The organism is Streptomyces sp. NPDC002076 (assembly GCF_053593835.1).
Genome location: NZ_JBSFDI010000004.1, coordinates 21,430 through 134,841, shown reverse-complemented (window position 1 = coordinate 134,841; position 113,412 = coordinate 21,430). Strand labels below are relative to the sequence as shown.

Below are 113,412 nucleotides of genomic sequence, written 5' to 3'. Positions count from 1 at the left end.
CGGGTCGTCGGCGTTCAGGATCGCGGCGCCGTCCTCCGGAAGGCCCTCGATGATCTCGCCCTTGGCCTGGGCGATCTGCTCGCGGCCGCCGAACTCGCCGATGTGGGCGGTGCCGACGTTGAGAACCAGGCCGATCCTGGGAGGCGTGAGGTCGGTGAGGTAGCGGATGTGCCCGATGCCTCGGGCGCCCATCTCCAGCACGAGGAACCGCGTCTCCTCGGTGGCGGACAGGGCGGTCAGCGGCAGCCCGATCTCGTTGTTGAGCGAGCCGGGGGTGAACACCGTCGGCGCCTTGCGCTGCAGCACCTGCGCGATCAGGTCCTTGGTGCTGGTCTTGCCCGCCGAGCCGGTCAGGGCGACGAGGGTCGCGCCGAGCCGGCGTACGACGTGCCGGGCGAGGGCGCCCAGCGCGGTCTGGACGTCGTCGACGACGATCGCGGGCACGCCGACCGGGCGCGACGCCAGTACGGCGACCGCGCCCGCCTCGATCACCTGCGCTGCGTAGTCGTGGCCGTCCACGCGTTCGCCGACGAAGGCGGCGAACAGGCTGCCGGGCACCACCTCGCGGGAGTCCCGGACGACCGGTCCCGTGACCTCCACGGACGGATCCGGTATGTCGTGCGTCTGCCCGCCGACGACTGCTGCGATCTCGGCGAGGGAGAGGGCGATCACAAGTTCATCCCCTGGATCTTCTGGATTTTCATCCCTGGGTTTTCTGGATGGCTTCGCGGAGCACCTGGCGGTCGTCGAAGGGACGGACCACGCCGGCGATGTCCTGGCCCTGCTCATGGCCCTTGCCCGCGACCAGCACGGTGTCGCCGGCCTGGGCGCGGCCCACGGCGGCGGCGATCGCGGCGGCCCGCTCCTCGAACAGGAGCACCTCGCCACGCTCGTGCGCGGGCACGGAGGCGGCGCCCTGGAGCATGGTCGCGAGGATCGCCAGGGGGTCCTCGGAGCGGGGGTTGTCGGAGGTCAGTACGGCCGTGTCGGCGAGCCGGGCCGCGGCGGCGCCCATCGGGGCGCGCTTGGTCCGGTCGCGGTCGCCGCCGCAGCCGAGGACCACGTGCAGGCGGCCCTTGGTGACCTTGCGCAGCGCCTTGAGCACGGACTCGACGGCGTCGGTCTTGTGGGCGTAGTCCACGACCGCGAGGTAGGGCTGCCCGGCGTCCACGCGCTCCAGCCGGCCGGGGACGCCCGGGACGGCGGCGATGCCGTCGGCGGCGGTCTGCGGGTCGAGACCGGCGGCAGCGAGCGCGACGACGGCGGCGAGGGTGTTCGCCACGTTGAAGGGACCGGCGATCGGCGACTTGGCGTGGATCCGCTCGCCGTCCGGGCCGACGACGGTGAACGTCGAGTCCACCGGGCCGACCTGGACGTCCTCGGCGCGCCAGTCGGCGTCGGGGTGGCCCTCGGCGGAGAAGGTGACGACGGGGACCGTGGCCTCCTCGGCCAGCCGGCGGCCGTACGCGTCGTCCACGTTGATCACGCCGAGTTTGCTGCGTTTCGGGGTGAACAGCTGTGCCTTGGCCCGGAAGTAGTCCTCCATGTCGGAGTGGAACTCCATGTGTTCCGGGCTGAGGTTGGTGAACACGGCGATGTCGAAGACACAGCCGTCGACCCGGCCGAGGACCAGGGCGTGGCTGGAGACCTCCATGGCGACCGCCTCGGCGCCTCTTTCGCGCATGACCGCGAACAGGGCCTGGAGGTCGGTGGCTTCGGGGGTGGTGCGCTCCGACTTGATGCGCTCGTCGCCGATGCGGATCTCCACCGTGCCGATGAGGCCGGCGGGGCGGGACGCGCCCAGGCCGCCTTCGACGAGATAGGCGGTGGTGGTCTTGCCGGAGGTGCCGGTGATGCCGATCTGGAGCAGATCGCGGCCCGGGTGCCGGTAGATCGTGGCCGCCAGCTCCCCCATCCGTCCGCGCGGGTCGTCGACGACCAGGACGGGCAGTCCGGTCGCGGCGGCGCGCTCGGCGCCCGTGGGGTCGGTGAGCACGGCGACGGCGCCCAGGCTCGCGGCCTGGGTGACGAAGTCGGCGCCGTGCAGCCGGGCGCCCGGGAGGGCGGCGTACAGGTCGCCGGGGCGGACGGCGCGCGAGTCATGGGTGATGCCCTTGATCTCGGCGGCGCCCTCCGGCGCGGTGACACCCAGCTGGTCGGCGAGCTCCGCGAGGGGTGTGGCGGGGAGCAGCGTCGGCCGGGGCAGTCCCGGATATGTCACGGGTTGGCCCTTCTGGGTGGTTTGGGACTGATCAGCGTGTGGCACGGCGGTGAGCGTACCGGGCGTACCCGCTCCGGAGCGAAGCGAGGGGTTCTCGGCCGCCTGGTTCCCGGGTTCCGGGGTGATCGTTGTCACGAGTTCGTTTCCTGGTGTTCCGGTGTGCTGATCAGGGCTTGTAGTCGACGGGCAGGTTCGCGGCCGGCGCCCCGGTCGGCGGGACCTGGAGGGTCTTCAGGGCGAACTCCATCACCTGCTTGTAGATGGGGCCACAGATCTGGCCGCCGAAGTAGCTGCCGGAGGTGGCGTTCTGGATGGCGCAGTAGACGGTGATGCGGGGGTTGTCCGCGGGTGCGAAGCCGGCGAACGACGAGGTGTACCCGTGGTACTTGCCGGTGGCCGGATCCACACGGTTGGCCGTGCCGGTCTTGCCCGCCACGTTGTATCCGGGGATGCGGGCCTTGACGCCGGTGCCCTGCTCGTCGTCCACGACGGACTCCAGCATCATGGCCACGGCCCGGGCCGTCTTCTCGCTGACCACGCGGGTCTGCTTGGGCTTGGGCGCGGGGGTGAAACGGCCGTCGGCGCCCTTGCTGCCGCGCACCAGGGTCGGCTCGATCCGGACCCCGCCGTTGGCGATGGTCGAGTAGACCGAGGCGGCCTGGACGGCGTTGATGGAGAAGCCCTGGCCGAAAGGAATCGTGTACTGCTGCGAGGTGGACCACTTCTGGTACGGCGCGAGGATGCCCGGGGTCTCGCCCGGGAAGCCGAGTCCGGTGTAGCGGCCGATGCCGAACTTGCGCAGGTAGGAGTAGAGGACCTTGTTGGCCTCGGGCTGCGTCCTGCCGAGCTGGCCGGTGGCCAGGATGGTGCCGATGTTGCTGGACTTGGCGAGGACGCCGTTCAGCGTGAGGTTCCAGGTGGCGTGGTCGACGTCGTCGGAGAAGAGCCGGTCGCCACGATGCAGCCGGTTCGGTACGACGACGTGGGTGAACGGAGTGGCCGCGTTCTCCTCCAGCACGGCCGCCATGGACATCACCTTGGCGGTGGAGCCGGGCTCGTAGGCGTCCTGGACGGCCGCGTTGCCCAGGGCCGCGCCGTCGGCCTTCGACAGGTCGTTGGGGTCAAAACCTGGCGAGTTGGCCAGGGCCAGGATCTGCCCGGTGCGGGTGTCCTGGACGACGACATAACCGCGGTCGGCCTTGGACTTCTTCACCTGTTGGGTGATGGCGTTCTGCGCGGCCCACTGGATGTCGCGGTCGATGGTCAGCTCGACGTCGGAACCGGGCACGGCGGGCGTCTCCGTCGATCCCGCCGTGGGCACCTCACGCCCTCCGGACTGGGCATAGCGGATCTTGCCGTCCTTCCCGGACAGCTGCTTGTTCAGCTCCTGCTCGATGCCGCCGCCGCCCTGTCCGTCGGCGTTGACCCAGCCCAGTATCCCGGCGGCGAGGTCGCCGTTGGGGTACACCCGCTGGCTGCTCGGGTCGGCGAAGACGCCGGCGAGCACGTTGACGGTGGTCTTGTCCGTCTCCGCCTTCTTGGCGAGCGCGGCCTTCAGGTCCTTGATCTGCTTCCAGACCTGCGGGGTCTGCCTGGTGGCGAGCCGGGCGTACCGGGAGTCCTTGTTCTTCGGCCGGAGCTTCTTCACGATGTCGCCCTGGCTCTGCCCGAGGATCGGCGAGAGCAGCGCGGCGGCCTGCTCCGGGCCGTCGTCGACCTTCAGCTGCTTGCTGCTGAACATCGTCGGATCGGCCGTGATGTCGTACGCGTCCTCGCTGATGGCGAGGGCCACGCCGTTGCGGTCGGTGATCCCGCCGCGCTCGGCGGCCAGCGTGTGCACGACATACCGGTTCTGCTCGGCCCGCGCGGCGTACGCACTGGCGTCGACGGCCTGCACCTGGAGCAGCCGTACGACGAAGGCGATCAGGACCAGGGTCAGCGTGAGGCTGACCAGGCGCAGCCGGGGTCGCGGGCTGCCGAGCCGGAGTGGGCGCTGATACGGCGGCCGAGCGCCGCTCGGCCGCCGCACCGGACGCGCACCGGGCGCGGGCTGCCGCTGTACGGCACTCCTCGGCCGCGGCGGCTTGGCCGGCCCGGGCACACGACGGCGCGGCGGTTCCCTGTCGGACACTTCCGTCACCTGCCGGGGGTCGGGGTGGGAATGGGCTGGGGGGTGGACGGGTGCGGGGGAACGGCCCCCGCGCGGGCGGAGGCGACAGCGGCCGACCGGGGCTGTCCCTGTGCCGGTGACGATGCGGTGGCGGAGGGCGTGACCGAGGCCGGCGTGGTGGGTGTGCCCGAGGTCGTGGGCGGGGCCGGAGCCGGGGTCAGGGCCTCGGGGGCGACCGGGTCGGTGAAGTCGGCGGACTCGGGGGTGGCGGCGCTCGGGACGCCCTTGATCCTGCCGTCGGAGCCGAGGAAGGCCGGGTCGCCGCCGGGGACCATGCCGAGTTGGCGGGCGCGGCGCTGGAGGGCGTCGGGAGAGGAGTAGGCGTCGATGTCCCGCTGGAGGGCCTGTTCCTCGTCGGTCAGGTTCTTCGTCCGCTTCTGCAGGTCGGCGAGCTTGAACGAGCCTTCGCTGAGCGCGGAGTTGAGCACCAGCAGTCCGATGAGACCGCCGCCGAGGAGCAGGACGACGAGCAGGACGAACGGGGTGCGGGCGGCCCGGGCCCGGCCGGCCGGAAAGAGCCGCACAAGCCGCGCGGCCCGCCCCTTCAACTGCGGTTTCCTACTCACGGCTCCCCCGGTCGGTCAGGGGCTCCTCGCAGCTCAGCCGCTCGCCCCGGAAACCCGCGCGGCACTCCGCATGACTACGGCGCTCCACGCGGCGCCCCGGGCAAGTCCCGGAGTCCCCGCGGCGCTCCCGGTGGCTCCGGGAACCCCCGAAGCACTCCCGGCGAGTCCCGAGATCCGCACGGCGATCCCAGCATGTTCCGGCGTCCCCACGGCAGCACTCCAGGCGAGTACGCGAACCCCCACGGCGCTCCCGGCAAGTCCCGAGGTCCACTCGGCACTCCAGGCGAGTCCGGGAACCCTCGCGGCACTCCCCGCGAGTCCCGAGGTCCGCACGGCGAGCCCGGCGCGCTCCGAAGTCCACTCGGCACTCCAGGCGAGACCTGGGACCCTCGCGGCACTCCCGGCGAGTCCCGAGAACCGCACGGCGAGGCCGGTGCGTTCCGGACTCGGCTTGGCGCTCCGGGCGAGCCAGGGAACCCCCGCGAGTGCGGGATCCCTCGTCGGTCCCCCGGTGCGGCCGGAGATCCTCGCGGCTGTCCTGGGGGGCTCGGCGAAGCATGCGGGCCGCCCGGTACCTGCGGGAGGCCACACGACCTCCCTGGCGAGTTCGGGAATGTCCCTGACGCCCCTGGTGAGACCGGCAATCCCCGTGAGTCCCCCAGTGGGTTCGGGAATCCAACCGACCCGTCTCGGTCACTCGGCGTCCTCCCTGATGCGTTCGGCGCCGCGCAGCCTGGCCGGTGCGGCCCGGCGGTTCTCGGCGACCTCTTCCTCGGTGGGAAGTTCGGCACCCCGGGTGAGCAGCTTGAGCCGCGGCTGGTAGCGCTCGGGCACCACCGGCAGCCCGGGCGGCGCGGTGGAGGCCGCGCCGGCCGCGAAGACCTGCTTGACCAGGCGGTCCTCCAGCGAGTGGTACGAGAGGACGGCGATGCGGCCGCCGACGTCCAGGGCCTTCACCGCCGCCGGGATCGCCCGCTCCAGGACGGACAGTTCACCGTTGACCTCGATGCGCAGCGCCTGGAAGGTGCGCTTGGCTGGATTGCCGCCGGTGCGCTTGGCGGCCTGCGGCAGAGCGTCACGGATCAGCTCGACCAGCCGCGCGCTGTTGCTGAACGGCTCCTTCTCGCGCTCGCGCACGATCGCGGCCACGATCCGCTTGGCCTGCTTCTCCTCGCCGTACGCGCGCAGGATCCGTACCAGTTCGCCCGCCGGGTAGGTGTTCAGGACCTCGGCGGCGCTGATGCCGGTCGTCTGGTCCATCCGCATGTCCAGCGGCGCGTCCTGCGCGTAGGCGAAGCCGCGGTCGGCCTCGTCCAGCTGCATGGAGGAGACCCCGAGGTCGAACAGAACGCCCTGCACGCGCGCGATGCGGAGCTTGTGCAGTACGTCGGGCAGCTCGTCGTAGACGGCATGCACCAGGGTGGCGCGCTCGCCGTAGGGCGCCAGCCGCTCGCCCGACAGGCGCAGCGCCTCCTTGTCCCGGTCGAGGCCGATCAGTCGCGCCTCCGGGAACCGGGTCAGCAGCGCCTCGCTGTGGCCGCCGAGGCCGAGGGTGCAGTCGACGACCACCGCTCCCGGGCGCTCCAGGGCGGGCGCCAGCAGGTCCAGGCACCGCTGGAGCATCACCGGGACGTGTCGACTCTGGCTCAAGGGGGCCTCTCATCTTCCGGCGGGCCCGCACGCACCGCCGGGTCCCCGCCAGCTCGTGTAGGGGAGGCCTGCCGGCGCCGGAAGCGTCAGCCGGACCGGGAGCGGGAGGAGGCCGAGCCGTACGTACGCGCCGCGCACGTGGGGAGACGGTCCGGGGTGAGCCGGGGTCTCCGGGGGTTTTACCAGCAGGGAGAGCCACGCCTCCCGCTTCGCGTCACTTTAGTCCACCCTGTCTCGCGGTCAATCAACCGGCCTGCGCGTCGCCTACCGCATCGCGGCGGGAGCCACAATTCGACGGGATTCATCCGTCCGGAGGAGGTTTGCCCTCCCTGTGGGGTAGCTCACAACAAGCCGCGATGACGTTTTTTGTCCCGCTCTCACAGGAGGACGGGACCGGGGGTGACCAGTAACGTCATGGGTATGACGACTTCCGCAGCAGTGCCCACTGGATCCGAAGGCGCCATAACCGACGCTGGCACCGTGACCGACCGCCTTGTCGAGTCCAACCAGACGTACGCCGCCGAGTTCACCGACCCCGGGATGGACGCCCGTCCCGTGCTCAAGGTCGCGGTCGTGGCCTGTATGGACGCGCGTCTCGACCTGCACGCCGCGCTCGGCCTGCAGCTCGGCGACTGTCACACCATCCGCAACGCGGGCGGTGTCGTCACCGACGACGTGATCCGGTCCCTGACCATCAGCCAGCGGGCGCTCGGCACCCGCAGCGTCGTGCTCATCCACCACACCGGATGCGGCATGGAGACCATCACCGAGGACTTCCGGCACGACCTGGAGATGGAGGTCGGCCAGCGGCCGGCCTGGGCGGTGGAGGCCTTCCGGGACGTCGACCAGGACGTACGCCAGTCCATGCAGCGCGTGCGCACCTCGCCGTTCCTGCTGCACACCGACGACGTGCGCGGTTTCGTGTTCGACGTGCGCACCGGTCTGCTGCGCGAGGTCGACCCGGCCTGACCGGCGGACCGGCCGGCCGCCCCGGAAGCATCCCGCCATCGCCGTATCGCCGTATCGAAGATGTGGTCGAAAAAGTCGTAAGACCGACATCGTGCGGGCAGTTGTCCACAGGCGAGTGACACGAATCGGTAACGGCGGCAAGAATGCGGGGAGTGGCGTCGCGCGGAACTTTTCCCGCGTGGTGTCCGTGTTTCGGGGTGGGCCGGTTTCGCACGTAGCGTCGGCCCGGAAAGAACGGGCCGAGGAGGGCCGGGTGACGACCTATGACGATCGAGCGAGCCTCACAGATCTGACCGCCACGGTGGAGCGGGTACGCGGTTCGGTGGAGGGCGTGATCGAGGGCAAGCCCGAGGTCGTACGGCTCGCGCTGACCGTGCTGCTCGCCGAGGGCCACCTGCTGATCGAGGACGTCCCCGGAGTGGGCAAGACGATGCTGGCCAAGGCGCTGGCGCGGTCCATCGACTGCTCGGTGCGGCGCATCCAGTTCACGCCCGACCTGCTGCCCTCGGACATCACCGGTGTGTCCATCTGGGACCAGCAGCGCCGGGACTTCGAGTTCAAGCCGGGCGCCATCTTCGCGCAGATCGTGATCGGTGACGAGATCAACCGCGCCTCGCCCAAGACTCAGTCGGCGCTGCTGGAGTCCATGGAGGAGCGCCAGGTCACCATCGACGGGCAGACGTACGAACTGCCCAGCCCCTTCATGGTGGTGGCCACGCAGAACCCGGTCGAGATGGAGGGCACCTACCCGCTGCCCGAGGCCCAGCGCGACCGTTTCATGGCCCGCGTCTCCGTCGGCTACCCGAGCGTGGAGGCCGAGTTGCAGATGCTGGACATCCACGGCGGGGTGAGCCCGCTGGCGGACCTGCAGCCGGTGGCGCACGCGCACGAGATCGTGAAGCTGATCGAGGCCGTGCGCGGGGTGCATGTCGCCGAGCCGGTCCGGCGGTACGCGGTGGAACTGGTCGCCGCCACCCGCACCCACCCCGACCTCAGACTCGGCGCCTCCCCGCGCGCGACGCTGCATCTGCTGCGGGCGGCCAAGGCGTCCGCGGCCCTCGCCGGCCGGGAGTTCGCGCTTCCGGACGACGTCCAGGCACTCGCCGTCGCCGTCCTCGCGCACCGTCTGCTGCCCACCGCCCAGGCCCAGCTGAACCGCCGTACCGCCGAGCAGGTCGTGCAGGAGATCCTGCAGCACACCCCGGTGCCCGCCGCGCCGGGGCAGCAGGGCGACTTCGGCGGACTCGGCCGTGGCGTTCCGGCGTATCCCCAGCAGCCCCCGCGGAGTCTGTGATGAGTGCCGGGGGGACGGGGCAGGCGGAGGCCGACCGCGGCGAGTCCGGCGGCGTCCGTACGGCCCTGGCGGGGCTGACCACCCGCGGCCGTTCCTTCCTGGCGGCCGGTATCGCGGCCGCGATCTGCGCGTACGTCCTCGGCCAGAGCGATCTGCTGCGGGTCGGCCTGCTGCTGGCCGCACTGCCCCTGACCTGCGCGACCGTGGTGTACCGCACGCGCTACCGGGTGGCCGGCACCCGTCGGCTCTCCCCCGCGCGCGTGCCGGCCGGCAGCGAGGCCCGGGTACACCTGCGGATGGACAACGTCTCCCGGCTGCCCACCGGCCTGCTGATGCTCCAGGACCGGGTGCCGTACGTCCTCGGGCCGCGCCCGAGGTTCGTGCTGGACCGGGTGGAGCCGGGCGGCCGCCGCGAGGTGTCCTACCGGGTCCGCTCCGACCTGCGCGGCCGCTATCCGCTGGGCCCGCTGCAGCTGCGGCTCACGGACCCCTTCGGAATGTGCGAACTCACCCGTTCCTTCTCGACGTTCGACACCCTCACGGTCATCCCGCGCGTGGAGCCGCTCGCCCCGGTCCGCTTCAGCGGCGAGGCCAAGGGGTACGGCGACGGGCGGCAGCGCTCGCTGGCCCTGGCCGGCGAGGACGACGTGATCCCGCGCGGCTACCGCTACGGCGACGATCTGCGCCGGGTGCACTGGCGATCCACCGCGCGCTACGGCGAGTTGATGGTGCGGCGCGAGGAGCAGCCCCGGCGCTCGCGCTGCACGGTCCTGCTGGACACCCGGGGCGGTGCCTACGAGGGCGCGGGCCCCGACTCGGCCTTCGAGTGGGCCGTCTCCGGCGCCGCCTCGGTGCTGGTGCACATGCTCGAACGCGGCTTCTCGGTACGGCTGCTGACCGACAGCGGCAGTGTGGTGCCCGGCGAGGGCGCCGACGGGTTCGCGGGCGCCGGCCAGGAGACCGCGGAGGCGGCCGGACTGATGATGGACACCCTCGCGGTGATCGACCACTCCGACGGCACGGGCCTCTCGCGGGCGTACGACGTGCTGCGCGGCGGCAACGAGGGGCTGCTGATCGCCTTCCTCGGCGACCTGGACGAGGAGCAGGCCACGACGGTCGCGAAGATGAGCCGGCGCAGCGGCGGCGCCGTCGCCTTCGTGCTGGATCCGGACACCTGGGTGCGGCAGGCGACCGATGTGTCGCGGCCCGGCGACCGGCACGCCGAGCGGCTGCGGATGCTGCGCGAGGCGGGCTGGACGGCGCTGAGCGTGCCCCGCGGCGCGGCACTGAACGGGCTGTGGCAGCAGGCGGACCGGGAGCGCTCGGGCCTGGCCGCGGTGGGCGGAGAGGCGACGCGATGAGCGGCCGGGCTCGACTGGCGCTGTGCGCGGCCGCGGCCACGCTGATGGCCTCCTGCGCGCTGCTGCCCCTGGTGGCCGAGCCGACCTGGCTGCTCCAGCTGGTCCCGCTGGTGGCCGTGCAGACCGGGGTGGGCGCGGCGGCCCGCCGGGTGCCGCTGGCCCGGCCGCTGACCGTGCTGGCGCAGGCGCTGGTCACCCTGGTGCTGCTGACTCTGGTCTTCGCGCGGGAGTACGCGGTCATCGGGCTGATCCCCGGCCCGGACGCCTTCCGGCACTTCGCCGACCTGCTCCAGCAGGGCTCGACCGACGTCAGCGAGTACGCGATACCGGCGCCGCTGACCGACGGCATCAAGCTGATGCTGATCGGCGGCGTGCTGCTGATCGGCCTGCTGGTGGACACGCTCGCGGTGACCTTCCGCAGCGCGGCCCCGGCCGGGCTGCCGCTGCTCGCGCTGTACTCGGTGGCCGCCGGGCTGTCCGACGGCGGCGCCGACTGGCTGTGGTTCCTGGTGGCGGCGGCCGGCTATCTGATGCTGCTGCTCGCGGAGGGCAGGGACCGGCTGGCGCAGTGGGGCCGGGTCTTCGGCGGCGCTCCCCGTACGCAGGGCTCCCCGGAGGACGGCGCGATGGCCCCGGTGCGGACCGGACGCCGGATCGGCGCGGTCGCGCTCGGTGCGGCCCTGGTGGTGCCGCTCGCCCTGCCCGCGATGCAGGGAGGCCTGCTGGACGCCGCCCGCACGGGCGTGGGAGTGGGCAACGGCGACGGCGGCACGATCTCCGCGGTCAATCCGCTGGTGTCACTGCGCGACAGCCTGAACACGAACAACGACCGCCAGGTGCTGTCCCTGAAGACCAGCACGAACGACATCTCGGACCTGTATCTGCGGATAGTGTCCCTGGACGACTTCGACGGCACCACCTGGAAGCCGGCCCAGCGGCACATCGTCGGCGTACCGGACAAGTTCCCGACGCCCATCGGCCTCGACGCGGACGTCAAGCGCGGCACGGTGACGACGACGGTCTCGGCGTCGGACTGGTACGCCCAGGACTGGCTGCCGATGCCGTACCCGCCGAGCGGTGTGCGGATCGGCGGCCGCTGGCGCTACGAGCCGGTCGGCATGACCCTGGTCGGCGACCACGACCAGACCACGCGTGGCGAGACCTACCAGGTCACCAGCCTGGACGTGCAGCCGACCGCGGAGCAGCTGTCCACCGCGCCGGAGCCGCCGGCGGCCCTGAAGCGCGAGTACACGAAGGTGCCGTCCTCGGTGCCGAAGGTCGTGGCCAGGACCGCCAAGGAGATCACCGCGGGCGCGCACAGCCACTACGAGGAGGCCGTCAAACTCCAGGACTACTTCGCCGTGACGGGCGGCTTCCAGTACGACACCCAGGTCGAGGTCGGCCGCGGCCCCGACGCCATCGCGACCTTCCTGAAGAAGAAGCAGGGCTTCTGCGTCCACTTCTCCTTCGCGATGGCGGCGATGGCCCGCACCCTCGGCATCCCGGCCCGGGTCGCGGTGGGCTTCGCGCCCGGTACCCCGCAGCCCGACGGCACGGTGGCGGTGAACCAGAAGGACGCACACGCCTGGCCCGAGCTGTACTTCGAGGGTGTGGGCTGGACCCGCTTCGAGCCGACCCCGACCCGCGGCACCACGCCGTCGTACACCCAGTCGGACACGCCCGGCAGCTCGCTGCCGGACCAGACCCTGCCGTCGCACCAGTCCTCCACGGCGCCCTCGGCGGCGGCCTCGCCGAGCCAGAGCTGTGCGCACGATGCGGTCAGGCTGCAGGGCTGCGACACCGGGTCCGCCGCGGCGGCCCCGCACAGCGGCGGCGGTGGCCCGGGCCCGTGGCGGTATGCCCTGATCGGCCTGGCCGCGCTGGTGGTCCTGGCGATTCCGCTGTCGCCGCTGCTGTGGCGGACGCGGGTGCGCTCGGTGCGGCTCGGCGGGCACGCCCGGACCGAGCAGGGCGCGGCCGCGCACGCCTTGGCGGCCTGGCAGGAGTTGACGGACAGCGCCTGGGATCACGGCATCGCGCCGGACGAGTCGCTGACCCCGCGCCGGGCGGCCGCCCGGATCGTCGAGCTCGGGCGGCTGGACCAGGCGACCGGTGGGGCGGTGCACCGGGTCGCGGACGCGGTGGAGCAGGTGCTGTACGCGCCCCGGCCGCGCCCGGCGGAGGGTACCGCGGCGGATGTGCGCCGGGTGATCGAGGGGCTGCGCGGCACGGCGAGCACCGGCACCCGGCTGCGGGCGCTGTTCCTGCCCCGCTCCTCGGTGCGGGTGCTGTGGGCGGTGTCGGCCCGCTGGTCGGCGCTCAGGGCGCGGGTGGCGGGGGCCCGGCCCGGCCGGCTGCGCCGGCCGTCCCAGCAGCAGGGCTGAGAGCATGTGTGAGGGGCGACCACCGCTGGTGGTCGCCCCTCACATGGTGTCTGTCGGTGTCCGGGGAACTCCGGGAAAACCGTCGGCCGGCTAATGGCCGTGTTCGTCCCGGCGGCGCTGCCAGCGCTCTTCGATGCGATCCATCATGGAGCGCCTCGGCCGCACCTGGCGACGAGCGGCACCCGCGGGCTGCTCGCCCGGCTTGGGAGCCTTGCGCCAGCCGGTGACGGCGAGCACGGCACAGCCCAGCATGACGAGGAAACCCACCACGCTGACCCAGATCAGCTGCGCGACCATTCCGGCCATGAGGAGCGCGATACCCACGAGGAAGCCTGCGACCGCCTGGTAGACCCGCCGCCGGGTGTACGTACGCAGCCCGCTTCCCTCAAGCGCCGACGCGAACTTGGGATCTTCGGCGTACAGCGCTCGCTCCATTTGCTCGAGCATGCGCTGCTCGTGCTCCGAGAGCGGCACGGAGTCCTCCTCATCGTGCAGTCGCCGGGGCGACCCGGGGGGTCCCTTCAGGATAGGCAGGGAATCGCCCCCGTGAAACCCGCCCCTCTACGCCAATTGGCCAACCGGAATCCGTCATGGCCGTCCCGGCTCGCTGAGGCTTCCATTCCCCGGCGGCCGACCCGTCATGCCGGGCGGTGTACCTCGATCATACGGCGCAAACCCCTCGATCGGGGGTCTTGTGGCGTACTCCATCCGCTGCCAAGGCCCTGATCAGCGGCGGGTCACGGCAGTCCGCTCAGCCCTCGGCGGCACCCGGCGTCTCACCGAGTACGTGCAGCTGGGTCGCGACGGAGTGGAACGCGGGCAGCTCGGCCGCGGCGGCCTCCAGCTTCAGGAGCGCGTCCAGGGCGCCGGGCTCGGTGTCCACGAGCACGCCGGGGACCAGGTCGGCGAAGACCCGCACGCCGTGCACGGCCCCGACGGTCAGGCCCGCGCCCTCGACCAGCGCGGTGAGCTGCTCGGCGGTGAACCGGCGCGGCATCGGGTCGCCGGCACCCCAGCGACCCTCGGGGTCCTGCAGCGCCTGCCGGGCCTCCGTGAAGTGGCCGGCGAGGGCGCGGGCGAGCACGGCGCCGCCGAGGCCGGCGGCGAGCAGGCTGAGCACGCCCTCGGAGCGCAGCGCGGCGACGGCGTTGCGGATGCCCTCGGCCGGGTCGTCCACGTACTCCAGCACGCCATGGCACAGCACGGTGTCGTAACCGCCGCGCTCGACCACGTCGAACAGGCCGTGCGCATCGCCCTGGACGCCGCGGACCCGCTCGGCGACGCCGGCCTCGGCAGCCCGGCGCTCCAGCGCGAACAGCGCGTTCGGGCTGGGGTCGACGACGGTGACGCGGTGGCCGAGCCGGGCCACGGGCACGGCGAAGTTGCCGCTGCCGCCTCCGGTGTCGAGGACGTCCAGTGACTCCCGTCCCGTGGCCTTGACCCGGCGGTCGAGGGCGTCCTGGAGGACCTCCCAGACCACGGCGGTACGCAGGGAGGCGCGGGGGCGCATCGGGTCCGACACGGCAGTTGACTCCTCGGCAGGGCTGGATCGCTTCAGGCGACTCCACCCTATTGCCTGCGCCGCCCTGCCGGTCACCGCGGACGGATACGGCCGGACGCGTCTCGAACGCCGGACTTCCCGTGGTCAGCCCGCGTCCGGAAGCTCACCGCGCGCGCTCGGGCCGTCCGGTTCCCCGGGATCCTGGCGGGGTTGGGGCAGGACCGGCTGGAGGACGAGCATCCGCTCGACGATGCGCAGGAACATCGCCACGTCCCGTATCAGGTCGTCGGCGTCGCGGCGGCTCGCGGCGCCCTGGATGCCGGCCTCGGCACGGGCCCGGCGGGCGGCGCCGGAGGCGAACAGCGCGCTCCACTCGGTCAGTTCGGGGGCGATCTCGGGCAGTACCTCCCAGGCGCTGCGGATCCGGGCGCGGCGGCGCGGGGAGGTCTCGGGGCGGCCGCGGGCGGCGAGCACGGCGGCGGCGGTGCGCAGGGCGGCGAGGTGGGCCGTCGCATAGCGCTCGTTCGGCGTTTCCAGGACGGTGGCCTCGTCCAGTGCGGCCCGGGCCTGGGCGAGCAGGTCGAGGGCGGCGGGCGGGGCCGTGGCCCGGCGGAGCACGGGGTGCACGTCGCTCGCCGGGCCGGTCAGTGAGGGGGCAGGGCCGGTGGCGCGGCGCCGGCGAGCGGCGGCTGCGGACGGGTTGGCCATGACGAACCTCCTGTCGTCTGGGTGACGGCACGGGTGCCGTATGTGCCCATCGTGCGGTATGGCACTGACAATCCGTTCTGACCTGGGGTTTTGCTTCGATCGTAGGTTCGGGCGTATTTTTGCACTGACCAGTCAGTTCAAAAATCACGAAGCCGCAGGGGGGCTTGTGGACGGCGTGCACGTCAAGGCGGAGGGCCTCGGGCTCAAGGGGCCGCGGGGGTGGGCCTTCCGGGGCGTCACCCTCGACGCGGAGCCCGGCTCACTGATCGCGATCGAGGGACCGTCCGGCTCCGGGCGCACCTGTCTGCTGCTCGCGCTCACGGGCCGGATGAAGCCCACCGAGGGCACGGCCACCGTCGGCGGGTTCCGGCTCCCCCGGCACATGGCCCGGCTGCGCCGGGTCAGCGCGGTGGCCAACGTGGCCGGGGTGACCGACCTGGAGCCGGCCCTGACCGTCGGCGAGCACCTGCGCGAACGGGCCCTGCTGCAGAGCCGCTTCGGCGACGCCCTGCGCGAACTGCTGCGCCCTCGCACCCAGCGCGTGCACGAGGCACGGCTGCGCGTCGACGCGGCCCTGGCCGCCGCCGGACTCGACCTGGAAGCGCTGCCCAAGGGCTCCCGGACGGCCGTGCGCGACCTGGAACGGCCGCAGGAGCTGCGCCTGTCCATCGCCCTGGCGCTGCTCGGCCGGCCGGGGCTGCTCGGCGTCGACGACCTCGACACCAAGCTCTCGGACGCCGAGCGCGGCGAACTGTGGGAGCTGCTGCGCTCGCTCACGCGCGCGGGGACGACGGTGGCGGTCGTCTGCCGCACGGCCCCCGGCGACTGCGTCGTCGTACCGACGGGGCCGCAGGACACCGGCGAGACGGCCGGCACGGGCGACGCGAAGAACGCCGGAGCCGAGTCCGGCACGGGAGACGAGACCGACGGCGAGAGCGCCGAGAAGAGCGACCCGAAGGAGGACGTCGATGCGCTCGCCTAGGCTCGCCGTGCTGGAACTCAGGCGCTTCGGGCGTGGTCGGCTGCCGCGTGCCGCCCTGGTCGCGCTGCTCGTGCTGCCGCTGCTCTACGGCGCCCTGTACCTGTGGTCCTTCTGGGACCCGTACGGCCGCCTCGACCGCATCCCGGTGGCCCTGGTGAACGACGACAAGGGCGCCACCGCGGGCGGGAAGAGGATCAGCGCCGGTGCCGACATCGTGGACGGGCTGCGCGACAGCCGTACCTTCGAGTGGCACGAGGTGAGCGACGAGGCGGCCCGCGAGGGCGTCGAGAACGGCACGTACTACCTGTCGCTGACCATGCCGGCCGACTTCAGCCGGCGGATCGCCTCCAGCTCGGGCAACTCCCCCGAGACCGGCGCCCTTCAGGTGCGCACCAACGACGCCAACAACTACATCGTCGGCCAGATCTCCCGGACCGTCTTCAACGAGGTCCGCTCGGCCGCCTCCGCCAAGGCCTCCCGCACCTTCCTGGACAAGATCTTCGTCTCGTTCTCCGGCATCCACGACAAGACCGTCACGGCCGCCGACGGCGCCGACCGGCTGAACTCCGGCATCGGGAAGGCGGAGAAGGGCTCCAAGGACCTCGCCGACGGGCTGAAGGACGCCAAGAGCGGCAGCGGCCAACTGGCCAAGGGCCTGACGAAGCTGAACACGGGCGCAGGCGACCTCCAGGACGGGTCCCGCCGGGTCGCCGACGGCACCCAGGCCCTCGCCGACAAGGTCGACGGCGTCTACGGCCAGGCCGCCCCCTACCTCAAGGACAACGAGAAGACCATCGGGGACACCGCCCGGCTGGTCGCCGACTCGGCCAGGACCGTCAAGGACAATCTCGACGTCCTGGTGAAGCTCGCCCCGGGCGCCGCGAAGGCCGCCCGCACGAACTCCGCCGTCCTGGACGAGATCTACCGGGCGCGCTGCGAGACCGCGGCCATTCCCGATCCGTACTGCCCCCAGCTGAAGCGCGCCAGGACGGCCGCCGCCGAGGTGGCCACCGTCGCCGACGACCTCAACACGCTGATCGCGGACCAGGACGGCGACCTGAAGACGATGCGGGACAACCTCGGCACCCTCCAGAAGCAGGCGGCGGCCCTCGAGGAGCGGGCACCGCACCTGTACGAGGACGTCGACGACGCCGTCCGGAAGATCGACAAGCTGAACGCCGGCGCTCAGAAGGTCGCCGACGGCGCCGAGAAGCTGCACGCCGGGCTCGGGACCGCACAGGCCGGCGCGACCACGCTGGACCAGGGCATCGGCACGGCCGCGTCGGGCGCCCAGACCCTGAACGGCGGCCTCTACAAGCTCTCCGACGGCTCCGGGAAGCTCGCCGGCGGACTGCACGACGGCGCCAGGAAGATCCCGGACTACGACAAGAAGGACCGCGACCGGCGCACCAGTGTGATGGCCGACCCGGTCCAGCTGGCCTCCCATGACCTGCACAAGGCGCCGAACTACGGCACCGGATTCGCCCCGTACTTCATCCCGCTGTCCCTGTGGGTGGGCGCGATGGTCGCCTACATGCTGATCGCGCCGCTCAACCGGCGTGCCCTGGCGGCCGGTTCGCCGGCCTGGCGGATCGCGCTCGCGGGCTGGCTGCCGGTGGTCGCCGTGGGTGTGCTCCAGGTGGCCGCGCTGATGGCCGTACTGCACTGGGCGATCGGTCTGCAGATGCTCCGCGCGGCCGGCACGATCGGCTTCCTGTGCCTGGTCACGGCCTGCTTCGCGGCGATCGTGCAGTGGCTGAACGCCCGCTTCGGCGCGGCCGGCCGGATCCTGGTGCTCGCGCTGCTGATGCTCCAGCTGACCTCGGCGGGCGGCACCTACCCCGTGCAGACCAGCCCGGGCTTCTTCACCGCGATCCACCCGTTCCTGCCGATGAGCTACATCGTGGAGGCGCTGCGCCGGCTGATCACCGGCGGCGGGCTGGGCCCGGTCTGGCAGGCGTGCGGAGTGCTGGCCGTCTTCACCGCGGGCGCGCTCGCGCTGACCGCCCTCGCGGCCCGGCGCCGCCAGGTGTGGACGCTCGACCGGCTGCACCCGGAACTGAGCCTGTGAACCGGGGCGAGGCCCCGCACGCGCGCGTACCTGTGAGAATCAGGGCCATGGAAAGCAGCAGCGCCAGGTCCGGCGGCAGCACGCGCCGCGAGGCCACCCGGCAGAAGCTCTACGAGGCGGCCGTCACGCTCATCGCCGAGCAGGGCTTCTCCGCGACCACGGTGGACGAGATCGCGGAGCGGGCCGGGGTCGCGAAGGGCACGGTCTACTACAACTTCGCGAGCAAGTCGGTCCTCTTCGAGGAGCTGCTGCGGCACGGGGTGGGCCTGCTCACCGCCTCTCTGCAGGAGGCGGCCGAGCAGACCGCGCGGGCGGGCGGCAGCAAGGTGGACGCGCTGGACGCGATGATCCGCGCGGGCCTGGCCTTCATCGACCGCTATCCGGCCTTCACCCAGTTGTACGTGGCCGAGCTGTGGCGCACCAACCGGGCCTGGCAGTCCACGCTGATGGTGGTCCGGCAGCAGGCCGTCGCGGTGGTGGAGAAGGTCTTGCGCGAGGGCGTGGCGGCCGGCGAGTTCAGCGACGAGATCGACGTACAGCTGACGGCGGCCGCGCTGGTCGGCATGGTCCTGGTGGCCGCGCTGGACTGGAAGTCCTTCCAGCCGGAGCGGTCCCTGGACGACGTCCACGCGGCCCTGTCCCGGCTCCTCCAGGGACGCGTGAGCGGAAAGGGCTGAGCACATGAGGAAGGCGCCGGTCCGCTGCCGGACCGGCGCCTCCCGTTCCCCCGTACTCCCCCTGTGGTCCCCCGTGGGCGGTCGTCCCCGGGTCCCCCGGCTCGCTTCCGCCGACGGATCGGCGGAAGGAGCGGCAGGGTGGCAGGCGCCGTTCCGCCGCCCCGTGTCGGCGGTGCCGGGCCGCGCCCCCTTGCCGTGTCTCCACTCTCCCGTCCGCACAGGTCGCGGCACATCCGCGCGCGTACTCATCTCGCGACCTGAGTACGGATACTCAGGCCTGCGCACGCGTGCCCACGCTTGCGGGCCGTGCCCGGCGAGCGCCCCGGCCTCCCGCGGGCCGGATTGTCAGTGGCGGTCGATAAAGTCGCAGGCATGGCACGGATTGCGGTGATCGGCGCCGGGATGGGCGCGATGGCGGCCGCCGCCCGGCTGGCCGTCGCGGGCCACCGGGTGGTGGTGTACGAGCGCACGGACACGTATGGCGGTGCGGTGCGCCGCTTCGAGCGGGACGGGTTCGGCTTCGACACCGGCCCGGGCCTGCTGACGCTGCCCGCTGTGTACCGCGATCTGTTCGTCAAGACCGGCAAGGAGCCCCTGGAGGACTGCGTCGACCTGGTCCAGGTCGATCCGTCCGCACGGCACCTCTTCGCGGACGGCACCGGGGTGTCGCTGCCGAACGCCTCGCGCGCGGGCGTGGTCGCGGCACTGGACGAGGCGCTGGGCGGGGGCGCGGGCGAGCGCTGGGGCGAGTTCCTGGTGCGGGCCCGGGAGGCCTGGGACCGCACCCGCAGGCCGCTGCTGGAGGAGCCGCTGTGGCCCAACTGGCGGGTGCTGGCCGACCAGGAGCCGTATCCGGCCGTCCCGCACAAGCGGCTGCTGCGCACGCGGCGGGCCGGCACGCTCTCCGAGATCGGCACCTGGGAGCTGCGCGACGAGCGCCTCGCGGCCCTGCTGGCGAGTTCCGTGCTCGCCCACGGCCTCGATCCGCGGACCACTCCGGCGAGCGCGGCCGTCCTGCCCTACATGGAGCACGCCTTCGGCACCTGGTATGTGCGCGGCGGCATCCGGGAGTTGGCGCGCGCGGTGTACGAGCGGTGTGTGAAGCGGCGGGTGGAGTTCGCCTTCGACGCGGAGGTCCTGCGCATCCTGGTCAAGGACGGCCGGGCCGCGGGCGTGGAATTGAGAGACGGCACGGTGGCCGAGGCGGATCATGTAGTGGCCGACGTGGACCCGGCGTGGCTGAAGGCGCTGACGGACCGTCCGCTGGACGAGTCCGGGGATGTGCGGGCCGATCCGTTCACGACCTGTCCGGGGCGGTTCGCCGTGCTGCTGGCCCTGCGCGGCGGGGGCGAGGCCGGTGCCGCACATCGCACGGTCGTCCATGCGCCGGACCCGGAGTCCGAGCTGGACTTCCTGGCCGCGGCGGACGGGGATCAGCCGCCGGCGCCCACGGTGACCGTGCTGCGCCCGGACGACCCCGCGCTCAGACCGGACGACGGTCACGAGTCCGTGGTGCTGTCCGCGGTGGTGCCGAGCGCCGCCGACTGGGACGAGGAGGGCACGGTCCGCCAGTACAGGGAGCATCTCCTCGAAGCCGCCGAGGCCGTGATACCGGGCCTGCGGGACCGGGTCCTGTGGCAGGAGGTGCGCACACCCGACCACACCGACGACGAGACGGGCGCCTTCCTCGGCGCGGTGCCGGCCCCCGCACTGGCCGCCGGCCAGGGGCGTTTCCTGCACCCGTCGAACACCACGCGGCTGCCCGGTCTGTACCGGGTCGGCGGCTGGTCACACCCCGGCGGCGGCCTGCCGCACGCGGGCATGTCGGGCGCGCTGGTGGCAGGGCTGATCGTGGAGGGCCCGGAGTTCCGCGGCTCCCAGTGAGCCGGGGTGGCCGGGCCTCGGAAGCGGAACGGCCTCAGAAACGGTACTGCTCGTCGTACCCGGCACCGGGCTGCTGGGCATACCCGTGCCCCTGGTTCTCGTACGGGTACGGCTGCTCCTGCGGGAGCTCGCCGCCGTAGGTCTCGTCGGTGCGCTGCTGCGGCACCCACACCCCGCCCGCCGGGGTCTCGCCGTAGCCGCCGCCGTACGGGGCCTGGGCGTAGCCCTGCTGGTCGTACTGCCCGGAGTAGCCGGTGTCGTACGAGGCGCCGCCGTAGGACTGGCTGCCGATGTACGGGTCGGAGTAGTTGGCGTAGCCCTGCTGGCCGCTGGTGTCGTAGCCGTACCCCTGCTGGCCGTAGCCGGAGTAGTCGTAGGCGTAGTTCTGCTGCTCGGTGGCCTGGGGCTGGGCGGCGCCCGCGTAGGCGGTGTCGCCGTAGACGCCGTAGGAGCCGGTGTCCTCGGGCAGCGGCTGGGGTTCGTAGACGGCGGTGCTCTCGGCCGCGGTGCGCTCGGTGGCCTGCGCCCCGGCCGGGGCGAAGACGTCGTCGCGGTCGTGGTCGTCGTAGTCGCCGTACCCCTGGCCGTAGCCGGCCTCGTCGGCGTCCCGGCCGTCCTCCGGGCCGAGGTACTGCTCCTGGTCGGGGCCGTCCAGCGGGTCGTGCCGGTCGGCCCTGCCGCGGCGGCGCTTGCTGCCGCCTTCGGCCTCGGCCCCGGGCTCGGGGCGCTTGACCGCCCAGCCGGCGGCGAAGCCGCGGCGGAACGACAACGTGACATAGGTCTGGCCGACCGCGAAGGCGATGGCACCGATGCCGATCACGATCACGGACGGCATCAGCACGCCGAACACGACGCCGAGGAAGCCGGCGAACGCGAGCAGCCGCCAGCGCAGGCGCGCCTTGTACTGCAGCAGCACCTCGCCCAGCAACCACAGTGCGACGATGCCGAACGCGATGTAGAGGACCGTCCAGCCCATGTACGCCCCTCTCCCAGTAACCGCTACGCAGTGTGTCGTATCACGGTGCGGCCGGTCTAGGCCTGCGGGGGGTGGTGCAGGCCCAGGTTCTCGTAGATTTCCAGGGTCGCCGTGGAGTTGTTCAGCGTGATGAAGTGCAGTCCGGGCACTCCCTCGGCGAGCAGCCGAGCGCAGAATTCCGTGGCGAAGTCGATACCGATGGAGCGTACCGCCGCCGGATCGTCCTGCGCTGTGAGGATCCGCTCTTTCAGGGCGTCCGGGAACAGGGCGGTGCTGAGCTTGGGCACCCGTTGCAGCATCTTCACGCTGGTGACCGGCAGGATCTCGGGAATGATGGGGGTCTCGCAGCCCGCGGCCACCACGCGGTCGCGCAGCCGCAGATACGACTCCGGGTGGAAGAACATCTGTGTGATGGCGTAGTCCGCACCCGCACGGCACTTGTCCACGAAGTGGGCGACGTCGGTGTCCCAGTCCGCGGAACGGGGGTGCATCTCCGGGAAGGCGGCGACTCCCACACAGAAGTCGCCCGACTCCTTGATGAGCCGGACGAGTTCGGCCGCGTACGTCAGTCCCCGGGGGTGCGGCACCCACTCGCCCATCGGGTCGCCGGGCGGGTCGCCCCGCACGGCGAGCATGTTGCGGATCCCGGCGTCCGCATACTGGCCGATGATGTTCCGCAGTTCGGCGATCGAGTGGTCGACCGCGGTGAGGTGGGCGACGGGCGTGAGCGTCGTGTCCACGACGATCTGCTGCGTCTCCCGGACCGTGGTCGTGCGGGTGGTACCGCCGGCGCCGTAGGTGACGGAGACGAAGTCGGGGGCGACGGCCTCGACCCTTCTGAGCGCGTTCCACAGGTTCCGCTCGCCCTGGGGGGTCTTCGGCGCGTAGAACTCGAACGAGTACGTCGCCTTGCCGGAGGCGAGCATGTCGCGCACGGTGCGTGCGCGATCAGTCCTGGTGGAGGGGGTTCCGAGGGCCATACCGGCAGGTTAGCCAGGGGCGAGCGGTCCCCCAACCGGAGCACGGAGATTTGCCCGAAATGTCGCCTTCCTGTCCACCCCTTGGACAGAACCTGGACAGAGGAGCCGGCGGCCAGGCCGCTAGCCCTGCCGCAGCCTCTTCGCGAACTCGGCCGCGGCCGCTCCCGGGTCGTCGGCCTCGGTGATCGCGCGGACCACGACCACCCGGCGGGCACCCGCGTCCAGCACCTGGTCGACATTGCCGAGGTCGATGCCGCCGATCGCGAACCAGGGGCGGTCGGTGCCCAGGCCGGCCGTGTACCGGACCAGATCGAGGCCGGGGGCGTGGCGGCCGGGCTTGGTGGGGGTGGGCCAGCAGGGCCCGGTGCAGAAGTAGTCCACGCTCTCCTGCACGGCGGCCGCGGCGGCCTCGGACTCGGCGTGCGTGGAGCGGCCGATCAGGACCTCGTCGCCGAGGATGGCGCGGGCCGCGGGGACCGGCAGGTCGCCCTGGCCGAGGTGCAGCACATCGGCGCGGGCGGCGTGGGCGACGTCCGCGCGGTCGTTCACCGCGAGAAGTTTGCCGTGCCGGGCGCAGGCGTCCGCGAAGACCTCCAGGTGCGCCAGCTCCTCGGCGGCCTCCATGCCCTTGTCGCGCAGCTGCACGACGTCGACACCGCCGGCCAGGACCGCGTCCAGGAACTCGGGAAGGTCGCCCTGGCGCGTGCGCGCGTCCGTGCACAGGTACAGGCGGGCGTCCGTGAGCGCGGCGCGTGCGGTGTCGGACATACGTGGGTCCCCCCTGGTCGGTGTCCCTGGCGGCTTCGGCGGGTGGTGTGCGGGCCACGACGGCCCCGCACACCACCCCTCATGTGCGATTCGGCTCAGACGGCGAGCGCCTGGGCGCGGCGCTTCACCTCCGTGCCGCGATTCTCGCTCAGAGCCTGCGCGGGGGTGCCGGGCAGGGTCGGGTCGGGGGTGAAGAGCCACTCGATCATCTCTTCGACCGTGAAGCCGTCGTCCCGCAGGAGCGTCAGGGTGCCGGCCAGGCCCTTGACGACCTTGTCCCCGTCGATGAAGGCGGCGGGGACGTGCAGTGCGCGGTTCTCACCCCGGCGTACGGCGATGAGCTGGCCCTCCTTGACCAGCTGCCGCACACGCGTCACCTCGACCCCGAGCTGTTCGGCGATGTCGGGGAGGGTGAGCCAGGCGGGGACGAGAGCATCGATCTTTGCGTCAATCTCGGTCACAGGACAAGCGTAGGCGCTCCGCCGCTTCGGCCGCGATGTGGTCGGTGCCGGGTTGTGTCGTCCGTCGGGTGCGGGTTCGTCGTGGTTGCTCGCGCCCACGCGGCGGTAGCCGCATATCAGAGACAGCCCCGCGCCCCTTACGGGCGCCGCCCGGAGCCCCCTGGCTAGTCGACCGCGGCGTCCTTCAGGGGCTTTCCAGGGTCTGCCACGGCCTTGGGGTCCATGGCGCGGCCCGCCTCGATCAGCCGCCGGCCCTGCGCCAGATCACGCGGACGGCCCACCGCCAGCAGGGCCATCAGCCGGTTCTCGTGGAGCCAGCACACCGTCCAGGCCGGGCTGGACGGGTCGCCGCGCCAGACCATGCGGTCGGCGGCGGCGTGGTGACCGGCGTACTGCACGAAGCGGCCGAACTGCTCGGACCAGAAGTACGGCACCGGGTCGTAGACCGCCGGGGTCTCGCCGAGGATGTTCGCGGCCACCGTGCGCGGGCCCTGGAGGGCGTTGTCCCAGTGGTGGACGAGCAGCCGTTCGCCGTAGCGGGCGGAGGGGAAGGAGGCGCAGTCGCCCACGGCGTACACGTCCTCCACGGAGGTGCGCAGACGGTCGTCGGCGAGGACGTCCCCGTGCGGGCCCAGCTCGACGCCGGAGCCGGCCAGCCAGGCCGTGGCGGGGCGGGCGCCGATGCCGACGACGGCGGCCCCCGCGGGCAGCCGGGTACCGTCGGCGAGCACCACCGCGCCGGGCTCGATGCGCTCCACGCGCGCGTGGGTGCGCAGTTCCACACCCGCGTCGGCGTACCAGCCGGTCATGGGGGCCGCGACCTCGGGGGGCAGGGCGCCGGCGAGCGGACGGTCGGCGGCCTCCACGACGGTCACCGCGCAGCCGGCCTCGCGGGCGGCCGTGGCGAACTCGGCGCCGATCCAGCCGGCGCCGACGACCACGATGTCGTGCTGCCGGGCGAGCACCGGCTTCAGCCGTTCGGCGTCGTCCAGGGTGCGCAGCAGATGCACCCCGGGCACCCCCTCGGTGCCGGGCAGGGTGATCGGCTCGGCGCCGGTGGCGAGGACCAGGACGTCGTACGGCACCGGGCCCGCCTCGGTGTCCAGCCCGTGTTCGGCGGGGCGCAGGCCCAGCACCTCGCAGCCGAGCCGCAGCTCGACGCCGAGGGACTCGAAGTCCACGTCGAAGGCGGAGTCCTCGGCCTTGCCGAGCAGCACGGCCTTCGACAGGGGCGGCCGGTCGTACGGCTGGTGCGGCTCCGCGCCGATCACGGTGACGGGGCCCTTGAAGCCCAGTTCCCGCAGCGCGACCGCGGTCTGCACCCCGGCCATGCCCGCACCGACGACGACCACGCGCCGCCCCGCTGACGTGCCCCCTTGCGCTGTCTGCTCGCTCACCCGATCACCATAGACACGTGACAACGCGTCAGTCAGCGGGCGTGCCCGGTGACCTGCTCCACAACGCTCGTACCGGCCCCCGCCTGGGACTCCCACTCCCAGGTCTCCTCCAGCCGCACCCGCCCGTCCGGCAGCTCCACGACCGTGGAGACACAGTGCCCCGAGGAGGTAGTCCCGTCGGTCTTCAGCTGGACGTAGCGGAAGTCCAGCCGGTCACCCTCCCGGGTGCCGACCAGATGACCGCGTACGACATCGCCGCCCGTGTACTCGGCCCAGATCTCGCCGTCCTTCTCGTGGTACGCGAACCGGGTGCGGGTACCCACCTGACCTGGGGCTTGGTCCGCCACGGGGGCGAGGATCAGTCCGTCGAGCGACCGGGCCATCGGCGGGGGCTCCCTTACGGGTGACGAGGGGGGCGGGCTAGGGTGGCCACCGTACAAGCACTCGCGGGAGCCCGGACGCACCGGGCTGAGAGGGAGGCTGGCGGCCTCCGACCGTACGAACCTGATCCGGGTCATGCCGGCGAAGGGAGGGGCTGGACGCCCATGTCGTCACGTACGTCCGATACGTCCGACGTCCTCGTCCTGGGGGGCGGAATCATCGGCCTGGTCACGGCCTGGCGCGCGGCGCAGCGCGGGCTGGCGACGGCCGTGGTGGACCCCGAGCCCGGTGGCGGGGCCGCGCGGGTCGCGGCCGGGATGCTGGCCGCGGTCACCGAACTCCACTACGGCGAGGAGAAACTGCTCGCCCTGAACCTGGAATCGGCCCGCCGCTACCCGGACTTCGCGGCCGAGCTGACCGAGCTGACCGGCCACGACCTCGGCTACCGCCGCTGCGGCACCCTCGCGGTCGCGCTCGACGCCGACGACCGCGCCCATCTGCGTGAACTGCACGCCCTGCAGCAGCGCTCCGGACTGGACTCGGAGTGGCTGTCCGGGCGGGAGTGCCGGCGCCTGGAGCCGATGCTGGCGCCCGGGGTGCGCGGCGGGCTGCGGGTCGACGGCGACCACCAGATCGACCCGCGGCGGCTTGCGGCGGCGCTGGTGGCCGCGTGCGAGCGGGCCGGCGTGGTGTTCCACCGCGCGTGGGCCGAGCGGCTGGACGTCGTACGGGACCGGGCCGCCGGGGTCACGCTCGCGGACGGCACCGAGTTGCGCGCCGGGCAGGTGGTGCTCGCGGCAGGCAGCATGAGCGGGCGGCTCGCGGGCGTGCCGGAGGCGCTGCTGCCGCCGGTGCGGCCGGTGAAGGGGCAGGTGCTGCGGCTGACGGTGCCGCGCCGGTACGCGCCGTTCCTCAGCCGTACCGTACGGGCCGTGGTCCGCGGCAGCCATGTCTATCTGGTGCCCCGTGAGAACGGCGAACTGGTCGTCGGCGCGACCAGCGAGGAGCTGGGCTGGGACACGACCGTCACCGCGGGCGGGGTGTACGAGCTGCTGCGCGACGCCCATGAGCTGGTGCCGGGCATCACCGAACTGCCGCTCACCGAGACCCGGGCCGGGCTGCGCCCCGGCTCCCCCGACAACGCGCCGCTGCTTGGCCCGTCCGGGCTGGAAGGGCTGCTGCTGGCCACCGGGCACTACCGCAACGGGGTGCTGCTCACGCCGGTCACCGGGGATGTGCTGGCCGATGTGCTGGCGAGCGGCCGGCTCCCGGAAGAAGCCCGTCCCTTCACACCGCAGCGCTTCGGCGCCGCCGTTCTCATGGAGCAGCCCGCATGAGCATCTCCCTCACCGTTTCCATCTCTGTCAACGGAGAGCGGCGGGAGATCGCTCCGGGCACCGCTCTCGACGCCGTCGTACGGTCGCTGGCGCCGTCGCCCGCCGGGGTGGCCGCCGCCGTCAACGAGACCGTCGTCCCGCGCGCGCAGTGGGCGACCACGGCGCTGGCCGAGGGCGACCGGGTCGAAGTCCTCACCGCGGTCCAGGGAGGCTGAGCCATGGCCGACGATCCCTTGGTCCTCGGGGGTACGACCTTCTCGTCGCGGCTGATCATGGGTACCGGCGGTGCGCCCAGCCTGGAGGTGCTGGAGCGGGCGCTGGTCGCCTCGGGTACGGAGCTGACGACGGTCGCGATGCGGCGGGTGGACCCTTCCGTGCACGGTTCGGTGCTGTCGGTGCTGGAGAGGCTCGGCATCCGGGTGCTGCCGAACACGGCGGGCTGTTTCACGGCGGGCGAGGCCGTGCTGACCGCGCGGCTGGCGCGGGAGGCGCTGGGCACGGACCTGATCAAGCTGGAGGTCATCGCCGACGAGCGGACCCTGCTGCCGGATCCGGTGGAGCTGCTGGAGGCGGCGGAGACGCTGGTCGACGACGGGTTCACGGTGCTGCCGTACACCAATGACGATCCCGTGCTGGCGCGGAAGCTGGAGGACGTGGGCTGTGCCGCCGTCATGCCGCTGGGGTCGCCGATCGGGTCCGGGCTCGGGATCCGCAACCCCCACAACTTCCAGCTGATCGTCGAGCACGCGCGTGTGCCGGTGATTCTGGATGCGGGGGCCGGTACGGCGTCCGATGCCGCGCTGGCCATGGAGCTGGGGTGTGCGGGGGTGATGCTCGCCTCCGCCGTGACGCGGGCGCAGGAGCCGGAGCTCATGGCGGCGGCGATGCGGCATGCCGTGGAGGGGGGTCGGCTGGCTCGGCTGGCGGGGCGGATTCCGCGCCGGCACTTCGCGGAGGCGTCGTCTCCGGCGGAGGGCTTGGCCGTGCTGGATCCCGAGCGTCCTGCGTTCTGACCCTGTGCCGCACCCGCCCACTGCTCTCCCACCCGCGCACCGCCAGTTACCGCCTGCTGGAAGGCTGGACTTCCCCGTGGGGCGTCCCCGCCGTCGGCGACCGCGGGTGCGTGGGTGGTGTGGGAAGCGTTACAGGTCAGCTTCAGTGCCTGGGGAAAACGGTCTCGGCGGGGGAACTGTCGGTCACCCCTCGTAGACTCCCCTGCGTGGATACGACCCTTCAGGACCCCCTCGTCGGGCAGGTGCTCGACGGCCGTTATCGCGTCGACGCGCGGATCGCGGTCGGCGGGATGGCCACGGTCTACCGGGCCCTGGACACCCGTCTGGACCGAGTGCTCGCGCTGAAGGTGATGCACCCGACGCTCGCGGCCGACGGATCCTTCGTGGAGCGGTTCATCCGGGAGGCGAAGTCCGTCGCCCGGCTGGCGCACCCGAACGTGGTGCAGGTCTTCGACCAGGGGACCGACGGGTCGTACGTGTACCTGGCGATGGAGTACGTCGCCGGGTGCACCCTGCGGGACGTGCTGCGCGAGCGCGGGGCGCTGCAGCCCCGCGCGGCCCTGGACATCCTCGAACCCGTCCTCGCCGCGCTCGGCGCCGCGCACCGGGCCGGGTTCGTGCACCGGGACATGAAGCCCGAGAACGTGCTGATAGGCGACGACGGTCGGGTCAAGGTCGCCGACTTCGGGCTCGTGCGCTCCGTGGACACCCAGACCAGCACGACCGGAGCCGTCCTCGGGACCGTGTCGTATCTCGCGCCCGAGCAGATCGAGCAGGGCACCGCCGATCCGCGCGTCGACGTCTACGCGTGCGGTGTCGTCCTCTACGAGATGCTGACCGGCGGCAAGCCGCACTCCGGGGACTCCCCCGCCCAGGTCCTCTACAAGCACATCCACGAGGATGTGCCGCCGCCCTCGGCGCTGGTGCCCGGGCTGTCGTTCGAGCTGGACGAGGTGGTCGCCTCGGCGACCGCGCGCACCCCGGACATCCGGCCGCACGACGCCGTGGCGCTGCTCGCCCAGGTGCGCGAGGCGCGCCAGGCACTGAGCGACGAGCAGCTGGACGCGGTGCCGCCGCAGGCGCTGTCCGCGGTGCACGACAACGCCGGCGACCGTACGAGCGTGATACCGCGCTCCCTGACGTCCCCCACGCTCGGCTTCGCTCGCCCGGGGGGACCCCCATCTCGGCCGCTGCCCGTCAACGAGGAGGAGCCGGCCGGGGGTGGCGTCCAGCACACCAGCCGGCTGCAGGCGCCGCCGCTGCCGCCGCGCCGGTCGCGGCGCCTGGTGCTGACGATCGTCGCCGCCGTGCTGGTGGTGTTCGGCGTGGGCGCCGGGGTCTGGTACATAAACTCCGGCCAGTTCACGAAGGTCCCGCCGCTGCTCGCGAAGACCGAGGCACAGGCCCGGGACCGGCTGAGGTCGGCCGGCCTGGAGGTCGGGCAGGTCAAGCGCGAGTACAACGACGCGGTCCAGCGGGGCACGGTCATCGGCACCGATCCCGCGCCCGGCGCCCGGATCCGTGACCACGACTCGGTGACACTGACCATCTCGCTGGGCCCGGCGACGGTGAACGTGCCGGATGTCGCGGGCCGTCCCCTGGCCGAGGCGCGGGCGCGGCTGAAGGCGGACGGGCTGGAACCGGGCATGGTCACCCGGGAGTTCAGCGAGGACGTCGCCAAGGGCTCGGTGATCGCGACGACTCCGCAGGCCGGCACCAAGCGGCACGCCGGGTCGGCGATCGCGCTGACCGTCAGCAAGGGCCGCCCGATCGACGTGCCGGACGTCACCGGTGACGATCCGGCCGACGCCAGACAGCAGCTGACGGACGCCGGGCTGAAGGTGCGGATCGCGCCCCAGCAGGTCAACTCCGAGTACGACAAGGGCAAGGTGGCCCAGCAGAGCCCGGGCGACGGCAGCCAGGCCGCCGAGGGCGACACGGTGACGCTGACGCTGTCCAAGGGACCGGAGATGGTCGAGGTGCCGGACGTGGTCGGCGACAGCGTCGACGACGCCCACAAGGCGCTGGAGGGCGCCGGGTTCAAGGTGAACGAGGACCGCGGCCTGCTCGGGCTGTTCGGCGACACCGTGAAGAAGCAGTCGGTGCAGGGCGGCGACAAGGCGCCCAAGGGCGCAACCATCACGATCACCATCCGCTGACCAGGACGCTTGCGGGCCCGTCGGCAACAGTGCCAACTGGCCGCCGTCGATGGGCCTCTTGGGGTGGAACCGGTGGCGGAGCTGGCCGCAACCGATGTCTGGCAGCTGAGCATCCGCCCTCGGTCGGCCGTGGCAGGACGACCCGGACGCCACCGTGACGATCCCTGGTCGGCGACCGGTTCCCCACCCCCGGCGGGCCGGCGTCGGCGCTGATCCAGCTGAACGACGCGCCCGACACGGCCGCAAGGTCGGCAAGGGGTACAGCGGCCGCGGTGTGAAGGACGCGGCGACCTCCCGAGCGATGGGCTGACGGTCCTGCGAGGCAGGGCACCGGACGCGGCGGTGACCTGCGTGATCCCGATGGCCCGGCCGGCCCGGTCCTGGCCCCCGCTGCGTGCCGCCCTCGCGCTGTCCGGGGAGGCGCTCACGGAGCCGTCCGGCGCCGAGCCGGACGATGGCCTCCACCAGGGGCCGTACGACGGCGCGTCCGCGAGGCCCTCCTGCGCTCGCCTGACGACCGTGCCGCCGTTGACCGAGATCTCCTCCAGGCCGTAGACGTCCTCGCCGACCGGTTCCACGAGGACCCTGCCTCCGTCCGGCAGCGAGAAGCCGACGGCTCCCCATGCACACCCTGCCCTGGCGTCCGCACAGGTGCGCTGGAGCCAGTCGTACCCTGATCGAGGACCTTCCCACACGTCCTGGCATGCTGGGTGAGCCATGACCTCACCAACCTCCCCCTCGCTCCCGGCCTCCCCCGCCCGCAACCCCGTCGGCGGTCATGTCCCCGTCGCCGGTGGCCTGCACTCCGTCGGGCTGTCGTACGCCCGCGAGCTGCGGGCGGAGACCGTGCAGGTCTTCGTGGCCAACCCGCGGGGCTGGGCCACGCCCGCCGGGAATCCCCGGCAGGACGAGGCCTTTCGCGCGGCCTGCGCCGAGGAGTCGATCCCGGCGTACGTCCATGCGCCCTACCTGATCAACTTCGGCTCGCACACCGAGGCGACCGTGGAGCGGTCGGTGGAGTCGCTGCGGCACTCCCTGCGGCGCGGGCGGGAGATCGGTGCGCTGGGTGTCGTCGTGCACACCGGGAGCGCGACCGGCGGGCGGGCCCGGGAGGTGGCGCTCAAGCAGGTGCGCGCGCACATGCTGCCGCTGCTGGACGAGCTGACGCACGACGACGACCCGTTCCTGCTGCTGGAGTCGACCGCCGGGCAGGGCGCCTCGCTCTGCTCGCGCACCTGGGACTTCGGACCGTACTTCGAGGCACTCGACGCGCACCCGAAGCTCGGGGTCTGCCTGGACACCTGCCACGTCTTCGCCGCAGGTCACGATCTGACCGGGCCGAGCGGGATGCACCAGACCCTGGACCTGCTGGTGGACACCGTCGGCGAGGGCCGCCTGAAGCTGATCCACGCCAACGACTCCAAGGACGTGGTCGGCGCGCACAAGGACCGGCACGAGAACATCGGCGCCGGCCACATCGGCGAGGACCCCTTCCGGGCCCTGATGGCCCACCCCGCGACCGAGGGCGTACCCCTGATCATCGAGACGCCCGGCGGCAAGCTGGGACACGCGGCGGACGTGGAACGCCTGAAGAAGCTCAGGGACGGATGAGGCGCCGGGGTCGGTCACGCGAGCGAACCGGTGTTCTCGTCCCCGGAGATGGTACCGGCGCCGAGATCCCCGCCGGTCAGAGTTCCGGCCCCTCCCCCGGTTCCTCCTGGTACGAGTACCGCTGTTCCTTCCACGGGTCGCCGATGTTGTGGTAACCGCGCTCCTCCCAGAAGCCGCGGCGGTCGGCGGTCATGTACTCGACGCCGCGGACCCACTTGGGGCCCTTCCAGGCGTACAGGTGGGGCACGATCAGGCGGACCGGGAAGCCGTGCTCGGCGGTGAGGAGTTCGCCGTCCTTGTGGGTGGCGAAGAGGGTGCGGTCCGAGGCGAAGTCCGACAGGCGGAGGTTCGAGCTGAAGCCGTACTCCGCCCAGACCATCACATGGGTGACCTCCGGCGCCGGCGGGGCCAGCTCCAGGATGGTGCGGGCGGGGATGCCGCCCCACTCCGCGCCGATCATGCTGAACTTCGTCACGCAGTGCAGATCGGCCACCACGGTGGTGTACGGCAGGGCCGTGAACTCCTCGTGGTTCCAGATGTGCTTGTCACCGTCGGCGGTGGCGCCGAAGACCCGGAACTCCCAGCGCTCGGGGCGGAACTTCGGGACGGGTCCGTAGTGCGTGACCGGCCAGCCGCGCTGGAGCCGCTGACCCGGCGGAAGCTCGGACCCTGCCGTTGCTCCAGACTCGCGCTCCACCGGATGACCCATGTATCCATCCTGACAGACCTGGGGCAGTGCCCTTGACCACCCTCCCGAAAACCGGGCAAGGCGCATCGATTCAGTACATATTTACTAAGTGCGCACTTACTGGACGATCTTCGTCGCCGATGCCATCATGCGGCGCTATCGGCCGGGTCCGGTTTACCTGGAAGGAGTCCATTGCGATGCAGGGCGACCCCGAGATCATCGAGCTGCTCAACGAACAGCTGACCGCCGAGCTGACCGCGATCAACCAGTACTTCCTGCACGCCAAACTGCAGGACCACAAGGGGTGGTCGAAGCTCGCCAGGTACACCCGGGAAGAGTCGTTCGACGAGATGCGGCACGCGGAGATCCTCACCGACCGCATCCTGCTGCTGGACGGCCTGCCGAACTACCAGCGGCTCTTCCATGTCCGGGTCGGGCAGACGGTGACCGAGATGTTCCAGGCGGACCGGCAGATCGAGGTCGAGGCGATCGACCGGCTGCGCCGGGGCGTCCAGGTAATGCGCGAGAAGAACGACATCACCTCGGCGAACCTCTTCGAGGCGATCCTGGCCGACGAGGAGCACCACATCGACTACCTGGACACCCAGCTGGAACTCGTGGACAAGCTGGGCGAGGCGCTGTACCTCTCGACCGTGATCGAGCAAAGGCCCGACCCCTCGGGCCCGGGCACCAGCGGCTTCTCCGCACACTGAGCGCCGGCCCGCACGACCGCTAGGCCGCGTCGTCCAGCCGCTCCAGCGCCGGGACGCGCCGGTCGATCAGCTCCCGGCGGGGGCAGGCACCCCGGCCGAGCAGCGCCTGGATGCGCCGTACGCAGTTCCCGCAGTCCGTGCCCGCCTTGCAGGCGGAGGCTATCTGGCGGGGGGTGCAGGCACCGTCCTCCGCGTGCTGCTTGACCTGGGCCTCGGTGATGCCGAAGCAGCTGCAGACGTACACGCGGACTCACCTCCCGACGGGATCGCTCTATTACTGCCATCCCCTTGATCGGTGAGGCAAACCTAACCTTACCCGCCGCACAGGGCCCGCAAAAGTGGGGAAGGGCGCGGATCGGATGTGATCCGCGCCCCAGATCGCCCACAGGTCCGGCCGGACCCTACTGGTCCCGGTACATCTCCGCGACCAGGAACGCCAGGTCCAGCGACTGGCTGCGGTTCAGCCGCGGGTCGCAGGCCGTCTCATAGCGCTGGTGCAGGTCGTCGACGAAGATCTCGTCGCCGCCGCCGACGCACTCGGTGACGTCGTCGCCGGTCAGCTCCACATGGATGCCGCCCGGGTGGGTGCCGAGCGCCTTGTGGACCTCGAAGAAGCCCTTGACCTCGTCGAGCACGTCGTCGAAGCGGCGGGTCTTGTGCCCGGAGGCCGCCTCGAAGGTGTTGCCGTGCATCGGGTCGGTCACCCAGGCCACCGTCGCGCCGGACGCCGTGACCTTCTCCACCAGCTCGGGGAGCTTGTCGCGGATCTTGTCGGCGCCCATCCGCACGATGAAGGTCAGCCGGCCCGGCTCCCGCTCGGGGTCGAGGCGGTCGATGTACTGCAGCGCCTCCTCGGCCGTCGTGGTCGGGCCGAGCTTGATGCCGAGCGGGTTGCGGATCTTCGAGGCGAACTCGATGTGCGCCCCGTCCAGCTGGCGGGTGCGCTCACCGACCCACACCATGTGCGCGGAGACGTCGTACAGCTTGCCGGTGCGCGAGTCGACCCTGGTCAGGGCGGACTCGTAGTCCAGCAGCAGCGCCTCGTGCGAGGAGTACAGCTCGACGGTCTTGAACTCCTCCGGGTCCGTGCCGCAGGCACGCATGAAGTTCAGCGCGTTGTCGATCTCGCGCGCGAGCTGCTCGTAGCGCTGGCCCGACGGCGAGGTCTTCACGAAGTCCTGGTTCCAGGCGTGCACCTGGCGCAGGTCCGCGTAGCCGCCGGTGGTGAAGGCGCGCACCAGGTTCAGCGTGGACGCCGAGGCGTGGTACATGCGCTTGAGCCGCTCGGGGTCCGGGATGCGGGACGCCTCGGTGAACTCGAAGCCGTTGACGGAGTCGCCCCGGTACACCGGGAGCGTCACGCCGTCGCGGGTCTCGGTCGGCTTGGAGCGGGGCTTGGAGTACTGCCCGGCGATACGGCCGACCTTCACCACGGGCACAGCGGCCGCGTAGGTGAGGACGGCACCCATCTGGAGCAGCGTCTTCAGCTTGTTGCGGATGTGGTCGGCGGACACCGCGTCGAACGCCTCGGCGCAGTCGCCGCCCTGGAGGAGGAACGCCTCTCCCTTGGCGACGGCCGCCATCCGGGCGCGCAGCTGGTCGCACTCGCCCGCGAAGACGAGCGGCGGATACGACTCGAGGTCCGCGATCACTGCGCGCAGAGCCTCGGGGTCGGGGTACTCGGGCTGCTGCGCCGCGGGCAGGTCTCGCCAGGTGTTGCCAGCGCTCGGGCTGGTCTTAGCGTTCACGGTCACCTCGTAAACATTACGGGGTCGTGTCGCATGCCCCATCTTCTGGCTCGAAGGGTGAGACGCGCGGGTTGTCCTGTGGACCGGGGGGCGGGTGCGGTAGGGTTTTCGTCATGTTCGCGCTTTCGATCCAGAACTGGTGGTGGACCGCTCATCCGGCGGCCCACTGACTGCGCGTACGCAAGACTTCGCGAAGGCCGCCCGAGGGGCGGCCTTCGGTGTGTCCGGGGTCGTTCCTCACCGACATCGACGGAAGAGGACCCATGGACCTGGCACAGCTCCTGCACGACGACCGCCCCTTCGCCCTGCTCCGCCGCCGCACCCCGGGCCGCGACGAGCACACGGTGGAGGTCCTGCTCGGCCCGGTGACCCGCCGCGACCGGCTCGCCGACCTGCCCGGCGAGGGACTGGCACTGGTCCCGTTCCGGCAGATCCGCGAGCGCGGCTTCGACGTCCGCGACGACGGCACCCCGCTGCTGGTGCTCACCCCCGAGGAGTCGTACGAGGTTCCGCTGGACGTGGCGCTGGCGCAGCTCCCGGCGCACGAGGTGCGCGTCGAGGGCGGTGGCTTCGACGTGGGCGACGAGGAGTACGGCGAGATCGTCGGGCGGGTGCTGGCCGAGGAGATCGGCCGGGGCGAGGGCGCGAACTTCGTGATCCGCCGCACCTACGAGGGCGAGATCCCGGGGTTCGGCCGCGCCGACGCGCTCGCGCTGTTCCGGCGGCTGCTGGCGGGCGAGCGGGGCGCGTACTGGACGTTCGTCGTGCACACCGGGGACCGCACGCTGGTCGGCGCCAGCCCCGAGGTGCACGTCCGGATGTCCGGCGGGACGGTCGTGATGAACCCGATCAGCGGGACGTACCGCTATCCCGCCGAGGGCCCGACGCCCGGGCATCTCCTCTCCTTCCTCGCCGACGGCAAGGAGATCGAGGAGCTGTCGATGGTGGTCGACGAGGAACTGAAGATGATGTGCACCGTCGGCGACATGGGCGGGGTCGTCGTCGGGCCGCGGCTGAAGGAGATGGCGCACCTCGCGCACACCGAGTACGAGCTGCGCGGCAAGTCCTCCCTGGACGCGCGGGAGGTGCTGAAGGAGACCATGTTCGCGGCGACGGTGACCGGCTCGCCGGTGCAGAACGCATGCCGAGTGATCGAGCGCCACGAAGTCGGCGGGCGCGGCTACTACGCGGGCGCGCTGGCGCTGCTCGGCCGGGACTCCGGGGGCGCGCAGACCCTGGACTCCCCCATCCTGATCCGCACCGCCGACATCTGTGCCCAGGGGCGGCTGCGCGTCCCGGTCGGGGCGACCCTGGTGCGCGGCTCGGACCCGGCGGGCGAGGTCGCGGAGACGCACGCGAAGGCGGCGGGGGTGCTGGCGGCCCTCGGGGTACGGCCGTCCCGGCCGCGCGCGGAGCGCGAGCGGCCCCGGCTGGCCGACGACCCGCGGGTGCGGGCGGCGCTGGACGGCCGGCGGGCCGCGCTCGCGCCGTTCTGGCTGCGGATGCAGGAGCCGGCGCGCGAGCTGACCGGCCATGCCCTGGTCGTGGACGGCGAGGACACCTTCACCGCGATGCTGGCCCATGTGCTGCGCTCGGGCGGCCTGGACGTGACGGTGCGGCGGTACGACGAGCCGGGGCTGCGGGCGGCCGTGCTCACGCACGAGGGCCCGGTGGTGCTCGGCCCCGGACCGGGCGACCCGGCGGATCTGGCCGACCCGAAGATGCGGTTCCTGCGGGAGCTGACCGCCACCGTGCTCCGGGGGCACCGGCACGGGGTGCTGGGCGTCTGCCTGGGCCATGAGCTGATCGCGGCCGAGCTGGGGCTGGACATCGTCCGCAAGGAGGTGCCGTACCAGGGGGCGCAGACCGCGATCGACCTGTTCGGGCGGCCCGAGACCGTCGGCTTCTACAACAGCTTCGTCGCCCGCTGCGACGAGGAGACGGCCCGGGAACTGGCCGCGCACGGCATGGAGGTGAGCCGGGCGGCGAACGACGAGGTGCACGCCCTGCGGGGTCCCGGGTTCGCGGGTGTGCAGTTCCACCCGGAGTCGGTCCTCAGCCTGAACGGGGTCGCGATCGTGCGGGAGCTGGTCGGTCAGCTGCGCGGGACGAGCACGTTCTCCGAGCGGCGGCCCGCCCTGTAGAACCGACCCCGGTGCAGCGGCCCTCGCGCGGCGAGGCGACGAGGGCCGGTACCGGGAACGCGCCGCGTTCAGCCGAAGAACACCCCGACCTCCGCGTACAGCTTCGGGTCCACCGTCTTCAGGCGGGCGGTGGCCTCGGCGAGCGGAACGCGGACGATGTCGGTGGCGCGCAGGGCGACCATCCTGCCGAAGTCGCCGTCGTGGACGCAGTCGATGGCGTGCAGGCCGAAGCGGGTGGCGAGCCAGCGGTCGAAGGCGCTCGGGGTGCCGCCGCGCTGGACATGGCCGAGGACCGTGGTCCTGGCCTCCTTGCCGGTGCGGCCCTCGATCTCCTTGGCCAGCCACTCGCCGACCCCGGAGAGCCGGACATGCCCGAAGGAGTCCAGCGAGCCGTCCTTGAGCACCACGTCGCCGTCCTTCGGCATGGCGCCCTCGGCGATGACCACGATCGGCGCGTAGGACGCCCGGAACCGGGAGGTCACCCAGGCGCAGACCTGGTCGACGTCGAAGCGCTGCTCGGGGATGAGGATGACGTTGGCGCCGCCGGCCAGGCCGGAGTGCAGGGCGATCCAGCCGGCGTGCCGGCCCATCACCTCCACGACCAGGACCCGCATATGGGACTCGGCGGTGGTGTGCAGCCGGTCGATGGCCTCGGTGGCGATGTTGACGGCGGTGTCGAAGCCGAAGGTGTAGTCGGTGGCCGACAGGTCGTTGTCGATGGTCTTGGGCACCCCGACGCAGGGCACCCCGTACTCGTCGGACAGCCGCGCGGCGACGCCCAGGGTGTCCTCGCCGCCGATCGCGATGAGGGCCTGGACGTCCAGCTTGGCCAGGTTGTCCTTGATCCGGCGGATGCCGTTCTCCGCCTTGAGGGGGTTGGTGCGCGAGGAGCCGAGGATGGTGCCGCCGCGGGGCAGGATGCCGCGCACCGCGGGGATGTCGAGACGGACGCTGTCGCCTTCGAGGGGACCCCGCCAGCCGTCCCGGAAGCCGACGAAGTCATAGCCGTACTCCTGCACGCCCTTGCGGACGATGCCCCGGATGACGGCGTTGAGCCCGGGGCAGTCGCCGCCTCCGGTCAGTACTCCGACCCGCATGGAAATGTCCCTTCGCCGCGGTTCCCTGACACAGAGTCACGCTAATGGTGATTCACGTCACATCGGGAGAGGCGGGAAGGGTGATTCAGGCTTACGGCCGCGCGGCGGGCCCTACTCGTCGTCCAGTCCGCGCTCTATGGCGTACCGCACCAGCTCGACCCTGTTGTGCAACTGCAGCTTGCCGAGGGTGTTCTGGACGTGGTTCTGCACCGTGCGATGGGAGATGACGAGGCGTTCGGCGATCTGCTTGTAGCTCAGTCCCTTGGCGACCAGCCGCAGCACCTCCGTCTCCCGGTCCGTCAGCCGGGGCGCGCCGGGCTCGTCGGTGTCGGCGGCGGGCCCGGGCTCGGCGGCCAGCCGGCGGTACTCGCCGAGGACCAGCCCGGCGAGACCGGGCGTGAACACCGGGTCGCCGACGGCGGTACGGCGCACCGCGTCCAGCAGCTCCTCGGTGGACGCCGACTTCAGCAGGTAGCCGGTCGCGCCGGACTTGACCGCCTCCAGCACATCGGCGTGCTCGCCGCTCGCCGAGAGGACGAGGACGCGCAACGCCGGGTTGTGGCCGACGACTTCCTTGCACACCTGGACGCCGGGCTTGGCGGGCAGGTTGAGGTCCAGCACGAGGACGTCGGGCACGGCGGCCCTGGCGCGGCGGACCGCCTGCTCGCCGTCAGCGGCGGTGGCTACCACGTGGAAGCCGGACTGGGTCAGGTCCCGGGCGACCGCGTCGCGCCACATGGGGTGGTCGTCCACCACCATGACCTTGATCGGGTCCTGCTGCTCGCTCATCGACGCCCCGCCTTCGCGTTCTTCGGTACCTTCAGTTCCACTTCCGTGCCCTGCCCTGGGACGGAGGCGAGTTCGGCGCTGCCGCCCAGGTCGCGCAGCCGCCCCCGGATCGACTGGGCCACGCCGAGCCGGCCCTCCCCCTCGGCCTGGGCGAGCCGGCCCTCGGGGATGCCGGGGCCGTCGTCCCGGACGGTCACGACGATCCCGTCCGGCTCGTCCTCGACCAGGATCCAGGCCCGGGCCTGCTCGCCCGCGTGCTCGCGGACGTTGTCCAGGGCGGCGCCGACCGCGGCGGCCACCTCCCGCGCGGCCGGCCGGGGCAGCTCGACCGGCGCACCGGGCTCGGCCAGGCTCACCCGGGCGCCGGCGTACGGGGCGAGCAGGGAGCGCAGATCGACCGGTCCCTCGTCGTCGGGCTCGTCCACCGCCCGTACGACGGCCCCGGCCGCGGTGTCCTCCGACACCCGGGAGACCGGCAGCAGACCGCCGGAGACCAGCGTGCGCAGCGCCACCTCCTGCTCCCCGGCGAGCCGCCCCAGCTCCGCCGCCTCGCCGCCGATGACCGCGCCGCGCCGCTGCACCATGGCCAGCACCTGGAGCACGCTGTCGTGGATGTCCCGGGCCAGTCGCTCCCGTTCCCGGGTCGCCGCCTCGATCTCCAGGGCGCGGGCGAGGGTGCGCTCGGAGGCGCGGGCGACCTCCACGACGTAGCCGATGCCGATGGAGGCCACCCAGACGAGGATCAGGCTGTGCACGGTGTCCCGGGCGGGATGGCCGCGTTCGACCAGGTTGGCCAGCGCGACCGGCGTGGAGGCGGCGGCGGCCCAGCGCCAGCCGCCCTTGATCGCGAAGGCCAGCACCGCACCGCCGGTCCATATCGACGGCAGCGTGGGGCCGCCCGCGATCCGCTGATGGCTGTCGGCGAGCGGGGTGATCAGGACGCCGGTGAGGGCGATGGTCAGGTCGGCGGCCAGGAAGGGCTTGGTGCAGCTCGCCGCGTTGCGGACCCTCGGCAAGGTGGCGAGGGTCCAGACGAACAGGACGGCGAAGTAGCAGACGGCGACCCAAGGGTGCGTGAAGAGGTCGTATCTGGTGGCGCCCAGACCGATGGCGTACAGCATGGTCAGCACGCGGTAGCCGGCGAGCGCGCGCCACAGCGGCAGCTCGACCGACATCCTCATCACGCGCTCGCGCTCGGGCATGTCCCCCCGGCCCCCCACTCCCCCGGCTCCCCGCCTACTCCTCGGCCTTCTTCTCCGCTTCCTTGGCGGCCTTCGCCGCCTCCGCGATCTGCCGCTTGGCCGCCGTCGCGTAGATGTCGACGTACTCCTGGCCGGACAGCTTCATGATCTCGTACATGACCTCGTCGGTCAGGGCGCGCAGGACGAAGCGGTCGTGCTCCATGCCGTGGTAGCGGCTGAAGTCCAGCGGCTTGCCGATGCGGATGCCGGGCCGCATCAGCTTCGGCACCACCTTGCCGGGCGGCTGGATCTTCTCGGTGTCGATCATGGCCACCGGGATGACCGGCGCACCGGTGGCGAGCGCCACGCGCGCGAGGCCGCCGGGCTTGCCCCGGTAGAGCCGGCCGTCGGGCGAGCGGGTGCCCTCGGGGTAGATGCCGAACAGCTCGCCGCGCTCCAGCACCTCTATGCCGCTCTTGATCGCGGCCTCGCCGGCGCCGCGCGCCCCGGAGCGGTCCACCGGGAGCTGCCCGACGCCCTTGAAGAAGGCGGCGGTCAGTCGGCCCTTCACACCGGGCGTGGTGAAGTACTCGGCCTTCGCGATGAAGGTGACCTTGCGGTCCAGGACCGCGGGCAGAAAGAAGGAGTCCGAGAAGGACAGGTGATTGCTCGCCAGGATGGCGGGGCCCTCGGCCGGTATGTTCTCCAGGCCTTCCACCCAGGGTCTGAAGGCGACCTTCAGCGGCCCACCGATGGCGACCTTCATCGTGCCGTACAACACCCGCTTGCCTCCTGTTTCCGTCGAACAGACCTTAACCCTTCAGGACCGTCAAAGGGCCCGACGACCCTGGTCGGTGTCAGTGCGGTCGCGTACGGTGAAGCACATCCGCACGTTTTCCTCACGCCCCCGCCGGCCACCGGTGGGGCCCTCTTCAGGAACAGGAGCGTCGAAGGTGCCGGTCCTCCCCGGAGCCGAGCCGTACCGCCACCAGGGCGGGGAGGTGGGGGTCCTCCTCTGCCACGGCTTCACCGGCTCGCCCCAGTCGCTGCGCCCTTGGGCGGAGCACCACGCTGCGCGCGGCCTGACCGTGTCGCTGCCCCTGCTGCCCGGCCATGGCACCCGCTGGGAGGACATGCAGGTCACGGGCTGGCAGGACTGGTACGCAGAGGTGGACCGCGAGCTGCGGATCCTCTCCGAGCGCTGCTCGCGGGTGTTCGTCGCGGGCCTGTCGATGGGCGGCGCGCTGGCGCTCCGGCTGGCGGCCCGGCACGGCGAGCGGGTCACGGGCGTGGTGGTCGTCAACCCGGCGAACAAGGTGCACGGCCTGTCGGCGTACGCCCTTCCGGTGGCCCGGCATCTCGTGCGGACGACGAAGGGCATCGCCAGCGACATCGCCAAGGAGGGCGCGGCCGAGCTGGGCTACGACCGGGTGCCGCTGCACGCCGCGCACTCGCTGCGGGTGTTCCTGCGCCGGCTGGACGGCGAGCTGCCCCAGGTCACCCAGCCCTTGCTGCTGCTGCGCAGCGCCCAGGACCATGTCGTCCCGGCGGCCGACTCGGCCCGGGTGCTCAGCCGGGTGTCGTCCACGGACGTGACGGAGATCGTGCTGGAACAGAGCTACCACGTGGCGACGTTGGACCAGGATGCGGACCGGATCTTCGAGGAGAGCCTCGCCTTCATGGGCCGGCTCGCACCCAGTCTCGGCAAGGAAGGGGCGGCCACAGGTGGCTGAGCACGAGTCCGACCGCGAGGACCGCGAGCCGGACGAGCAGAAGGTGCCCTTCGACGAGGACGCCGCCTGGCGGGCCATCGTCGCGGGGTACGGCGAGGAGCCGCCGGACCCGCCGGGCGCCCGGCCCTTCAAGCCGGTGGAGGACCTGGCGCTGCCGGAGCCGGAGCCGGAGAAGGACGCCGAGAGCGACACCGGCAAGGCCCCGGTGCGGCCGCTGGGCAGCTCGGTCTCCTTCGCGCCCGGTGTCGGCCCGCGCGACCACACCCCGCCCGAGCCCTCCGAGGCCGACTTCGACGAGGACGACGAGGGCCACTTCGTCCCACCGGATCCGCCGCTGCCGGAGGCCGACACCACCGCGAAGTTCGCCTGGCTGGGCGTGGTCGGCGGTCCGGTCCTGCTGCTGCTGGCGGTGCTGCTCGGCTGGGACATGACCTGGTGGCTGACGACCCTCGGTATCGGCGGCTTCCTCGGCGGCTTCGCCACGCTGGTGATGCGCATGCGCACGGACGACGACGAGGACGACGACCCGGGCCGGGGCGCGGTGGTCTGAGGGCTAGGGGGCGCCCGCGGGGCAGGGAGAGGTGAAATCCCGCGCCCAGTGCTGCCACCGGTTTCCTGTGCTGGTTCGTGCAGAGCTCATGCCACCGGTACGCGCAGGGCGGCGAGGACCGGGAGATGGTCCGTGGCCGCGGTCAGGTCGGCCCGGGTGACGCCCGGCTGGGCATGGGGGTCCCCCCGCTCGAGCGAAGCCGAGAGTGGGAGAGGGACCCCGCAGCCGAGCACCTTGATGCCCTTGGTCGCGAAGACGGCGTCGATGCGCTGCGGGGGCTCGCTGTGCGGCCAGGTGGTCTCGCCGCCCCAGGGGGCGACGGCCCGGCAGTCCTGGAGGCTCGCGGAGAGCAGACGGAAGGCGGGGCCGTCGGGGCCTTCGTTGAGGTCGCCGCCGGCGATGGCGTGCTCGACGCCGAGTCCGGCGAGCCGGTCGAGGAGCATGCCGCCCTGCTCGTACCGCTCCTTGCCGTCCAGGCTCAGATGGCAGCTGATGACGCCCAGCCGGACCCCTCCGAAACGGACCACCGCCATGGCGAAGCCGCGTCGGTGGAGTCCGGGGGTGAGCGGGAGGAGTACGTCCTGCGTGCGCTCGACGGTGGCCCGGAGCGAGCAGAGGATCGCCGGGCCGGCCGCGGTGGCTCCGCCGGTGAGGATGACCTGGCCACAGGCCGCGGCGAGGCGGGCGAGCTTCTTGCGCCAGCGGAAGAAGCGGGGGGCTTCCTGGATCAGGACCAGGTCGGGGGCGCAGGCGGTGATGATCCTGGCCAGGGCGTCGGTGTCGTCGCGCATCGAGCGGATGTTGTAGCTCAGGACACGGATGACGGCCGAACCGTCGGATTCGGTACGGGAGTTGGGAAGCAGCGTGCTGGTCGCCATGCCGATCAACATACGACGATGCCCGCCCGTCCCGGGACCGGACGCGGCGGGCACTGTCGTACGACCCCACTACATGATCGGGTCGGGCTCCCGGGCCAGGTCCGCCGCGCCGACGAGGCCCGCCTTGTTGCCGAGCTGGGCGGCGATCACGTCGGCCACCGGGCGCCAGTTGCCGCCGACCAGCCAGCGCTTGTAGGACTTGCGGATCGGGTCGAGGACCAGTTCACCCTCGTCGGAGAGGCCGCCGCCGACGATGAACGCGGACGGGTCGAAGAGGGAGGCGAGGTCGGCCAGGCCCGCGCCGGCCCAGCGGGCCAGCTCACGGTAGGAGTCGACGGCCACCGGGTCGCCCTGGCGTGCGGCCATGGAGATGTGCTTGCCCTCGATGCCGTCCGGGGTGCCGTCGCCGAGGCCGAGCAGGATCTCGGCGTTCTCCGGGGTGGCGTTGGCGCGCTGCTTGGCGTATCTGACGAGCGCGCGACCGGAGGCGTACTGCTCCCAGCAGCCCTGCGAACCACAGCCGCACAGCAGGCCGTCCGGGACCATCCGGATGTGGCCGAATTCCGCGGCCACGCCGAAGTGGCCGCGGCGCAGCTTGTTGCCGATGATGATGCCGCCGCCGAGACCGGTGCCGAGCGTGATGCAGATGACGTTGCGGTGGCCCTTGCCGGCGCCGAACTTGTACTCGCCCCAGGCGGCGGCGTTGGCGTCGTTCTCGACCACGACCGGGAGGCCCACGCGGGCCTCGACCTTCTCCTTCAGCGGCTCCTGGCGCCAGTCGATGTTCGGCGCGAAGTACACCGTCGAGCGCTGCCGGTTGACGTAACCGGCCGCACCGATGCCCACGCCGACGATCTCGTGCCCGGCGCGCGCACCCTCCACCGCCGAGGCGATGGCGTCCACGATGGCCTCGGGCGTGGTGGGGGTCGGCACCTTGAAGGTCGAGAGGATGTTGCCTTCCTCGTCGACCACGCCGGCCGCGATCTTGGTGCCGCCGATGTCGACGCCGATGGTGAGTCCCATGAATCCCTCAGTTTCGGTCGAGCCCCGCTACGGCCAACCGTACCCGAGGCCCTGCCGGGAAAGCGCTTCAGTCCAGGTCGATCCGCTCCCCCGGGCCGGTGCCCTCGCCCCGGTCCCGCCCGTCGTCCTGCGCCTCGCGGGTCAGGTCGTCGGCGGTGCGGGCGGTCCAGCGGCGCTCCTGGGCCTGGACGGCGGAGCGGTAGGCGGCGAGCAGTTCGCCGCCGGCCGCGGCCAGGTGGTCGAAGACGTCCGGGTTGCGGTCTATGACGGGCTCGACGGCGGCCTTGGCCTGCTGGACGACCTGGCGCACCACCTGCTGGGCGGCGGGTCCGGCGAGGCCGCCGAGGAGCGGTGACGGGAGGCCGGAGAGCTTGTCGGCCACCGTGTCCACGAGTCTTTTCAGTTCCTCGGCGGCCGAGCCCGGCTGTGGCCCGTGCTCGGCGCGGCGGCGGGCCTTCTCGGCGGCGAGGTCCTCGGCGCAGGCGGTGGCCCAGGCGTCGGCGTCGGTCGCCCGCCGCGCCTGTTCCTCGTATTCCTCGTGCGAGTCGGGTGCGGGACGCTCTTCGCTCATGGCGGACTCCTGACTACGGTTCGCCTTTACGACGTTACCCGAACGGGCGTACCCGGATCATCACCGTCCGGTGACGGGCCACAGGTCGGGATCCGGGGCGAAGCGGATGCGCAGCTCGCCCTCGCGCAGACCGGCCCCGGCGACGGTGCAGCGGCGCAGGGCGGAGGGCAGCGGGGCGATCCGCCGGAACGGGCCCGCGGTGATCACCAGCTCGTCGCCGCGCCGGATCAGGTCCAGCTCGTCCCGTATGGCGCCGGGCAGCGGGATGTGCCAGACCAGTACGCCGTCGTCGCTCCTGTGGTCGGTGACGGGCCACTCGACCGGGGCGGGCGCCGGATTGACGGGCGGTACGCCGAGGGCGGTGAGGTCGTCGGCGCCGCGCGGGTCGTGGCCGAGGTGCGGGACGGGGTGGACGCCGTAGGGCTGCTCCTGCCAGTCGGCGAGGGTCTTGCGCTGCTGGGCGAGGAGTCCGGCGAGCAGGCTGTCCGGGTCGGTCTCGGGCAGGGTGCGGTTGGCGATCAGGGCCTCGGTGCGCAGGCCGCGCAGGGCGAGGCCGAGGCCCGCGGTCCGTACGGCGTCGGCGCCGGCCGGGCCGGGTTCGGCGACCAGGCGTACGGCGGTGTTGCGGTCGGCGAGGACGGCCTCGACGGCGGCGAGTTCGACGTCCCAGCGGGCGGCCGTCTCGTAGAGCCAGTCGGACGGCATCGGCACGCCGGCCAGGCGGCCGAGGACCGGGCGCAGGGCGCGGGCCGCCTGCCGCTCGGGTGGGAGGAGGCGGCGCAGATAGCGGCGCAGCTCCTCGGGGAGGGCGAGCAGGGCGAGGGCCTGCGGGAGCGGCGGGAGGTCCACGACGAGCAGGTCGTAGCGCTCGGACAGCGCCGCGTCCCTGACGGCCCGCAGGAAGGACAGCTCCTCGGCGCCGGGCAGTGGAGTGACCTCCTCGGCGTCCAGCCGGGCGGCGCCGAGCAGGTCGAGGACGGTGGCTGCGCGGCTCTGGAAGGCGGTGAGGTCCTGCCGGAAGCGGTCGACGGCGTCGGGCCGCCAGGTGGTGAGGTTCGCCGCGGCTTCCTCCGGCACCGGTCCCGTCGCGGAACCCAGCGCGGCGCCGAGGCTGTCGGTGCGGTCGGCACTCAGCAGCAGCGTGCGGACGCCGTCGCCTGCGGCGCGCTGTGCGGTGGCGGCGGCGATGGTCGTACGACCGCCGCCGCCCGGGCCCGTGATCAGGATGGTGCGCATGAGGCTGAACGGTAACGGAGGGCGGGCGGACGGGGTGCTGGGCGGCGCCCGGAGCTGCGGTATCGGACGGCGCGTTGTGGGACGGCGCCCGTGGTTGCGGTACCGGACGGCTCCCTGAGCTGCGACCGGCCGGGGGTGGGTCGCGCAGCCCGGCGCTGACGGGTTGCCTCCCCCAGAGGGGGCCCCAGCGCCCACCCGTGCCGCCCCAGCGGCACGACTGCCCGCGGCTGGGCGGGGGGGGCGCGGCGCGTGTAGCCGCACGGCTCCCGCGCTCGCGGCCCGGCGTCGGGGGGTTACTCGGGCGATTCCACCCGCTTCTTCAGGCCTGCCAGGGCACGGTCGATGATGACCTTCTCCGCCTTGCGCTTGATCATGCCGAGCATGGGGATCTTGACGTCCACGGTGAGGAGGTAGGTGACCTCCGTGGTGGCAGGGCCCGTGGGCTTGAGGATGTACGAGCCGTCCAGGGAGCGGAGCATCTGGGACTTGACCAGGGTCCAGGAGACCTCGTTGTCGCCGGTCCAGGTGTAGGCCAGCGTCTGGTCGTCCTTGATCGCCCCCGCGTCCATGACGAGCCGGACCTGCTCGGCACGGCCCTGGTCGTCGGTCTTGAGGACCTCCGCCTCCTTCACCTCGCCCGTCCAGTCCGGGTAGCGGGCGAAGTCGGCGATCACCCCCATGACGTCGGCCGGTGCCGCCTCGATGGTGATGCTCGAGCTGGTGTGTTCCGCCATCGCCGTGGCTCCTCCAGATGCGGGCCGGTACAGAGGTCGTCGTGCGCACGTGTGTGCAGCGTGAAGGCTACCGCGCCGCCGACCTGCCGCCTTCACCCCATGTCCCACCCACCATCAACCGGTCACCATTCGAGCGCCCAGGGGCGGCCCGTCCCCGCGAAGTGGCCCACGTTCACGCACTCGGTCGCGCCTATCCGCATCCGGCGCGCGAGCGGCTGGTGGACGTGGCCGAAGAGCGAATAGCGCGGCCTGGTGCGGCGGATCGCGGCCAGCAGCGCGCGGCTGCCCCGCTCGAAGCGGCGCGCCACGGTGTCGTAGACCAGTTCGGGCACCTCCGGCGGGATGTGCGTGCACAGCACGTCGACCTCGCCGACCGCCTCGATCTTCGCCGCGTACTCCTCGTCACTGATCTCGTACGGCGTCCGCATGGGCGTGCGCAACCCGCCCCCGACGAACCCGAAGGTCCAGCCGCCGATCTCCACCCGCTGGCCGTCGAGCACGGTGGTGCCGGGGTGGGCGTACTCCTTCCAGAGTGGCGGCATGTCGACATTGCCGTAGGTGGCGTACGTCGGGGTCGGGAACGCGGCGAACATCTCGGCATACTGCTTGCGCACCGCCTTCTCGATCGCCGCGGCCCGGTCCATGCCGATGCCGCCCCACAGCCGGGCGCCGAACTCCCGGGCCTCCTCGAAGCGCCGGGCGGTGCGCAGCGCGACGATGCGGTCGGCGTTCTCCTTGCCGAACAGGTCCGGGAAGATGCCGCGCGAGTGGTCGGCGTAGTCGAGGAAGAGGACGAGGTCGCCCAGGCAGATCAACGCGTCCGCACCCTCGCCCGCGCGCGCCAGGTCCCGGGCGTTGCCGTGCACGTCGCTGACCACGTGGACGCGCGTCCTGCGATGTCCGGCGCTTCGGTTACCGGAGGGTGTGGGTGCCATGGCGATCAAGCGTAGGCGTGTGCGGTGTGCGTGAACAGTGTCGGTCCGGCCTGCGGTTACTCGCCGGTCGGTTCGGCCGTGGACTACTGTGCGCGAAGGAACGCCAACGTGTGTGACGCAGCGAACATCTCACCGGGAACCCCTGTCCCGAACGCCATACCGGCGGGTAACGTCCGGGCAGTCCAGTCGTGCTCTGGATTTCAACAGCTGAATTCCCGAGCACCTGCCCGAGCCTTGGACCGCACCGTCGCATCACACAGTGTCGTGGCGCCGGCGCCCTATGAGGAGCAGCAGTCTTGCGCGAGTTCAGCCTTCCGGCTTTGTACGAGGTCCCTGCGGACGGCAACCTGACCGACATCGTCCGCAGAAACGCCGCGCAGCATCCCGACGTCGCCGTCATCGCCCGCAAGGTGGGCGGTGTCTGGCAGGACGTGACGGCCGCCGCGTTCCTCGCCGAGGTGCGCGCCGCCGCCAAGGGTCTCATCGCCTCCGGCGTCCAGCCGGGCGACCGGGTGGGCCTGATGTCCCGCACCCGGTACGAGTGGACGCTGCTCGACTTCGCGATCTGGAGCGCGGGCGCGGTCACCGTGCCGGTGTACGAGACCAGTTCGCCGGAGCAGGTGCAGTGGATCCTGTCCGACTCGGGCGCGACCGCCTGCATCGTGGAGCTGCCGGGCCACGCGGCGGCCGTGGAGTCGGTGCGCGAGTCGCTGCCCGCCCTCAAGCACGTCTGGCAGATCGAGGCCGGCGGTGTGGAGGAGCTCGGGCGGCTCGGCCAGGACGTGTCGGACGGGACCGTCGAGGAGCGCAGCTCGCTCGCCCGGGCCGACGACCCGGCGACCATCGTGTACACCTCCGGTACCACCGGCCGCCCCAAGGGCTGTGTGCTCACCCACCGCAGCTTCTTCGCCGAGTGCGGCAACATCGTGGAGCGGCTGCGTCCCCTGTTCCGTACCGGCGAGTGCTCGGTCCTGCTCTTCCTGCCGCTGGCGCACGTCTTCGGCCGCCTGGTGCAGATCGCGCCGATGATGGCGCCGATCAAGCTGGGCTGCGTCCCGGACATCAAGCACCTCACCGACGAGCTGGCCGCCTTCCGGCCGACGCTGATCCTCGGTGTCCCGCGTGTCTTCGAGAAGGTCTACAACACTGCGCGCGCCAAGGCGCAGGCGGACGGCAAGGGCGCGATCTTCGACAAGGCGGCGGACACCGCGATCGCCTACAGCAAGGCGCTGGACACCGCCTCCGGCCCGGCGTTCGGCCTGAAGGTCAAGCACAAGGTCTTCGACAAGCTGGTCTACAGCAAGCTGCGCGCGGTCCTCGGCGGCCGGGGCGAGTACGCCATCTCCGGCGGCGCCCCGCTGGGCGAGCGGCTCGGCCACTTCTTCCGGGGCATCGGCTTCACCGTGCTGGAGGGCTACGGCCTGACCGAGTCCTGCGCGGCGACCGCGTTCAACCCGTGGGACCGGCAGAAGATCGGCACGGTCGGCCAGCCGCTGCCCGGCTCGGTGATCCGGATAGCGGACGACGGCGAGGTGCTGCTGCACGGCGAGCACCTGTTCAAGGAGTACTGGAACAACCCGGGTGCGACCGCGGAGGCGCTGGCCGACGGCTGGTTCCACACCGGGGACATCGGCACCCTGGACGAGGACGGCTACCTCAGGATCACCGGCCGGAAGAAGGAGATCATCGTCACGGCGGGCGGCAAGAACGTGGCGCCCGCGGTGATCGAGGACCGGATCCGGGCGCACGCGCTGGTCGCGGAGTGCATGGTGGTCGGCGACGGGCGGCCGTTCGTGGGCGCGCTGGTCACCATCGACGAGGAGTTCCTTGGCCGTTGGTGCGCCGAGCACGGCAAGCCGGCGGGTTCCACCGCGGCGTCGCTGAAGGACGACCCGGATCTGCTCACGGCGATCCAGGCGGCGGTCGACGACGGCAACGCCGCGGTGTCGAAGGCGGAATCGGTGCGGAAGTTCCGCATTCTGCCCTCCCAGTTCACGGAGGAGTCGGGCCACCTCACCCCGTCGCTGAAGCTCAAGCGGAACGTGGTGGCGAAGGACTACGCGGACGAGATCGAGGCCATCTACCAGAAGTAGTCCGGCAGTCGGCTCATGGCGCGGTGTCCTCGGCGAGGACCCGCGCCATCGTGCGTTCGGCGAGCGCGGTGATGGTGACGAAGGGGTTCACGCCGATGTTGCCGGGCACGAGCGAGCCGTCGGTGACGTAGAGGTGTGAGTACCCCTTCACCCGGCCGTAGTCGTCGGTGGCCTTCCCGAGGACGCAGCCGCCCAGCGGGTGGTAGGTGAAGTCGTCCGCGAAGACCTTGCTGACGGAGCCGAACAGGTCGTAGCGGTAGATGGTCGCGTTGGCCAGGTTGATGCGGTCGAACAGCTTCTTGGCCATGCTCACCGACACCGCGCTCTGGGCGGCGCTCCAGCCGAGCTTCACCGTGCCGGAGGCGGAGTCGTAGGTGAAGGAGGCCCGTTCGGGGTTCTTGGTGATCGCCAGGTAGAGGCTGATCCAGTGCTCGAACCCCATGGGCAGCGGGGCGATCTCGGCGAAGACCGGGTTGTCGGCGTTGGCCCAGTCGTCGATGCCCATGACGGGCATGGTGGCCTGGTCGGCTCCGACGGTGTCCCAGACGTGGTTGGCACGGCCGAGCATGGTGTTGCCGTTGGTGCCCCAGCCGGCGCCCACGGCGGGGTCCAGGTCCGGCAGGGTGCCGGTGTCGCGGGCGCGGACGAGGAGTTCGGTGGTGCCGAGGCTGCCCCCGCCGAGGAAGAGATACGTGCAGCCGTAGCTCTTGGTCTCGACGACCGCGCCGGTGCTGTCGATCCGGTCGGCGGTCAGGGTGTACGACCCGTCGGCCGCCCGGCTGACGGACCTCACCTTCTCCAGGGTGTGGATGGTGACGTTGCCGGTGCCGAGGGCGGCGGCCAGATAGGTCTTGTCGAGGCTGCGCTTGCCGTGGTTGTTGCCGTAGATGACCTCGCCGGCCAGCGCGGACTTCGTGGCCGTGCCGGCGGCCTCCTGCTGCATGTAGCCGAAGTCGTAGACGTTCGGCACGAAGGTGGTCCTCAGGCCCGCGTTGCCGGCGGCCTTCCGGGAGGTGCGGGTGAACCGGTACCAGTCGGTGGACTCGAACCAGGCCGGGTCGATCGTGTTGACGCCGAGCATGGCGCGGGCGCGGGGGTAGTAGGTGCCGTACATCTCGTCGGCGTCCACGGTCGGGAACTGCTCGGTGAAGTACGACTTCAGGGGCGTGACCGCCATGCCGCCGTTGACGAGGGAGCCGCCGCCGACGCCGCGGCCGACGTAGACGGACATGTTGTCGTAGTGGACGCGGTCCAGGACGCCGGGATAGGCGCCGATGTCCTTGTTGACCACGTCCAGCCAGAGGAAGGTGGCGAGCGGGGCCTCGGTGCGGGTGCGGAACCACATGGAGCGCTGGTCGGGGGCGGAGGTGGAGCAGAAGATCTTGCCGTCGCTGCCCGTGGTGTTCCACAGGCGGCCCATTTCGAGGACGAGGGTACGGATGCCGGCCTGGCCGAGGCGGAGGGCGGCGACGGCGCCGCCGTAGCCGGAGCCGATGACCACCGCCGGAGCGGATTCGACTGCGTCGGGCTCGGCGGCCCGGGCCGACTGGAGTCCTATGCGGGTGAAGCCGAGGGTGGCCGCGGTCTGCAGTGCGGCCATGCCAAGTATGTGACGTCTTGTCAGCTGACGTCTCATCAGGTTTGGAGTCATGGGCGCAGCATGGGCGGATTATGGGGTTCCGCCAAGCGTAAAGACGCCATCTGGGGAGAGGAGTTCGCTGGGACGACGACTGCGGGTGGTCCGTGGTTGATCGCGCCCACGCGGCAGAGCCGCATATCGATACAGCCCCGCGCCCCTGGGTTGGCTACCCCTACAGCAAGTCTTTGAGTTTCTCGGCGAGTAGGTCCCAGCGCCACCTCTCCTCGACCCACTGGCGGCCTCGCTCGCCCATCCTCCTGCGCAGCTCCGGATCAGCCAGCAGGGGCACGATGCGGTCGGCCGCCTCCTCGGGGGAGCCTCCCCTGACGACCCACCCGGTCTCCCCGTCCAGCACCGCGTCCGGGGCGCCGCCCGAGTCGCCCGCCACCACCGGCAGGCCCGTCGCCGAGGCCTCCAGGTAGACGATGCCGAGGCCCTCCACGTCCAGGCCGCCTCGCCGGGTTCGGCAGGGCATGGCGAAGACGTCGCCGGCGCCGAAGTGGGCCGGCAGGTCGGACCAGGGGACGGAGCCGGTGAAGCGGACGGAGTCGGCGACGCCGGTCTCGGTGGCCATCCGGCGCAGGTCCTGCTCGTAGGGGCCGCCGCCGACGATGAGCAGGACGGTGTCGGGCTCGGCGGCGAGGATGCGGGGCATGGCCTGGATGAGGGTGTCCTGGCCCTTGCGCGGGACCAGCCGGGAGACACAGACCACGACCGGGCGGTCGGTGAGGCCGAGGCGGGCGCGGACCTCGTCGCCGCCGGAGCCGGGGTGGAAGGTCTTCTCGTCCACGCCCGGCGGCAGCTGGACCATGCGGGCGGCCGCCGCCGGGGTGAGTGCCGTGGCGATCCTCGACCGCGTGTACTCACCCAGATAGGTGATCGTGTCCGTCGACTCCCCGATCCGGCGCAGCAGTTGCCGGGCGGCGGGCAGCTGGGCCCAGCCGGCCTCGTGGCCGTGGGTGGTGGCCACCAGCCGTTGCGCGCCTGCCTTGCGCAGGGCCGGCGCCATCAGGCCGAGTGGGGCCGCCGCGCCGAACCACACCGAGGTGCAGCCGTGCTCGCGGAGCAGGCCGACCGCCCGCCGGGTCGCCTGGGGGGTCGGCAGCAGCATGGTCGTACGGTCGCGTACGACGGTGAAGGGCTGCTCGGCGTCGAAGGCGGCCGTGGCCTCGATGCCCGCCCGGCTTCGCTTCCAGGTGGAGGCGTAGACGACCAGCCGGCCGGGGTCCAGGCGGAGGGCCATGTTGTGCAGGAAGGCCTGGATGCCGCCCGGCCGGGGCGGGAAGTCGTTGGTCACGATCAGGGTCTTGTGCATCGCCGCCGACCCTACCGAATCGTCCGTCCGGAGCCAGGTGCGGCCGAGTCTGTGGCATGCGCACAGACACGCACGACATCATGGTGGCCGACCCGAAGTCGAACGGCAGGGGATCACGTGGAGACGAGAGGCGCCTGGCGGTCCCTGGCATGGCTGCTCGCGACCTGGGTTGTCACCCGTGCGGTGCTGCTGCTGTTCGTCTTCCAGGTGTACGTCTTCCCCGGCCCGGACGTCACCGCCGACGTGTCGGTGACCTACCGGGGCTGGTACGAGGTGCTGCGCCAGGGAACGTTTCCGCTGGACGACGTGACCTGGCAGTACCCGCCGGCCGCCGCCCTGCCGATCCTCTCCCCCGCCGTCCTGCCCTTCCTGTCGTACGCGCATGCCTTCTTCGTGCTGGCGTTCCTCGCCGACGTGGTCGTCCTGGCGCTGCTGGTGCATCCGGGCCGGCGCCCCGGCCGCTCCCTGCGCGGGGCCTGGGTGTGGGTGGCGGGCGTTCCGCTGCTCGGGCCGACGGTGTACGCCCGCTACGACGTGATGGTGACCGCGGTGGCCGTGGCGGCGCTGCTGGCCGGGGCCCGGCGGCCCCGGGTGATGGGCGCGCTGACGGCGTTCGGGGCGCTGCTGAAGGTGTGGCCGGCGCTGCTGCTGGTCGGTGCGGTGCGGCGGCGGGCGTGGTGGTCGGCGGCGGTGACCTCGGCGGGCCTGGCGGCGCTGTTCTCGGTGTCCATGCCGGGCGCGTTCGCCTTCCTGACCTTCCAGCGGGACCGGGGCACCGAGGTGGAGTCGCTGGGCGCGCTGGTCTTCCATGTGGCCCGGCACTTCGGGTGGCAGGGCCAGGTGCTGCTGAACTACGGGTCGCTCGAGTTCATCGGTCCGCATGTGGACCAGGTCAGCGCGGTGGCGCTGGCGCTGACCGTGACCGCGTTCGGCTGGCTGCTGCTGTGGCGGCTGTGCATGACCCGCAGGGCGCCGCACACCCTCGCGGACGCGGCCTTCACCGCCGTCCTGCTGTTCACGGTCACCAGCCGGGTGATCAGCCCGCAGTACCTGGTGTGGCTGGTCGGCCTGGCCGCGGTCTGTGTGTCGTACCGGGCGAGCCGGATGGGGGCGCCCGCGCTGATGGTGGTGGCCGCGTCCTTTCTGACGGTCCTGGAGTTCCCGCTCGGTTTCGGGCATGTGGTGATGAGCGACCGGTACGGCGTGCTGCTGCTGGCGCTGCGCAACGGCCTGCTGGTCGTCGCCTCGATCACGGCGGCCCGCCGGCTGTGGGCCTCGACGGTGCCCCCGGCCCCCGCCGCGCCACTGCCGCCGCAGCCGGCCCGTCCCCGGCAGGCACCGGTCTCCCCCTGACCAGGCCGACCCCAGCCTCCCGGCCTCGACAGACCACGGTCTCCCCCTGACGAGGCCGCCCCACACCGAGGACAAGCCGGCGACTCACGACACCCGAGCGACCACAACGTCCGCGGCGCCCACACAGACCTCGCCGATCCCCACACGACACCCGGCAGGTCACAGCAGCCCCAGCCACCGCGAGACCTCGGCCATCACGCCGTGGACCGCCCCACCGACCGGGCCGCGCAGCCCCCTGCTCCCGGCTCACCCGTCACCGCCAGCTCGTCGGCCCTCGCCCATGCCGCCGGCGCCGCTCCCGCACCTCCCGACAGGCCACAGCAGCCCGGCCGCCGAGAGACCCCGGCCCCCGCGCCGTGGACCGCCCCACCGACCGGGCCGCGCAGCCCCCTGCTCCCGGCTCACCCGTCACCGCCAGCTCGTCGGCCCTCGGCCATGCCGCCGGCGCCGCTCCCGCACCTCCCGACAGGCCACAGCAGCCCCGGCCACCGGGAGACCCCGGTTCGCCGCGCCGTGGACCGCCCCACCGACCGGGCCACGCGGCCCCACCCGGATCAGCGCCAGGAACACCCCGGTGGCCTCCTCGGCCCTCGACCATGCCGCCGACTTCCGGCTCACCCCGCGCGGGCCAGAGGCTGTCCGGTCTCCTCGTGTCGGCCGGTCCTCCGCAGCAGTGCCGCCACCGCCGCGCACTGCACGGCCATCGCGAGCGCCAGTGCCAGGCAGATGCCGGGCAGGCCGAGGCCGCCGAGGGCGTGGGCCAGGGGCAGCTGGACGGCCGTGCCGAGCAGGGTGACCCGGAGCAGCGCCGGTGCTCCGCCGCCGCCCTCGAAGACCCCGCCGAGCGCGATGAAGCAGGCCATCAGCAGCAGATAGGGACCGGCACAGCGCAGGAACAGCGCGCCCTGGTGGGCGACTTCGGGCCCGGCGCCGAAGGCGGCCATGATCCAGGGGGCGGTCGCGGCGAGCACCGCGGAGGCGGTCAGGCCCAGGGCACCGGAGACCAGCACCGCCTGCCGGCCGATGTCCCGCCGCGCGTCCGCGCCCGCGCCCCTGGTGTGCGCGGTGTGGATCGCGGCGGCCTGGCGTACGGCGTAGAAGGCCATGGTGGCGACGTACATGACCTTGTAGGCGATGGCGTAGGCGGCCACCGCCGTCACCCCGAGCCGGGCCACGATCGCCACCAGCACCAGGGCTCCGCTCTGGCGCACGGTGAAGTCGGCGGACATGGGCAGGCCCGTGGCGAGCGCACGGCGCAGGGCGGCCCGGGCCGGTGCGGCGGGCGGGACCTCGGCCGCCGTCCGCAGCAGGGCGTTGCGGCGCAGGGCGCGCAGGCCCACCACGAGGGCCACGGCGCGGCACAGCACGGTGGAGGCGGCGGCGCCCCGGACGCCGTACAGGTGGATCAGGACGGGGTCGCAGAGCAGGATCAGCCCGTTGGCGAGGAGGGCGAGGCGCATGGGGGTGCGGGTGTCGCCGGTGCCCTTGAGGATTCCGTCGACGAGCTGCTGGGCGAAGAAGACGGTCATGCCGGGCAGGGAGATCGCGAAGTAGGCGGTGGCCAGGCCCCGGGCCGCGCCGTCGCCGCCGCCGCCGCCGAGGACCAGTCCGGCCAGCGGCCCGCGCAGCAGCAGGCCGCCGATCGCGACCACCGGTGTCACCAGCGCGCACAGGGCCCACCCACCGCGCACGGCGGCCCGTACGGCGGCCGGGTCCCGGGCCCCTCTGGCGTGCGCCACCGACACGGTCGTACCGGAGGCGAAGACCAGCGCGATACCGAGCAGCACGTTCTCGGTGTTGGTGGCGACGGCCACGGCCGCGACGGCGGGGCCGCCGAGCCGGGAGACCCAGACGGTGTTGATGATCCCGGAGGCCACCGAGGCGAGCAGGGAGAGGTAGACGGGGTGGGCGAGGGCTATGAGCTGCTTGCGGTGGGCGTTCACCAGATGGCTCCTCTTGTCGAGCTACCTCGAAACGAGGTAGCTCGATAAGAGCTAGCATGACTCCCGAGGCCGCTGCAAGGAGGAGAGCGCGTGCTGGAGTTGTCGATCCTGGGCTTCCTGGCCGAGGAAGAGCTGCACGGTTACGAGCTGAAGGAGCGCATCAAGGCGCTGAGCGGCCATGTCCGCCCGGTCAGCGACGGCGCGCTCTATCCGGCCATCAACCGGCTCGTCGCCGCCGGACTGCTCGACCAGCGCACCGAGGAAGGCGCGAGCGCCGCCCCGCGCCGGGTGCTGTCCCTGACGGCCGCGGGCCGGCAGGAGCTGCTCGCGCGGCTGCGCGACCCCAAGCAGGCGGAGATCACCGACCAAGTCCGCTTCAACACGCTCCTGGCCTTCCTGCGCCACCTGGACGACCCCGCCGCCCAGACCGCGGTGCTGCGCCGCCGGCTGGACTTCCTCCAGGCCCCGGCGAGCTTCTTCTACCGGCAGGGCGAGCCGGTGCGCGCGGAGGAGGCCGGGGACCTGTTCCGCGAGGGCATGCTGCGGGTCGCCCGGGCCACCGGGAAGGCGGAGCGGGCCTGGCTGGGCGAGGCCATCGAGACGCTCAGCGCATCCGGCTGACCTGCTGGAGAAGGGGGCCCGTCGTCACTCGGTGCGGATCAGCTGCGCCCGCACATACTCCCGCCACAGCTCGGTGAACGCCTGCGGTGTGGTGCCCAGCACCGACTTCAGCGCGGCCTCGACCGCGCCCGCCCGCTGCTGATGGCCGCCGACGGCGCGGTAGAAGGCGCCGAGCCGGGCCGCGCCCCAGTGGTCGGCGATCATCCGGCAGGCCAGCCAGCCCCCCTCGTAGGCCTGGGCGAGCTCGGCCGGGTCGCTGGTGAAGCCGAAGTCCTTGTCGGTGGGGAGCTCGGTGGGCGGGTGGCCGTCCTGGACGGCGTGGGTGAGTTCCGGCGCGGCCTCGGTGGGAGTGCGGCCGGTGCCGAGGTAGCCGATCCAGTCCGCGTAGCCCTCGGAGAGCCACAGCGGGGTCGCGGCGGTGGTGTGCGCGCGGGTGGCCACATGGGTGGTCTCGTGGGTGAGCACGACCTGCTTGCCGAGGTCGCCGAGGATGGCGTACGCCTCCGGGTTGACGACCACCCGGTCCGCGGGCGCCTTGCCCGAGCCCCCCGCCTCGCCGGTGGTGACGGCGGCGATCCCCCGGTAGTTGGCGGCGGGTGAGCCGAGCAGTCCCGCCATGCCCTGCAGGGACCGCGGGACGAGGACGACCACATGGCGGGTCCAGTCGGTGCCCCAGGCCCGGGAGACGGCCGGTACGGCGCGGTCGGCCAGCGTGGCGTATCCGCGCAGCTGGACGGCCGTCCGGCCGGTGCCCAGGACCAGGCTGTGGGCGCCCTTGACGGCGGTCACCGGGCCCTGGTCCCACAGCTGCTGCCCGGCGTCCTGCGCGGGCCGGTCGGCGGTGACGTACCACTTGCCGTCGGCGGTGCGGCCCAGGGTGAGGATGCGGCGGGCGTCGACGGGGGCCTTGTCGTACCCGGCGACGCGGTAGCTCAGGTCGGCGTCGGCGGTGGCTCCGGCGGAGGTGCGGTGCACGGCGGTGACCCGGTAGGCCCAGGAGGCCAGCGGGAGGGCGCGCAGCCGGGTGTACTCGGTGCGGGTGCCCGTCGCCCCGTACGCCGTCTCGTCGTGGCCGAGCAGCGCGGCCGAGCGCCGGTCGAGCAGGTGCTGCACCTCGGTGCGGGCGGAGTCGGCCGGGGTGCCGCCGCAGCCGGCCAGGGGCAGCAGCAGCCCGAGCCCCACCGCCCCGATATTCCACGCCCGCCTGCGACCAGCCATTTCCCGATCGTAACGGCGCGCGGCGCGGTCAGGGCCGGGTGACCGAGGAGATCGGCATCATCCCGACCGGGTCGTAGCGCACCGCGGCGCCCGGATAGGGGGCGTGGATGACCTGGCCGTTGCCCACGTACATCCCCACATGGCTGGCGTCGGAGCGGTAGATCACCAGGTCACCGGGGCGGGCCTGGGAGAGCGGGAGCTGCCGGCCGGCGAAGCGCTGCTCCTGCGAGGTGCGCGGCAGCTGGATTCCGGCGTGCGCGTACGACCACTGCATCAGGCCCGAGCAGTCGAAGCCGGAGGGGCCGCTCGCGCCCCACACATACGGCCGGCCGAGGGCGGAGCGGGCGGCGGCCACCGCGGCGGCGGCGCGGGCGTCGGGGGCGACGGCGCCGGTCAGGTCCGGCAGGCCGGGCAGGTCCACGCGGCCGGAGTCGTCGGAGCGCGAGGCCCGGCCGAACGCGGCGCGCTCGGCGGCCGGGAGCGTGTCGAGCAGTTGCTGGGCCTTGGCGAGCTTCGTCTCCACGGTCCGCTTGTGCGCGGCCACGGCCTTGCGGCTGCTCTCCAGCGCGGCGAGCTTCCCGGCCGCCTCCGTGCGCTCCTGCGCGAGTTCCCGCAGCGCCGCCTGCAACTCCCGGAGCTGTCCGGCCTGTTGGGTGGTGATGCGGTCGAGGGTGGACGCCTTGTCGAGATAGTCGTCGGGGTCGTCGGAGAAGAGCAGGGCGACGGCCGGGGCGATGCCGCCCGCGCGGTACTGGGCGCCGGCCAGCGAACCCAGCTGCTCGCGCAGGGCGTTGACGCGCTGCTGCTGCCGGGCGATGTGGTCCTGGGCGTCGCGCACCTCGCGGCGCAGGGTGCCGGCCCGCTCCTGGGCCTTGTCGAAGGCCTGGGTCGCCCGCTCGGCCTCCTGGTAGAGCCGGTCCACCTCGGCACGGGTGTCGGTGCGCGGCGCCGCGTGCGCCGGTACGGCGCCTAGCGCGCCGGCCGCGGCCGACAGGACACACAGGGCGACGGCGCCCCGGTCGAATCCGGAAGAGGCAAAGCGGCGATGAGACCCCACGGCAGTCCTTCTGCTGGCGAACAGTGACCGCTTCCCCGGCGCCTGGGGACGGGGAGGCCCCGGCGCCGGGGAAACGCGCGGCAGACAGTAGCCGTGCGCGAGGGGCCCGACCAACGGCCGTCGCGGCGACAAACGCTGTCGCCCCGCCGCTGACCCAGGTCAGTGGCGGGGCGTGGAGTCAGTTCCGGTCCAGGGGATTCGCCCGTTCGGGCGCCCCCGTGCGAGCGTTTCCCGCCGGAACTCGCGGGTATCAGACCCGGTTTCGCGGGGCGGTGCCCGCCGGAGGTGTCAGACCCGGACGCCGAACTGGAACGGCATGTCGGACATCGACTCGTAGCGGACCACGGCACCGGTGTGCGGGGCGTGCAGCACCTGGCCGTTGCCGGCGTACAGGCCCACGTGATGGATGTCGCCGTAGAAGAACACCAGGTCGCCGACCTTGAGCTGGCTCTGGTCGTAGATCCGGGTGCCGATGGTGGCCTGCGCCTGGGAGGTGCGCGGTATGGAGACACCGGCCTGGGCGTAGGCCCAGGAGGTCAGGCCCGAGCAGTCGAAGGAGGACGGGCCGGAGGCGCCGTAGACGTAGGGCGAGCCGATCACGCTCTGGGCGGCGGAGAAGGCCGCCGCGGCGCGGCCGGAGGCGGGCGGGGCGTCGCCGAGGTTCACGCGCTGGCTGGAGGAGCGGTCGGCGCGCGCCTGCTGGGCGGCCAGCTCCTGCTTCTCCTTGGCCGTCAGGCTGTTGAGGAGCTTCTGGGCGTCGGCGAGCTTGCCCTGGACTTCCTTCTTCTTCTGCTCCAGCTCGGTGCGCGTGGAGGAGAGGTCCTTGAGCTTGTCGGCGGCCTCGGCGCGCTCCTGGGCGAGTTCGCGCTGTTTGTCCTGGATCTTCTTCAGCGCGTCGACCTGCTGGGCGCTCAACTGGTCGAGCGTGGAGGCCTTGTCGAGGAAGTCGTCCGGGTTGGAGGACAGGAAGAGCTGGACCGAAGGGTCGATGCCGCCGGAGCGGTACTGCGAGGTGGCCAGCGAACCCAGGCCGTCGCGCAGCTTGTTCAGCTCCTGCTGACCGCGGGCGACGTTGTCCTGGATCGTGGATATTTCCTTCTGCAGCTTCTGCTGCTTCTCCTTCGCCCCGTCGAACTTCTCGGAGGCCTGCTCGGCCTCCTGATAGAGCTTGTCGACCTTGGCCTTGACCTGGTCCTTGGTGAGCTTCTGGCTCGGCGCGGCATTGGCGGCGTTCGCGCTCAGGACGACGGCGGCGGCTGCTGCGGTGGTCAGCACGGTCACGCGAGCGCGACTCTGCTGCTTGGGTCGACGGTGGGACGCCACGGAGGACGAACTCCTTCTTGTGAGTGATCACCCGTTCGGAGGTTCGAGCCCAGACCCTAGTGACCCACTTGTGATCAGTTCAAATCCTCACACCAAAAAACCTCGTCACACAATGCATTCTTTGCACACAAGTCACATGGGGTGAGGCGTGGTTGACACTACGTTGCGTGACGATCCGGCTAATTCGGGCATTGCATATGCCCTTTGGACCTTCAGGACAGTCGCTTGAGAAGCACCGCAGAGGCGACCGGACGGGCGCCCGCCCTGGCGACCCCGTCGGCCACCTCACGGTCGGTGGAGGCGACGATGACCGGACGGCCCGGCGGCTCCGCACGCACGAGCTGCCGGATCAGCTCGTCGGCCGTGACACCCGGCTTGGAGAACAGCACCCGCACCCCGCGCGGCGGCGCCAGCAGCACCGGGGCGGCCAGTTCGGCGCCGTCGAAGACACAGGTCACCTCGGCGCCGGTCTGCGCGGCGAGCGCGGAGAGCTGGCCGAGGAGCCTCAGCCGCTGCTTCTCCAGCGGCATCTGCGGATAGCCGGTCTTGGTGACGTTGTAGCCGTCGACGACCAGATGCGCCTGCGGCAGCGCCAGCAACTGGTCGAGAATGGCCGGGTCGTTTTCCGACAGGGCGCGCGCCGCGATGTCCTTCGGTGTCATTCGTCCCGGTTCGACCGCATCCACGGTCTCGGCGGGCCGCACGGACACGGGTGGCAGGGCGAGTTCGCGCCTGAGGCCCTGGGTGGCATCCAGCAGGGTGTCGAGCAGCAGCCGTACCCGCATGTCCTCCACACTGCGGCCCTCGCGGGCGGCGCGGCGGGTGGCCTCCAGCGCGGCCTCCGCCTCGCCGAGGCGGGCCTTGAGCCGGCGGGACTCGCTCTCTGCGGCCGACACCTGCAGGTGCGCCTCGGCGCGCAGGGCGTCCATCTCGCCCTGGGCCTTGCGCAGGGCGGCCTCGCCCCGCTTGACGTCGCTGAGGGCGGCCCGGAGCTTTCGGTGAAGCGATTCCCCTTCCCTCTTCGCCGACTCCAGCTCCGTACGCAGCCGTTCGGTCTCGGCGCGGGTGTGCTCGCGGGCCTGGGCCAGCTCGGCGCGCAGCCGCTCCAGCTCGGCCCGGCTCTCCTCGTCGGCGCGCTCGGCGTCCGCGCGCTGGACCTCCTCGCCGGCCGCGGTGACCAGCTTCACCCAGCCCGCCGGGCGCACTACGTAGGCCGCGGCCGCCACGTCGAGCGGGTCCGCGGCCGGGAGCGGCGAGCCGGAGTCGAGGGCGCCGGCGAGTTCCGGCTGCGCCTCTCTGAACTTCTCCCCGATCCGCTGCCGGAACAGCGCATCGGTCTCCAGCGCCGCGGCCATCGCGTTTCCGGCGAACTTGGCCCGGCGATTGGGGGCGAACCGGGCGTACTGCCTCAGCTGGGCGGGCAGTTCGGACATGGTCAGCCCGCCGAAGGCCTCCGAGACGATCTGGACGACCCGGCGGCGCACACCGTCGGGCAGCGGACGGTCAAGCACCTCAGCGGTGCCGTCGTCCGGCCCCCCGCCTGCGGTCTCCACCATCCGTCACACCCCACTACTTCGACTTCTTCGGGGCCGCTCCGCTCAGGAGCCGGCACCCGGCCTGTCCACGAGTTCCACCTGGTCCACCGCGTTGCACCAGCGGCACCGCACCGACTCGATGGTCTCACTGACCACCTCGCGCTCCTCCACGGTCGGCTCGCCGGCCAGATCGAGGTGGACGTACTCGACGACCTTCGAGGAACGCGTCACGTCGAACCGGGTGAGGTTGCCGCACAGGGTGCAGCGCCATCGGGTGGTGGCGGTCGGCAGGGGAACCGTCATCGTGGCTGTCCGCTTCCTTCTCGTAGTCGCTCACCGCGCCGCCGGCCGACGCGTGTGGCCGTAACCCTACGGCCTGGCGGCAACTCGCCGCTGGTCCGTCCAAGGCGGCGAGGCAGTCTGTCAGCGTGCGTCCCGTTACGTCATGCTCTGTAGTCATGATCAGCGCGTGGAGCACGGCGGCCGGCAGGGCCTGCAGAGCGGTCCGGAGCACATCAGCACCCATGACGTACGGCCTCATCGCCCTGTGCTGTCTGCTCTTCGTCCTGGGCCCGGCCTCGGGGCTCACCCCGGCGTACGGCTCCGGGGACGGCCTGCTCGCCGCACAGCGGGCGTACTTTCGGAGCTGGGGCGTGGTGCCGGCCGATCTGTTCGCCAGACCGGTGCGCGAGGCCCTGACCCCGGCCACGGCCCTGTTCGTGCACGGCAGCTGGGTGCATCTGCTCGGCAACATGCTCTTCCTCTTCGTCTTCGGCGCGATGACCGAGGAACGGATGGGCCGGGTCGCGTTCACCCTCTTCTACGTCGGCTGCGGCTATCTCGCCCTGCTCGGCTACGCGGCCGCCAACGCCACCTCCGAGCAGTCGCTGGTGGGCGCGTCCGGGGCGATCTCGGCGGTCCTCGGAGCGTTCCTCTACCTGTTCCCGCGCGCCCGTGTGACCAGTCTTCTGCCTTTTCTGTTCTTCCTGCCACTGCGGTTTCCCGCGTGGATCGTGCTGCCGTTCTGGGCGGCGCTGCAGTGGGCGGCGGCGGAGCAGAGCTCGGGCGGGCCCGGGGTGGCGTATCTGGCCCACCTCGTCGGCTTCGGTCTGGGCTTCGGTTACGCGTGGGTGCGTTACGGCAGAAGGAAGGGCCCGAAGGGCGGCCTGGGAAGGGCGGTGGTGGGAGACGGGCGGGCGGCTAGAGTGAAGTGCGCCCCAGCTCCGGCCCCCGAGGGAGAGAACCAGCCGTGATCACCGCGATCGTCCTCATCAAGACCAGCGTGGACCGGATCCCCGAGATCGCGGAGCAGATCGCTTCGCTGGAGTCGGTGAGCGAGGTTTTCTCCGTCACCGGCACGTATGACCTGATCGCGATGGTCCGGGTGCGGCAGCACGATGATCTCGCCGATGTCATCCCCGGCCGGATCAGCAAGATCCCCGGCGTCGAGGGCACGGACACGCATGTGGCGTTCCGCACCTACTCGACGCACGACCTGGAAGCGGCGTTCTCGATCGGCCTGGACAACTAGGGGCTGCGCCGCTCAGCCGCTGATCACACCGCCGGTACGCAGCGGCCGTCCTCGGTCCGGTACGTCCACTTCGCGCCCTCGGTCACGAGTTCCCGGACCGCCGTGACGAAGCGGTCGACGTGCTCGTCGGGGGTGCCCGCGCCGAAGCTCACGCGGATGGCGTTGAGGGACTTCTCGCCCGGCGCGGCCTCGGGGGCGCCGCATTCGCCCTGGGTCTCGGGGTCGCTGCCGAGCAGGGTGCGGACCAGGGGGTGGGCGCAGAACAGGCCGTCGCGGACGCCGATGCCGTACTCGGCGGACAAGGCCGCGGCGAAATGGGAGCTGTTCCAGCCCTCGACGACGAAGGAGAGCACGCCGACGCGCGGGGCGTCGTCGCCGAAGAGGGACAGCACCCTCACCTGGGGGACCTCTGCCAGGCCCGCGCGGACCCTGGCGATCAGGTGCCGCTCGCGCGCGACCAGGCCGTCCCAGCCGGCCTCGGTGAGCGCCTTGCAGGCCGACGCGATGGAGTAGGCGCCGATCACATTGGGTGACCCCGCTTCATGCCGGGCGGCACTCTCGTGCCACTCCACGTCCACGCCGCCGTCCCGGCGCCGGGCCACCTTGCGGCTCGCGCCCCCGCCCGCCAGGTAGGGCTCGGCCGCGCGCAGCCAGTCGGCGCGGCCGGCCAGGACACCGGAGCCGAAGGGGGCGTACAGCTTGTGCCCCGAGAAGGCGACCCAGTCGACGTCCAGGTCCCGGACGGACACGGGGTGGTGCGGGGCCAGCTGGGCGGCGTCCAGGACGGTCCGGGCACCGTGCGCGTGGGCGGCTGCCGCCAGCTCCCGTACGGGCCACAGCTCGCCGGTGACGTTCGAGGCGCCGGTGACGCAGACCAGGGCCGGGCCGTGCGGGTCGCGGTCGGCGAGAGCGCGCTCCAGGGTCGTGACGGCCTGCTGCGGGGTGCGCGGGGCGTCGAGGTAGCTGACCTGGGCGTCCTGCCAGGGCAGCAGGGAGGCGTGATGCTCGGTCTCGAAGACGAAGACCTGGCAGCCGGCCGGGAGGGCGCGGGCCAGGAGGTTCAGGGAGTCGGTCGTGGAGCGGGTGAAGACCAGCTGGTCGTCGGGGCGGCAGTCCAGGAATTCGGCGACCGTCCTGCGGGCGTTCTCGAACAGGTCGGTGGAGAGCTGGGAGAGATAGCCGGCACCCCGGTGGACGCTGCCGTAGTACGGCGCGTAGGCGGCCACGTCGTCCCAGACGCGCTGGAGGGCGGGGGCGCTGGCCGCGTAGTCGAGGGCCGCGTAGGTGACCTCGCCGCCGGTGACGAGCGGGACGGTGACATCCCGGCCCAGAACGGGCAGCGGGGCACAAACGGACTGGTCGGCGGCAGCGGTGAAGACGGACATGGGGAACTCCCGTGAGAACGTACGCCGAAGACGGCGTACGGGAAGAAGAGAAAAGGGGGATGCGGAGGCGGGGCTCGGCGGCCCTATCGCATTCGCTTGCTCACGGAAGGCTCCCTCGATGACCAGGACCCCTGGTCCCGCGCTCAGCAGCGCGCGAGGGGTCCGCGCTTGCCGTAGACCTCGCTGCCTACGGCCTGGTCCTCACCCGGGGCACCCCGCCACGGACGGAGGGTTGCCGGACAGCCGGCCGGGGCCGAATGGCTGTCACTCATGACCTGATACAGGAACGTACGGGAAAAGATCGTCGCCCCGCAACCCGCGTCCGGATCGCGGGACGACCGTCGGTGACCGCTAGGCGTTGCTCGCCGCCACCCACCGCTCAAGCGTCCGCTTCGCCGCGCCCGAGTCGATGGACTCCGCCGCCTTGGCCATACCGGCCCGGAGCTGCTCCGGCAGCGGTGCGTCGGTCGGCGCGAGAGCGACGAGCGCCGCCGCCGAGTTCAGCAGCACCGCATCCCGTACGGCCCCTGTCTCACCGTCGAGCAGACGGCGGGCGACCTCCGCGTTGTACGACGCGTCCGCGCCGCGCAGAGCCTCCACGGGGACGAGGTCGATGCCGACGTCCCTCGGGTCGAAGGCCTCCTCGGTGACCTTGCCGTCCCGGACGACCCACACCCGCGAGGTGGCGGTCGTGGTCAGCTCGTCCAGGCCGTCGTCGCCGCGGAAGACCAGGGAGGAGTTGCCGCGCTCGGCGAGGACACCGGCCACGATCGGGGCCATCCGCAGATCCGCCACGCCTACGGCCTGGGCGCGGACCTTCGCCGGGTTGGTCAGCGGACCGAGGACGTTGAAGGTCGTACGGATGCCCAACTGGCCACGGGCGGCGGCGACATGGCGCAGCGCCGGGTGGAACTTCACCGCGAAGCAGAAGGTGATCCCGGCCTCCTCCGCGACCTGCGGGACCCGTTCCAGCGGGAGGTTCAGATTGACGCCCAGCTTCTCCAGCACGTCCGACGCGCCCGACGCCGAGGACGCGGCACGGTTGCCGTGCTTGACGACCTTCACGCCGGTGCCGGCGACGACGATCGCGGACATCGTGGAGATGTTCACCGTCTTGGCACCGTCACCACCGGTGCCGACGATGTCGACGGTCTCCCCCGGCACCTCGATGACGTTCGCGTGCGCGTACATCGCGCGGACGAGCCCGGTGATCTCCTCCACCGTCTCGCCCTTGGCGCGCAGGGCCACGGCGAACCCCGCGATCTGCGCGTCCGTCGCCTCCCCGCGCATGATCCGGTCCATCGCCCATGCCGTGGCGTCCGCGCTCTGGTCCCGGCCCTCCAGCAGGGCGTTCAGTACCTCGGGCCAGGAACGGCCCGCCGCGGTGTCGCCTCCAGCGGGGGTCACAGCGCTCATCAGCCGCTCCTGGTGTCGTAAGAACAGTGTGAACCCAGCCTATCCATCCCCCGGCATGGCGAAGGGCCCCGTCCTCCCCCAGCTCTCGAACAAACTCGAGCCGGGGGTACCCCCATCCGGACGGGGCCCTTCAGCGTGGCGTGGCGACGCGGGGATCAGTGGTGGCCGTGGCCGCTCGTGATCTCCTTGTACTCCTCGACGGTCGGCTTCGGGATCTGGTTGTCCTCGCCGTAGTAGGCACTGGACAGCCTCACCCGGAGCTTCTCCGAGGCCGGGACCTTGCGCTCGACACCGTTCTCGTCGACCGTCGGGCCGATCTCGGCCGGCTCGTACTGGTGGTGGGCCGTGAGGGTGTGCAGCTGCTCCTGGCTGAGCGGCTCGTGCACCTCGATGAACTCACCGTGCGGCAGCCGCTTGATGATGCCGGTCTCGCGACCGTGCAGCACCTTCTCGCGGTCGCGGCGCTGCAGACCCAGGCAGATCCGCTTGGTGACGAGGAACGCGAGGACCGGGCCGACGAAGAAGGCGATCCGGACGAACCAGGTCACGGCGTTGATCGACAGGTGGAAGTGCGTGGCCCACAGGTCGTTGCCGCCGCCGACCAGCAGCGTCAGGTACAGCGTCATCCAGGCGACGCCGAGACCGGTGCGCGTCGGGGCGTTGCGCGGGCGGTCCAGGATGTGGTGCTCGCGCTTGTCGCCGGTGACCCAGGACTCGATGAACGGGTAGACGGCGATCGCCACGAGGACCAGCGGGAAGATCATCAGCGGGATGAACACGCCCAGGACGAGCGTGTGACCCCAGAAGTTGATCTCCCAGCCCGGCATGAAGCGGATCAGGCCCTCGGAGAAGCCCATGTACCAGTCGGGCTGGGCGCCGGTGGACACCTGGTCCGGACGGTAGGGACCCATGGCCCAGATCGGGTTGACCTGGGCGACCGCCGCGATGGCCGCGATGACACCGAAGACCAGGAAGAAGAAGCCTCCGGCCTTGGCCATGTAGACCGGCAGCAGCGGCATGCCGACGACGTTCTTCTCGGACTTTCCGGGACCCGCGAACTGCGTGTGCTTGTGGTAGAAGACCAGGATCAGGTGGCCCACCATCAGGCCGAGCATGATGCCCGGCAGCAGCAGGATGTGGATCGAGTAGAACCGGGCGACGAAGTCGTGGCCGGGGAACTGGCCGCCGAAGAGGAAGAACGACAGGTACGTGCCGACAATCGGCACGGACAGGAGCGCGCCCTCCATGAAGCGGACACCGGTGCCGGAGAGCAGGTCGTCCGGGAGCGAGTAACCGGTGAAGCCGGTGAACATGCCCAGGACGAACAGCAGGAAGCCGAACAGCCAGTTGATCTCACGCGGCTTGCGGAACGCGCCGGTGAAGAACACGCGCATCATGTGCACGAACATGCCGGCGAGGAAGATCAGCGCGGCCCAGTGGTGGATCTGCCGGATGAGCAGACCACCGCGCACGTCGAAGGAGATGTGCAGGGTCGAGCTGAACGCCTCGGACATCAGCTGTCCCTGCAGCGGGACATAGCTGCCGTGGTACTCCACCTCGTTCATCGACGGGTGGAAGAACAGCGTCAGATACACACCCGTGAGGATGATGATGATGAAGCTGTACATGCACACTTCGCCCAACATGAACGACCAGTGGTCGGGGAAGATCTTGCGCATGTTGGCCTTGGCCAGGGAGTAGATCCCGAGCCGGCCGTCGGCCCAGTCGGCGACACGCTCGCCGGCCGGTGCCTTCCCGCGAGAGCGGGGCGTCTCGTTCGCTGCAGTACTCATCCGCGCTCCCAGAATGCAGGACCGACGGGCTCCTCGAAGTCGCCGAGCGCCTGGAGGTAACCCTCACTGTCCACACCGATGCGCAGCTGCGGCAGGGCGTGGCCGGCGGGGCCGAAGATCACTCGGGCACCGTCGGAGAGGTCGAAGGTGGACTGGTGGCACGGGCACAGCACGTGGTGCGTCTGCTGCTCGTACAGCGAGATCGGGCAGCCGACGTGGGTGCAGATCTTGGAGAACGCGACGATGCCCTCGTGCGACCAGTCGAGCTCGCGCTTGTCCTTGATGTTGCCGGGCTGCAGCCGGACGATCATCAGCGCGGCCTTGGCGATCTCCGTCTGGAACTCCTCGTCCGTCTCCTCCAGCCCGTCGGGCTTGGCGAAGGTGAGGGAGCCGACGGCGACGTCCTCGGGGCGCAGCGGCTGGCCCGTGTTCATGTTGATCAGGCGCTTGCCCTTGGCCCACAGGGTGTGCCGCAGCGAGGTGCCGGGCAGCGGACCGAGGTCGCGCAGCAGCATGACGCCGGAGAGCGGGAACAGGGCCAGCGCGCCGAACATCGTGTTGCGGAGCAGCTTGCGGCGGCCGAGCGCCGACTCCTTGGCGCCCTGCCGGAAGTCCGCGTGGACCTTCGCGCGGACGTCGGCCGGGGCCTCGATGGCGTGCCGCTCGTCGGCGACCTCCACGTCGGACATCAGCGTGCGGGCCCAGTGGACCGCGCCCGCGCCGATGCAGAACAGCGACGCACCGAGGGTCAGACCGAGCGCGAAGTTCAGCGCGCTGACGTGCCCGATCGGGAAGACGAAGATGTTCTTGTCGTGCGGGATCGTCACATACGAGACGATGAAGCCGACGGTGGCCAGCATCGACACCGTGAACAGCAGGGCGACCGAGCGCTCGGACCGCTTGGCGGCCCGCTCGTCGATGTCCTGGATGCGGTGCTCGTGAGGCGGCAGCCCCGGGTCGGCGAACGGGTTCTCCTCGTCCGCGACCGCTACCGCACGGTGCTCTTCGCCCTGCTCAGCGGGCAGGTTCTCTTCTGGAATGTCTTGGCTACTCATGACTTCTTGGCCTTTGCGGTCCGAGCGGCGACCCAGACGGCGACTGCGATCAGTGCGCCGAGACCGAAGATCCAGGCGAACAGACCCTCACTGACCGGCCCGAGGCCGCCCAGCTCCAGACCGCCGGGGTTCGTCGTCTCGCTGCTGTCGACCGCGTGCAGGTACGCGATGATGTCCTTCTTGTTCTTCGAGGACAGCGTGGTGTCGGGGAAGGACGGCATGTTCTGCGGGCCGGTCTGCATGGCCTCGTAGATGTGCTTCGGGTCGACACCCTCCAGCGTGGGCGCGAACTTGCCCTTGGTCAGGGCACCACCCTTGCCGGTGAAGTTGTGGCACTGCGCGCAGTTGGTGCGGAACAGCTCGCCACCCTTGGCGATGTCGGCACCGTCAGGGCCGTACTGGTCCTTGGTGGGCACGTTCGGGCCGGCGCCCAGCGAGGCGATGTACGCGGCGAGCTGGTCGATCTGCGTCTGGTTGTAGACGACCTTCTTGCGCGGGACCTGGGCGCCCTGCGAGGTGGCGGCAGGCATACGGCCGGTGCCGACCTGGAAGTCCACGGCCGCGGCACCCACGCCGACCAGGCTCGGCCCGTCGGAGGAGCCCTGGCCACCGGTGCCGTGGCAGCTGGCGCAGCCGACCTCGTAGAGCTTCTTGCCCTCCTTGATGGTCAGGGACTGGGCGGAATCATCGGCCTGCGCCTTGCCCGCGGGCGCGAACGCGGCGTACAGCCCCCCAGTGGCCGCCAGCGCGAGGAGTAGGACGACGACCGCCGCCAGCGGATGGCGTCGTCGTGCGGAGAGCTTTTTCACGGATTACCCCGGTGTCAGGATCTTCTGCGTCGGTGCTTCTGGATGTGCGGGAGCCGGTCCCGGCTACTTGATCAGGTAGATCGTGGCGAAAAGGCCGATCCAGACCACATCGACGAAGTGCCAGTAGTAGGACACGACGATGGCGGCGGTCGCCTGCTCGTGGGTGAACCTCTTGGCCATGTAGGTGCGCCCGAGGACCAGCAGGAAGGCGATGAGACCGCCCGTCACGTGCAGGCCGTGGAAGCCGGTGGTCAGGTAGAACACCGAGCCGTACGGGTCGGAGGAGAGCGAGATGCCCTCGTCCCTCACCAGGCTCGTGTACTCGTAGATCTGACCGCCGATGAAGATCGCACCCATGATGAAGGTGAGGATGAACCACCCGCGGAGCTTCTTCACGTCACCGCGCTCGGCCGCGAACACGCCGAGCTGGCAGGTGAGCGAGGAGAGCACCAGGATCGTGGTGTTCGTCGCGGAGAAGGGCACATTGAGCGCGTCGGCCATGTGCTTCCAGTGCGCCGGACCCGTCACCGATCGCAGGGTGAAGTACATCGCGAAGAGGGCCGCGAAGAACATCAGCTCGGAACTCAGCCAGATGATGGTTCCGACGCTGGTGAGGTTCGGCCGGTTGACCGACGGGTGCGCGTGCCCGGTTTCTACTGTCGTTGCTGTCGCCACGACCGACATTATGTCGGTCGCTTATCCCGCCCTCACTCCGGGGGGTGCCGTTCGGAGTGTTGCTCCCCGCCGAACCGGTGTTGACGTGGTGTTCATGGGGACTTCGACGGGAGTAAGCTCCGCCCCGAACGGCCCTGTCCGTCCCGTCCGTACGACGCTGACGTCCCGGAGGAACAATGCAGCCGACCGCCACGGTGCTGGTCTACAGCGACGACTCCAACACCCGCGAGCAAGTACGGCTGGCCGCCGGGCGTCGGCCGGCTCCTGATGTCCCCTTGGTCGAGTTCGTGGAGTGTGCCACTCCGGAGGCGGTCATCCGGGAGTTGGGCAAGGGCGGCATCGACGTCTGTGTGCTCGACGGTGAGGCCGTGCCGATGGGGGGTATGGGGGTCTGCCGGCAGATCAAGGACGAGGTGTTCAACTGCCCGCCGGTGCTGCTGCTGATGGGGCGGCCGCAGGATGCGTGGCTGGCGACGTGGAGCCGGGCCGACTCGGCGGTGACCTTGCCGGTGGATCCGGTGGAGTTCGCCTCCGCCCTGGCTTCCCTGCTCCGTCAGAAGCGGTTGCTGAGCGCCTGAGAACTTCGGGGCGCAGGGCTTCGTGCGCGGATGCCCCGCGCCCCTTGCGGGGCGCTCAGAAGGCCGTCGGCTGCAGTCTCACCGTGTCCGCGTCGGACGGGCCGTCCGGCTTGCCGTTGACCAGGGCGCTGCCCTTGCGCCACTTGTTCCAGTCGACGTTCCAGTCGCCGAAGCCGTTGCCGAAGTCCTCCATCTGGTGGCCGTTGGCGTTGACGACCTTGACGATGTCGCCTTGGTGGATGTTGTCGAAGAACCACTGGGCGTTGCCGGTGCTCATGCCCGTGCAGCCGTGGCTGACGTTCGCGTAGCCCTGTGAGCCCACGGACCAGGGCGCGGCGTGCACGTATTCGCCGGACCAGGTCACCCGGGTGGCGTAGTAGACCGACAGGTCGTAGGCGTCGGAGCTGCCCGCGGCGATGCCGATCGTGGTGCCGCGCATGCGGACGACGTACGCCTTCTCCAGGACGACCTTGATGCCGTTGCGGGTGCCGTAGCCGGGTTTGCCGGTGGTGACGGGGATCCGCTTGATGTCCTGGCCGTTCTTGTAGAACGTCAGCTGGTGCGTCGCGCCGTCGGTGACGGCCTCGATCCGGTCGCCGATGGTGAGTTTCACGGGCTTGGCCGGGCCGCCCCACAGCCGGTCGCTGATCCTGATGCCGTCCAGGTTGCTGTGCACCGTGATGGTGGCGTGGGTGGGCCAGTACTCCTCGGGCCGGTAGTGGAGTTCCTTGTCGCTCACCCAGTACCAGGAGCCCTGCACGGCCGGTACGGAGTCCACCCGGAGGGCACGCTCCACGATGGCGCGCTGCGCCTTGTCCTTGACCTCCTGGTCGAGTTGGGCGGTGATGGGCTGTCCGACGCCGTACTGGCCCGACTTCGGCCCGAAGGTGACGGTCAGGCGCTTCCTGCTGGTGGGCTTGCTGGTGTCGAACGAGAAGACCTTCCGGCCGGGCGCGCCGTCGCCGTCCTCGGTGCTCACGGTGACCGTGTAGTGGGTGTGGGCGGCCAGCGGGGCGGTGCTGTGCCATCTGCTGCCGTCGGCGGAGAGTTCGCCCGCCACATAGCGTCCTGCGGAGTCCTGGGCGGTGACGTCGGTGATGCGGTCGTCACCGTTGGCGGTGATCTCCAGGGGCTTGTCCGGGTCGGCCTGCTTCCCCGGCTCGGTGGGGCCGTTGAAGTCGATCAGGTCCGCCGCGTCGTACGGCTTGGCCGACAGGGGGTTGCCGTCCGAACCGCAGGCGGTGACGCCCGCGCCGAGCGCGGTCACCAGCAGAGCGCAGCTGACGACGGTGCGGGTCCGCGGAGTGTGGTTCATACGATCACGTTATGAGGCGCTGACCCCATTGGCGCGGCGAGTAGGCCGTACGGGGGATCGACACTACGGCAAAGGAACGACCGCACCGGCGTGGCCTGTGGAAAAAGCGGAAGCCCGGACCCTCCTGAGGGAGCGTCCGGGCTTCCGGTTGCGTGCGCGCGAGTGCTACTGGGTGCGGTTCTCACCGTGGTAGTACTCGAACACCCAGCCGAACAAACCGACCACGATGAACGGGGCGGAGAAGTAGATCAGCCACCAGCCGACCGCGATGCTGAGGAAGGCGATCGCACCGCCGAAGCCCAGCAGAAGCGGCTGCCAGCTGTGCGGGCTGAAGAAGCCCAGCTCGCCCGCGTCGTCCGCGACGTCGGCCTCCTTGTCGTCCTGGGCGCCCGCGTCGACCCGCCGGGCGGTGAAGCCCAGGTAGAAGCCGATCATGACGCTCAGGCCGAAGGCCAGGAACAGTGCGGTGGTACCGGCCGGCTCCTTCGACCACACGCCATACACGATGGCCATGATCAGGATGAAGACGCTCAGCCAGATGAACATCCGACCCTGGATCCTCACTTGCCGGCCTCCTTGCTGCCCGCGATGGCGGTGCCGTGACCGCTGTGCGCAAGCTGCTCGAGCGCGGCGATCTCAGGGTGGTGCAGGTCGAACGCCGGGGATTCGCTGCGGATCCGCGGCAGGGTGAGGAAGTTGTGCCGCGGCGGCGGGCAGGACGTCGCCCACTCCAGCGAACGGCCGTAACCCCACGGGTCGTCCACGCCGACCGGCTTGCCGTACTTGGCCGTCTTCCAGACGTTGTAGAGGAACGGCAGGATCGACAGGCCCAGCAGGAAGGAGCTGATCGTCGAGACCGTGTTCAGGGCGGTGAAGCCGTCGGCCGCCAGGTAGTCGGCGTAACGACGCGGCATGCCCTCGGCACCCAGCCAGTGCTGGACCAGGAAGGTGCCGTGGAAGCCGATGAACAGCGTCCAGAAGGTGATCTTGCCGAGGCGCTCGTCCAGCATCTTGCCGGTCCACTTCGGCCACCAGAAGTGGAAGCCGGAGAACATGGCGAAGACGACCGTGCCGAAGACGACGTAGTGGAAGTGGGCCACCACGAAGTACGAGTCGGAGACGTGGAAGTCCATCGGCGGCGAGGCCAGGATGACACCGGTCAGACCACCGAACGTGAAGGTGATCAGGAAGCCGGTCGCCCAGAGCATCGGCGTCTCGAAGGACAGCGAGCCCTTCCACATCGTGCCGATCCAGTTGAAGAACTTCACACCGGTCGGCACGGCGATCAGGAACGTCATGAAGGAGAAGAACGGCAGCAGCACACCACCGGTGACGTACATGTGGTGGGCCCACACGGTCACGGACAGACCGGCGATCGCGATGGTCGCGGCGATCAGACCCATGTAGCCGAACATCGGCTTACGGGAGAAGACCGGAATGACCTCGGAGATGATGCCGAAGAACGGCAGCGCGATGATGTACACCTCTGGGTGTCCGAAGAACCAGAAGAGGTGTTGCCACAGCAGGGCTCCGCCGTTCGCGGCGTCGAACACATGGGCGCCGAACTTGCGGTCCGCCTCCAGGGCGAACAGCGCGGCCGCGAGGACCGGGAAGGCCAGCAGGACCAGGACACCGGTCAGCAGCACGTTCCACACGAAGATCGGCATGCGGAACATGGTCATGCCCGGCGCGCGCATGCAGATGATCGTGGTGATGAAGTTGACCGAGCCGAGGATCGTGCCGAAGCCGGACATGGCCAGACCCATGATCCACATGTCGGCGCCGACACCCGGGCTGCGGACCGCGTCCGACAGCGGCGAGTAGGCGAACCAGCCGAAGTCGGCCGCGCCCTCCGGGGTGAGGAAGCCGCCCACCGCGATCAGCGAGCCGAACAGGTACAACCAGTAGGCGAACATGTTCAGCCGCGGGAACGCCACGTCGGGCGCGCCGATCTGCAGCGGCATGATCCAGTTCGCGAAACCGGCGAACAGCGGCGTCGCGAACATCAGCAGCATGATCGTGCCGTGCATCGTGAACGCCTGGTTGAACTGCTCGTTCGACATGATCTGCAGGCCCGGACGGGCCAGCTCGGCGCGCATGAGCAGCGCCATCACGCCACCGATCAGGAAGAACGCGAACGACGTCGCGAGGTACATCGTCCCGATGGTCTTGTGGTCGGTGGTCGTCAGCCACTTCACCACGAGATTGCCGGGCTGCTTGCGCCTGACCGGCAGCTCGTCCGCGTACGCGCCTTCAGCTGCCGCGGCACCCTGGGGTTCGTTGAGGATGCTCACAGGTTGTTCGTCTCCCGGTTCTTCTCGTGGCTCGTCTGCGCGATGCCGGCGGGAATGTAACCGGTCTGCCCCTTCTTGGCGAGGTCCTGGAGGTGCTTCTGGTACGCCGCCGGGGATACGACCTTCACGTTGAACAGCATGCGCGAGTGGTCGACGCCGCAGAGCTCGGCGCACTTGCCGAGGAAGGTGCCTTCGTGGTTCGGAGTCACCTGGAACGAGTTGGTGTGGCCCGGGATGACGTCCATCTTCATCAGGAACGGCACCACCCAGAAGGAGTGGATGACGTCACGAGAGGTCAGGACGAAGCGGACCGTCTCGCCCTTGGGGAGCCAGAGCGTCGGACCGGGGTTGTTCGTCTGCGGGTTCCGCGTGCCGGGGGTACCGACGTCGTAGACACCGCCGGCGTTCGCCGGGAAGTCCTTCTTGAACCGGTCCGGAATGGCGTCCAGGTTCTTGTCGGTCTTGGCGTCGCCGGAGACACCGGGGACGTTCTCGATGTAGTTGAAGCCCCAGCTCCACTGGAAGCCGACCACGTTGACCGTGACGTCGGGCTTCTTGGAGATGTCGAGGAGCTTCGACTCGTCCCGGGCCGTGAAGTAGAAGAGCACCGAGATGATGATGATCGGGACCACCGTGTACAGGGCCTCGATCGGCATGTTGTACCGGGTCTGCGGAGGTACCTCGACCTTGGTGCGGCTGCGCCGGTGGAACATGGCGCTCCACAGGATCAGGCCCCACACCAGCACGCCGACGGCGAGCGCGGCAGCCCAGGAGCCCTGCCACAGGGAGAGGATCCGCGGAGCCTCTTCCGTGGTCGGGGTGGGCATGCCAAGGCGGGGGAAGTCCTTGTATGTGCAACCGGTTGCGGTCGCCAGGACCAGGCCCGCGGTCAGTGCCTGCAGCAGCTTCCGCCGCATCGGGCGCCGCGGCGAGCGGTCGGAGCCGTTGGGACTCACGTAGCGCCTTCCCGAGAGTCTCGCCCGCGCGGTCGGCTGCGGCCTTCTTCTCGCTGGTCGGTCGCCGCCCTGCGTCGGGCAGGGGTTTGGATGTTTATGCGGACCAAACCCTAGCCGACGCCCTCCGGGGGTTCGCGGGGAGGGGTGCCTACTAACTCGGGTGGTTCGCTGAATTGGCGGCTGCGGGTCCGTTGTGGCTGGTCGGGCCCCGCGGCGGAGCCGCTGTGGACACAGCCTCGCGCCCCTTCGGGACGCTGCCCTGACCGGCGGTTTAGCGTTGCCGTATGGCCTACTTTGACGCTGCCTCCGCCGTTCCCCTCCATCCCGTTGCTCGTCAGGCGCTGTTGGCCTCTGTGGACGAGGGATGGGCGGACCCTGCCCGGCTCTACCGGGAAGGACGCAAGGCCCGGATGTTGCTGAACGCCGCCCGGGAGGCGGCCGCCGAGGCGGTCGGGTGCCGGGCCGACGAAATGGTGTTCACCTCGTCCGGTACGCGGGCCGTACACACGGGTGTCGTGGGGGCGTTGGCCGGGCGGCGCCGGGTCGGACGCCACCTGATCGTGTCGTCCGTCGAACACTCCTCCGTGCTCCATTCGGCGGAGGTGTTCGAGGCGGACGGCGGCACGGTGACCCAGGTGCCGGTGAACCGGGCCGGTGCCGTGGAGCCGTCGGGTTATGCGAGTGCCCTGCGTCCGGACACCGCGCTGGCGTGTCTGCAGTCGGCCAACCACGAGGTCGGCACCGTGCAGCCGGTCGCCGAGGTGGCCGAGGTGTGCCGGGCCGCCGGGGTGCCGCTGCTGGTGGACGCGGCGCAGTCGCTGGGCTGGGGGCCGGTCGAGGGTGACTGGTCGCTGCTCACGGCCAGCGCGCACAAGTGGGGCGGGCCCTCGGGGGTCGGGCTGCTCGTCGTGCGCAAGGGGGTGCGGTTCGCCGCGCAAGGACCCGTCGACGAGCGGGAGTCGGGGCGGGCGCCCGGCTTCGAGAACATCCCGGCGATCGTGGCGGCCGTGGCCTCCCTGCGGGCGGTGCGCGCCGAGGCGGCCCAGGAGGCGGTACGGCTGCGGGAGCTGACGGAGCGGATCCGGACACGGGTGCCGCAACTGGTACCGGACGTGGAGGTCGTCGGCGAACCCGAGCGCCGGCTGCCCGGGATCGTCACCTTCTCCTGCCTCTACGTCGACGGCGAGGCGCTGCTGCACGAGCTGGACCGGGAGGGCTTCTCCGTCTCCTCCGGTTCCTCCTGCACCAGCAGCACGCTGACGCCCAGCCATGTGCTGAAGGCGATGGGCGTGCTGAGCGAGGGGAACGTACGGGTGTCCCTGCCGATGGGCGCGGCGGAGGCCGACGTGGAGCGGTTCCTGGAGGTGCTGCCGGGGGCGGTGGAGGGGGTCCGGGAGAAGCTGGGCGCACCGGCGGCACCGGCCGCCCAGCAGGGTCCCGGGGAAGTGCTCGTCGACTCCCTGGGCAAGCGGTGCCCGATCCCGGTCATCGAGCTGGCGAAGGTGTTCGGTCAGGTGCCGGTCGGCGGGACCGTACGGGTCCTCTCCGACGACGAGGCGGCCCGTCTGGACATCCCGGCGTGGTGCGAGATGCGGGGGCAGGAGTACGTCGGGGAGGAACCGGCGGAGCGGGGTACGGCGTACCTGGTGCGCCGGGTCGGCTGAGGGGTCCGGGGGCGCCGGCCCCCGAACGGCCGGCCTCAGCCCAGATGAGCCCGCACTTCCTCCCCGGCCTCGTCCCCGTACGCCTTCACGAACCGCTCCATGAAGTGCCCCCGCCGCAGCCGGTACTCCTGCGTACCCACCGTCTCGATGACGAGGGTCGCCAGCATGCAGCCCACCTGAGCGGCCCGCTCCAGCGAGACTCCCCAGGCCAGCCCCGACAGGAACCCGGCGCGGAAGGCGTCGCCGACGCCCGTCGGGTCGGCCTTGCGCTCCTCCTCGGGGCAGCCGACCTCGATCGGGTCCTCGCCGACCCGCTCGATGCGCACGCCGCGCGAGCCGAGCGTGGTGACGCGGTGGCCGACCTTGGCCAGGATCTCGGCGTCGCTCCAGCCGGTCTTGGACTCGATGAGGCCCTTCTCGTACTCGTTGGAGAACAGGTACGTCGCCCCGTCCAGCAGCACCCGGATCTCGTCGCCGTCCATCCGGGCGATCTGCTGGGAGAAGTCGGCGGCGAAGGGGATCGCGCGGGAGCGGCACTCCTCCGTGTGGCGGAGCATCGCCTCCGGGTCGTCGGCGCCGATGAGGACCAGGTCCAGGCCGCCCACGCGGTCGGCGACGGTCTTCAGCTCGATGAGGCGGGCCTCGCTCATCGCGCCGGTGTAGAACGAGCCGATCTGGTTGTGGTCGGCGTCGGTGGTGCACACGAAGCGGGCGGTGTGCAGGGTCTCGGAGATCCGGACCGAGCCGGTGTCCACGCCGTGCCGGTCGAGCCAGGCCCGGTACTCGTCGAAGTCGGAGCCGGCCGCACCGACCAGGATGGGCCGGGTGCCGAGCTGGCCCATGCCGAAGGCGATGTTGGCGCCGACGCCGCCCCGGCGCACGTCCAGGTTGTCGACGAGGAAGGAGAGCGAAACCGTGTGCAGCTGGTCCGCGACGAACTGGTCGGCGAAGCGGCCGGGGAAGGTCATGAGGTGGTCAGTGGCGATGGAGCCGGTGACTGCGATGCGCACGACGGGGAATCTCCTGCGGAATCAAGAAGGTGCGCGCGTGAGCGCTCGTGGAAGGGTGACAGTGGGAGACGGGAGGGCGGGTTGACAGTTCACGCTACCCGCTCGGCCGCTCACTCTGCAGCTGGCGAAACTACCCGATAGTAGATCTTTCTTCGCGGCCCGGAGCAGGCCTACGGTGCGGTCATGACGAACCTCAAGTTCCGCCACACCGCTCCCGCCGACCTCGGGAGTGACCCCGGCGACCTCGCCGCACTGCGCGGCGACTGCGCCCGGATGGCTCCGCACTGGGCGGTCCCCGAGCACACCGAGCCCCGGCCGGTGCCGCCGTCGCTGATCCACGGGGTGACCGTGCCGGCGCGGTCCGCACGGCTGCTGGACGCGATGTCGGACTACGGCGACTGACGCGGGGCGCATTTCGCGGGGAACCGCACGCTCCCCTCGCGCGTCCCATCGCCGTCCCCCAGACGGGGGATGCCGGATACGACCAGCGAGGAGCGATGCGGTGAACACCGAGCGACCCGAGAACCGCGAGCACCCCGAGGGCTCCGAGCATGCCGAGAGCGCGGAGAGCGCCGGGAACGGCGGGAGCCAGGAGGGTGTCGAGGACTCGGGGCAGCCTGAGCCGGTGCCCGCCGCGGCGGAGGGCGCCGGTGACACGGAGGACGGGCCGGCCGGCCGGCGGCGGTCGCGGCTCGTCGTCATCTCCGTCGCGGCCGCCGTGCTGCTGGTCGGCGGCGGCGCCTACCTCGCGGGGAGCGGCGCCACCGGCGGCCGTACGGGCGGACCCGGGGCGGCCGGCTCCGGGGCCACTCCCCCGCCGCTCGCGCTGGACGGCTTCAGCGGCACCGGCGGCATCGCCCCGGGCGAACCGGACCCCTACGGCGCCACGTACGTCGCCCAGGGCGAGTTGCCGGCCGGCCCCGGCGCCGCGCCGGTGTACGTGCCGAAGGGCGAGGTCGGCAAGGACGCGGTGACCCGGCTGGCCAAGGCGCTGGGCATCGACGGCACGCCGGTGGCCGAGGGCCGGATCTGGCGGGTGGGCGGCAAGGACGGTGCCGGGCCGAGTCTGACGGTGAACCGGGACGCGCCGGGCAGTTGGACGTTCAGCCGGTACGCGCCGGGCACCGACGACTGCAAGAAGGGCGTCCTGTGCACGCATGACCCGATGGGCCCGACCGGCGCCCCGGTGAGCGTGCGCAAGGCGACCGAGGCGGCCGCGCCGGTGCTGAAGGCGGCGGGGCTGGACGACGCGAAGATCGACGCGAGCCAGGTCATGGGGAGTCAGCGGGTCGTGAACGCCGATCCGGTGGTCGGCGGGCTGCCGACGTACGGCTGGACGACCGGCCTGACCGTGGACGAGCGGGGCGCGCTGGTCGGCGGGCACGGGCTGCTCGGGGCGCCGGTGAAGGGCGACACGTATCCCGTGCTGAGTGCCGCGAAGACGCTGAAGCTGATGAACGCGGCGCCGAAGGGCGACCACCGCATGGGGATCGGCGGCTGCGCCAGTCCGGTGCCGCTGAAGAATCGACTGGAGCAGCCCTGCGGCGGGTCCACAGGCGTGCCGAAGCGGGGGGCGGACGCGGGGACGGACCCGGTCACCGTGGAGAAGGCGGAGTTCGGGCTGGCCGCGCACTCAGTCGCCGGTCGGCAGACACTGGTGCCGTCCTGGCTGTTCGAGGTGCGGGAGCCGGCCGGCCAGGGCGCGTCGACGGTCTCGTACCCGGCGGTCGATCCGCGGTATGTGGCGTCGGCGACGACTGCCCCCAGCGGGCCGGGCACGGCACCGAGCCCGCACACCGTGAAGGTCACCGGCTACCTGGCCGAGGGCCGGGTCCTGACCGTGAGCTTCTACGGCGGGGTGTGCGCCGACTACACGGTGGCGGCGAAGGAGAGCGGCGAGCGGGTGACCGTGAGCGTCACCGAGCATCCCTGGCCGGACAAGGTGTGTGTGCTGATCGCCAAAGAGTACGTGAAGACCGTCCGGCTGGCCGCGCCGCTCGGCGGGCGGACGGTGGTCGGCATCGACGGCAGCCGCATTCCGCAGGGCAAGCCGGGCGCGCTGCGGGGAGGTTCGTGACCGTTCGCGCCCGCGCGGCGGTAGCCGCACAGGAGAAGAAGCCCCGCGCCCCTTGGGGCGCGGGGCACTCCGTTCTCAGCTGAAGGAGTCGCCGCAGGCGCAGGAGCCGGTCGCGTTCGGGTTGTCGATGGTGAAGCCCTGCTTCTCGATCGTGTCCACGAAGTCGACGGTCGCGCCGCCGAGGTACGGAGCGCTCATGCGGTCCGTGACGACCTTGACCCCGCCGAAGTCCTTCACCACGTCACCGTCGAGCGAGCGCTCGTCGAAGAAGAGCTGGTAGCGCAGGCCGGAGCAGCCGCCGGGCTGGACGGCGACACGCAGCGCGAGATCGTCGCGGCCTTCCTGGTCGAGCAGCGCCTTGACCTTGGACGCGGCGGCGTCGGTCAGGATGATGCCGTCGGTGACGGTGGTGGTCTCGTCCGATACGGACATCTACATCTCTCCCGGGTTGTACGGAGACTGCTTGCCGACGAGTGCAACCGGCGCTTCCGCGGATTCATTCCAGGCCGGGCAATCGCGTTGTCGCGTTTTTACTTCCGTCTTCATGCTCGCACATGCCCTACGGGGTCGGCAGCGGCCTGTGGAGGGACCCGAGCGGGATTCACGTCACATCGACGCTATGGCCGTCGTCAAACTGACGTGAACCAGTTATGATAGATAGCGTCAGTTAGACGAAAAGTAGAAAGGGTGCGTGTCGTGACCACCGCCCAGACCCCGGAACTCGACGTGCAGCCGACTCCGCTCGCCCTGCTGCTGCTCGGCCGTGAGGCCGACCCGAAGAGCGAGCGGGGCGTCGAGTGCCCCGGTGACCTGCCCTCGCCGTCCGACCCGGACCTGGTCGCGCGCGCCCGCGCGGCCAAGGAGAAGCTCGGCGACAAGGTCTTCGTGCTCGGCCACCACTACCAGCGCGACGAGGTCATCCAGTTCGCCGACGTCACGGGCGACTCCTTCAAGCTGGCCCGGGACGCGGCCGCCCGCCCGGAGGCCGAGTACATCGTCTTCTGCGGTGTGCACTTCATGGCCGAGTCGGCGGACATCCTCACCTCCGACGACCAGAAGGTCGTCCTGCCCGACCTCGCCGCCGGCTGCTCGATGGCCGACATGGCGACGGCCGAGCAGGTGGCGGAGTGCTGGGACGTCCTGACCGAGGCCGGGATCGCCGAGCAGGTCGTCCCCGTCTCGTACATGAACTCCTCCGCCGACATCAAGGCCTTCACCGGCAAGCACGGCGGCACGATCTGCACCTCGTCGAACGCCAAGCGCGCCCTCGACTGGGCCTTCGAGCAGGGTGAGAAGGTGCTGTTCCTGCCCGACCAGCACCTCGGCCGCAACACCGCCGTCCGGGACATGGGCATGTCCCTGGACGACTGCGTGGTCTACAACCCGCACAAGCCGAACGGCGGGCTGACGGCGGAGGAGCTGCGCGCCGCCAAGATGATCCTGTGGCGCGGCCACTGCTCGGTGCACGGCCGCTTCAACCTGGACTCGGTCAACGACGTCCGCGAGCGCATCCCGGGCGTGAACGTCCTGGTCCACCCGGAGTGCAAGCACGAGGTCGTGGCCGCCGCGGACTACGTCGGCTCCACCGAGTACATCATCAAGGCCCTGGAGGCGGCCCCGGCCGGCTCGAAGTGGGCCATCGGCACGGAGCTGAACCTGGTCCGCCGTCTGGCGAACCGTTTCGCGCCCGAGGACAAGGAGATCGTCTTCCTCGACAAGACGGTCTGCTTCTGCTCGACCATGAACCGCATCGACCTGCCCCACCTGGTCTGGGCCCTGGAGTCCCTGGCCGAGGGCAACCTGGTCAACCGGATCGAGGTCGACAAGGAGACGGAGGCGTTCGCGAAGCTGGCGCTGGAGCGGATGCTCGCGCTTCCCTAGCACGCACGAAAGGGCCGGGTCCCGGACGGGACCCGGCCCTTTCGCATGCCGTCAGACTCCGGCCGGTTCCAGCACCTTCTCCGCCTTCGCCTCCCGCTTGGCCGCCCGCTTCCTCGCGCGCCGCTCCTTGCGGAGCTCCAGCATCGCGTAGAGCGTCGGGACCAGGAGCAGGGTCAGCAGAGTGGAGGTGATCAGGCCGCCGATGACGACCACCGCGAGCGGCTGGGCGATGAAGCCGCCCTCGCCGGTGACGCCCAGGGCCATGGGCAGCAGCGCGAAGATCGTCGCCAGCGCCGTCATCAGGATCGGGCGGAGACGGTGCCGGCCGCCCTCGACGACGGCTTCGACCACGCCGTAGCCCTGCCTGCGGTACTGGTTGATCAGGTCGATCAGCACGATCGCGTTGGTCACCACGATGCCGATCAGCATCAGCATGCCGATCATCGCCGGGACGCCCATCGGGGTGCCGGTGGCGACCAGCAGGCCGATCGCGCCCGTCGCCGCGAAGGGGATCGACACCAGCAGGATCAGCGGCTGGGCCAGCGAGCGGAAGGTCGCCACCAGCAGCATGAAGACGATCGCGATCGCCGCCAGCATGGCCAGGCCCAGGTTCTTGAACGCGTCGCTCTGGTCCGAGGTCACGCCGCCGATCTCGGCCTTCGCGCCCGCCGGCAGCTTCAGCGCCTTGATCTTCGACTGGAGCTTGGTGCTGATCGCACCCGTGTTGTCACCGGTCGGCCTGGCCGTGATGGTGGCGGCGCGCCGGCCGTCGATCCGGGTCAGGGACACCGGGCCGTCCACCAGCTTGACCGTGGCGATGTCGCCGAGCTTCACCGGGCCCAGGCGCAGCGCCCGGAGCTGCTCCAGCGTCGTCGCCGGCTTCGCCGACCTCACCACGACATCGCGCTCGGTGTCGTCCAGGATCGCCTTCGCCGCCGTCGTACCGCGCACCGCCTGGGCGACCGCCGCCCCGAGCTTCTGGTCGTCGAATCCGGCCGCCGCGGCCTTGGCGTTGGCCGTGACCGAGATCCGCGGGACGCTGGTCGAGAGGTCGCTGGTGACGTCGGTGACGCCGTCGAGGCCGGCGACCGTGGAGCGGACCTGCTCCGCCGCCGTCCGCAGGACCTGCGGGTCGGACGCCTTGACCACCACGCTCAGGTTCTGGTTGCCGAAGCCGTCACCGGCCGACACGGTCGTCGTACCGATGCCCTTGAGCTGCTTCAGGCCGTCCTCCAGGCGCTTCTGCACCTTGTCGTACGACTTCGAGTCCTTCAGCATCACCTGGTAGGACGCCTGGTTGGTGTCCGTGCCGCCGCCGAAGGCCGCCATGAAGCCGGAGGAGCCGACGGTCACCTGGTAGTCCTTGACGCCCGGGGTGGAGGCGAGCAGCTTCTCCACCCGCTTGGCCTGCGCGTCCGTGGCGGCCAGGCTCGTACCCGGCTTCAGCTCCTGCTTGACCGTGATGACCTCCTGCTCGCCCTGGTCGAAGAAGTTCGTCTTCAGCAGGCCGCCCATGCCGAACGTGACGACGAGGACCACGATCGCGATCAGCACGCTGGTGAGGCGGCGGCGCGTGGCGAAGCGCAGCACGGGGACGTAGGCCCGCTGGAGGCGGCTGTTCGCCTCCTTCTCCTCGGCCCGGCGGCGGGCCTCCGCCGCGTCCTCGGGAGTGCCCTCCGGGGCGCGCAGAAACCAGTACGACAGCACGGGGACGACCGTCAGCGACACGAGCAGGGAGGCCAGCAGGGCCGCCGTCACCGTGATGCTGAACGAGCCGAACAGGGCGCCCACCATGCCGCCGACCAGGCCGATCGGCAGGAACACGGCGACCGTGGTGAGGGTGGAGGAGGTGACGGCGCCGGCCACCTCGCGGACGGCCCCGAGGATGGCTTCCGTGCGCTCCTCGCCGTAGCCGAGATGCCGCTTGATGTTCTCCAGGACCACGATCGAGTCGTCCACAACCCGGCCGATGGCGATGGTCAGCGCGCCGAGCGTGAGCATGTTCAGCGACAGGCCGCGCGTCCACAGCACGATCAGGGCCAGGACGACGGACAGCGGGATGGACACCGCCGTCACCAGCGTCGAGCGGATCGACGCCAGGAAGACCAGGATCACCAGGACCGCGAAGAGCAGACCGAGCGCGCCCTCCGTGGTCAGGCCCTTGATGGACTTCGAGACGGCCGGGCCCTGGTCGCTGACGACCGTGAGCCTCGCGCCGGAGCCGAGCTGCTCATGCAGGTCGGGCAGCTTGTCCTTGACCGCGTTCGAGATGGTGACCGCGCTGCCGTCGTGGTCCATGGTCACGGTGACGGCGAGGCTGGGCCTGCCGTCGGTGCGGGTGATGGAGTCGGCCGGGGCCGGCTGCTCCCTGACGGTGGCCACGTCACCGAGGCGAACGGGCTTTCCGCCGCTCTCGCCGCCGACCATCAGGTCCTGGATCTGCTGGAGCGAGGCGAAGCCGCCGCCGACCTGGACGGTGTGGCTCACGCCGTTCTCGTCGAAGGAACCGGCCGGGACGGTCGCGCCGCCCGCCTGGAGGGCCTGGCCGAGCGCGGCGGAGGTGAGGCCGGCCCGCGCGAGCTTGGCGTCGTCCGGGGTGACGGCGACCTGGAGGTCGCGGACGCCGGTGACCTGGACGCGGCCGACACCGGAGATGTCCTTCAGCGCCGGTACGACGGTCTTGTCCAGCTGGTCCGCGAGCGCCTGCTGGTCCTTGTCGGAGGTGGCCGCGAGGACCACGGTCGGCATGTCGTCGGTGGACCCGGAGACGACCTGCGGGTCGACGTCGGACGGCAGCTGGTTGCGGGCCCGGTTGACGGCCTGCTGGACGTCGGAGATGAGCTGCTTGGTGTCGTTGCCGTAGTCGAAGGACGCCATGATCACGGCGTTGCCCTCGGAGGCGGTGGAGGTGACGGACTTGACGCCGTCGACGCCCTGGAGGTTGTTCTCGATCGGCTCGACGACCTGCTTCTCGACCACGTCGGGCGAGGCGCCCTGGTACGGCGCGATCACCGACACCATGGGCAGGTTGATGGTGGGCAGCAACTGCTGCTTGATCTGGGGTATCGCGATCAGCCCGAAGACGAGCGCGACGAGCGACATCAGGCCGATCAGGGCCCGTTGCCGGAGGCTGAATCTCGACAGCCAGGACATGGATCAGGGTCTCTCAATCTATGAGCGGCAGACCCTCTCACCCTGAGCCATCCCGGACGGCCGAACCGTAAGCCCAGAGTCCATTTCCTTATCCGGGCCCTACTGCGCCCGCAGTACGCCCGGGTGGAGATCAGTCCGCCCTCGGACGCACCAGCCCCGACTCGTACGCGATCACCACGAGCTGCGCCCGGTCGCGCGCGCCCAGCTTGGCCATGGCCCGGTTGACGTGCGTCTTCACCGTCAGCGGACTGACCGCGAGCCGTTCGGCGATCTCGTCGTTCGAGTGGCCGCCGGCGACCTGGACCAGCACCTCGCGCTCCCGCCCGGTGAGCGCGCCGAGCCGCTCGGAGCGGGCGGGGTCGCGCCCGTCGTCTCCGTCGCCCTGGGCGAGGAACCGGGCGATCAGCCCCTTGGTGGCGGCCGGGGACAGCAGGGCCTCGCCGCCCGCCGCGACCCGGATGGCGTTCAGCAGCTCCTCCGGCTCGCTGCCCTTGCCGAGGAAGCCGGAGGCGCCCGCGCGCAGGGCCTGGATGACGTAGTCGTCGACCTCGAAGGTGGTCAGGATGACCACGCGGACCTCGGCCAGGGAGGGATCGGCGCTGATCAGCCGGGTGGCGGCGAGTCCGTCGGTGCCGGGCATCCGGATGTCCATGAGGACGACGTCGGCGCCCTGCTCCTTCGCCAGCCGGACCGCCTCGGCCCCGTCGGAGGCCTCCCCCACCACCTCCATGTCGGGCTCGGAGTCGACCAGCACCCGGAACGCGCTGCGCAGCAGGGCCTGGTCGTCGGCGAGCAGGACACGGATCGTCATGCGGGCTCCCCCCGGGGGCCGTCGTACGGGTCTCAGTACGGATCTTCGCGGGTCTCGGTGCGGGTCTTGAGGGGCAGGATCGCATGGACGCGGAAGCCGCCGCCGTAGCGGGGTCCGGTGGTGAGAGTGCCGCCGAGGGCGGTGACCCGCTCGCGCATGCCCAGCAGTCCGTGCCCGCCGCCGGCCCCGGGCACTCCGGCCGCGCCCGCGCCATTGTCCAGCACGGTGACCTCGATGTCCGTCCCCACCCGTACGACGCTGACCTCGGCCTTCGCCTGCGGTCCCGCGTGCTTCTGCACGTTGGTCAGGGCCTCCTGGACGATCCGGTAGGCGGCCAGGTCGACGGCGGCGGGCAGTTCGGTGCGCTGGTCGGCGCGGGCCACCTCCACCGGCAGTCCCGCGTTGCGGAAGGTGTCCGCCAGCTCCTCCAGCCGACCGAGCCCGCCGGCGGGCTCGGTGGGGGCCTCCGGATCGCCGGACTGGCGGAGCAGGCCGACCGTGGCGCGCAGTTCCTCCAGTGCCGAGCGGCTGGCCTCACGGACGTGGGCCAGGGCCTCCTTGGCCTGGTCGGGCCGCTTGTCCATGACGTGCGCGGCCACCCCGGCCTGCACGTTCACGAGGGCGATGTGATGGGCGACGACGTCGTGCAGATCGCGGGCGATGCGCAGCCGCTCCTCGGCGACCCGGCGCCGGGCCTCCTCCTCCCGGGTGCGTTCGGCTCTCTCCGCCCGCTCCCGGATGGCCTGGACGACCGCACGCCGGCTGCGTACGGCGTCCCCGGCGGTGGCGCCGATGCCGGTCCAGGCGAGGACGCCGAGGTTCTCCTGCGCGTACCAGGGCAGCGGGCCGCCGAGCATGGCGGCGGCCGTCAGCACGGTCATGGTGAGCAGGCCGACACGCAGGGTGGTGGTGCGGTCGGTGGTCGAGGCGACGGTGTACAGGGCGACCACGGCGGACATCGCGACCGGGGCGCGGGGGTCGCCGGTGACGCACTCGACCACGGAGAGGGCGTCGGTGACGGCGAGGACCGTCCGGGGGGCGCGGCGACGGAAGACCAGCGTGGCCGCGGCGAGCAGCATGAGGAGGAGGCTGAGGGGGTCGGGGGTGCGGACCCCCCAGGTGACGCCGTGCGCTCCGCGGGGCACCACGAAGGAGCCGGCGACCATGCATGCCAGCACGGCTGCGGCGATGGACGCGTCCAGCGCGAGGGGGTGGGCCTTCACGCGGCAACGGGCTCGTTCGAGAGTGCTCACGTCCTGAACAGTACGGGTGCCGGCAAGATGCCCTGCGCCCCGAGCCCTCGGGCGCCCTCAGCCGGGGATCAGCCCGTCGTCGCTGAGCATCTCCCGTACCTCCTCCAGCGACGCGTCCGGCGACGGAAGGATGAGCTCGGACGGTTGCAGCGAGTCGTCGGGAAGCGGAACCCCGAGCCGGCGCACGGCGTCCAGGAGCGCGGCGAACGTGCGGCGGAACCCCGCCTCGTCGCCGCTCTCCATCTCGGCCAGCAGCTCGTCGTCCAGCTTGTTCAGCTCGACGACGTGGGAGTCGTCCAGCTTGACCTGGCCCTCCCCCATGATCCGTACGATCACGTCGGCCTCCTCGGCTCGGGTCCCGGCGCCGGGCTACTGCTTGTCGAAGCGCGGGGTGTCCTGCGGCTGCTGCTGGGACTGCCCCTGCCCGGTGCCGCCCTCGATGGCCTGCTGCGGGGAGCCCCCGGCCAGCTCGGCCTTCATGCGCTGCAGTTCCAGCTCTACATCCGTACCACCGGAGATCCGGTCCAGCTCGGCGGCGATGTCGTCCTTGGCCATGCCGGTCGGGTCGTCCAGGGCGCCGGAGGCGAGCAGCTCGTCGATGGCGCCGGCCCGGGCCTGGAGCTGGGCGGTCTTGTCCTCGGCGCGCTGGATGGCCAGGCCGACGTCGCCCATCTCCTCGGAGATGCCGGTGAAGGCCTCGCCGATCCGGGTCTGCGCCTGGGCGGCGGTGTAGGTGGCCTTGATGGTCTCCTTCTTCGTCCGGAAGGCGTCCACCTTGGCCTGCAGACGCTGGGCCGCGAGGGTGAGCTTCTCCTCCTCGCCCTGGAGGGTGGCGTGCTGCGACTCCAGGTCGGTGACCTGCTGCTGGAGCGCGGCGCGCCGGGACAGCGCCTCGCGGGCCAGGTCCTCGCGGCCCAGCGCGAGCGCCTTGCGGCCCTGGTCCTCCAGCTTGGTCGACTGCTGCTGCAGCTGGTTGAGCTGGAGTTCCAGGCGCTTGCGGCTGGTCGCCACGTCGGCGACGCCACGGCGGACCTTCTGCAGCAACTCCAGCTGCTTCTGGTACGAGTAATCGAGGGTCTCGCGCGGGTCCTCGGCCCGGTCAAGGGCCTTGTTCGCCTTCGCGCGGAAGATCATCCCCATACGCTTCATGACACCGCTCATGGGCTTCGCGCGCCCCCTTCTGACGGACTCCAGCTCACAGATCCTGCGACAGGACCCACAGTACGGGCCCTGACTCCATTACCGCACTGTTCGGGGACGGATGCGCTCATCCCCGAGGACGACTGCGGACGCTATCGCTCCGGCGTGAGGAGTAGGTGATCCCCCACTGCCCGCACCGGAACGTCCCCTCTGTCCCCCTACAGACGTCCGGTGTTGCCGGATCGTTCCCCGCCGGGCTGGGGTCCATGCCGGTGAAGCCCGTACCCTTGGGTTTTGTGTTCCGTAGCCGTGCCAAGGAAGAGAAGGCCCCGACCGCCGACAAGGCGCAGGTGAACCTCTCCAAGCAGTCCCGTGACCCGCAGGCCCCGAAGGGCAGGCCCACGCCCAAGCGCAGTGAGGCCCAGTCCCAGCGGCGCAGCGTGGCCCACACGCCGACCAACCGCAAGGAGGCCGCCAAGCGCCAGCGCGAGGACCGGCGCCAGGCACTGGAGCGGCAGCGCCAGGCGCTGGCCACCGGTGACGAGCGCTATCTGCCCGCCCGGGACAAGGGCCCGGTCCGCAAGTTCGCCCGCAACTGGGTGGACTCGCGGTTCAACGTGGCGGAGTTCTTCCTGCCGCTCGCCGTGGTGATCCTGGTGCTGAGCGTGGTGCGGGTGCCGGCGATCCAGTCGATCGCGCTGCTGCTGTGGCTGGTGGTGATCGTGCTGATCGTGCTGGACGCGGCGTTCAGCGGTTACCGGCTGAAGAAGCGGCTCAAGGAGCGCTTCCCGGACGAGAACACGCGTGGCGCGGTCGCCTACGCCCTGATGCGCTCCCTCCAGATGCGCCGGCTCCGGCTGCCGAAGCCGCAGGTCAAGCGCGGAGAGCGGCCCTGAGCGCAGACGCCTTCACCGGGGGTGCGGCCGACGCCTGGCTGAACAAGCTGGGCAAGCTGCGGGACGTCGTACGCCAGGAGCTGGTGGCGCGGCAGCTGGACGAGCAGATAGCCGGGCGGTTCCCCATCGGGCAGCGGCTGCGGGTGCTCGACGTGGGCATGGGCCAGGGCACGCAGGCGCTGCGGCTGGCCCGGCTCGGCCATCAGGTGACCGGGGTCGAGCAGGACGCGACGATGATCGCCGCCGCGCGTGAGGCGCTGGCCGCGCAGCCGGAGGGCATCCGTGAGCGGGTCCGCCTGGTGCAGGGCGACGGCCGGGACACCGGGGTGCACTTCCTGCCGGGCAGCTTCGACGTGGTGCTGTGCCACGGGGTGCTGATGTACGTCGAGGAGCCGGACCCGCTGGTGGCGGGCCTGGCCCGGATGCTCGCCCCCGGCGGGCTCCTCTCCCTGCTCGTCCGCAACGGCGACGCGCTCGCCATGCGCCCGGGCCTGGCCGGGGACTGGGCGGGCGCGCTGGCCGCCTTCGACACCACCGCCTATCACAACCGGCTCGGCCTGGACGTACGGGCCGACCGGCTGGCCGCCCTCACCGCCACGCTCGCCGGGATCGCCGCCCCGCTGCACGCCTGGTACGGCGTGCGGGTCTTCACGGACACGGCGGCGGACGACGCGGAGATCCCGGACGACCTTCAGACGCTGCTCGCGGTCGAGGAGCGGGCCGGGCGCACGGACCCCTACCGCGGTGTGGCGGCGCTGCTGCACCTGTGCGGCGTACGGGGCTGAGACCGTTCGGCTCAACACCGCGGGCCGGGTGATCGGCGCGCGGTGAGACTCGGGGCATGGAAGCTTCCCCGATCCCTGCCCTGCGGAGGACCGCCGTCGCGGTCACGCTGGTGTGTTGCGTGGCGAGCTGTACGGCGGACGCTCCCGAGGCCGCGCGGGCGGCCGCCCCGATGGCCGCGGGTGATCTGCAGAGCCGGTACCAGAAGGTCATCAAGGACGTCCTGCCGTCGGTCGTGCAGATCCAGGCGAGCCAGGGACTGGGCTCCGGGGTGGTGTACGACGGCAAGGGACACATCGTCACCAACGCGCACGTGGTCGGGTCGGAGAAGACCTTCAAGGTGACCACGGCCAACAGCGAGGAGCCGCTCACCGCGCGCCTGGTGTACTCCTACCCCGAGCAGGACCTGGCCGTGATCAAGCTGGACAAGGTGCCGACCGGGCTGCGAGCGGCGGCGTTCGGCGACTCCGAGAAGGTGGAGGTCGGCCAGATCGTGCTGGCCATGGGCTCACCGCTCGGGCTGGCGTCCAGCGTGACCCAGGGCATCGTCTCGGCGACCGGACGCACCGTCAGCGAGGCCCCCGGCGGGGCCACGGGCGCGACGCTCGCGAACATGGTGCAGACCTCGGCCGCCATCAACCCGGGCAACAGCGGCGGCGCGCTGGTCAATCTCGCCGGTCAGGTCATCGGCATCCCGACGCTCGCCGCCGCCGACCCGCAGCTCGGGGGCAACGCGGCGCCCGGCATCGGGTTCGCCATCCCGGCGTCGATGGTGCAGACGATCGCCGGGCAGATCGTGCAGAAGGGCAAGGTCGTCAACTCCGGCCGGGCCGCGCTCGGCATCACCGCGCGGTCGGTCGTGGACGACCGCTACCAGCCCGCCGGGGTGGCGGTGGTCACCGTCAGACCCGGCGGTGCGGCGGACAAGGCGGGACTGCGCCCGGGCGACATCATCACCAAGGTGGGCGGCCGGCCGATCTCCACCGTCACCTCCCTCGCGGTGGCGCTGGCGGCGGACAAGCCGGGTCAGCAGACATCGGTGACCTACCAGCGGGGCGGCGCCGAGAAGACGGTGGAGGTGACGCTGGGCGAGCAGTGACGAGGGGTACGACCGCGGCCGTACCCCGCCACGCCGACGGCGCCGGCTACGCCGCGTCGGCGTGCAGGCTCATCGGGCCGTAGATCTCGGTGTTCTCCTCGAACAGCCGCACCTGGTCGGCGCCGCCCTCCAGGAGCGCCTTCCAGTGCTCGCCGATCCAGGACTCGGCATCCCCCTGGGTGGTGAACTCCTCGGGCTGCACCGCGGGCTGGACCTCCGTCCCGTCGGCCTTCTCGAACCGCCACGTCCATGCCGTCATGTGGGCCTCCTTCGATCCAACACCTGCTGGAAGAGTATGCGGTCCGCGGGTTCGGCCGTTAGAGGCTGTGGATCATCCGCGGGTCCGGTCGGGGCTGGTCGCGCCCACCGGCGGCGCCGCGTACGCGCACCCCTTTTTCGGGGCGCCGCAGTGAGCAGTGCCTGTGCGGGCAGGTGAGAATCGGTCCCGTGGACATCACTCTGCTCGGTACCGGTGCCCCTGCTGGGCTGCCCCGCCCCGACTGCCCGTGCGCCGCGTGTGCGATGGCGCTCGGGCCGGACGCGCGGGCGGCCACCGCCGTGCTGGTGGACGGGGCGCTGCTCCTCGACCTCACCCCGGGCGCGGCCTTCGCGGCGGCACGGGCCGGGCATTCGCTCGCCGGGGTACGGCAGGTGCTGCTGTCCCATCCGCACGACGGACCCGCGGTGGAGGTGCCGGCCGGGCTGCCGCAGCCCGGGCGCGTGCCGGACGGGCGGGAGTTGGCGCTGCTGACGGGGCATCGGGTGCGGGCCGTGGCGATGGACGCGGGCGGCACCGGGTACGCGGTGACCGGGCCGGACGGGCAGCGGCTGCTGTATCTGCCGCCGGGCGGGGCGCCGGCGGGCCTGGAGGAGGCGACGGCGGAGTCGTACGACATGGTCCTCGCGGACGTGGTGGACCGCCCCGACGCGCTGGCCCGGCTGCGGGCGGTGGGCTCGGTCGGCCCGACGACGGATGTCCTGGCGGTCCACCTCGACCACGATGTGCCGCCCGGCGCGGAGTTGCGGCGCCGGCTGGCGGCGGCCGGGGCGCGGGCGGTGCCGGACGGTACGACGCTGGCGGTCGGCGCGTACGAGGACGTGCCGGACGTGCCACGCCGGACGCTGGTGCTGGGCGGGGCGCGCTCGGGCAAGTCGGTGGAGGCCGAGCGGCGGCTGGAGTCCTTCCCGGACGTGCTGTACGTGGCGACCGGCGGGACGCGGGGCGGGGACACCGAGTGGGCGGCGCGGGTGGCTCTGCACCGGGAGCGCCGGCCGGGGTCGTGGCGTACGGCGGAGACGACGGACCTGCTGCCGCTGCTGGGCGAGGACGGACCGCCGCTGCTGATCGACTGTCTGTCGCTGTGGCTGACGGATGTCATGGACGCCGTGGGAGCGTGGGACGACGCGGAGTGGGCGGGCGGGGGTGAGAAGTCCCTGCGGGAGCGGGTGCGGGAGCTGACGGAGGCGGTGCGCCGTACTCGGCGGACGGTGGTGGCCGTGTCGAACGAGGTGGGGTCGGGGATCGTGCCGGCGACCGCGTCCGGGCGGCGGTACCGGGATGAACTGGGGCGGCTGAACGCGGCGTTCGGGGCGGAGTGCGAGCAGGTGCTGCTGGTCGTCGCCGGGCAGGCTGTGGTGCTCCGGGGCTGAAGGATGCCCGGTGCTGGAGCCGGCCAGGGGTTGGGTCTGCCCGCGGCTATGTGGGCTGTTCCGCCTTGCGGGCCACGATTCGGTACGCGTTCGAGAAGCGAGTGCGGCGCACCAGCGGAGCCAGCGCGTGGTCCACGGCGGACGCGGTGGCCGTGAGAGGGGCCGCTGCTCTGCGGAGCGGTGCGGGGACGTGGGTCAGGGCGATGGTGAGGGCCGCCGAGAGGTCGTACGGGATGTGCGCAGCGCGGCGGTCCGTGATGAGGATCTCGCAGCCCCGGCTCGCCAGCTCCGCGCACAGGTTGGCCGGCGGCGGCAGATGCAGATGGCGGGGTTGGCCGTAGGGGAGCCACCAGTTGCCGAGGAGTGCCGCGAAGGCGCTGCGCGGGTCGGGGAGTTCGAGGAGCAGATGGCCGCCGGGCCGCAGGGCGGCCAGGGCTGCGCGGAGCTCGGCGCGCGGGTTGGGCGTGTGCTCCAGGTGGTGGAACATGCTGACGACGTCGTAGCGGGAGCGCAGGCGGGCCAGGACCCAGGGATCCGTGAGGTCTCCGATGTGCGCCTCCTCGATGCGCTCCTCCCGGAGGGCCTGTTCGACGCGGGGGGTCGGGTCCAGTCCGTCGAAGGACGTGTAGGGGAAGACCTCCTTCGCCGTCTGCGGGAAGCGGCCGTGGCCCGTGCCCACGTCCAGCCAGCTCTCCGGCTCGGCCAGCGGCAGGATCGTGCGGGCGGCGGCCCGGTGCCGGCGGCGCACCGCCCGGCTGGAGAGGACCCGCTCGGCGAAGTCGTCCAGTTGGCCGGCGATGAGGTCAAGGCGGTGGAGGGCGAGGCCCTCCGCCGTGAGCCGCGGGTTCTGGAAGGCGTGCCCGCAGTCGCGGCACTGGTCCACGACGAACGTGCCGGGATCGGCCGGCCCCGGGGCGGCGGCCCGCGCCCGCGTGCGCAGGTTCCCGCCGCCGCACCAGGGGCAGTTCTCGCGGCGCGGCTCGTGGAACAGGTCGGCGACCCGGGGCGTGGTCGGGGGCGAGGGCGGCATGGGCGGCTCCCTGTGCGACATTCCGCTGCAAACCGGAACGTATGGGGTCCCGATCTTGAGTGCAATGACGTTGTGGGGGTGTGGTGACCATGTGGCGCGGAAGCGTTCGTTCTCTGGCGGTACTGTTCGGCGAATGAGCAGGCTTAATCTGGACGACTTCACCGATCTGATCGAGCGCCCGGACGGGGGCGTGCGCCGTGACGCCGAGGCCCGTCGGGAGCGCCAGATCGTGCCGCCCGGGGCGCTGGGCCGCCTCGACGAGCTGGGCGAGTGGCTGGCCGCCGCGCAGAGCGCCGTACCGGTACGGACCGTGGAGCGGCCGAAGGTGATCCTCTTCGCCGGTGACCACGGCGTCGCCGAACTGGGCGTCTCGGCGCGCCCCGCCGGCAGCGCGGAGCAGCTGGTGCGGGCCGTGCTGGAGGGCGCGAGCCCGGTGTCCGTGCTCGCGCGGGGGCAGGAGGTGCCCGTACGGATCGTGGACATGGCCCTGGACTGCGCGCCGGACGCCTTCCCCGAGGACGTCGTACGGCACCGGGTGCGGCGCGGCAGCGGCCGTATCGACATCGAGGACGCGCTCACCCTGGACGAGGCCGAGGCGGCGCTGCGCGCGGGCATCGCGGTCGCCGACGAGGAGGCCGACTCGGGTACGGACCTGGTGGTGCTCGGCGACATCAGCGTGGGCGGCACCACGGCCGCCGCGGTGCTGATCGCCGCGCTGTGCGGGACCGATGCTTCGGTGGTGACCGGGCGGGGCGGGCTCGCGATCGACGACCTGGCGTGGATGCGCAAGTGCGCGGCGATCCGGGACGCGCTCAGGCGGGCGCGGCCGGTGCTCGGGGACCAGTTGCAGTTGCTGGCGACCGTGGGCGGGGCGGACCTCGCGGCGATGACCGGGTTCCTGCTGCAGTGCGCGGTGCGGAAGCTGCCGGTGATCCTCGACGGGGTGGTGGCCGCCGCGTGTGCGCTGGTCGCGCAGCGGGTCGCGTTCCGGGCACCGGACTGGTGGCTGGCCGGGCACGACAGCGGGGAGCCGGGGCAGGCGAAGGCGCTGGACCGGATGGCCCTGGAGCCGCTGCTGGAGCAGGGGGTGAAGGTCGGCGAGGGCGCGGGTGCGCTGTTGGCTCTGCCGCTGGTGCGGGCCGCGGCGGCGTTGGCGGCGGAGCTTCCCGAGAAGGCCGGGGCCGAGAAGGAGCCGGAAGAGGAGAAGGAGTAGTCGGTTTCGGCCGGTTCGGCACCGTCGATCACTGCCGTACCGGCTGGTCGCGCATTGTGGCGGAAAAGATCGGCAGGCACCGCCCCCCGGCGGAAAAGTGTGGTTCGTCAGGGCGGCGCCCATATGATCCTGCCTCATGGGAGATGCCCGAATTGCCGCGCCGCAGCAAGCCGAACCGGAACGTCCGGGTGAGCAGGGGCGGCGGTCCACCGGGGCCTCCCGGCGGGCCGCCGCCTTCGCCGTCTGGTACCTGCGGACCGTCGCCTTCATCAACTTCCTCAGCGCGGTCTGGGTCTCGCTCGGCCAGGACGTGCGCCGGCACAACCAGGACGACTTCTTCACCCCGTATCTGCTGACGGCCGGCTTCGCCTCGGGCGTGTTCACCGCCTTCCTGGCGATCACCATGCGGCGCAGGAAGCGGGCCGCCTGGATCCTCAACCTGGTGATCAGCGGGGCCTTCCTCGCGCTGTTCGCGTTCGCCATGGCGTTCCCGGAGATCCGGCGGTACGCGCAGAACTGGGTCTCGCTGGCGCTCACGGCCGTGTTCGTCGGCGCGCTGCTCATGGGCCGCCGGGAGTTCTACGCCAAGGGCGACCGGTCCAACCCGCGGCTCGCGGCGACGGTCGCCGTCGGCGGCGGGCTGGCCGCGAGCCTGCTGGCCGGGCTGCTGGTGACGGTCACCAACCAGGCGCCGGACGCGGCCCGTTCGACCTTCCTGGAGCGCTGGCACTACGGCACCCTGCGCCTGGTGTCGGTGGCCGCCGACGAGAACCGCTTCCCCGGGATCGCCCCTCCGAACTGGGCCAACGTCGCCGTCAACGTGCTCAGCACGGCCCTCGTGCTCGCCGTGTTCTACGCCGCGTTCCGCTCCCGACGCGCCGTGGACCCGCTCACCGAGGACGACGAGAAGCAGCTGCGGGGCCTGCTGGACCGGCACGGCGAGCGGGACTCGCTCGGCTATTTCGCGCTGCGCCGGGAGAAGAGCGTGGTGTGGTCGCCCACGGGCAAGGCGGCCGTCGCCTACCGGGTGGTCGGCGGGGTGAGCCTGGCCTCCGGTGATCCGCTCGGCGATCCGGAGGCCTGGCCGGGCGCGATCGTGCCGTGGCTGGCCGAGGCGCGGGCGCACGGATGGATCCCGGCGGTGATGGGCGCGAGCGAGGAGGCCGGGACGGTCTACGCCCGGCACGGGCTCGACGCCCTGGAACTCGGCGACGAGGCGGTCGTGGAGGTCGCCGACTTCACGCTGGAGGGCCGGGCGATGCGCACGGTCCGGCAGGCGTACAACCGGGTGAAGCGGGCCGGGTACGAGGTGCGGATCCGGCGGCACGCGCACATCCCGGCGGACGAGATGGCGTATCTCGTGCAGCGGGCGGACGACTGGCGGGACGGGGCGACCGAGCGTGGCTTCAGCATGGCGCTCGGCCGGCTCGGGGACCCCGAGGACGGGCAGTGCGTGATGCTGGAGTGCACGGACGCCGAGGGCAGGCTGCGGGCGCTGCTGTCCTTCGTGCCGTGGGGGCCGCACGGGCTGTCGCTGGACCTGATGCGCCGGGACCGGGACTCCGACAACGGACTGATGGAGTTCATGGTCATCGAGCTGCTGCGGCGGGCCGACGAGATCGAGATCACCCAGGTGTCACTCAACTTCGCGATGTTCAGATCGGTCTTCGAACGTGGCGCGCGCCTGGGTGCCGGTCCGGTGCTCAGGCTGTGGCGGTCGCTGCTCAGCTTCTTCTCCCGCTGGTGGCAGATCGAGTCGCTGTACCGCGCCAACGCCAAGTACCGGCCCATCTGGGAGCCACGGTTCCTGCTCTTCGAGAAGAGCGCGGACCTGCTGCGCATCGGCCTCGCGTCAGCGCGTGCCGAGGGGTTCCTGGAGGCGCCGGGACTGCCGAAGTGGCTGCACCGCAGGCACCTGGACACACACCGATGAGGACCGTTCGATGAGAGCGCTCGCCCGCTGGGCCCGTGAGGAGTGGGGGCTGCTGTACGTCACCGTACGCACGGCCCTGCCGAAGCGGCGCCTGCGGGCGGTGCCGATGACGCTCGGCGCCGTGTGTCTGACGGCCCTGCTGCAGTATGTGCAGAACCGGCCGTGGGGCTATCAGTTCGTGCAGGACGTGGGCGCCGTACGGGCCGAGGACCCGCTGTGGCTGGCCCTGCTGCGCACTCCCCTGTCGCTGTTCGTGCCGGCGCTGGACCTGCCGGTGTGGGGCGCGCTGACGCAGCTCCTGCTGGTGTTCGGGATCGCCGAGATCTGCATCGGCTGGTGGCGCACGCTGGTCATCGCGTACGCCGCCACGCTCGCCGGGACCCTCTACGCACGCCTCGGCATCTCGCTGGGCACGCATGCCTTCTTCGGGCTGCCGTGGACGGACGCGCAGGTGGTGGACACCGGCCCGTCGGCGGCCGTGGTGGGCCTCGCCGTGTTCGTGAGCTGGCGCTACGGCGCGTACGTGACCTCCAGCGCGGTGACCGTGGCGATGGTCGCCGAGGTGCTGCTCAAGGAGAACCTGGCGGGCAAGGAACATCTGGCCGCGCTGATGGCCGTCGGGCTGATCTGCCTCGCGGTGGCGGTGCGGCACCGGTACGGCCACGAACTGCGGCTGCGCTGCGGGCCCTGGCTGCGGCGCGCGTACGGCCGCCCGCCGCGGCGCGCTCAGCGGCGGTCGGGCAGCCGGGCCGGGCGCGGGTCGGGCCTGCCGCCGATCCAGTCCTGAACGGCGCGGCTCGGCCGGGCCCAGCGCCGGTCGTGCCGGTAGGCGCGCAGCGCGGCCTTGGCGCGGGCGCGGGGGCGGCGGCCGTAGAAGCGGCGGGCCCACGGGGAGCCGGGGCGGGCCAGCCGCACGGCGCCGAGCAGCGCGACCAGCGGCACGATCACCCCGAAGACCGCGATGCGCGCCTTGCCCTTGCTCAGCGCGACGAGGGCGAAGAGGAAGTTCAGGGCGATGGTGCTGAGGGCACCACCTCGGTCCTGCAACTCCTGCTGCGACAGGTCGTTGACGCCGAACGGGGAGAACCCGGCGAGCAGCAGCCCGACGAGCGCGGCGGTGAGCACCACGACCTCGACGCTCTTGCGGCCCTCCTCGGTCCAGTAGACGTCGTCCAGATGCAGGATCAGCGCGAACTCGTCCAGGACCAGCCCGGCACCCATCCCGAACACCACGGCGGCGATCGCACCGCCGACGCCCTGCCGGTCGCTGGCGACCGCACCGAACCCGCCGACGATGGTGAGGACGACCCCGGGGACGGCATGGTGGATGTGCAGCCCGCCCGCGCTGACGTTCTTGAACGGGCCCTTGCCGGCCCGGATCAGCCGGGTGATCACCCGGGTGACGACGAAGGTGAGCAGGAAGGCGGCGAGGGCGAGCAACAGCGGGAGCTTTCCCGGTTCGACGATGTTCCGCACCCACCAGTGCCCCATATGCGCACCTTATCCCCGGGCGCGGAAAGCGGCTCCGCGACCGCCGGGTAACCTTCGCCGGTGCCCAAGTCCTCACCGCTCGACGGCCTCCGCTTCGCCTTCGGCACCCTCACCGTGCTGCCCGTCCGGGTGCACCGCTGGGACCGCGAGGCCGCACGCGGCGGGATGCTGAGCGCCCCGGTCGCGGGACTGGTCGTCGGCACCTGCGCGGCCGGCCTGGGCCTTCTGCTCCTGCTCCTGGGCGCCGGCCCGCTGCTCGCCGCCGTCGCCTCCGTCGCCGTACCGGCGGCTCTCACCCGAGGGCTGCACCTCGACGGCCTGGCCGACACCGCCGACGGGCTGGGCAGCGGCAAGCCCGCGGAGGACGCGCTGCGGATCATGAAGCAGTCGGACATCGGCCCGTTCGGCGTCATCACCCTGGTCCTGGTGCTCCTGGCCCAGGTCGCCGTCCTGGCCCAGCTGTACGACGACTCCTGGACCCGGGGTGCCCTGGCGGCCGTCGTCTCGGCGGTCACCGCCCGGCTCGCCCTCACCCTGGCCGCCCGTGCGGGGATCCCGGCCGCCCGGCCCGAGGGGCTGGGGGCGGCGGTGGCCGGGGTGGTGCCGGTGCCGGGCGCGCTGGCCGTCACCGCGTCCTTCACGATCGGTTCGGCCGCCTGGGGGACGGCCCTTGGCCCGTACGGCGCCGTGCGCGCGGCGGCAGCGGTCCTGCTGTCCCTGGCCGCGGCCGAACTCCTGCTGCGCCGCTGCGTACGCCGGTTCGGCGGGGTGACGGGGGACGTCTTCGGCGCACTGGCGGAGACGGCGGCGACATCGGCGTTGATCGTGTTGTCCCTGGGCCACTGAGGCGCCCGCTAAGCTCACCGCCCGTACACGGACAAGAGAGTGACACATCGGGGGAGTTCCGTGCTGAAGCTGCGCCGCATCGCGGCCTGGTTCATAGATTTCGCGCTCATCGCGTCGGCGGCCACCCTGCTCGCGATCCTCACCTTCCACCGGATCACCGCGCTGGTGACCGACGTGCCGGAGCTGGCCACCAAGGGCGGCCTCGACCTCGTGACCTCGCGCGGCGATGTCGTCGGCGCCTCCGAGCACCTCGGCCTGTCCCTGTGGGACAAGGTGGTGCTGGACGTCGAGGAGGCCTTCGGCGCGCTCGTCGTCGTCACGTTCCTCTACCAGTGGGCCTGCATCGCACTGCTCGGCCGCACCCTGGGCAAGGGCCTGCTCGGCCTGCGCGTCACCCCTCGGCTGTCCCGGCACGCCCTGCGCCGCGCCGCCGTCACCACCGCCGCCGACGTCGCGGTGTTCGCGCTGGCCTGTGTGCTGCTGATCGAGGGGGAGTTCGGCCTCTCGCTGCTGGTGTGGGCCATCGCGGTGCTGCTGTTCCTGGTCAACGCGCTGACGGTGGTCTTCCCCGGCCGCCGCTCCCTCGCCGACCGGCTGGCCGGCACCTCGGTCGTGGGCGCCCTTCGGCGGACGGAGTCCGGCCCGATGGGCAGCGTGCCCCAGGGGTGAGCGCCCGCGCCGCCTGATCGGAGCGGCGAGCACTGCGGGCCCCAGGGCGAGGAGGGCGGAAGTGACCATGACGCCACGCACAGGTGAACGCCCGCAGGAATGAGCGAACGCGCGCACGCGCGTAGTCTCGTCCCGGGTGTTCGCCGACAGGGTGAAGGCCCCGGTTGCCACCTGCACCCAGGCATGGACCTAGGGTCGGCTCTGGGGCCCACCCACCCTGCACCGGCGATTGCCCTACAGGGCGATCGAGGATCGCAATACATCGGAAGCGAGATTTCACCACCGTGACTGCTCTGACTCTCAGCACCTCTGCGGCGCCCGGCCTGCGGGCCGACGCGATCGTGATCGGTGTCGCCAAGGGCACCAAGGGCCCCGTCGTGGCGCCGGGCGCCGAGGCCGTGGACAAGGCGTACGACGGCAGGCTGGCCGGCGTCCTGGAGACCCTCGGCGCCTCGGGTGCCGAGGGCGAGCTGACGAAGCTGCCCGCTCCGGCCGGCTTCAAGGCACCGATCGTCGTGGCGGTCGGCCTGGGCGCGGAGCCGGACGCCAAGAGCGAGGACGCGGGCGACGAGGGCTATGACGCCGAGGCGCTGCGCAGGGCCGCCGGCGTGGCCGCCCGCGCGCTCGCCGGCTCCAAGAAGGCCGCTTTCGCGCTGCCGGTCGACAGCCCCGGCGCCGTCGGCGCGATCGCCGAGGGCATCCTGCTCGGCGCGTACTCCTTCGACGTCTACAAGGAGAACGGCAAGGACGCCAAGGCCAAGAACGGCAAGGCGCCGCTGGCCGAGGCCGCGCTGCTCGGCGGCAAGCCGCGCGACGCCGCCCACAAGGGGGCCGTCGCCCGCGCCGTCGCGGTCTCCGAGGAGCTGAACCGCGCCCGCGACCTGATCAACACCCCGCCGAACGACCTGACCCCCGCCGCCTTCGCCGGCATCGCGCAGACCGCGGCGAAGGAGCACGGCATCAAGGCGCAGGTGCTCGACGACAAGGCCCTGGCCAAGGGCGGCTACGGCGGCATCCTCGGCGTCGGCAGCGGCTCCTCGGCCGCGCCGCGCCTGGTGAAGCTGTCGTACACCCACCCGAAGGCGGACAAGCACCTGGCCTTCGTCGGCAAGGGCATCACCTACGACTCGGGCGGCATCTCGCTGAAGCCGGCCGGGCACAACGAGACGATGAAGTGCGACATGAGCGGTGCCGCCGCCGTGTTCGCCGCCGTCGTCGCCGCCGCGCGCCTCGGCCTGGAGGTCAACGTCACCGGCTGGCTGGCGCTGGCGGAGAACATGCCGTCCGGCTCCGCGACGCGCCCGGGTGACGTGCTGCGCATGTACAGCGGCAAGACCGTGGAGGTCCTCAACACCGACGCCGAGGGCCGGCTGGTGCTCGCGGACGCGCTGTGGGCGGCCTCGCAGGAGAACCCGGACGCGATCGTGGACGTCGCGACCCTCACCGGCGCGATGATGCTGGCGCTGGGCAGCCGGACGTTCGGTGTCATGGCCAACGACGACGCGTTCCGCTCCGCGGTGCACGAGGCGGCGGAGGAGGTCGGCGAGCCGGCCTGGCCGATGCCGCTGCCCGAGCATCTGCGCAAGGGCATGGAGTCCCAGGTCGCCGACATCGCGAACATGGGTGAGCGGATGGGCGGCGGGCTGGTCGCCGGTCTGTTCCTGCGCGAGTTCGTCGGCGAGGGGATCACCTGGGCGCACCTGGACATCGCCGGACCGGCGTTCAACGAGGGCGGGCCGTTCGGGTACACGCCGAAGGGCGGCACCGGATCCGCTGTCCGGACGCTGGTCCGCCTCGCGGAGCTGACCGCTGCGGGTGACCTGGGCTGACGTTCGCCCACTGACTCGGGGCGCCCGGTTCGAGTGACGGCTGCAGGGGCGTGGGGCTCGTTCGCGCAGTTCCCCACGCCCCTCTGTGTCGGCCGCTTTCCCGTTCGTGCCACGTGAACGTGGGACGTCTCACCTCCAGCCCGGCGCATCGTTCGTCTCGAACAAGTGCAAAGATGGAGCCCGGCAGGACAGGGCCCCCACCGAAGGGCCGAAGCATCAAGCGGCCGGACACCAGCCGCCCGCCGGTCACAGGAGATCGGCGCAAGGCGCACATGCATGGAGGACGTGACGTGGCGAACGACGCCAGCACCGTTTTCGACCTAGTGATCCTCGGCGGTGGTAGCGGTGGTTACGCCGCGGCCCTGCGCGGGGCGCAGCTGGGCCTGGACGTCGCCCTGATCGAGAAGGACAAGGTCGGCGGCACCTGCCTGCACCGGGGTTGCATCCCCACCAAGGCCCTGCTGCACGCGGGCGAGATCGCCGACCAGGCCCGCGAGAGCGAGCAGTTCGGCGTCAAGGCCACCTTCGAGGGCATCGACGTCCCGGCCGTCCACAAGTACAAGGACGACGTGATCTCGGGCCTGTACAAGGGTCTGCAGGGTCTCATCGCGTCCCGGAAGGTGACGTACATCGAGGGTGCGGGGCGTCTGTCCTCCCCCACCTCCGTCGACGTGAACGGCCAGCGCATCCAGGGCCGCCACGTCCTGCTGGCGACCGGCTCCGTGCCGAAGTCGCTGCCGGGCCTGGAGATCGACGGCAACCGGATCATCTCCTCCGACCACGCCCTCGTCCTGGACCGCGTGCCGAAGTCCGCGATCATCCTGGGCGGCGGCGTCATCGGCGTCGAGTTCGCCTCGGCGTGGAAGTCCTTCGGTTCGGACGTCACGATCATCGAGGGCCTGAAGCACCTCGTCCCGGTCGAGGACGAGAACTCTTCGAAGCTTCTTGAGCGCGCGTTCCGCAAGCGCGGCATCAAGTTCAACCTCGGGACCTTCTTCCAGAAGGCCGAGTACACCCAGGACGGCGTGAAGGTCACCCTGGCGGACGGCAAGGAGTTCGAGGCCGAGGTCCTCCTCGTCGCCGTCGGCCGTGGCCCGGTCTCGCAGGGCCTGGGCTACGAGGAGGCCGGGGTCGCCATGGACCGCGGTTACGTCCTCGTCGACGAGTACATGCGCACCAACGTTCCGACCATCTCCGCCGTCGGTGACCTCGTCCCGACGCTCCAGCTCGCGCACGTCGGCTTCGCCGAGGGCATCCTGGTGGCGGAGCGTCTGGCCGGTCTGAAGGTCGTTCCGATCGACTACGACGGTGTCCCGCGGGTGACGTACTGCCACCCGGAGGTCGCCTCCGTCGGTATCTCCGAGGCCAAGGCCAAGGAGATCTACGGCGCGGACAAGGTCGTCGCTCTGAAGTACAACCTGGCGGGCAACGGCAAGAGCAAGATCCTGAAGACCGCGGGCGAGATCAAGCTCGTCCAGGTCAAGGACGGTGCCGTGGTCGGCGTCCACATGGTCGGCGACCGCATGGGTGAGCAGGTCGGCGAGGCCCAGCTGATCTACAACTGGGAGGCGCTGCCGGCCGAGGTCGCCCAGCTCATCCACGCCCACCCGACGCAGAACGAGGCGCTCGGCGAGGCGCACCTTGCCCTGGCCGGCAAGCCGCTGCACTCCCACGACTGAGCCTTCGGTCCACGGGCGCGACGACACAGACTTCCGCAATTCGTTAGGAGCAACCGAAACCATGGCGGTTTCCGTAACCCTTCCGGCGCTCGGTGAGAGCGTCACCGAGGGCACTGTCACCCGCTGGCTGAAGGCCGAGGGCGAGCGCGTCGAGGCCGACGAGCCGCTGCTGGAGGTGTCGACCGACAAGGTCGACACCGAGATCCCCTCGCCCGTCTCCGGTGTGCTGTCCTCCATCAAGGTCGCCGAGGACGAGACGGTCGAGGTCGGCGCCGAGCTGGCCGTGATCGACGACGGCACCGGCGCCCCCGCGGCCGCCCCGGCCCCCGCCGCTGCCGAGGCTCCGGCGCCGGCTCCGGCCCCCGCCGCTCCGGTGGCCGAGGCTCCGGCCCCCGCCCCGGCCCCCGAGGCTCCGGCGGCCCCCGCCGCCCCGGCCGGTGGCGCCACCGGCACGGACGTGGTCCTGCCCGCGCTCGGTGAGTCCGTCACCGAGGGCACCGTCACCCGCTGGCTGAAGTCGGTCGGCGACTCCGTCGAGGCCGACGAGCCGCTGCTCGAGGTCTCCACGGACAAGGTCGACACCGAGATCCCCGCGCCCGCCTCCGGCGTGCTGCTGGAGATCGTGGTGAACGAGGACGAGACCGCCGAGGTCGGCGCCAAGCTCGCCGTCATCGGCGCCCCGGGTGCCGCCCCGGCCGCCGCTCCGGCTCCGGCCGCCCCGGCTCCGGCCCCGGCCGCCGCTGCCCCGGCCGCTCCGGCCCCGGCCCCGGCTGCCCCCGCGGCCCCGGCCGCCCCGGCTCCGGCTCCCGCCGCTGCCGCCCCGGCCCCGGTCGCCACCGCGGCTCCGGCTCCGGCGCCCGCCCCGGCTCCGGCTCCGGCTCCGGTCACCCCGGCCACCGCGCCGACCCACCCGACCGCCACCCAGGCGACCGACGAGGGCGCCTACGTGACCCCGCTGGTGCGCAAGCTCGCCGCCGAGAACGGCGTCGACCTGGCCACCGTCAAGGGCACCGGCGTCGGCGGCCGTATCCGCAAGCAGGACGTCATCGCCGCCGCCGAGGCCGCGAAGGCCGCCGCCGCTGCCCCGGCTCCGGCCGCCGCCGCTCCGGCCGCCGCCGCTCCGGCCGCCGCCGCGAAGAAGGCCCCGGCGCTGGAGGTCTCCCCGCTGCGCGGCCAGACCGTCAAGATGCCTCGCATCCGCAAGGTCATCGGCGACAACATGGTCAAGGCGCTGCACGAGCAGGCCCAGCTGTCGTCGGTCGTCGAGGTCGACGTCACCCGCCTGATGAAGCTGCGCGGCCAGGCGAAGGACTCGTTCGCGGCGCGTGAGGGCGTCAAGCTCTCCCCGATGCCGTTCTTCGTGAAGGCCGCCGCGCAGGCGCTGAAGGCCCACCCGGTCATCAACGCCAAGATCAACGAGGCCGAGGGCACGATCACCTACTTCGACACCGAGAACATCGGTATCGCGGTGGACTCCGAGAAGGGCCTGATGACCCCGGTCATCAAGCACGCCGGCGACCTCAACATCGCGGGCATCGCCAAGGCCACGGCGGAGCTGGCGGGCAAGGTCCGCGCCAGCAAGATCACCCCGGACGAGCTGTCCGGCGCGACCTTCACCATCTCCAACACCGGTTCGCGCGGCGCGCTGTTCGACACGATCATCGTGCCGCCGGGCCAGGTCGCGATCCTCGGCATCGGTGCCACGGTCAAGCGTCCGGCCGTCATCGAGACCGAGGAGGGCACGGTCATCGGCGTCCGCGACATGACCTACCTGACCCTCTCCTACGACCACCGCCTGGTCGACGGCGCCGACGCGGCCCGTTACCTGACGGCGGTCAAGGCGATCCTGGAGGCGGGTGAGTTCGAGGTCGAGCTCGGCCTCTGACGCCCCTTCGGCAGTACGGCGCCCCGTCCGGAGCTTTCCGGGCGGGGTGTTCGTGTTTGTCGGCTCGCGCTGCGTGTAAGCCTCGTCTCACCTGCGCCAAAGCACCCCCACGCGCCCTTCCAACCGGAGCGTCCGGCCTTATTGTCTAAACGTCAGCCCTCCCTAAGGAGCCTCCATGACCGCGCCCGTCGTCCACTCGCTGCGCGAACAGATCCGCGAGCACATCGTGGAGGGAATCGTCAGCGGGCGCTGGCAGCCGGGCGAGCGGATCGTGGAGCGCCGGATCGCCACGGAGCTGGAGGTCAGCCAGACGCCGGTCCGCGAGGCCCTGCGCGAGCTGGAGTCCCTGCGGCTGATCGAGTCCGCGCCGAACAAGGGCGTGCGGGTACGGAACCTGACGGCGGCCGACCTGGAGGAGAGCTACCCCGTCCGGGCCGGCCTGGAGGCCATCGCGGCTGAGCTGGCGGCCGAACGCCTCGCCGAGGACTGCTCGGCCCTGGAGCCGCACGTCCTGGCGCTGTACGAGGCCGACCGCAAGGCCGATGGCACCGCCCAGGTCCGCCACACCGTCGGCTTCCACCGCGCACTCGTGCGCGCCGCGCACAACTCGGTGCTGCTGCACACCTGGGAGGGCCTGGGCATCGAGGTCTTCACGGCGCTGTCGATCCGCTGGCTGGGCACGGTCCAGCAGTCGTACGCGGAGGAGCACGAGGAGCTGGTGGCCGCCTTCAAGCGCCGGGACCCCCGCATCGCGGAGATCGTGAAGGCGCACGTTCTGGGCTGCGCGCCGCGCGCTTGATTCAGCCGAGCGGCCCCATGCTCAAACGCCGCTCCACCTGCGAAAACAAGGCGAAATCGCGTCACCGGGTGCCATCGCCGAAGGCACCCCGTGCCGACTTTCTCGGAATCGAGACTTTTTCCCCCTCAACCCTTTGATCGATCATCGATCAGGGAGTTACAGTCGCCGACGGACTTCCACCGAAGTCCCCGCCCTGTCCTGCCAAAGACCTAGGGCACCCCCGAACCCTTACCGATGAGGGAACCCCCTTCGACTGAGGAAGGCGGCGACATGACCGACCCCAACGCCATCCAGCCGAGCGCGCTCGACCAGCTCCCCGACCGCGATCCGGAGGAGACCGCCGAGTGGCAGGCCTCCCTCGACGCCGTCGCCAAGGAGGCCGGGCCGCACCGCGCCGCGTACCTGATGCGCCGCACGCTGGAGCGCGCCGAGGCGGGCGGCATCGCGCTGCCGAAGCTCCTCGAGACGGACTACGTCAACACCATCCCCACCTCCGCCGAGCCGGCCCTGCCCGGCGACCCGGAGATGGAGGCCCGGATCACCGCCTGGAACCGCTGGAACGCGGCCGCCATGGTGACCCGGGGCAGCAAGCACGGCGTCGGCGGCCACATCGCCACCTTCGCCTCCGCCGCGTGGCTCTACGAAACTGGCTTCAATCACTTCTTCAAGGGCAAGGAGTCCAAAGACGCTGTCGGCTCCGGCGACCAGCTGTACATCCAGGGCCACGCCTCCCCCGGCATCTACGCCCGCGCCTTCCTCGACGGCCGCCTGAACGAGGCGCACCTGGACAACTTCCGCCAGGAGGCCGGCGGCAACGGCCTGCCGTCGTACCCGCACCCGCGCCGCCTGCCCTGGCTGTGGGAGTTCCCGACGGTGTCGATGGGCCTCGGCCCGCTCTCCGCGATCTACCAGGCGCGCTTCAACCGCTACCTCACCAACCGCGGCATCAAGGACGTCTCGTCCTCGCACGTGTGGGCGTTCCTCGGCGACGGCGAGATGGACGAGCCGGAGTCGACGGCGGCCCTCGCGCTCGCCGCCCGTGAGGAGCTGGACAACCTCACCTTCGTCATCAACTGCAACCTGCAGCGCCTCGACGGCCCGGTCCGCGCCAACTTCAAGATCGTGCAGGAGCTGGAGGCCCAGTTCCGCGGCGCCGGCTGGAACGTCATCAAGACGCTGTGGGGCACGGCCTGGGACGAGCTGTTCCAGCTCGACACCACCGGCGCGCTCGTACGCCGGCTGCGTGAGGTACCGGACGCGCAGATCCAGACGTACCAGACCCGCGACGCCGCGTACATCCGCGCCGACTTCTTCGGCAAGGACCCGGCGCTCGCCGAGATGGCGAAGCTGCTGAGCGACGACAAGATCCTGGAGTGCTTCCACCTCTCGCGCGGCGGTCACGAGGCCCGCAAGGTCTACGCCGCGTACCAGGCCGCCGTCGAGCACAAGGGCGCGCCGACCGTGATCCTGGCCCAGACGGTCAAGGGCCACACCCTCGGCGAGGGCTTCGCGTCGAAGAACGCCAACCACCAGATGAAGAAGCTGACGGTGGACGAGTTCAAGGCGATGCGCGACCGCCTCGACCTGCCGATCAAGGACAGCGACTTCGTCGACGGCGTGGTCCCCTACGGCCACCCGGGCGCCGACTCCCCCGAGGTCCGCTACCTCCAGGAGCGCCGCGCGGCCCTCGGCGGCCCGGCCCCGGCCCGCCGTACGCACGCCCTGGCCCCGCTGCCGGCCCCGGCCGAGAAGGCGTTCGCCGCCTTCGACAAGGGCTCCGGCTCGCAGAACGTGGCCACCACGATGGCCTTCGTCCGCCTGGTCAAGGACCTGGTCCGCGACAAGGAGACGGGCAGGCGCTGGGTGCCGATCGTCCCCGACGAGGCGCGCACCTTCGGCATGGAGAGCCTGTTCCCGTCGCTGGGCATCTACTCCCCCAAGGGCCAGACGTACGAGCCGGTCGACCGCGACCAGCTGATGTACTACAAGGAGGCCAAGAACGGCCAGATCCTCAACGAGGGGATCACCGAGGCCGGTTCGATGGCCGACTTCATCGCCGCGTCCACCGCGTACGCGACGCACGGCGAGGCGATGATCCCGTTCTACATCTTCTACTCGATGTTCGGCTGGCAGCGCACCGCCGACCAGATGTGGCAGCTCGGCGACCAGCTCGGCCGCGGCTTCCTCGTCGGCGCGACCGCGGGCCGTACGACCCTCACCGGTGAGGGCCTGCAGCACGCCGACGGCCACTCGCCGGTCATCGCCGCGACCAACCCGGCCGCGCTGTCGTACGACCCCGCGTTCGCCTACGAGATCGCGGTGATCGTCCGTGAGGGTCTGCGCCGGATGTACGGCGAGGCCAAGCCGGGCGAGGACCAGAACGTCTTCTACTACCTGACGGTCTACAACGAGCCGCTGCCGCAGCCCGCCAAGCCGGCCGGCCTCGGCATCGACGAGGGCATCGTCAAGGGCCTGTACCGCTTCAACACAGCGGAGTCGGCGGGGCTGTCCCCGGCCGCCAACGCCCCGCGCATCCAGCTGCTGGGCTCCGGTACGGCGATCCACTGGACCCTGGAGGCCCAGAAGCTGCTCGCCGAGGAGTGGGGCGTGGCCGCCGACGTGTGGTCCGCGACCTCCTGGTCGGAGCTGCGCCGCGACGCGATGGAGGCGGACGCCGCCCTCCTGCGCGGCGAGGAGCGGGTGCCGTACGTCCGCCAGGCGCTGCAGGGCGCCGAGGGCCCGGTGCTGGCCGTCTCCGACTACATGCGCCAGGTGCCGGACCAGATCGCGCAGTGGGTCGAGCAGGACTGGTCCTCGCTGGGCGCCGACGGCTTCGGTCTGTCGGACACCCGTGAGGCCGCCCGCCGCCACTTCGGCGTCGACGCCCAGTCGATCGTCGTCGCGGCCCTGGCCCAGCTCGCCAAGCGCGGCGAGGTGAAGGCCACGGCAGTCAAGGAGGCCCGGGAGAAGTACGGGCTGTAAGACGGCCCCACAACGGGAGACGGCCGGTCCGGCATCGCCGGGCCGGCCGTCGCTTTTTCATCCCTTGGTGGCCGGTTCCCGGCCGGTCGAGGGGGCGTCGAAGCGGGACAGCGCATCCTGCAGTTCGGATAACTGGCGCAGTATGCCCGCGCGTTGCTCGACCAGGCCGCCGACCGGGGTGAATCTGCTGTCGGCGATGATCGTGGCCACCGTGCTGCGCAGGCCGCTCACCGCCTCGTTCGAAAGGATCCGGTCGGCCTTCTCCTGCGCCTCGGTCACCATCTGCTCGGCCCGGCGCTCGGCGCGACGCCGGTGCCGGTGAGTCCGCTGACGAGCACGGTGTCGCCGAGGAACTTGGCGATGCCGAAGTCCACCACCTTCAGGTCGCCCTCGGCGTCGAACATCACGTTCTCCGGCTTGATGTCCCGGTGCACGATGCCCTGCCGGTGCGCGGCGTCCAGCGCGGCGGCGACCTGCCGTGCCCAGGCCACGGCGCGCCGCCAGGACGGACGTTCCTGCACGACCTCGTCGTACAGGGTCCGCCCGGTCAGGCGCTCCATCACCATGTAGAGCACGCGTTCGTCGTCCAGGACGGCCTCGCCGCAGTCGTGGGCGATGACCGTGTACCGGCCGGGCAGCTGTGCCGCCGACCTGATCTCGCGGCGGAACCGGAGAAAGGTCTCGTGCTCGCCGATCCGCGGCAGCGCGGTGACGAGCTTGACCGCAACCTCCCGGTGCATCCGGGTGTCGCGGGCCGCCCACACCTGCCCCATTCCGCCCCGGCCCAGCCGTTCGACCAGTTCGTACCGGCCGTCGAGGATCTCCCCCCGCATGCCCCCCTTCCCCGCTCCCCATGTGCCCCCAGCGTAGGAGATCACCGCCGGGCCGGCGGGCTTCGTGGCAGGCTGGCGCCATGCGTGCGGCCCGGCTCATCAAGATGGTGCTCCTGCTGCAGTCCCGGCCGTCCATGACCGCAGCCGAACTCGCCCGGGAGCTGGAGGTGTCGGAGCGGACGGTCACCCGGGACGCGCAGGCGCTGTCCGAGGCGGGTGTGCCGGTGTACGCGGACCGGGGCCGGGCCGGCGGCTACCGGCTGGTCGGCGGATACCGGACGCGGCTGACGGGGCTGGCCAGGAGCGAGGCGGAGGCACTGTTCCTGAGCGGAGTGCCGGGGGCGCTGCGGGAGATGGGGCTGGAGGACGCCGCCTCCGCGGCCCGGCTGAAGGTGTCCGCGGCGCTGCTGCCCTCGCTGCGGGACGCCCCGGACAGCGCCGCCCAGCGGTTCCATCTGGACGCGCCGGCCTGGTTCCGGGAGCCGGAGACGCCCGGGCTGCTGCCGGCGGTCGCGGAGGCGGTGTGGGACGACCGCCGGGTCACCGCCCGCTACCGGCGCGGCGAGCGTGAGGTGGAGCGGGTGCTGGAGCCGTACGGGCTCGTGCTGAAGGCGGGTGTCTGGTACCTGTGCGCACGGGTGGCCGGCGACGGCACCTCCCGGACCGGCGACGGCCCCTTCCGGACCTACCGGATCGACCGGTTCAGCGAGGTGGCGCCCCTGGACGAACGGTTCGCCCGTGATCCGGACTTCGATCTGCCCGGTCACTGGGCCGAGCAGGCCGAGCGGTTCGCGCGCTCGATCCTGCGCGCCGAGGTCGTCGTACGGCTGTCTCCGGAGGGCGCGCGCATGCTGCGGTACGCCGTCGATCCCGTGTCGGCGCGCGAGGCGCTGAGCGGCGCCGTCGAGCCGGACGGAGTCGGCTGGGTGACGGTGACGCTGCCGGTGGAGTCCGAGGAGGTGGCGCACGCGCAGCTGACGGCGCTCGGCGCGGAGGCGGAGGTGCTCGCGCCGAAGAGCCTGCGCGAGCGGTTCGCCGGGGACGCGGCACGGCTGGCCGCGCTGTACGGCGGTGCGCGCCCCGAGGGCCGTGCGGACGCCGGATAACGATCCCGCCGTACTCCGGCGTACTCCGCGTGCGTCGCACGGGTGGAGGCCCGATGCTGGTGCCGTGATGGACGAGACGGAGTTCTGGGAGCTGATCGACGCCGCCCGCGAGACCGCCGAGGGCGACCCCGAGGAACAGGCCGACGTGCTCGTGGACCGGCTGCTCCAGCTGGACCCCGATCTGATCCTGGACTTCGCCCGTCACTTCGAGGCCCGCTACAACCGCGCCTACCGCTGGGACCTGTGGGGCGCGGCCTGGCTGCTGCTGGACGGGGCCAGCGACGACGCCTTCGACTTCTTCCGCTGCTGGCTGATCGGCCAGGGCCGGGAGGTCTACGAGGGCGCCCTGCACGATCCCGACGCGCTGGCCGAGCTGCTGGACGAGTTCGACGAGGAGATCGACGGCGACGGCGAGGAGCTGGGCTACGCGGCGGACGAGGCCTACGAGCAGCTGACCGGCACTGTCGCGCCCGATCTGGGCATTGCCCCCGCGCCCGCCGAACCGGAGGGCTCGCCGGTGGACTTCGAGAACGAGCGGGCGCTCGCCGCACGGTTCCCCCGGCTGTGGGACCGCTTCCGGGAGTAGCCCGCCCCGGCTCGGCCGACCGCGCGCCTGCGGAGGCTGTCGGCCGGCAGATGCGCCTGCGGCTGGTCGGCGCGCACCGCGTGGTGCAGCGGCGCGGCGTTGGCCTGGTCGAGGGCGGACGCGGTGGCCGCGGCCGGGCCGAGGACGACGGTCGCGACCGCGCAGAGCACCACCCAGGGGCCGCGCGCGGTCCGCGTCCAGCGCGCCCGCTCCGTGCTCTCGGCCGTGCTTGCGGCCGTGACCTTTTCACCCGTACGACTGTTCTTCATGATCCCCACCTCCAGTCGGCTTGTGACGTCCACGACCGTAGGGCGCATGGCTCGGAGCGGGCTGCGTGGTACCTAGGGGGTTCCTATGGGCCATACCGGAGTGGTCCGGCCCTGCCGGCGCGCGGCCTGCTCCCTGATCTCGGGGAGCCGGGCGGTGAGCGCGGCGCCGGGGCAGCTGGTCATGAACCCGGCGTTGTGGCCGGCCAGGACCGGCAGGGTGACCTTGGTGCCGGCCTGGTAGCGGCTGAGGCTGTTGCTGGAGACCAGCCGGACGCTGGCCCGCGGGTCGATGCCGGCCAGGCCGAGCTTCCAGGCGGCCAGTGCCGCGATCGCGTCGGTCATGGCCCGGGGCACGGGCACGCCCGCGGTGAAGGTGCCGATGGCGGCGATGCCGGCGGTGCGGTGGTTGAAGCCCTGGGTGTGGGCGCCGGTGACGGCCCGGTCTACGCCTCCGGCGCGGCCTTCGTAGATGGTGCCGCAGCGGTCGACGAGGAAGTTGTAGCCGATGTCGTCCCAGTTCCGGACGCCGGTCTGGCCGGCGTACAGGCGGCGGATGATCTCCGGCGCGTCGGCGCAGTCGTAGTCGCTCGGCGAGTCGGTGTGGTGCAGGAAGACGGCGACCACCTTGTCGTCGTAGCGCGGCGGCGGCTGGGTGCGCGCGGCGGCGCCCAGCCAGACGGAGCGGGGCACGATGTGCGGCCGGGGGGCGCGGTGGGTGACCGGGGTGCGGGCCGGGACGGGCCGGTCGAAGCGCGCCACGGCGGAGCCCTCGACACCGGTGGGGCACAGGGCCAGCACGAGAACGGCCACCAGCCCGGGCAGAGAGCCGAGCAGCACCGGCAGGACACCGGGTATCCGCCGCGCGACCCGGCGCCGGACCCCCGGTGAGGGCGGGATCCGTGACGGCCCCGGCCTGTCCGACGGCGTTTCCGGCGCCGCCGACGGTTGCGGTGTGTCCGACAGCGTGGCCGATATGACCGACGGCCCCGACGTGACCGACACCGTCTCCGGCGTGACCGGCGCCCCGGGTGTATCGGACAGCGCCTCCGGTACGACCGACGGTCCCGGCTTGTCCGACGGCGTTTCCGGCGCCGCCGACGGTTCCGGTGTGTCCGACAGCGTGGCCGGAATGACCGACGGCCCCGACGTGACCGACACCGTCTCCGGCGTGACCGACGATTCCGGTGTGTCCGACAGCGTGGCCGGAATGACCGACGGCCCCGACGTGACCGACACCGTCTCCGGCGTGACCGACGCCCCAGGGGGATCGGACAGCGCCTCCGGTACGACCGACGGTCCCGGCTTGTCCGACGGCGTTTCCGGCGCCGCCGACGGTTGCGGTGTGTCCGACAGCGTGGCCGATATGACCGACGGCCCCGACGTGACCGACACCGTCTCCG

General features: G+C 71.7%; 103 protein-coding genes, 2 pseudogenes and 2 riboswitches (1 of these 107 only partly in view). Of the genes and pseudogenes, 46 read left to right on the top strand and 59 right to left on the bottom strand.

The features are described 5' to 3' along the window. From ACWCQS_RS10295 to rsmH, 5 genes are all read right to left on the bottom strand, one after another. Positions 1-672: the start of a UDP-N-acetylmuramoyl-tripeptide--D-alanyl-D-alanine ligase gene (locus ACWCQS_RS10295; RefSeq protein ID WP_451004030.1), read on the bottom strand. It extends 735 nt beyond the left edge of the window; 672 of the gene's 1,407 nt are visible here — the first part of the coding sequence; it begins with the start codon at positions 670-672; its stop codon lies off the left edge, out of view. A gap of 28 nt (positions 673-700) precedes the next feature. After that, the gene (locus ACWCQS_RS10290; protein WP_451004029.1) at positions 701-2,221 is read right to left on the bottom strand and encodes a UDP-N-acetylmuramoyl-L-alanyl-D-glutamate--2,6-diaminopimelate ligase; all 1,521 of its coding nucleotides are present in this window, start codon (positions 2,219-2,221) and stop codon (positions 701-703) included. 166 nt (positions 2,222-2,387) lie between these two features. After that, entirely contained in the window at positions 2,388-4,352 is a 1,965-nt protein-coding gene (locus ACWCQS_RS10285) for a peptidoglycan D,D-transpeptidase FtsI family protein (RefSeq protein WP_451004028.1), read from the bottom strand. A gap of 5 nt (positions 4,353-4,357) precedes the next feature. Then, positions 4,358-4,957: a septum formation initiator family protein gene (locus ACWCQS_RS10280; protein WP_451004027.1), complete on the bottom strand. Its 600-nt coding sequence runs from the start codon at positions 4,955-4,957 to the stop codon at positions 4,358-4,360. A 693-nt stretch (positions 4,958-5,650) separates the two neighbouring features. Further along, positions 5,651-6,607: a 16S rRNA (cytosine(1402)-N(4))-methyltransferase RsmH gene (rsmH, locus tag ACWCQS_RS10275; protein ID WP_388621456.1), complete on the bottom strand. Its 957-nt coding sequence runs from the start codon at positions 6,605-6,607 to the stop codon at positions 5,651-5,653. A gap of 420 nt (positions 6,608-7,027) precedes the next feature. On the opposite strand from rsmH, the gene ACWCQS_RS10270 reads away from it, so the two are divergent. From ACWCQS_RS10270 to ACWCQS_RS10255, 4 genes are all read left to right on the top strand, one after another. Beyond that, positions 7,028-7,576, top strand: a complete 549-nt coding sequence (locus ACWCQS_RS10270; protein WP_388621458.1) for a beta-class carbonic anhydrase — start codon at positions 7,028-7,030, stop codon at positions 7,574-7,576. A gap of 253 nt (positions 7,577-7,829) precedes the next feature. Then, positions 7,830-8,870, top strand: a complete 1,041-nt coding sequence (locus tag ACWCQS_RS10265) for an AAA family ATPase (RefSeq protein ID WP_450980688.1) — start codon at positions 7,830-7,832, stop codon at positions 8,868-8,870. After that, positions 8,870-10,231 (top strand): DUF58 domain-containing protein, encoded by a 1,362-nt coding sequence (locus ACWCQS_RS10260; protein ID WP_451004026.1) that lies wholly within the window; start codon positions 8,870-8,872, stop codon positions 10,229-10,231. Before ACWCQS_RS10265 ends, ACWCQS_RS10260 begins: the two co-directional genes overlap by 1 nt. Further along, a complete protein-coding gene (locus tag ACWCQS_RS10255; RefSeq protein WP_451004025.1) occupies positions 10,228-12,615 on the top strand; it encodes a transglutaminase TgpA family protein in 2,388 nt (795 codons plus the stop codon). The genes ACWCQS_RS10260 and ACWCQS_RS10255 overlap by 4 nt, the downstream gene beginning before the upstream one ends. 90 nt (positions 12,616-12,705) lie before the next feature. Here ACWCQS_RS10255 and ACWCQS_RS10250 read toward each other — a convergent pair whose 3' ends face one another. The 3 genes from ACWCQS_RS10250 to ACWCQS_RS10240 form a co-directional block, all read right to left on the bottom strand. Further along, positions 12,706-13,089, bottom strand: coding sequence for a DUF3040 domain-containing protein (locus tag ACWCQS_RS10250; RefSeq protein WP_451004024.1), 384 nt, complete (start codon positions 13,087-13,089; stop codon positions 12,706-12,708). Between the two features lie 277 nt (positions 13,090-13,366). Beyond that, entirely contained in the window at positions 13,367-14,137 is a 771-nt protein-coding gene (locus ACWCQS_RS10245; RefSeq protein WP_451004023.1) for a methyltransferase, read from the bottom strand. A 123-nt stretch (positions 14,138-14,260) separates the two neighbouring features. Continuing rightward, complete coding sequence (locus ACWCQS_RS10240; protein WP_388621469.1) at positions 14,261-14,824, bottom strand: SAV_6107 family HEPN domain-containing protein; 564 nt, start codon at positions 14,822-14,824, stop codon at positions 14,261-14,263. Between the two features lie 166 nt (positions 14,825-14,990). Here ACWCQS_RS10240 and ACWCQS_RS10235 point away from each other — a divergent pair, with 166 nt between their 5' ends. The 4 genes from ACWCQS_RS10235 (at position 14,991) to ACWCQS_RS10220 (ending at position 20,438) form a co-directional block, all read left to right on the top strand. Continuing rightward, complete coding sequence (locus ACWCQS_RS10235; protein ID WP_451004022.1) at positions 14,991-15,806, top strand: ATP-binding cassette domain-containing protein; 816 nt, start codon at positions 14,991-14,993, stop codon at positions 15,804-15,806. After that, positions 15,793-17,877, top strand: coding sequence for a YhgE/Pip family protein (locus ACWCQS_RS10230; protein WP_451004021.1), 2,085 nt, complete (start codon positions 15,793-15,795; stop codon positions 17,875-17,877). Before ACWCQS_RS10235 ends, ACWCQS_RS10230 begins: the two co-directional genes overlap by 14 nt. A 47-nt stretch (positions 17,878-17,924) precedes the next feature. After that, complete coding sequence (locus tag ACWCQS_RS10225) at positions 17,925-18,554, top strand: TetR/AcrR family transcriptional regulator (protein WP_451004020.1); 630 nt, start codon at positions 17,925-17,927, stop codon at positions 18,552-18,554. A 372-nt stretch (positions 18,555-18,926) separates the two neighbouring features. Next, positions 18,927-20,438, top strand: coding sequence for a phytoene desaturase family protein (locus tag ACWCQS_RS10220; RefSeq protein WP_451004019.1), 1,512 nt, complete (start codon positions 18,927-18,929; stop codon positions 20,436-20,438). A 34-nt stretch (positions 20,439-20,472) separates the two neighbouring features. On the opposite strand, the gene ACWCQS_RS10215 is transcribed toward ACWCQS_RS10220, so the two are convergent. From ACWCQS_RS10215 to ACWCQS_RS10190, 6 genes are all read right to left on the bottom strand, one after another. After that, positions 20,473-21,414: an SCO2102 family sporulation regulator gene (locus ACWCQS_RS10215; RefSeq protein ID WP_451004018.1), complete on the bottom strand. Its 942-nt coding sequence runs from the start codon at positions 21,412-21,414 to the stop codon at positions 20,473-20,475. 56 nt (positions 21,415-21,470) lie between these two features. Then, positions 21,471-22,394: a methylenetetrahydrofolate reductase [NAD(P)H] gene (gene metF / locus ACWCQS_RS10210; RefSeq protein WP_451004017.1), complete on the bottom strand. Its 924-nt coding sequence runs from the start codon at positions 22,392-22,394 to the stop codon at positions 21,471-21,473. 120 nt (positions 22,395-22,514) lie between these two features. After that, positions 22,515-23,162 (bottom strand): thiamine phosphate synthase, encoded by a 648-nt coding sequence (thiE, locus tag ACWCQS_RS10205; RefSeq protein ID WP_451004016.1) that lies wholly within the window; start codon positions 23,160-23,162, stop codon positions 22,515-22,517. 95 nt (positions 23,163-23,257) lie between these two features. Continuing rightward, a complete protein-coding gene (locus ACWCQS_RS10200) occupies positions 23,258-23,623 on the bottom strand; it encodes an Rv2175c family DNA-binding protein (RefSeq protein WP_100830440.1) in 366 nt (121 codons plus the stop codon). Between the two features lie 164 nt (positions 23,624-23,787). Continuing rightward, on the bottom strand, positions 23,788-25,020 hold the full coding sequence (locus tag ACWCQS_RS10195; RefSeq protein ID WP_451004015.1) for an NAD(P)/FAD-dependent oxidoreductase: 1,233 nt from the start codon (positions 25,018-25,020) through the stop codon (positions 23,788-23,790). 32 nt (positions 25,021-25,052) lie between these two features. Then, positions 25,053-25,403: a hypothetical protein gene (locus ACWCQS_RS10190; RefSeq protein WP_451004014.1), complete on the bottom strand. Its 351-nt coding sequence runs from the start codon at positions 25,401-25,403 to the stop codon at positions 25,053-25,055. 53 nt (positions 25,404-25,456) lie between these two features. Further along, positions 25,457-25,568: riboswitch (TPP riboswitch) on the top strand. On the opposite strand from ACWCQS_RS10190, the gene thiO reads away from it, so the two are divergent. The 6 genes from thiO to ACWCQS_RS10160 all read left to right on the top strand — a co-directional run bounded on the left by thiO (position 25,566) and on the right by ACWCQS_RS10160 (position 31,521). Continuing rightward, positions 25,566-26,738 carry a glycine oxidase ThiO gene (gene thiO, locus ACWCQS_RS10185; protein WP_451004013.1) on the top strand — a complete coding sequence of 391 codons (1,173 nt, stop codon included), beginning with the start codon at positions 25,566-25,568 and terminating at the stop codon, positions 26,736-26,738. Its footprint overlaps the riboswitch before it by 3 nt. Next, entirely contained in the window at positions 26,735-26,953 is a 219-nt protein-coding gene (gene thiS / locus ACWCQS_RS10180; protein WP_451004012.1) for a sulfur carrier protein ThiS, read from the top strand. The genes thiO and thiS overlap by 4 nt, the downstream gene beginning before the upstream one ends. Before the next feature lie 3 nt (positions 26,954-26,956). Then, positions 26,957-27,751, top strand: a complete 795-nt coding sequence (locus tag ACWCQS_RS10175; RefSeq protein WP_399176193.1) for a thiazole synthase — start codon at positions 26,957-26,959, stop codon at positions 27,749-27,751. Between the two features lie 206 nt (positions 27,752-27,957). Continuing rightward, on the top strand, positions 27,958-29,910 hold the full coding sequence (pknB, locus tag ACWCQS_RS10170; protein WP_451004011.1) for a Stk1 family PASTA domain-containing Ser/Thr kinase: 1,953 nt from the start codon (positions 27,958-27,960) through the stop codon (positions 29,908-29,910). 351 nt (positions 29,911-30,261) lie between these two features. After that, a complete protein-coding gene (locus tag ACWCQS_RS10165) occupies positions 30,262-30,465 on the top strand; it encodes a hypothetical protein (protein WP_451004010.1) in 204 nt (67 codons plus the stop codon). A gap of 162 nt (positions 30,466-30,627) precedes the next feature. Then, positions 30,628-31,521 carry a deoxyribonuclease IV gene (locus ACWCQS_RS10160; RefSeq protein WP_451004009.1) on the top strand — a complete coding sequence of 298 codons (894 nt, stop codon included), beginning with the start codon at positions 30,628-30,630 and terminating at the stop codon, positions 31,519-31,521. A 76-nt stretch (positions 31,522-31,597) separates the two neighbouring features. On the opposite strand, the gene ACWCQS_RS10155 is transcribed toward ACWCQS_RS10160, so the two are convergent. Beyond that, positions 31,598-32,230 (bottom strand): sulfite oxidase-like oxidoreductase, encoded by a 633-nt coding sequence (locus ACWCQS_RS10155; RefSeq protein WP_451004008.1) that lies wholly within the window; start codon positions 32,228-32,230, stop codon positions 31,598-31,600. A 176-nt stretch (positions 32,231-32,406) separates the two neighbouring features. On the opposite strand from ACWCQS_RS10155, the gene bfr reads away from it, so the two are divergent. Then, complete coding sequence (bfr, locus tag ACWCQS_RS10150; protein WP_451004007.1) at positions 32,407-32,922, top strand: bacterioferritin; 516 nt, start codon at positions 32,407-32,409, stop codon at positions 32,920-32,922. Positions 32,923-32,941: 19 nt separating this feature from the next. Here the strand turns inward: bfr and ACWCQS_RS10145 are convergent, their stop codons facing one another. Continuing rightward, complete coding sequence (locus ACWCQS_RS10145; protein WP_450980709.1) at positions 32,942-33,166, bottom strand: (2Fe-2S)-binding protein; 225 nt, start codon at positions 33,164-33,166, stop codon at positions 32,942-32,944. Between the two features lie 157 nt (positions 33,167-33,323). After that, complete coding sequence (locus tag ACWCQS_RS10140; protein WP_451004006.1) at positions 33,324-34,676, bottom strand: class II 3-deoxy-7-phosphoheptulonate synthase; 1,353 nt, start codon at positions 34,674-34,676, stop codon at positions 33,324-33,326. 107 nt (positions 34,677-34,783) lie between these two features. Here ACWCQS_RS10140 and ACWCQS_RS10135 point away from each other — a divergent pair, with 107 nt between their 5' ends. Next, positions 34,784-34,840, top strand: coding sequence for a trp operon leader peptide (locus ACWCQS_RS10135; protein ID WP_115913573.1), 57 nt, complete (start codon positions 34,784-34,786; stop codon positions 34,838-34,840). 93 nt (positions 34,841-34,933) lie between these two features. Beyond that, a complete protein-coding gene (locus tag ACWCQS_RS10130) occupies positions 34,934-36,814 on the top strand; it encodes an anthranilate synthase family protein (protein WP_451004005.1) in 1,881 nt (626 codons plus the stop codon). Between the two features lie 68 nt (positions 36,815-36,882). Here ACWCQS_RS10130 and ACWCQS_RS10125 read toward each other — a convergent pair whose 3' ends face one another. The 4 genes from ACWCQS_RS10125 to ACWCQS_RS10110 form a co-directional block, all read right to left on the bottom strand. Beyond that, complete coding sequence (locus ACWCQS_RS10125; protein ID WP_451004004.1) at positions 36,883-37,911, bottom strand: 6-phosphofructokinase; 1,029 nt, start codon at positions 37,909-37,911, stop codon at positions 36,883-36,885. 111 nt (positions 37,912-38,022) lie between these two features. After that, a complete protein-coding gene (locus ACWCQS_RS10120) occupies positions 38,023-38,700 on the bottom strand; it encodes a response regulator (protein WP_451004003.1) in 678 nt (225 codons plus the stop codon). Further along, complete coding sequence (macS, locus tag ACWCQS_RS10115; protein ID WP_451004002.1) at positions 38,697-39,902, bottom strand: MacS family sensor histidine kinase; 1,206 nt, start codon at positions 39,900-39,902, stop codon at positions 38,697-38,699. Before macS ends, ACWCQS_RS10120 begins: the two co-directional genes overlap by 4 nt. Positions 39,903-39,936: 34 nt before the next feature. Next, on the bottom strand, positions 39,937-40,647 hold the full coding sequence (locus tag ACWCQS_RS10110) for a lysophospholipid acyltransferase family protein (protein ID WP_451004301.1): 711 nt from the start codon (positions 40,645-40,647) through the stop codon (positions 39,937-39,939). Between the two features lie 187 nt (positions 40,648-40,834). Here ACWCQS_RS10110 and ACWCQS_RS10105 point away from each other — a divergent pair, with 187 nt between their 5' ends. Together ACWCQS_RS10105 and ACWCQS_RS10100 are read left to right on the top strand one after the other, a co-directional pair. Beyond that, positions 40,835-41,614, top strand: a complete 780-nt coding sequence (locus tag ACWCQS_RS10105) for an alpha/beta hydrolase (RefSeq protein WP_451004001.1) — start codon at positions 40,835-40,837, stop codon at positions 41,612-41,614. Next, positions 41,607-42,164, top strand: a complete 558-nt coding sequence (locus tag ACWCQS_RS10100) for a hypothetical protein (RefSeq protein ID WP_451004000.1) — start codon at positions 41,607-41,609, stop codon at positions 42,162-42,164. The genes ACWCQS_RS10105 and ACWCQS_RS10100 overlap by 8 nt, the downstream gene beginning before the upstream one ends. A gap of 86 nt (positions 42,165-42,250) precedes the next feature. Here ACWCQS_RS10100 and ACWCQS_RS10095 read toward each other — a convergent pair whose 3' ends face one another. From ACWCQS_RS10095 to ACWCQS_RS10070, 6 genes are all read right to left on the bottom strand, one after another. Further along, positions 42,251-43,042, bottom strand: a complete 792-nt coding sequence (locus tag ACWCQS_RS10095) for an endonuclease/exonuclease/phosphatase family protein (RefSeq protein ID WP_451003999.1) — start codon at positions 43,040-43,042, stop codon at positions 42,251-42,253. 69 nt (positions 43,043-43,111) lie between these two features. After that, positions 43,112-44,065: an ROK family glucokinase gene (locus tag ACWCQS_RS10090; protein ID WP_055705252.1), complete on the bottom strand. Its 954-nt coding sequence runs from the start codon at positions 44,063-44,065 to the stop codon at positions 43,112-43,114. A gap of 67 nt (positions 44,066-44,132) precedes the next feature. Next, on the bottom strand, positions 44,133-44,636 hold the full coding sequence (locus ACWCQS_RS10085) for a DUF5304 domain-containing protein (protein WP_451003998.1): 504 nt from the start codon (positions 44,634-44,636) through the stop codon (positions 44,133-44,135). 60 nt (positions 44,637-44,696) lie between these two features. Beyond that, positions 44,697-45,872 carry an ArsA family ATPase gene (locus tag ACWCQS_RS10080; protein ID WP_451003997.1) on the bottom strand — a complete coding sequence of 392 codons (1,176 nt, stop codon included), beginning with the start codon at positions 45,870-45,872 and terminating at the stop codon, positions 44,697-44,699. Positions 45,873-46,165: 293 nt separating this feature from the next. Beyond that, positions 46,166-46,606, bottom strand: a complete 441-nt coding sequence (locus tag ACWCQS_RS10075; protein WP_388621519.1) for an SRPBCC family protein — start codon at positions 46,604-46,606, stop codon at positions 46,166-46,168. Between the two features lie 122 nt (positions 46,607-46,728). Beyond that, positions 46,729-47,541, bottom strand: a complete 813-nt coding sequence (locus ACWCQS_RS10070; RefSeq protein ID WP_451003996.1) for a metallophosphoesterase family protein — start codon at positions 47,539-47,541, stop codon at positions 46,729-46,731. A 296-nt stretch (positions 47,542-47,837) separates the two neighbouring features. Here ACWCQS_RS10070 and ACWCQS_RS10065 point away from each other — a divergent pair, with 296 nt between their 5' ends. Continuing rightward, the gene (locus tag ACWCQS_RS10065; protein ID WP_451003995.1) at positions 47,838-49,634 is read left to right on the top strand and encodes an AMP-dependent synthetase/ligase; all 1,797 of its coding nucleotides are present in this window, start codon (positions 47,838-47,840) and stop codon (positions 49,632-49,634) included. A 13-nt stretch (positions 49,635-49,647) separates the two neighbouring features. Here the strand turns inward: ACWCQS_RS10065 and ACWCQS_RS10060 are convergent, their stop codons facing one another. After that, entirely contained in the window at positions 49,648-51,270 is a 1,623-nt protein-coding gene (locus tag ACWCQS_RS10060) for a GMC oxidoreductase (protein ID WP_451003994.1), read from the bottom strand. A gap of 175 nt (positions 51,271-51,445) precedes the next feature. Further along, a complete protein-coding gene (locus ACWCQS_RS10055) occupies positions 51,446-52,588 on the bottom strand; it encodes a glycosyltransferase family 4 protein (RefSeq protein ID WP_451003993.1) in 1,143 nt (380 codons plus the stop codon). A gap of 117 nt (positions 52,589-52,705) precedes the next feature. Between ACWCQS_RS10055 and ACWCQS_RS10050 the strand changes: the two genes are divergently transcribed. Beyond that, positions 52,706-53,941: a glycosyltransferase 87 family protein gene (locus ACWCQS_RS10050; protein WP_451003992.1), complete on the top strand. Its 1,236-nt coding sequence runs from the start codon at positions 52,706-52,708 to the stop codon at positions 53,939-53,941. Positions 53,942-54,555: 614 nt separating this feature from the next. Here ACWCQS_RS10050 and ACWCQS_RS10045 read toward each other — a convergent pair. After that, positions 54,556-55,884 carry an MATE family efflux transporter gene (locus ACWCQS_RS10045; protein ID WP_451003991.1) on the bottom strand — a complete coding sequence of 443 codons (1,329 nt, stop codon included), beginning with the start codon at positions 55,882-55,884 and terminating at the stop codon, positions 54,556-54,558. A 90-nt stretch (positions 55,885-55,974) separates the two neighbouring features. Here ACWCQS_RS10045 and ACWCQS_RS10040 point away from each other — a divergent pair, with 90 nt between their 5' ends. Further along, complete coding sequence (locus ACWCQS_RS10040) at positions 55,975-56,505, top strand: PadR family transcriptional regulator (protein WP_451003990.1); 531 nt, start codon at positions 55,975-55,977, stop codon at positions 56,503-56,505. Between the two features lie 24 nt (positions 56,506-56,529). Here ACWCQS_RS10040 and ACWCQS_RS10035 read toward each other — a convergent pair whose 3' ends face one another. From ACWCQS_RS10035 to ACWCQS_RS10015, 5 genes are all read right to left on the bottom strand, one after another. Beyond that, positions 56,530-57,723, bottom strand: a complete 1,194-nt coding sequence (locus tag ACWCQS_RS10035; protein ID WP_451003989.1) for a hypothetical protein — start codon at positions 57,721-57,723, stop codon at positions 56,530-56,532. A 28-nt stretch (positions 57,724-57,751) separates the two neighbouring features. Continuing rightward, entirely contained in the window at positions 57,752-58,780 is a 1,029-nt protein-coding gene (locus ACWCQS_RS10030; RefSeq protein ID WP_451003988.1) for an NlpC/P60 family protein, read from the bottom strand. A gap of 288 nt (positions 58,781-59,068) precedes the next feature. Then, positions 59,069-60,103 (bottom strand): NlpC/P60 family protein, encoded by a 1,035-nt coding sequence (locus ACWCQS_RS10025; protein WP_451003987.1) that lies wholly within the window; start codon positions 60,101-60,103, stop codon positions 59,069-59,071. A gap of 212 nt (positions 60,104-60,315) precedes the next feature. Then, positions 60,316-61,659: an NYN domain-containing protein gene (locus ACWCQS_RS10020; RefSeq protein WP_451003986.1), complete on the bottom strand. Its 1,344-nt coding sequence runs from the start codon at positions 61,657-61,659 to the stop codon at positions 60,316-60,318. Between the two features lie 42 nt (positions 61,660-61,701). Continuing rightward, positions 61,702-61,941, bottom strand: a complete 240-nt coding sequence (locus ACWCQS_RS10015) for a hypothetical protein (protein WP_014672226.1) — start codon at positions 61,939-61,941, stop codon at positions 61,702-61,704. A gap of 155 nt (positions 61,942-62,096) precedes the next feature. Between ACWCQS_RS10015 and ACWCQS_RS10010 the strand changes: the two genes are divergently transcribed. Both ACWCQS_RS10010 and ACWCQS_RS10005 read left to right on the top strand, forming a co-directional pair. Beyond that, positions 62,097-62,891 (top strand): rhomboid family intramembrane serine protease, encoded by a 795-nt coding sequence (locus tag ACWCQS_RS10010; protein ID WP_451003985.1) that lies wholly within the window; start codon positions 62,097-62,099, stop codon positions 62,889-62,891. Beyond that, positions 62,888-63,169 carry an Lrp/AsnC family transcriptional regulator gene (locus ACWCQS_RS10005; RefSeq protein WP_388621543.1) on the top strand — a complete coding sequence of 94 codons (282 nt, stop codon included), beginning with the start codon at positions 62,888-62,890 and terminating at the stop codon, positions 63,167-63,169. Before ACWCQS_RS10010 ends, ACWCQS_RS10005 begins: the two co-directional genes overlap by 4 nt. A 23-nt stretch (positions 63,170-63,192) precedes the next feature. On the opposite strand, the gene ACWCQS_RS10000 is transcribed toward ACWCQS_RS10005, so the two are convergent. The 6 genes from ACWCQS_RS10000 to ctaE form a co-directional block, all read right to left on the bottom strand. Beyond that, a complete protein-coding gene (locus ACWCQS_RS10000; protein WP_451003984.1) occupies positions 63,193-64,554 on the bottom strand; it encodes an aminotransferase class V-fold PLP-dependent enzyme in 1,362 nt (453 codons plus the stop codon). 159 nt (positions 64,555-64,713) lie between these two features. Beyond that, positions 64,714-64,830, bottom strand: a riboswitch (SAM riboswitch). 75 nt (positions 64,831-64,905) lie between these two features. Continuing rightward, positions 64,906-65,970, bottom strand: coding sequence for an anthranilate phosphoribosyltransferase (gene trpD, locus ACWCQS_RS09995; RefSeq protein WP_451003983.1), 1,065 nt, complete (start codon positions 65,968-65,970; stop codon positions 64,906-64,908). Positions 65,971-66,125: 155 nt separating this feature from the next. Next, the gene (gene qcrB / locus ACWCQS_RS09990) at positions 66,126-67,763 is read right to left on the bottom strand and encodes a cytochrome bc1 complex cytochrome b subunit (protein WP_451003982.1); all 1,638 of its coding nucleotides are present in this window, start codon (positions 67,761-67,763) and stop codon (positions 66,126-66,128) included. Beyond that, positions 67,760-68,818, bottom strand: coding sequence for a cytochrome bc1 complex Rieske iron-sulfur subunit (gene qcrA / locus ACWCQS_RS09985; RefSeq protein ID WP_451003981.1), 1,059 nt, complete (start codon positions 68,816-68,818; stop codon positions 67,760-67,762). The genes qcrB and qcrA overlap by 4 nt, the downstream gene beginning before the upstream one ends. Continuing rightward, positions 68,815-69,627, bottom strand: a complete 813-nt coding sequence (gene qcrC / locus ACWCQS_RS09980; RefSeq protein WP_388621551.1) for a cytochrome bc1 complex diheme cytochrome c subunit — start codon at positions 69,625-69,627, stop codon at positions 68,815-68,817. The genes qcrA and qcrC overlap by 4 nt, the downstream gene beginning before the upstream one ends. Positions 69,628-69,690: 63 nt before the next feature. Then, entirely contained in the window at positions 69,691-70,311 is a 621-nt protein-coding gene (gene ctaE, locus ACWCQS_RS09975) for an aa3-type cytochrome oxidase subunit III (RefSeq protein WP_351203789.1), read from the bottom strand. A 167-nt stretch (positions 70,312-70,478) separates the two neighbouring features. Here ctaE and ACWCQS_RS09970 point away from each other — a divergent pair, with 167 nt between their 5' ends. Next, positions 70,479-70,880 carry a hypothetical protein gene (locus ACWCQS_RS09970; RefSeq protein ID WP_451003980.1) on the top strand — a complete coding sequence of 134 codons (402 nt, stop codon included), beginning with the start codon at positions 70,479-70,481 and terminating at the stop codon, positions 70,878-70,880. A gap of 55 nt (positions 70,881-70,935) precedes the next feature. Here ACWCQS_RS09970 and ACWCQS_RS09965 read toward each other — a convergent pair whose 3' ends face one another. The 4 genes from ACWCQS_RS09965 to ctaC all read right to left on the bottom strand — a co-directional run bounded on the left by ACWCQS_RS09965 (position 70,936) and on the right by ctaC (position 75,445). After that, a complete protein-coding gene (locus ACWCQS_RS09965; protein ID WP_451003979.1) occupies positions 70,936-72,195 on the bottom strand; it encodes an Ig-like domain-containing protein in 1,260 nt (419 codons plus the stop codon). 165 nt (positions 72,196-72,360) lie between these two features. Next, on the bottom strand, positions 72,361-72,759 hold the full coding sequence (locus ACWCQS_RS09960) for a cytochrome c oxidase subunit 4 (protein WP_450980738.1): 399 nt from the start codon (positions 72,757-72,759) through the stop codon (positions 72,361-72,363). Beyond that, positions 72,756-74,489, bottom strand: coding sequence for an aa3-type cytochrome oxidase subunit I (gene ctaD / locus ACWCQS_RS09955; protein ID WP_450980739.1), 1,734 nt, complete (start codon positions 74,487-74,489; stop codon positions 72,756-72,758). The genes ACWCQS_RS09960 and ctaD overlap by 4 nt, the downstream gene beginning before the upstream one ends. Next, on the bottom strand, positions 74,486-75,445 hold the full coding sequence (gene ctaC, locus ACWCQS_RS09950; RefSeq protein ID WP_451003978.1) for an aa3-type cytochrome oxidase subunit II: 960 nt from the start codon (positions 75,443-75,445) through the stop codon (positions 74,486-74,488). The genes ctaD and ctaC overlap by 4 nt, the downstream gene beginning before the upstream one ends. 284 nt (positions 75,446-75,729) lie before the next feature. Between ctaC and ACWCQS_RS09945 the strand changes: the two genes are divergently transcribed. Continuing rightward, positions 75,730-77,109 carry an aminotransferase class V-fold PLP-dependent enzyme gene (locus ACWCQS_RS09945; RefSeq protein ID WP_451003977.1) on the top strand — a complete coding sequence of 460 codons (1,380 nt, stop codon included), beginning with the start codon at positions 75,730-75,732 and terminating at the stop codon, positions 77,107-77,109. Between the two features lie 35 nt (positions 77,110-77,144). Here ACWCQS_RS09945 and ACWCQS_RS09940 read toward each other — a convergent pair whose 3' ends face one another. Next, positions 77,145-78,119 carry a carbohydrate kinase family protein gene (locus ACWCQS_RS09940; RefSeq protein ID WP_388621563.1) on the bottom strand — a complete coding sequence of 325 codons (975 nt, stop codon included), beginning with the start codon at positions 78,117-78,119 and terminating at the stop codon, positions 77,145-77,147. A gap of 183 nt (positions 78,120-78,302) precedes the next feature. Between ACWCQS_RS09940 and ACWCQS_RS09935 the strand changes: the two genes are divergently transcribed. Then, a complete protein-coding gene (locus tag ACWCQS_RS09935) occupies positions 78,303-78,521 on the top strand; it encodes a hypothetical protein (RefSeq protein WP_451003976.1) in 219 nt (72 codons plus the stop codon). A 100-nt stretch (positions 78,522-78,621) separates the two neighbouring features. Continuing rightward, positions 78,622-80,196: a hypothetical protein gene (locus tag ACWCQS_RS09930; RefSeq protein WP_451003975.1), complete on the top strand. Its 1,575-nt coding sequence runs from the start codon at positions 78,622-78,624 to the stop codon at positions 80,194-80,196. A gap of 75 nt (positions 80,197-80,271) precedes the next feature. Here ACWCQS_RS09930 and ACWCQS_RS09925 read toward each other — a convergent pair whose 3' ends face one another. Continuing rightward, positions 80,272-80,628: a HesB/IscA family protein gene (locus ACWCQS_RS09925; protein ID WP_061919812.1), complete on the bottom strand. Its 357-nt coding sequence runs from the start codon at positions 80,626-80,628 to the stop codon at positions 80,272-80,274. A 264-nt stretch (positions 80,629-80,892) separates the two neighbouring features. Here ACWCQS_RS09925 and nadA point away from each other — a divergent pair, with 264 nt between their 5' ends. Further along, the gene (gene nadA, locus ACWCQS_RS09920) at positions 80,893-82,077 is read left to right on the top strand and encodes a quinolinate synthase NadA (RefSeq protein ID WP_451003974.1); all 1,185 of its coding nucleotides are present in this window, start codon (positions 80,893-80,895) and stop codon (positions 82,075-82,077) included. Between the two features lie 51 nt (positions 82,078-82,128). Here the strand turns inward: nadA and ACWCQS_RS09915 are convergent, their stop codons facing one another. From ACWCQS_RS09915 to ACWCQS_RS09895, 5 genes are all read right to left on the bottom strand, one after another. Then, positions 82,129-85,230, bottom strand: a complete 3,102-nt coding sequence (locus ACWCQS_RS09915; protein ID WP_451003973.1) for an efflux RND transporter permease subunit — start codon at positions 85,228-85,230, stop codon at positions 82,129-82,131. A 130-nt stretch (positions 85,231-85,360) separates the two neighbouring features. Then, complete coding sequence (locus ACWCQS_RS09910; RefSeq protein WP_450980745.1) at positions 85,361-86,041, bottom strand: response regulator; 681 nt, start codon at positions 86,039-86,041, stop codon at positions 85,361-85,363. Between the two features lie 32 nt (positions 86,042-86,073). After that, a complete protein-coding gene (locus ACWCQS_RS09905; protein WP_451003972.1) occupies positions 86,074-87,294 on the bottom strand; it encodes a sensor histidine kinase in 1,221 nt (406 codons plus the stop codon). 57 nt (positions 87,295-87,351) lie between these two features. Next, the gene (gene pspAA, locus ACWCQS_RS09900; protein WP_451003971.1) at positions 87,352-87,630 is read right to left on the bottom strand and encodes a PspA-associated protein PspAA; all 279 of its coding nucleotides are present in this window, start codon (positions 87,628-87,630) and stop codon (positions 87,352-87,354) included. Positions 87,631-87,663: 33 nt separating this feature from the next. Then, on the bottom strand, positions 87,664-88,455 hold the full coding sequence (locus ACWCQS_RS09895; RefSeq protein WP_388621576.1) for a PspA/IM30 family protein: 792 nt from the start codon (positions 88,453-88,455) through the stop codon (positions 87,664-87,666). A 245-nt stretch (positions 88,456-88,700) separates the two neighbouring features. Between ACWCQS_RS09895 and ACWCQS_RS09890 the strand changes: the two genes are divergently transcribed. The 3 genes from ACWCQS_RS09890 (at position 88,701) to ACWCQS_RS09880 (ending at position 91,212) form a co-directional block, all read left to right on the top strand. Beyond that, positions 88,701-89,330, top strand: coding sequence for a DUF3043 domain-containing protein (locus ACWCQS_RS09890; RefSeq protein ID WP_451003970.1), 630 nt, complete (start codon positions 88,701-88,703; stop codon positions 89,328-89,330). An 83-nt stretch (positions 89,331-89,413) separates the two neighbouring features. After that, positions 89,414-90,115, top strand: a complete 702-nt coding sequence (locus ACWCQS_RS09885) for a class I SAM-dependent methyltransferase (RefSeq protein WP_451003969.1) — start codon at positions 89,414-89,416, stop codon at positions 90,113-90,115. Between the two features lie 56 nt (positions 90,116-90,171). Continuing rightward, positions 90,172-91,212 carry a S1C family serine protease gene (locus ACWCQS_RS09880; protein WP_451003968.1) on the top strand — a complete coding sequence of 347 codons (1,041 nt, stop codon included), beginning with the start codon at positions 90,172-90,174 and terminating at the stop codon, positions 91,210-91,212. A gap of 46 nt (positions 91,213-91,258) precedes the next feature. On the opposite strand, the gene ACWCQS_RS09875 is transcribed toward ACWCQS_RS09880, so the two are convergent. Further along, a complete protein-coding gene (locus tag ACWCQS_RS09875; RefSeq protein WP_055709718.1) occupies positions 91,259-91,471 on the bottom strand; it encodes a hypothetical protein in 213 nt (70 codons plus the stop codon). Positions 91,472-91,659: 188 nt separating this feature from the next. Here ACWCQS_RS09875 and ACWCQS_RS09870 point away from each other — a divergent pair, with 188 nt between their 5' ends. Continuing rightward, positions 91,660-92,862 (top strand): bifunctional adenosylcobinamide kinase/adenosylcobinamide-phosphate guanylyltransferase, encoded by a 1,203-nt coding sequence (locus tag ACWCQS_RS09870; protein WP_451003967.1) that lies wholly within the window; start codon positions 91,660-91,662, stop codon positions 92,860-92,862. A gap of 46 nt (positions 92,863-92,908) precedes the next feature. On the opposite strand, the gene ACWCQS_RS09865 is transcribed toward ACWCQS_RS09870, so the two are convergent. Next, complete coding sequence (locus tag ACWCQS_RS09865; protein ID WP_451003966.1) at positions 92,909-93,892, bottom strand: class I SAM-dependent methyltransferase; 984 nt, start codon at positions 93,890-93,892, stop codon at positions 92,909-92,911. A 133-nt stretch (positions 93,893-94,025) separates the two neighbouring features. On the opposite strand from ACWCQS_RS09865, the gene cobT reads away from it, so the two are divergent. The 3 genes from cobT (at position 94,026) to ACWCQS_RS09850 (ending at position 97,825) form a co-directional block, all read left to right on the top strand. Further along, positions 94,026-95,105: a nicotinate-nucleotide--dimethylbenzimidazole phosphoribosyltransferase gene (gene cobT / locus ACWCQS_RS09860; protein ID WP_451003965.1), complete on the top strand. Its 1,080-nt coding sequence runs from the start codon at positions 94,026-94,028 to the stop codon at positions 95,103-95,105. Between the two features lie 136 nt (positions 95,106-95,241). Next, positions 95,242-97,038, top strand: a complete 1,797-nt coding sequence (locus ACWCQS_RS09855; RefSeq protein ID WP_451003964.1) for a phosphatidylglycerol lysyltransferase domain-containing protein — start codon at positions 95,242-95,244, stop codon at positions 97,036-97,038. 10 nt (positions 97,039-97,048) lie between these two features. After that, positions 97,049-97,825: a hypothetical protein gene (locus ACWCQS_RS09850; RefSeq protein ID WP_451003963.1), complete on the top strand. Its 777-nt coding sequence runs from the start codon at positions 97,049-97,051 to the stop codon at positions 97,823-97,825. Here ACWCQS_RS09850 and ACWCQS_RS09845 read toward each other — a convergent pair. After that, a complete protein-coding gene (locus ACWCQS_RS09845; RefSeq protein ID WP_451003962.1) occupies positions 97,765-98,529 on the bottom strand; it encodes a hypothetical protein in 765 nt (254 codons plus the stop codon). The genes ACWCQS_RS09850 and ACWCQS_RS09845 overlap by 61 nt on opposite strands. A gap of 60 nt (positions 98,530-98,589) precedes the next feature. Between ACWCQS_RS09845 and ACWCQS_RS09840 the strand changes: the two genes are divergently transcribed. The 7 genes from ACWCQS_RS09840 (at position 98,590) to aceE (ending at position 109,218) form a co-directional block, all read left to right on the top strand. Next, positions 98,590-99,375 carry an adenosylcobinamide-GDP ribazoletransferase gene (locus ACWCQS_RS09840; protein WP_451003961.1) on the top strand — a complete coding sequence of 262 codons (786 nt, stop codon included), beginning with the start codon at positions 98,590-98,592 and terminating at the stop codon, positions 99,373-99,375. Positions 99,376-99,435: 60 nt separating this feature from the next. Further along, entirely contained in the window at positions 99,436-100,044 is a 609-nt protein-coding gene (locus ACWCQS_RS09835; RefSeq protein WP_451003960.1) for an RDD family protein, read from the top strand. A 284-nt stretch (positions 100,045-100,328) separates the two neighbouring features. Beyond that, positions 100,329-101,873: a leucyl aminopeptidase gene (locus ACWCQS_RS09830; RefSeq protein ID WP_451003959.1), complete on the top strand. Its 1,545-nt coding sequence runs from the start codon at positions 100,329-100,331 to the stop codon at positions 101,871-101,873. Positions 101,874-102,163: 290 nt separating this feature from the next. Further along, positions 102,164-103,552: a dihydrolipoyl dehydrogenase gene (gene lpdA / locus ACWCQS_RS09825; RefSeq protein WP_388621601.1), complete on the top strand. Its 1,389-nt coding sequence runs from the start codon at positions 102,164-102,166 to the stop codon at positions 103,550-103,552. Positions 103,553-103,613: 61 nt separating this feature from the next. Next, the gene (gene sucB / locus ACWCQS_RS09820; protein WP_451003958.1) at positions 103,614-105,437 is read left to right on the top strand and encodes a 2-oxoglutarate dehydrogenase, E2 component, dihydrolipoamide succinyltransferase; all 1,824 of its coding nucleotides are present in this window, start codon (positions 103,614-103,616) and stop codon (positions 105,435-105,437) included. Between the two features lie 175 nt (positions 105,438-105,612). Next, the gene (locus ACWCQS_RS09815; protein WP_388621605.1) at positions 105,613-106,236 is read left to right on the top strand and encodes a GntR family transcriptional regulator; all 624 of its coding nucleotides are present in this window, start codon (positions 105,613-105,615) and stop codon (positions 106,234-106,236) included. 270 nt (positions 106,237-106,506) lie between these two features. Beyond that, the gene (gene aceE, locus ACWCQS_RS09810; protein ID WP_451003957.1) at positions 106,507-109,218 is read left to right on the top strand and encodes a pyruvate dehydrogenase (acetyl-transferring), homodimeric type; all 2,712 of its coding nucleotides are present in this window, start codon (positions 106,507-106,509) and stop codon (positions 109,216-109,218) included. A 57-nt stretch (positions 109,219-109,275) separates the two neighbouring features. Here aceE and ACWCQS_RS09805 read toward each other — a convergent pair whose 3' ends face one another. Together ACWCQS_RS09805 and ACWCQS_RS09800 are read right to left on the bottom strand one after the other, a co-directional pair. Further along, positions 109,276-109,500, bottom strand: a complete 225-nt coding sequence (locus tag ACWCQS_RS09805; RefSeq protein ID WP_451003956.1) for a hypothetical protein — start codon at positions 109,498-109,500, stop codon at positions 109,276-109,278. Beyond that, positions 109,494-110,051: a serine/threonine-protein kinase gene (locus tag ACWCQS_RS09800; protein WP_451003955.1), complete on the bottom strand. Its 558-nt coding sequence runs from the start codon at positions 110,049-110,051 to the stop codon at positions 109,494-109,496. Before ACWCQS_RS09800 ends, ACWCQS_RS09805 begins: the two co-directional genes overlap by 7 nt. 80 nt (positions 110,052-110,131) lie before the next feature. Here ACWCQS_RS09800 and ACWCQS_RS09795 point away from each other — a divergent pair, with 80 nt between their 5' ends. Then, a complete protein-coding gene (locus tag ACWCQS_RS09795; protein WP_451003954.1) occupies positions 110,132-111,157 on the top strand; it encodes a helix-turn-helix transcriptional regulator in 1,026 nt (341 codons plus the stop codon). A 67-nt stretch (positions 111,158-111,224) separates the two neighbouring features. Continuing rightward, positions 111,225-111,743 carry a DUF4240 domain-containing protein gene (locus ACWCQS_RS09790; RefSeq protein ID WP_451004300.1) on the top strand — a complete coding sequence of 173 codons (519 nt, stop codon included), beginning with the start codon at positions 111,225-111,227 and terminating at the stop codon, positions 111,741-111,743. 20 nt (positions 111,744-111,763) lie between these two features. Here the strand turns inward: ACWCQS_RS09790 and ACWCQS_RS09785 are convergent. Together ACWCQS_RS09785 and ACWCQS_RS09780 are read right to left on the bottom strand one after the other, a co-directional pair. Further along, positions 111,764-112,012: pseudogene (locus tag ACWCQS_RS09785) on the bottom strand (hypothetical protein); the annotation flags it as partial. Between the two features lie 72 nt (positions 112,013-112,084). Continuing rightward, the gene (locus ACWCQS_RS09780; RefSeq protein WP_451004299.1) at positions 112,085-112,909 is read right to left on the bottom strand and encodes a peptidoglycan recognition protein family protein; all 825 of its coding nucleotides are present in this window, start codon (positions 112,907-112,909) and stop codon (positions 112,085-112,087) included. 55 nt (positions 112,910-112,964) lie between these two features. Between ACWCQS_RS09780 and ACWCQS_RS09775 the strand changes: the two are divergent. Beyond that, a pseudogene (locus tag ACWCQS_RS09775) lies at positions 112,965-113,412 on the top strand (hypothetical protein); the annotation flags it as partial.

Coding starts and splice junctions, on each gene's coding strand:
- ACWCQS_RS10075 (WP_388621519.1), bottom strand. CDS start 46,606: ATGGCGGAACACACCAGCTCGAGCATCACCATCGAGGCGGCACCGGCC.
- ACWCQS_RS10060 (WP_451003994.1), bottom strand. CDS start 51,270: ATGAGACGTCAGCTGACAAGACGTCACATACTTGGCATGGCCGCACTG.
- ACWCQS_RS09805 (WP_451003956.1), bottom strand. CDS start 109,500: ATGGTGACCGAGGCGCAGGAGAAGGCCGACCGGATCCTTTCGAACGAG.
- bfr (WP_451004007.1), top strand. CDS start 32,407: ATGCAGGGCGACCCCGAGATCATCGAGCTGCTCAACGAACAGCTGACC.
- trpD (WP_451003983.1), bottom strand. CDS start 65,970: ATGAGCGCTGTGACCCCCGCTGGAGGCGACACCGCGGCGGGCCGTTCC.
- ACWCQS_RS10000 (WP_451003984.1), bottom strand. CDS start 64,554: ATGTCCGTCTTCACCGCTGCCGCCGACCAGTCCGTTTGTGCCCCGCTG.
- ACWCQS_RS10125 (WP_451004004.1), bottom strand. CDS start 37,911: ATGCGGGTCGGAGTACTGACCGGAGGCGGCGACTGCCCCGGGCTCAAC.
- ACWCQS_RS09890 (WP_451003970.1), top strand. CDS start 88,701: ATGCCGGTGAAGCCCGTACCCTTGGGTTTTGTGTTCCGTAGCCGTGCC.
- qcrB (WP_451003982.1), bottom strand. CDS start 67,763: ATGAGTACTGCAGCGAACGAGACGCCCCGCTCTCGCGGGAAGGCACCG.
- ACWCQS_RS10130 (WP_451004005.1), top strand. CDS start 34,934: ATGGACCTGGCACAGCTCCTGCACGACGACCGCCCCTTCGCCCTGCTC.
- macS (WP_451004002.1), bottom strand. CDS start 39,902: ATGCCCGAGCGCGAGCGCGTGATGAGGATGTCGGTCGAGCTGCCGCTG.
- ACWCQS_RS10015 (WP_014672226.1), bottom strand. CDS start 61,941: ATGACGGTTCCCCTGCCGACCGCCACCACCCGATGGCGCTGCACCCTG.
- ACWCQS_RS09880 (WP_451003968.1), top strand. CDS start 90,172: ATGGAAGCTTCCCCGATCCCTGCCCTGCGGAGGACCGCCGTCGCGGTC.
- ACWCQS_RS09815 (WP_388621605.1), top strand. CDS start 105,613: ATGACCGCGCCCGTCGTCCACTCGCTGCGCGAACAGATCCGCGAGCAC.
- ACWCQS_RS10255 (WP_451004025.1), top strand. CDS start 10,228: ATGAGCGGCCGGGCTCGACTGGCGCTGTGCGCGGCCGCGGCCACGCTG.
- ACWCQS_RS10215 (WP_451004018.1), bottom strand. CDS start 21,414: ATGGGCTGGACGGTCCTCTACATCGCGTTCGGCATCGTCGCACTGTGG.
- ACWCQS_RS10175 (WP_399176193.1), top strand. CDS start 26,957: ATGGCCGACGATCCCTTGGTCCTCGGGGGTACGACCTTCTCGTCGCGG.
- ACWCQS_RS09935 (WP_451003976.1), top strand. CDS start 78,303: ATGACGAACCTCAAGTTCCGCCACACCGCTCCCGCCGACCTCGGGAGT.
- ACWCQS_RS10010 (WP_451003985.1), top strand. CDS start 62,097: ATGATCAGCGCGTGGAGCACGGCGGCCGGCAGGGCCTGCAGAGCGGTC.
- ACWCQS_RS10110 (WP_451004301.1), bottom strand. CDS start 40,647: ATGAAGGTCGCCATCGGTGGGCCGCTGAAGGTCGCCTTCAGACCCTGG.
- sucB (WP_451003958.1), top strand. CDS start 103,614: ATGGCGGTTTCCGTAACCCTTCCGGCGCTCGGTGAGAGCGTCACCGAG.
- ACWCQS_RS09800 (WP_451003955.1), bottom strand. CDS start 110,051: ATGCGGGGGGAGATCCTCGACGGCCGGTACGAACTGGTCGAACGGCTG.
- ACWCQS_RS10085 (WP_451003998.1), bottom strand. CDS start 44,636: ATGAGCGAAGAGCGTCCCGCACCCGACTCGCACGAGGAATACGAGGAA.
- ACWCQS_RS09790 (WP_451004300.1), top strand. CDS start 111,225: ATGGACGAGACGGAGTTCTGGGAGCTGATCGACGCCGCCCGCGAGACC.
- ACWCQS_RS09855 (WP_451003964.1), top strand. CDS start 95,242: ATGGGAGATGCCCGAATTGCCGCGCCGCAGCAAGCCGAACCGGAACGT.
- ACWCQS_RS09875 (WP_055709718.1), bottom strand. CDS start 91,471: ATGACGGCATGGACGTGGCGGTTCGAGAAGGCCGACGGGACGGAGGTC.
- ACWCQS_RS09925 (WP_061919812.1), bottom strand. CDS start 80,628: ATGTCCGTATCGGACGAGACCACCACCGTCACCGACGGCATCATCCTG.
- ACWCQS_RS10225 (WP_451004020.1), top strand. CDS start 17,925: ATGGAAAGCAGCAGCGCCAGGTCCGGCGGCAGCACGCGCCGCGAGGCC.
- ACWCQS_RS10035 (WP_451003989.1), bottom strand. CDS start 57,723: ATGGCTGGTCGCAGGCGGGCGTGGAATATCGGGGCGGTGGGGCTCGGG.
- ACWCQS_RS09910 (WP_450980745.1), bottom strand. CDS start 86,041: ATGACGATCCGTGTCCTGCTCGCCGACGACCAGGCCCTGCTGCGCAGC.
- ACWCQS_RS10160 (WP_451004009.1), top strand. CDS start 30,628: ATGACCTCACCAACCTCCCCCTCGCTCCCGGCCTCCCCCGCCCGCAAC.
- ACWCQS_RS09845 (WP_451003962.1), bottom strand. CDS start 98,529: ATGGGGCACTGGTGGGTGCGGAACATCGTCGAACCGGGAAAGCTCCCG.
- ACWCQS_RS09945 (WP_451003977.1), top strand. CDS start 75,730: ATGGCCTACTTTGACGCTGCCTCCGCCGTTCCCCTCCATCCCGTTGCT.
- ACWCQS_RS10090 (WP_055705252.1), bottom strand. CDS start 44,065: ATGGGACTCACCATCGGCGTCGACATCGGCGGCACCAAGATCGCGGCC.
- thiO (WP_451004013.1), top strand. CDS start 25,566: ATGTCGTCACGTACGTCCGATACGTCCGACGTCCTCGTCCTGGGGGGC.
- thiS (WP_451004012.1), top strand. CDS start 26,735: ATGAGCATCTCCCTCACCGTTTCCATCTCTGTCAACGGAGAGCGGCGG.
- ACWCQS_RS10270 (WP_388621458.1), top strand. CDS start 7,028: ATGACGACTTCCGCAGCAGTGCCCACTGGATCCGAAGGCGCCATAACC.
- ACWCQS_RS10240 (WP_388621469.1), bottom strand. CDS start 14,824: ATGGCCAACCCGTCCGCAGCCGCCGCTCGCCGGCGCCGCGCCACCGGC.
- ACWCQS_RS10070 (WP_451003996.1), bottom strand. CDS start 47,541: ATGGCACCCACACCCTCCGGTAACCGAAGCGCCGGACATCGCAGGACG.
- ACWCQS_RS10020 (WP_451003986.1), bottom strand. CDS start 61,659: ATGGTGGAGACCGCAGGCGGGGGGCCGGACGACGGCACCGCTGAGGTG.
- qcrA (WP_451003981.1), bottom strand. CDS start 68,818: ATGAGTAGCCAAGACATTCCAGAAGAGAACCTGCCCGCTGAGCAGGGC.
- ACWCQS_RS10155 (WP_451004008.1), bottom strand. CDS start 32,230: ATGGGTCATCCGGTGGAGCGCGAGTCTGGAGCAACGGCAGGGTCCGAG.
- ACWCQS_RS09850 (WP_451003963.1), top strand. CDS start 97,049: ATGAGAGCGCTCGCCCGCTGGGCCCGTGAGGAGTGGGGGCTGCTGTAC.
- ACWCQS_RS10055 (WP_451003993.1), bottom strand. CDS start 52,588: ATGCACAAGACCCTGATCGTGACCAACGACTTCCCGCCCCGGCCGGGC.
- ACWCQS_RS09865 (WP_451003966.1), bottom strand. CDS start 93,892: ATGCCGCCCTCGCCCCCGACCACGCCCCGGGTCGCCGACCTGTTCCAC.
- ACWCQS_RS10190 (WP_451004014.1), bottom strand. CDS start 25,403: ATGGCCCGGTCGCTCGACGGACTGATCCTCGCCCCCGTGGCGGACCAA.
- ACWCQS_RS09915 (WP_451003973.1), bottom strand. CDS start 85,230: ATGTCCTGGCTGTCGAGATTCAGCCTCCGGCAACGGGCCCTGATCGGC.
- ACWCQS_RS10095 (WP_451003999.1), bottom strand. CDS start 43,042: ATGGCGACCAGCACGCTGCTTCCCAACTCCCGTACCGAATCCGACGGT.
- ACWCQS_RS09895 (WP_388621576.1), bottom strand. CDS start 88,455: ATGAGCGGTGTCATGAAGCGTATGGGGATGATCTTCCGCGCGAAGGCG.
- thiE (WP_451004016.1), bottom strand. CDS start 23,162: ATGTCCGACACCGCACGCGCCGCGCTCACGGACGCCCGCCTGTACCTG.
- ACWCQS_RS09970 (WP_451003980.1), top strand. CDS start 70,479: ATGCAGCCGACCGCCACGGTGCTGGTCTACAGCGACGACTCCAACACC.
- ACWCQS_RS10080 (WP_451003997.1), bottom strand. CDS start 45,872: ATGCGCACCATCCTGATCACGGGCCCGGGCGGCGGCGGTCGTACGACC.
- aceE (WP_451003957.1), top strand. CDS start 106,507: ATGACCGACCCCAACGCCATCCAGCCGAGCGCGCTCGACCAGCTCCCC.
- ctaE (WP_351203789.1), bottom strand. CDS start 70,311: ATGTCGGTCGTGGCGACAGCAACGACAGTAGAAACCGGGCACGCGCAC.
- metF (WP_451004017.1), bottom strand. CDS start 22,394: ATGGCCCTCGGAACCCCCTCCACCAGGACTGATCGCGCACGCACCGTG.
- cobT (WP_451003965.1), top strand. CDS start 94,026: ATGAGCAGGCTTAATCTGGACGACTTCACCGATCTGATCGAGCGCCCG.
- ACWCQS_RS10120 (WP_451004003.1), bottom strand. CDS start 38,700: ATGAGCGAGCAGCAGGACCCGATCAAGGTCATGGTGGTGGACGACCAC.
- ACWCQS_RS09795 (WP_451003954.1), top strand. CDS start 110,132: ATGCGTGCGGCCCGGCTCATCAAGATGGTGCTCCTGCTGCAGTCCCGG.
- ACWCQS_RS09965 (WP_451003979.1), bottom strand. CDS start 72,195: ATGAACCACACTCCGCGGACCCGCACCGTCGTCAGCTGCGCTCTGCTG.
- ACWCQS_RS10220 (WP_451004019.1), top strand. CDS start 18,927: ATGGCACGGATTGCGGTGATCGGCGCCGGGATGGGCGCGATGGCGGCC.
- ACWCQS_RS10230 (WP_451004021.1), top strand. CDS start 15,793: ATGCGCTCGCCTAGGCTCGCCGTGCTGGAACTCAGGCGCTTCGGGCGT.
- ACWCQS_RS10260 (WP_451004026.1), top strand. CDS start 8,870: ATGAGTGCCGGGGGGACGGGGCAGGCGGAGGCCGACCGCGGCGAGTCC.